Here is a 113829-nt window from a genome sequence, read left to right as displayed (position 1 = left end):
CCCACGACGGCCTACGGCACCTCGCCCCGGCTCCGGGCGTTCACGTGCGCCGTCGCGGCGCTCAGCCGCTCCCCCGAGGTCGCCTCGCGGACCCCTTCCGGCTCCGCGTCCCACTCCCGCCCGCCGCCGAGCGGTCTCAGCTGGAGGTACGGGCCTTCGTGTCCCATGACCGTGCCGACCCTTCCGGTGCGGATGTCGACGACGTACGAGCCGATGGGCGGTTTCACGACCGTCCCCCTTCCCGTGGAAGCACGGCGGCCAGTCGGCGCGCCGTCTCCACCGTGCAGCGTCCCAGTTCGATGAGCGGTCGAGGGGGATCGGCGGAGAGGGTGACGGCGTCGAGCCCCAGTGACGGCAGGATGATTCCCGCCCCGGCGAGCGCGTCGCGCAATTCCTCGGCCACCTCCTGTGCTTCTCGTACGGTCCTTGTTCCCGGCCGCTCGTGTTCTTCCTTCACCCACACATCCCTTTCCGAATCCATTTCTCGTATACCGCATCCAGGGTGACGTCCCCTCTCTAGAATCGGCAGATGCGCAGGTCCTACAACTGCGGCGTAGGACAAGGGGGTTAATCCATGGCCAGAGGTCGGCGTCAGGACACGTGGGAGTTCTTCGGCGAGCTGCTGAAGGAGCTGCGGGAGACGGCGGGGCTTTCCCAGGGACAACTGGGAACACAGGTGTTCGTGTCGGGTGGATACATCGGTCAGTTCGAGCAGGCGATTCGCAAGCCGCAGGTGGATGTGGCCCAGCGAATCGACGAGGTGCTACAAACCGGCGGTATTTTCGAACGGACATGTCGCAAACTCATCGACCGATCGCCGTACGCCTCGTATTTCCACGCCGTGGCGGAGCTGGAGGCGGTGGCGACGAAAATCTGCGAGTTCGCGCCGACGGTCGTGCCGGGCCTGCTGCAGACGGCGGCTTACGCCCGGGCGGTGACGATCGCGGCCAACCCGTTCGAGAGCGACGACTACGTCGAGGAGAAGGTCGCCGCCCGGCTGGAACGGTCGCTGATCCTGGAGGGCGTCGCGCGGCCGGAGTACTGGGTCGTCCTGCACGAGAACGCGATCCTCACACCGGTGGGCGGCCCGGCCGTCATGGCGGCGGCACTCGACCACATCGCGGCGCGGATACGAGCACGGACGGTACTGGTGACCGTCCTGCCACGAGCGGCCGGCGCACACGCCTCCATGAGCGGCATGCTGACCCTCATGGAGTTCGCGGACGCACCGCCAACGGCCTATACAGAGACGTCGTTTTCGGGGACGCTCCTCGACGATCCGGCGGTGGTGAAGCGGGCGCAGCGCGCCTACGATCTGCTCAGGGTCGCCGCGCTGTCGCCGGAGGCGTCCCTGGCCCTGATCGAGTCGGCGGCGGAGGACTACAGACGATGCGCGAGCACTCCCTGAGCAACGCCCGGTGGTTCAAGAGCTCTTACAGCAACGGGTCGGGCGGCGACTGCGTCGAGGTGACGTACGACTTCGCGGGCGCCGCCTGGCGCAAGTCGTCCTACAGCAACGGCGAGGGCGGCAGCTGCGTCGAGGTCCTCGACCACGTCCCCGGTGTCGTCCCCGTCCGGGACTCCAAGAACCCCGCCGGCCCCGCCCTCCTCGTCCCCGCCCCCGCCTGGGCCGCGTTCGTCGCCGGGCTGAAGGTCTGACCTGGGCGTCTCCCCCAGCACTCCCTTGGGGAAGTCATAAGGTCGGCTTATGGGGTCATAGACAGGGGGCGGGTACCGCTACGCTACGGTGATTAATTAGGGTGACCTAAGTGACGGCAGTCCTCGCCGTCGCGTCGCTTGCGAAGGGAACCCAGACATGCCCCGCCCTCTCCGGGTCGCGATCGTCGGCGCCGGCCCCGCCGGAATCTACGCCGCCGATGCGCTGCTGAAGTCCGAGGCCGCCGCCGAGCCGGGCGTGTCGATCGACATCTTCGAGCGGATGCCGGCTCCCTTCGGCCTGATCCGCTACGGCGTCGCCCCCGACCACCCCCGGATCAAGGGCATCATCAACGCCCTGCACCAGGTGCTCGACAAGCCGCAGGTCCGCCTCTTCGGCAACATCGACTACGGCACCGACGTGCACCTGGACGACCTGCGGGCGTTCTACGACGCGGTGGTCTTCTCGACCGGCGCCATGGCCGACCGCGAGCTGCGCATACCCGGCGTCGAGCTCGACGGCACCTACGGCGCCGCCGACTTCGCCTCCTGGTACGACGGCCACCCCGACGTGCCGCGCACCTGGCCGCTGCACGCCGAGAAGGTCGCCGTGCTCGGCGTCGGCAACGTGGCCCTCGACATCGCGCGCATCCTCGCCAAGACGGCGGACGAGCTGCTGCCGACCGAGATCCCGCCGAACGTCTACGACGGCCTCAAGGCCAACAAGGCCGTCGAGATCCACGTCTTCGGCCGCCGGGGCCCCGCGCAGGCGAAGTTCAGCCCGATGGAGCTGCGCGAGCTGGACCACTCGCCGAACATCGAGGTCATCGTCAACCCCGAGGACATCGACTACGACGAGGGCTCGATCGCCGAGCGCCGCAAGAACAAGCAGACCGACATGGTCGCCAAGACTCTGGAGAACTGGGCGATCCGCGACGTCGGCGACCGCCCCCACAAACTCTTCCTGCACTTCTTCGAGTCGCCGGCCGAGATCCTCGGCGAGGACGGCAAGGTCGTCGGACTGCGCACCGAGCGGACCGAGCTGGACGGCACCGGCAACGTCAAGGGCACCGGCACCACCACCGACTGGGACGTCCAGGCCGTCTACCGCGCCGTCGGCTACCTCTCGGACGAGCTGCCCAAGCTGCCCTGGGACACCCTCTCCGGCACCGTTCCGGACGAGGGCGGCCGGGTCATCGAAGAGAGCGGCGCGCCCATGCCGTCGACGTACGTCACGGGCTGGATCCGCCGCGGTCCCGTCGGCCTCATCGGCCACACCAAGGGCGACGCCAACGAGACGGTCGCGAACCTGCTCGACGACTTCGCGAACGGCCGGCTCCTCACCCCCGAGACCCCGGAGACGGACGCGGTCGTCGCCTTCCTGGAGGGCAAGGGCCTCACGTACACGACGTGGGACGGCTGGTACGCCCTGGACGCCGCCGAGAAGGCGCTCGGCGAGGCCGAGGGCCGCGAGCGCGTGAAGATCGTGGAGCGCGAGGACATGCTCCGCGCGAGCAACGCGGTCACCCCGCCCCAGTAGCGGCACCCCCCTGACGGCCGGTCCGGGCCCGACACGTACGCGCAGGCGACGGGTCGGGCCCGGACCCGTGTGAGGGGCGCGGGCCGGCGGGCGCTCCTACCCTGGGAGGACGGGAAGGGAAGTGAGCGGCGATGGCCGTCCCCGTCGACGAGGTGCCAATCCTGGAGCGGGCGCGGGGCGCGGGGGCCCGGGAGTCCTGGGCCGAGGCGTACGCCCTGCTGCGCGAGGCCGACCTCCACCCGTCCGCCGCCCTCGGCCCGAACGACCTGGACGTCCTCGCCGACGCCGCCTGGTGGACGGGGCGCGTCGACGAGTCCGTCGCGGCCCGGCTGCGGGCCCAGGCGGGGTACGCGGCGGCAGGTGACCGGCGGGGCGCGGGGCGGGCCGCCTGGTGGCTCGCGTACGCGTACCGCAGGATGGGACGGCCCGCGGCGGCGGCCGGCTGGCTGCACCGCGCCCGCCACCTCCTGGAGGAGGCCCCGGACGGCCCCGAGCAGTGCTATCCGGCGTGGAGCGACGCGGAAGAGGCGCAGGCGCACCACGACCCGGCCGCCGCGCTCGCCGCGGCGCGGCGGATGGAGCGGGCCGCCCGCCGTTCCGGCAGCCCGGACCTGATCGCCCAGAGCCTCCGGGTCCACGCCGCGGTCCTGCTGGTGAACGGCCGCAGAGCCCGCGGGCTGGCGCTCCTGGACGAGGCGATGGGCCCGGTGACGGCGGGCGCCCTGTCCGGCCTCACCACCGGCCGGCTCTACGCTCTCGCCCTCACCCACTGCCTCCAGGCGGCGGACCTCCCGCGCGCGATGCGCTGGACGGACGCGGCGATGGCCTGGTGCTCCTCCCCCGGGCCGCCCCCGGCCCCGGAAGGGGGCGGCGTGGGGGCGGGCCGGGTGGTCAATCCGTTCCGGGGAGTCTGCCGGGTGCGGCGGGTGGAGGTGCTCGACCTGCTCGGGGAGTGGGGGCTCGCCGAGGCGGAGGCCGGGCGGGCCTGCGCCGAGGTGCTGCCGGACGAGGCGGAGGCCGCCGCCGCGGCCCACTACGCCACCGGGGAGATCCGGCGTCGGCAGGGGCGGCTCGACGACGCCGTCATGGCGTACTCCCACGCCCACGACCTGGGCCGCGTCCCCCAGCCGGGGCTCGCGCTGCTCCGGCTGGCGCAGGGCAGGACGGACGCGGCGGTGGCCGGGCTGCGGCTGGCCGAGGCCTGCCGGGAGGTGCCGCTCCACGACCTCCTCGGCCGGGCCGGGCTGCTCGCCGCGCGGACGGAGGTGGCGCTCGCCGTCGGGGACCCGGCCGACGCGGCGCGGGCGGCCGCCGAGCTGACGGCCCTCGCCGACGGCGCGCCGCTCCTGGTCGCGATGGCCGGGACCGCCCGCGGCGCCCTGGCCCTGGCCCTGGGCGAACCCGCGCTGCCGACGCTGCGCCGGGCCCTCGCCCGGTGGCGGGAGCTGCCCGTGCCCTACGGGACCGCGCGGGCCCGGTTGCTGCTCGCCGCCGCCGAACGCGCGGCGGGTGACGAGGAGGCCGCCCGCCGTCAGCTCACGGCCGCCCGGACCACCTTCGAGGCCCTCGGCGCCATCCCGGACGCGGCCCGGGCGGCCGCCCGCCTCGGAGAGGCGGGCGCCTGAGGTCAGAGCAGGGTGCGCGCCGTCGTCAGCAGGCGGGCCGTGTCGTCCGCGCACAGGGCCAGGGCGTTGCCGACCGTGCAGAGCACGTCCCGCTCCGCCGGGCTGTACGCCCCGTCGGCGAGGGCGATCCGGGCGCCCTGGAGCAGGATCGTCTCGCGGCCGGAGGCGGCCAGGTGCGGGGTGAGGGGCTCCAGGGCCTCGTGCAGCTCGATGGCGAGCGCCGCGCCCCCGCTGCCCACGTCCGGCAGGAAGCGTCCGGTGTCGGCGGCCAGCGCCTCGACGAGGTCGGTGAGCTGGGTGGCGGTGCACTCGTCGAACCCGGCGGCGCGGACCGCCGAGACCGCGGTGTCCACCGCCGTACGGGAGGAGGTGCCGCCGGCGGCCAGGACGGCGAGGGCGACGGTGTGGACGGCGTCCCGCAGCATCGCGGAGAAGCGGCTCGTCGTCGGGTGGTCGAGCACCTCCGTACCGAAGTGGGTGTGGCAGGCGGCGCACTCCACGACCGGGCCGGTGTGCCCGCGGGGCAGCACCGGGACTCCCAGGACCGCGAACCGCCGACGGCCGGTACGGCGCCGGTAGTTGCGGTCGCCGCCGCACTCCTCGCAGAAGAACTCGCCGTCCCCGACGGTGTTCCAGGAAGTACGAATGCCGCAGACGCCCACTTTGCGACCACGTGACTCTCGGACAGACCGCACGTCGCACCTCCCTTAACGACACGGCAACACTGCCGACGTGGGCGTGATGTTAGCCACATCCGTGATGTGACGTCAGCACCTCGTCGGCAGATCGCCGACGACATGGCCGAGACGCGCCACGGGCCCCGCCCGCCCCGAAGGGGCGCACGAGGCCCGGAACAGGCGCTCCACCGACCGCTTCCCGGTCACCCGCCCGGCCGCCGGCCAGGCCCGGCGGGCCGGGAGGACCTGCGGCGCCGCACAGACCTGGCCGGATTCGATCGGTGCGCGGCGGCCCGTACGGAGGGTCAGCGCGCGGCGCGGTTGACGGCCGAGATGACCGCCTTCAGGGAGGCGCGGGTGGTGTTGGCGTCGATGCCGATGCCCCACAGGACCTGGCCGTCGATGGCGCACTCGATGTACGAGGCGGCCTGCGCGGAGGCGCCCTCGCTCATCGTGTGCTCCTGGTAGTCCAGCAGGCGGGCGTCCACGCCGATCGACTGCAGGGCGGCGAAGAAGGCGGAGATCGGACCGTTGCCGGAGCCGGTCAGCACGGTGTCGACGCCGTCCACGACCGCCTCGACGGTCAGGGTGTCGGTGCCGTCCGTGTCGGAGGTGGTCTGGCCGGAGCGCAGCTGGATGCGGCCCCAGGCGTTGTCCGGGTTCGGCAGGTACTCGTCCTGGAAGACCGACCAGATCGCGGCCGGGGTGACCTCGCCGCCCTCGGTATCCGTCTTCTGCTGGATGATCTTCGAGAACTCGATCTGCATCCGGCGGGGCAGGTCCAGCTTGTGGTCGTTCTTCAGGACGTACGCGATGCCGCCCTTGCCGGACTGGGAGTTGACCCGGATCACGGCTTCGTAGGAGCGGCCGACGTCCTTGGGGTCGATGGGCAGGTACGGCACCGCCCACTCGATCTCGTCGACGGTCTTGCCGGCGGCGGCCGCGTCGGCCTCCATGGCGTCGAAGCCCTTCTTGATGGCGTCCTGGTGGGAGCCGGAGAAGGCGGTGTAGACCAGGTCGCCCGCGTAGGGGTGGCGCGGGTGGACCTCCATCTGGTTGCAGTACTCGGAGGTGCGGCGGATCTCGTCGATCTGCGAGAAGTCGATCTGCGGGTCCACGCCCTGCGAGAACAGGTTCATCCCCAGGGTCACCAGGTCGACGTTGCCGGTCCGCTCGCCCTGGCCGAACAGGCAGCCCTCGATGCGGTCGGCCCCCGCCATGATCGCCAGCTCGGCGGCGGCCACCGCCGTACCGCGGTCGTTGTGGGGGTGCACGGACAGACAGATGTGCTCGCGGCGCGTCAGGTTCCGGGACATCCACTCGAACCGGTCCGCGTGCGTGGACGGCGTCGAACGCTCCACGGTGGCGGGCAGGTTCAGGATGATCTCGCGGCCCTCCTCGGGCTGCCAGACGTCACAGACCGCCTCGCAGACCTCCAGGGCGAAGTCCAGCTCGGTGTCGGTGAAGATCTCCGGGCTGTACTGGTAGCCGAAGACGGTCTCGTCGCCCAGCAGCTTGTCGGCGTACTCCATCACCAGGCGGGTGCCGTCGACGGCGATCTGCTTGATCTGCTCCTTCGAGCCGCGGAAGACGACCCGGCGGAAGGTGGGGGCGGTGGCGTTGTACAGGTGGACGGTGGCGCGCTTGGCGCCGACCAGGGACTCCACGGTCCGCTCGATCAGGTCCTCGCGGGCCTGGGTCAGGACGGAGATGGTGACGTCGTCCGGGATCGCGCCCTCTTCGATGATGGAGCGCACGAAGTTGAAGTCGGTGTCGCCGGAGGACGGGAAGCCGACCTCGATCTCCTTGTAGCCCATGCGCACCAGCAGGTCGAACATCTCGCGCTTGCGGGCGGGGCTCATCGGGTCGATCAGCGCCTGGTTGCCGTCGCGCAGATCGGTCGACAGCCAGCGGGGGGCCTCGGTGATGCGCTGCTCGGGCCAGGTGCGGTCGGGGATGTGGACGGCTTCGTAGCGGCCGTACTTGTGGATCGGCATCCCGGACGGCTTCTGCATCCGGGTGGCGTTGGTGACGGGCGTCGGGCGGCCGACGGGCTGAGACATGGCGCGGGGCTCCTCGGGGTCCAGCGGGGGACGGCCGACTGTCGAACGCAACACCAGGTCCCGCGGGGAGGGGGTCGGCCTACGACTACAGGCCCTCGCCGCGGCAGCTAAGGAGAAGCAGCCCGAAACGCATGATGTGCCGCAGCCTAGCTCAGGGACGGTGGAGGCGGACGTCCCGTTTCAGTATGCGGGACGGTCGGGGCGTCAAGCCCAAAGAGTGACCATCATCCCATTTCGCCAATCATCGTCTCACCTCGTGACAGTGAGGTCACGGAGTGCGACATTGCGGGGTATGACCAGCCCCGCGCAGACCCACGCGCAGCACCGCCCCGTCTTCTGCCCGATCGTGCCCCCGCACCTTCTGGAGAAGCTGGCCCGCAGCGAGAACCCCGCCGTCGCGAGCGCCGCCCGCCACACCCTCATGGCGGACGCCCGGCACCGCACCGGCCGCGGCCTGACCGCGAACCTCACCTCCCCCGCACCCCCCGCCCCCAGTGAGTCCGCACCGCCGGCCGTGCGGCCCCGGCCGCGGCGCACGGTGTACGACGCGCAGCGCCGCACCGCCCTTCCGGGCGTCGAGGTGCGCGGCGAGGGCGGCGAGGCGACCGCCGACGCCACCGTCAACCGCGCCTACGCCGGACTCGGCGCCACCTTCGGTCTCTTCCTCGACGCCTTCGGCCGCGACTCGATCGACGGCGCCGGCCTGCCGCTGCTCGCGACGGTCCACTACGACGAGAACTACGGCAACGCCTTCTGGAACGGCGAGCAGATGGTGTTCGGCGACGGGGACGACGAGATCTTCCTCGACTTCACGCTCCCCGTGGACGTCATCGGCCACGAGCTGACCCACGGCTTCACGCAGTACACCGCCAACCTGGAGTACTTCGGCCAGTCCGGCGCGCTCAACGAATCCGTCTCGGACGTGTTCGGTTCGCTGGTGAAGCAGTACACCCTCGGCCAGAGCGCCGCGGACGCCGACTGGCTGATCGGGGCGGGCCTGTTCCACCCGGACGTCCAGGGGACCGCGCTGCGCTCGATGAAGGCGCCGGGCACGGCGTACGACGACGACGTGCTGGGCAAGGACCCGCAGCCGGGCCACATGGACGACTACGTCCGCACCAGCCAGGACAACGGCGGGGTGCACATCAACTCCGGCATCCCGAACCACGCCTTCTATCTGACGGCGACCGAGCTGGGCGGCCATGCCTGGGAGCGGCCGGGCCAGATCTGGTACGACGTGATGACGGGCGGGGGGCTCACCCCCGAGACGCGGTTCGGCGAGTTCGCCCGCGCCACCGCGAAGGCGGCGAAGGCGCGGTACGGCGACGGGCTGGAGATCCAGGCCGTCCTGAAGGCGTGGACGGCCGTGGGCGTGCCGACGGAGTGACGGGCGGACCGGCGGACCGGCGGCGGGCGGACTGGTAGACAGAACGCATGCGGATTCGAGTGCGGCGTACCGGCGGCTTCGCGGGCATCGAGCGGGCGGGCGAGGTGGACACCTCGGCCCTGCCCGACGCGGTGGAATGGCACACCCTGGCCGTCGCGGTCCTCGGCGGGGACACGGACGACGGCCGGGGGGTGCCGGACGGTTTCTCGTACGAGATCACGATCGACGGCGAGACGGTCCGGTGCGGGGACCCGCACGTGACCGAGGCCCAGCGCGCCCTCATCAGGAGGGTCCTGAAGGAGGGCGCCTGACGCCTTCGCCGCGGGCCGTAGCAGGTGCCCTAGAAGCCGAGCTTGCGCAGCTGCTTCGGGTCCCGCTGCCAGTCCTTGGCGACCTTGACGTGGAGGTCGAGGAAGACCGGGGTCCCGAGGAGCGCCTCGATGTGCTTGCGGGACTTCATGCCGACCTCCTTCAGCCGACTGCCCTTCGGGCCGATGATGATGCCCTTCTGGCTGGGGCGCTCGATGTAGACGTTCGCGTGGATGTCGAGCAGCGGCCGGTCGGCGGGGCGGTTCTCCCGGGGGATCATCTCCTCGACCACCACGGCGATCGAGTGCGGCAGCTCGTCCCGTACGCCTTCGAGCGCGGCCTCGCGGATCAGCTCCGCGACCATCACCTGCTCCGGCTCGTCCGTGAGGTCGCCCTCGGGGTAGAGCGGCGGGGACTCGGGCAGCAGCGGGATCAGCAGGTCGGCGACGAGCTGGACCTGCTGACCGCCCAGGGCGGAGACCGGGACGATCTCCTGCCACTCGAAGCCCAGCTCCTTGCCGAGCTGGTCGATGGCGATGAGCTGCTCGGCGAGGGTCTTCGAGTCGACCAGGTCGGTCTTGGTGACGATCGCGACCTTCGGGGTCTTCTTGATCCCGGCCAGCTCCTTGGCGATGAAACGGTCGCCGGGGCCGAGCTTCTGGTCGGCGGGCAGACAGAAGCCGATCACGTCGACCTCCGCCCACGTCGCGCGCACGACGTCGTTGAGGCGTTCGCCGAGGAGCGTGCGCGGCTTGTGGAGACCCGGCGTGTCCACCAGGATCAGCTGGGCGTCCGGGCGGTGCACGATGCCCCGGACGGTGTGCCGGGTGGTCTGGGGCCGGTTGGAGGTGATCGCCACCTTCTGGCCGACCAGAGCGTTCGTGAGAGTGGACTTGCCCGCGTTGGGGCGGCCTACGAAGCAGGCGAAGCCGGCCCGGTGGACGGCTTCGGATTCTGGGTTACGAGCGCTCATGGAGGCCATTCTCCCCGATGCGGGAGCCCGTCACGTACGCGGAGCCCGCCGGCGTCGCAGCCACAGCGCCCACAGCGCCGCCGCTCCCCCCATGAGCACCGTCGCCGCGGCGAGCCACGGCAGCGCGAGGAAGGAGACCCGCGCCGACTCCCGGACGTCCTTCGCCGTCGCCGTCAGCGTCACCTCGCCCCAGTCGAGCTGCGGCGATCCCGTCCACCGCTCGGTCAGGCGGATCTTCTGCCGGGGCAGCAGCTCGGCGGGGATCCGCGCCAGGTCGCGGTCGAGCAGGGTGCGGCCGAAGAGCCCCTCGGCGCGCAGCGCGACCCGCGGGTGGAGGGTGACATTGCCGCGGTTGTGCAGGGTGTACGAGACGAGTGCGCTGCTCGGGCCGGCGCCGGGGATCAAGGGCCGGTCCTGGGCGAGGGTGACGTCCTCGACGGCGAGGGCGGGGACCGTGGGGCCGGTGACCCGGAGGTAGACGCGCGCCGCGACGGCCCGCCGCACCCCGACCGCGACCCCGCCGCCGGCGGCGGCGATCCGCTCGTCGAGGGCGACGACGGCGCCGGGATGGTCGCCGGGCTCGGCGTCGGCGGGGACGGTGAGGGTGTAGGGCACGGTCACGGAGGAGCGGGCCGGGACGGTGACCCGGGTGCGCCGGGGGGTGATCCAGGCGCCGGGGCCGGTCTGCTTCTCCTGCTGGGTGCGGACGGCGAAGCCGCCGTCGCGTTCGGTGTTGTAGGCGTCGGCGCCGTAGATCCGGAAGGTGAGCGGGGCGCCGGTCTTGTTGGAGACGGTGACCTGGTCGGTCACCGTGGTGCCGGGGTCGGCGGAGAGGTAGAAGTAGGGGCGGCTGCCCAGCTGGGAGGCGGCCGGGTAGACGGCCCACTCGCCGTTCTCGGCGGCCTGGGCGGGGACCTGGCCGCCGAGCGTGAGCAGCACGGCGGCCAGGAGGAGTACGTACAGCTTGCGCACGGTGCGGAACTCCTTGTCTCGCCCGGGGTCAGGACAGGGTCAGCGTCAGGACTCCGGAGTAGGCGCCGGGGGCGGTGAAGGCCGGGACGTCCAGCGAGAGCTTGGCGTCGACGGTGAACTCGCCGCCGGTGAGCGCGCCGTTCGGGGTGGAGGCGAGGGTCGCCCCGCCGCCGACGGTGCCCGCCGAGCCGGGGACACAAGTGCTGGGGCTGCCCGCCTTGGTGGTGCAGGCGGGGGTCCAGCTGAGGGCTCCGGCGCCGAGGGAGCCGCCGGGGCCGGTGAAGTCGGTGACCTTGCCGGTCAGGGACCAGCCCGCGGGGCCGCCGCGGAAGTCCTTCACCGTCACCGTCCGCAGGTCGCCGGTGGCCGCGCCGCCCCGTCCGAAGTCGACGGACGACAGCTGTACGGCGTCCCCGGCCTGGGTCATCGACAGTTCGCCGGCGGTGACCGCCGCCGTCAGCCGCTGGCTGTTCGGCGGTTGCGGGGTGTCGTCGACGACGGTGTACGCGGCCGGTCCTGCGCCCTTGTCCGGGTCCCAGGCCGTGCCCTCGTACGCCACGATCCCCGTGGTGGCCTTGTCGTTCACCTTCAGGCGGGCGGCGAAGCCGCCCTCGCTGTCGGTGGTGACGGTCATCCGGTCGGCGGTCTCCGCCGCTCCGGCCCGGCCGACGACCGTGACCTCGGCGAGCGGGGAGAACTTGGCGCCGGTGACGGTCACCCGGACTCCGGGCGCGCCGGAGGCGCTGTCGAGCTGGAGGTTCCGTTCGTTGGCCCCGGGCTGGGTGCTCGCCGTGATCGTCTCGGAGACGGGGGCGGGCGGGTCGGTGACCGTGCAGGGGGTGTCCAGCTCCATGAGGTAACTGGTGTGGATGTTGTAGTCGCCGGGCGAGAGGGTGATCGAGCCGGGCGCGGTGACCGTGAACGTGCCGGTCATCGAGAACGGCGGGAAGGCTCCCTTGCCGGGGACGGGGTCGTTCTTCTTGGGGCCGGTGACGGTGACGGCGCCCGTCTGGGCGCCGCCGAGGACGACCTTGCCTGACGGGGTCATGATGTCGGCGGGGAGGGCCAGGTCGACCGGGTTGGAGGCGGCCGGCTTGGTGACCTTGTAGGTGACGGTGACCGTGTCGCCGACCTTGGGCGTGGGCTTGTCCACGGTGATCTGGGCGGTCGTGGTGCCGTCGATGGGCGGGATGCCGGCGATCGGCGGCGGGACGCAGTGCGTGGGGAAGTCCACCGCCTGGGACGCGGTCGCCAGGGCGCCGGCCGGGGCGGCCAGCGCCCCGCCGGTGGCGAGCGCGAGGGCGATGACGCCGACGGCGGCGGTCCAGCGCCGTCTTCGGGTCCGGGTGTGACATGCCATGGGGCCCCTCCTGAGGGATGAGAGGGCGCCATTGACGGCCGCGCGCCGAGAGAAGTCAAGGGAAGCGCGACGCATCGCCTGATGACCCATCAGTTCCTGTCAAGATCGGTGCGTGTGGACCCGTTCGAGCAGGTCAACACAGGTACCGGCGCCGCCTGGGGCGACGCCGGTGGGGGGCGGGCGGTGGTGCTCCGGATGGCGCTCCGGGGTGGTGACCCGGGTGGTGGCCCGGTTGGTGGCGCTAGAAGACGAACGGGCCGGGCGATTGCGAGGTGACCGCGTCGCAGTTCACCGTCATGCCGAAGATCGTCATCGTGAGGGCGGTGCCGGCGAAGTACGAGTTGAGGCTGTCACCGGTGGCCACGGTCCCCGCGAGGGGGCCGATGGTGACGGCCTGGCCGGCCCCGAGTGCCGGGTTCTTCTTGCCGCTGAAGACGCGGGTGCCGCCGCCCGCCTTGGCCATCGTCAGCTTGGCGTTGATCTGGTCGACGCCGACCGCGACCGGCGTGGTGACGGCCGAGGTGAGCGTGATCGTCGCGGCCGTGCCGCTCTGCGTGGCCTGGAGGGTGGCGAGACCGCCGCCCCAGAACCCGCAGTCGTACGTGGCGGTCGCGGTGCCCGGCGTCACGGCGGCGGCCGCCGGGGCGAAGGCGAGTCCGGTCACCGCGAGAGCTCCCGCGAGGACCGCGCCGATTCCTAAGTTGCTGCCTCTCATGAGGGCGTACCCCTTCCCGATGGAGCACGCAGGGGTGCGGGCGCTGCGTGAGGACGAAGAACTGACGGTCCGTCGGTCGGACCGCTGTTCATTGATGCGCAACGGGCCGGGGAAGGCAAGAATATGTCCGGTGATTCTTCACAAGCGCGCAAAGAGGGCCCGGCATCACGCCGGGCCCTCTCCTCGCACCTCGGCCTCAGCCCGCGGTGACCGCCACGCGCAGGTGCCCGTCCGGGCCGGCGAGCAGGACCGGGGTCTCGGGCCCGCCGAGGTCCCGTACCGCCGCGCGGTCCGCTTCGGAGGCGGCGTCGGCGGTCGAGACGACGGCGGCGGCCTCCAGCGACCGGGCCCCGCTGGCCACCGCCATGGCGACCGCGGTCTGCAGCGCGCTCAGCCGGAGCGACTCCAGGGCCACGGTCCCGGCGACGTACGTCCGCCCGGTCTCGTCCCGTACCGCCGCGCCCTCCGGCACACCGTTGCGGGCGCGGGCGCTGCGCGCCAGCGTGATGATCTTGAGGTCCTCGGCGCCGAGGTCGCCGTGCTCGCGGTTGAGTGTCATGCCCCGAGCATAGGTCGGGGGACGGGGTCAGCTCTGCGCACCCTTGACGAACTTGTCGGCGGCGAGCTTGGCCAGGCCGTCGAAGTCCTTGTGGCCGGAGGCGTTCGCCGGCACGTGGACGATCTTGGCGACACCGGTCCCCTGCCGGACGACCATCATGTTCGACTCGACGGTCATGGCGACGGTCGCCAGCTTCATCTTCAGCCGGAAGGCGTGCGACTCCTCACCGGCCTTCGGGCCGGCGAGCTTCTCGAACGTGACGTCCATCTTCATGCCCTGGAGGTCGGCGGCGAACCCCTTGCAGGTGTCCAGCGAGGTGCCGATGGACGTGACGAAGTCGCGGGCGCCGTCGGACGGGTAGGTGAAGACGTCCGTGCTGAGCACGCTCTCGGCGTTGCCGCGCTCGAAGTCGGGGGACGGCCCCATCGCCGCTCCGGAGATCTTCTGGGCGACCACACCGGCCAGCGGCTGGCACTCGGGCTTGTCCGCCTTCGGCTCGGGGGTGTCCGGGCCGGCGGAGGTCCGCCAGCCGGACGGGAGGTCGGTCAGCGCCAGCGTCGCGGCCTTCATCTGCGCGGCGGTCAGGGGCACGGCGGCGGCAGGCGCGGTGGGCTCGGCGGACGTGGTCTGCCCGGCCGAGGGCTTGTCCGCCGCCTTCTTGGTGTCGTCCTTGGCCTCGCCGCCACCGCACGCGGCGGTGAGGGAGAGCGCGGAGACGGCGAGGACCGCGGCGAGGCCGTGGCGAAGGCGAGTGCGCATGAGGAAGTGCCCCTTGGGGTGACGAGGGTGAGCGGAGGATCCCGTATCACCGCGCCGCGATGATCGGACCGGTGGAGAATATACGGATCATGTGAAATTCCTGTGCGCGGGTCGCCGTTCAGCCCGCCAGCGGGAACATCGCCCCCCGACGGCCCTCCGGGGAGACCAGCCACTCCAGCTTCGCCTCCGTGTCCGCCTCCGCCAGCGGCGTGTGCATCACGATCACCAGGTCCGGCCGGGCCGGGACCCTGAGCTGGGTCGACTCGACCACCAGCGTGCCGACCAGCGGATGTTCCAGCTCCTTGCGGACCTGGCCGCCCGGCATGACGTCCCGCCGCTCCCACAGGGCGGCGAACTCGGGACTCGCCTCCTTCGCCTCCTCGACCACCGCGCGGAAGCCGTCGTCCTCCGGACGGTCCGAGCAGGCGGCCCGGTACTGGGCGACGACGCGGGGCGCGAGCCGCTCCCAGCCGCCCATCCGCGACCGGTACAGCGGGTCGGTGAAGAAGGCGATCAGGCAGTTCTGCGAGATCCCCGGCCGCATCCCGAGCACGATCGCCGCGGCGTCGTTGTACATGACCGTGTTCCAGTACGCGTCCATGATGTGCGCCGGGAACGGCATCCACGCGTCGATCAGCCGCCGCAGCCCCTGGCACATGTCCCGGGCCTCCGGATCGGCCTCCGGCGCGGGCGGGTTGAGCGCGGCCAGGGCGTACAGATGGCGGCGCTCCGCCGGGGAGAGCCGCAGCACCCGGGCGACGGCGTCGAGGACCTGCGGGGAGACGGTGATGTCCCGGCCCTGTTCCAGCCACTGGTACCAGGAGACGCCCACCCCCGCCAGGACGGCGACCTCCTCACGGCGCAGGCCGGGCGTGCGGCGCCGGGCACCGCCGTCCGGAAGGCCCGCCTCCGCGGGGCTGATCCGGGCCCGACGGCTCATCAGGAACCCGCGCAGTTCGGCGAGTCGCCGCGCCTTGGCGTCGGTGCCCTCCACCGCAGTGGCCACGTCTGCTTCCTCCCCCGGAACGCCTGGTGGTACGACCAACAGGATAAGTACCCGCTCCCCACCGTTGTTCCCGCGCGCCGAGGGTGGGGCCATGACCACCCTGACCCCGTCCCCGGCCGCCCCGCCACGACCCGCCGCGACGCCCCCGGCGCTGACCGGCCGCTCCCGGCTGATCCTCTTCGTCCTCTGCGCCGCCCAGTTCATGGTGGCGCTCGACTTCTCCGTTCTGAACGTCGCGCTGCCGGTGCTCGGCGCGGACCTCGGCCTCGGCCGCTCAGCCCTCACCTGGGCGGTCACCGCCTTCGCGCTGCCGGCGGGCGGCTTCCTGCTGCTCTTCGGCAGGATCGGCGACCTCTACGGCCGCCGCCGGCTGTTCCTCGGCGGGCTGGCGCTCTTCGGCGCGGCCTCGCTGCTCGCCACCCTTGCCTGGGGCCCAGGCGCCTTCCTCGCCGCCCGCGCCCTCCAGGGCCTGGGCGCGGCGGCGATCGTCCCGGCCGGCATGTCGCTGCTGACGACCACCTTCCCCGAGGGGCCGCTGCGGGACCGGGCGCTCGGCATCTCCGGCACCCTGCTCTCGCTGGGCTTCACCGTCGGCATGCTCCTCGGCGGTGTCATGACCGACACGCTCGGCTGGCGCTCCACGATGGGTCTGCTCGCCCTCTTCGCCGCGGTCGTGCTGCCGCTGGCGCCGGGCCTGCTGCCCGAGTCCCGCAACCCCGAGCGGCCCCGGCTGGACGTGCCGGGCGCGGTGACCGTCACGGGCGGACTGCTGGCCCTGATCTACGCCCTGTCGACGGCGGCGGAGCGCGGCTTCGGCGGGGCGGACGTCCTGGCCGCCCTGGTCGTGGGGGTGCTGCTGCTCGTGGCGTTCGGCGTGGTCGAGTCGCGGCACCCGGCCCCGCTGGTCTCGCTGCCGATGCTGCGGCGGCGGACGATCGCCTTCGGCAACCTCGGCGGTCTGGTCACCTTCTCGATGATGTCGGCGGTCGTCTTCGTCCTGACGCTGTACCTCCAGGAGACGCTGGGGCTCTCCGCCTTCGCCACCGGCCTCGTCTTCGGCGTGCAGGGCGCGCTGTCGGTCCTGGCCGGAACCCTCGCCCCGAAGGTGATCGGCCGGCTCGGCGCCCGCCGCACGCTCGTCGCCTCCCTCGCCGGTCAGGGCCTCCTGACGGCCGCCCTCCTGGGCATCGGTACCGGCTCGGGCGTGGTCCTGGCGACCGTCGCGGTCTCGCTGGCGTCCATGTGCCACCTCGGCGCGATCATCTCGTACGGCCTGACCGTCACCTCCGGCGTCCCGGACAACGAGCAAGGCCTGGCGACGGGCCTGGTGACCACGACCCAGCAGGTCGGCCTCACCATCGGCATCCCGCTCCTCGGCTCCCTCGCGACGGCCGGCGGGGAGCTGTACGGGGGTGTCCGTACCGTCCTCGCCGTCGACACGGCGGTCGTCCTGGCGACGGCCCTGCTGGTGGCGGCGGGCCTGCGCCGGCGGGCATAGCGGGTCGCCGCCTCCCGGAGGCGGCCTCGGGCCGGCCCGGGCGGGACCTTCCGGTGCTAGGGGGTGTGCCGATCAGACACCGGCAAGATCGACACAGACGCCCCCTAGGGCCGGTCCAGGCGGAGGCGGACCGCCTTGGGGAGGCCGGCGACCACCAGGTCGTAGGAGTCCTCGACGAGCTCCCGGACCATCCGGTCCGGCAGCCCGCCGACGGTCACCGTGTTCCAGTGGCGCTTGTTCATGTGATAGCCGGGGACGACGGCGGGGTGCTCCTCCCGGAGCCGTTCCGCCTCCTCCGGTTCGCACTTGAGATTGATCCGCAGCGGCTCCGCGTCCAGCGCCGAGAGCGCGAACACCTTCCCGGCGACCTTGAAGACGGAGGTCTCCGGGGTGAAGGGGAACTCCTCCGTCGCGTCGTTGAAGTCCAGGCAGAAGGCGCGCAGCTCGTCGGGGGTCATGCCGGACTCTCCTCCGGTTCCACCAGGACGGTGACGATCTTGTTCCGGCGGCCCGCAGGGGACTCGGCGGTCAGCCGCAGCGAGCGGCCGTCGGGGAGCTTCACGGCCGCCTTGGCGCCGGCGATCGGCACCCGGCCCAGGGCCTTGGCGAGGAGGCCGCCGACCGTCTCCACGTCCTCGTCGTCGTACTCGTCCGCGCCGAGGCCGTACAACTCGCCGAGGTCGCCGATGTCGAGGCGGGCGGTGACGCGGTAGCGGTCGTCGCCCAGCTCCTCGACCGGCGGCAGCTCGCGGTCGTACTCGTCGGTGATCTCGCCGACGATCTCCTCCAGGATGTCCTCGATGGTGACGATCCCGGCCGTGCCGCCGTACTCGTCGATGACGACGGCGACGTGGTTGCGCTCCTGCTGCATCTCCCGCAGCAGGTCGCCGGCGTTCTTGGTGTCCGGCACGAACGCGGCCGCCCGCATCGCCGTCGAGACCAGATCGGCCTCCGCGTCGCGGTTGATGTGCGTCTTGCGGACCAGGTCCTTCAGATACACGATGCCGACGATGTCGTCCTCGTTCTCGCCGGTGACCGGGATCCGCGAGAAGCCCGAGCGCAGCGCGAGGGTGAGGGCCTGGCGGACGGTCTTGAACCGCTCGATGCAGATCAGGTCGGTCCGCGGCACCATCACCTCGCGGACCAGGGTGTCGCCGAGCTCGAAGACGGAGTGCACCATGCGGCGCTCGTCGTCCTCGATGAGCGACTCCTGCTCGGCGAGGTCGACCATGGCCCGCAGCTCCGCCTCGGAGGCGAAGGGGCCCTTGCGGAAGCCCTTGCCGGGGGTGAGGGCGTTGCCGATGAGGATCAGGAGCTGCGGGATCGGGCCCATGATCCGGGCCAGCGGCAGCAGGACGTACGCGGCGGCGGTCGCCGTGTTCAGCGGGTGCTGGCGGCCGATGGTGCGGGGCGAGACGCCGACGGCGACGTACGAGACCAGCACCATCACGCCTATGGCGATGAGCAGCGCCTCCCAGGTCCGGGGGAACTCCTCCAGGCAGGCGTAGGTGACGAGGACGCCGGCCGCCATCTCGCAGGAGACGCGCACGAGGAGCGCGACGTTGAGGTAGCGGGTGGGGTCGGAGGCGACCTGGGTGAGCTTGTCGGCGCCGCGCCGGCCGGACCGTACGGCCTCGGCGGCGCGGAAGCTGGAGACGCGGGCGATGCCCGCCTCGGCGCAGGCGGCGAGCCAGGCGACGATGACGAGGGCGACGGCGCCGAAAATCAGCGAGGCGTTCATCGGATACCGCGCGGCCTCAGGAGACGGTCGGGGCGGGGGACGGGCCGGTGAGGCCCTTCTCCGCGCGCCAGCCGTCGACGATGGCCGCCTGGAGACCGAACATCTCGGCCTTCTCGTCCGGCTCCTCGTGGTCGTAGCCGAGGAGGTGCAGCACGCCGTGGACGGTCAGCAGCTGCAGCTCCTCGTCCATGGAGTGCTGGGTGGGGGCGTCCTCGCCCTGCTTCTTGGCGACCTCGGGGCAGAGCACGATGTCGCCGAGGAGCCCCTGCGGGGGCTCCTCGGTGTCCTTCGACGGCGGACGCAGCTCGTCCATCGGGAAGGACATGACGTCCGTGGGCCCGGGGAGGTCCATCCACTGGATGTGCAGCTGCTCCATGGCCCCTTCGTCCACGACGATCACCGAGAGCTCGGAGAGCGGGTGGATGCGCATCCGGGCGAGGGCGTAGCGGGCGATGTCGAGGATCGCCTGCTCGTCGACCTCGGTTCCGGACTCGTTGTTGACGTCGATCGACATGGTGCGGCTGGTCTACTTCCCGTTGCGGCTGTCGTACTGCTCGTACGCGTCGACGATACGGCCGACGAGCTTGTGCCGGACGACATCGTGGGACGTGAGCCGGGAGAAGTGGACGTCGTCGAGGCCTTCGAGGATGTCCTGCACCTGCCGCAGACCGCTCTTGGTGCCGCCGGGGAGGTCGACCTGGGTGATGTCGCCGGTGATGACGATCTTCGAGTCGAAGCCGAGCCTCGTCAGGAACATCTTCATCTGCTCGGGGCTGGTGTTCTGCGCCTCGTCCAGAATGATGAACGCGTCATTCAGGGTGCGACCACGCATATAGGCCAGGGGCGCCACCTCGATCGTGCCCGAGGCCATCAGCTTCGGGATCGAGTCGGGGTCCAGCATGTCGTGCAGGGCGTCGTAGAGCGGCCGCAGGTACGGGTCGATCTTCTCGTAGAGCGTGCCGGGGAGGAAGCCGAGGCGCTCGCCGGCCTCGACGGCCGGGCGGGTCAGGATGATCCGGGTGACCTGCTTGGACTGCAGGGCCTGGACCGCCTTGGCCATCGCCAGATACGTCTTGCCGGTACCGGCCGGGCCGATGCCGAAGACGACCGTGTGCTTGTCGATGGCGTCGACATAGCGCTTCTGGTTGAGCGTCTTGGGGCGGATGGTGCGGCCGCGGCTGGAGAGGATGTTCTGGGTGAGCACCTCGGCCGGGGTCTCCTGGCCTGCCTCCGTCGAGCCGTTCTCGCTCGCCCTGAGCATGGCGATCGAGCGTTCCACTGCGTCCTCCGTCATCGGTTGCCCGGTGCGGAGCACCAGCATCATCTCGTCGAACAGTCGCTGGATCAGCGCGACTTCCGCCGCCTCGCCGACCGCGCTGATCTGGTTGCCCCGGACGTGGATGTCGGTCCGGGGGAAGGCGTTCTCGATCACGCGCAGGAGCGCGTCACCGGAGCCGAGGACGGTCACCATCGGATGCTTGGCCGGGACGCTGAAGTGGGCGCGGGCCTCGCCCGGCGCGCCATTGCGGGATGTGGGTGTCTGAGTCATGGGCCGGCACTGTGGCCTGCACATACCTCCCGTTGCAGGGTTCTCGCCGCTCGACAACCTCTGGAGACCAAGCCTACGACTTGGGGGTGACAAGGCCGAAGCCTTTTCTCCGGGCGGTGCGCCGAGCCGGGAGGGCGCCGGGGGCCGCGCGGGCCGCCCGCGCAGGTCAGGCGCTGCGGCGGAAGCCGATCGTGGGGACCGCGCGGCGCAGGGGCCAGGGCCGGGCGGTGGCCGGGAGCAGCCGTTCGAGGAAGGCGTAGCGGCCGCGCAGCGCCTCCGGGTCCTGGCAGACGTGGCCCTGGACGTGCTGCCACCAGGCGGCGACCTCGCCCCAGCCGGGCGCGGAGAGCGAGCCGCCGAACTCCTGGACGGAGAGGGCGGCGGTCAGTCCGGCGAAGGCCAGGCGGTCGGCGAGCGGCCAGTCGGCGAGGGTTCCGGTGACGAAGCCGGCCACGAAGACGTCACCGGCGCCGGTGGGGTCGAGGGCGGAGACCTGGATGGCCGGGACCTCGGCGGTCTCGCCGGTGGCGCCGTCGACCGCGTAGGCGCCGTCGGCGCCGAGGGTGACGACGGCGTAGCGGACCTTGTCGGCGAGGGTGCGGGCGGCGGCGCGCGGGCAGTCGGTGCGGGTGTAGCGCATCGCCTCCTGGGCGTTGGGCAGGAACGCCTCGCAGTGCTCCAGGTCGGTCAGCCCCGCGAGGTCCCAGCGGCCGGTGTCGTCCCAGCCGACGTCGGCGAAGACCTTGGCGCCGCCGCGGGCGGCCTGGGCGACCCAGTCCTCGGCGCGTCCCGGAACGAGGGAGGCGACGGCGGCGCGGGCGTGGGGCGGGTAGGCGGGCAGGGCGCCGTCCAGGGGCGGGGCCTCGTGGCCGTGGGAGACCATCGTGCGTTCGCCCTCGTAGGCCATGGAGACGGTGACCGGGGAGTGCCAGCCGGGGACGGTGCGGGAGAGCGAGAGGTCGATGCCCTCGCCCTGCTCCAGGGCGTCCCAGCAGTACTCGCCGTAGTGGTCGTCGCCGAAGGCGGCGGCGAGGGAGGTGCGCAGGCCGAGGCGGGCGAGGGCGGTGGCCATGTTGGCGACGCCGCCGGGGCTGGAGCCCATGCCCCGGGCCCAGGACTCGGTGCCGCGGACGGGGGCGCTGTCGAGACCGGTGAAGATGATGTCGAGGAAGACCGTTCCGGTGAGGAAGACGTCGCAGTCGGGATCGTCGGGCTGGCGCAGGCCGACCAACGGGTCGACTCCGGCGTCGTGTTGCTGGTCTCCCCTTGCTGTGGTCACGGCAGGCTCCCCGGTCGTGGTGCGGATCAGCTCAGTGTGCCTGATGGGGGTCGGGTGGCGGGGGTGACGGCGCCAGGAACGGGCCGGAGGACGCCGTCCGCCATCGGGTCCGAGGGAGGGGGGCAACGCCGCCTGCGAGCATCCGGAAAACGGGCGCGTCTACCCCTCGAACAGACCACCAAACCCATTGTGACTCAGATCACACACCGGGAGAGTGGTCCCGGCTTCTCCCGGGCCTCGGTCCCTTGGTTACATAGGTCCGCGATCCCGTGCAACACCGGGCGCTCCACCCCCTCTTCTTCTTCCTTTCCTGGAACGCCCATGTTGTCGCGCCCGCGCGCCCTGGGGCCTCTCGTCGCCCTGTTCACGGCCGGTTACCTCGCTCCGTACCTGCTGCCGACCGTCGTCGGCCGGCTCTCCGCCGGTCTCGGTCTCACCCCCGCCCAGGCCGGTCTGGCGGGCTCGGTCCTGCTGCTCGCCTCCGCGTGCGCCGGGTTCACGCTCGCCGCGCGCGTGGAGCGGATCGGCCCGCGCCGTGCGGCGCGGATCGGCCTGCTGGCCATGGCCGTCGGCTACGGCACGGCCGCGCTCACCGCCACCGTCCCGCTGGTGGTCGGCGGTGCGATCGTCGGCGGCTTCGGCTCCGGTACGGCGACGGCGGTGGCCGCGACCGGCATCGCCGCCCGGCGGGACCCGCACCGCGCCTCGACGCTGGGGCTCCTGTCCGTCTCGGCGGCGGCGGGCGCGCTCTACCTCACGCTGCCCCACCTCGGCAGCGGCCACGCGCTGCCGTTCGCCGCGATCGCCCTCGCGGCCGTGCTGGTATGGCCCCTGACGGCGGGTCTGGCGAGCGGGCCCCGCCGGGGCGCCGCCCGCGCCACGGTGCCGGTGGCGGACCCGGCCGGCTCGCCGCTCCCCCACCGGCGCTCGGGCCTGGTGCTCGCCGTGGGCATCGTCCTCTGGTCGATGGCCCAGAACGCCCTGTGGGGCGTGAGCGGCCGGATCGGGCTCACCCAGGCGGGGCTGAGCGAGGTCACCGTCGGCGCCGTCTTCGCCGTGGCGCTCGGCGCCGGTCTCCTCGGGGTCACGGCGGCGGGCGCGCTGGGTGCGCGGCTGGGCCGCGCGGTGCCGATCGGGGCCGGTACGGCAATCATCGGCTGCTGCGTCCTGCTGAGTTCGGCGGCCGGCAGCCTGCCCGCCTTCGCGACCGGCGAGGTCCTCTGGAACCTCTTCTACCCGGTGGTCCTGTCGTATCTGCTGGGCCTGGCCGCCTCCCTGGACCCGCGCGGCCGCTGGGCGGTGCTGGTCGGCTCCGCGTCCTCGCTCGGGGTGGCCTGCGGGCCGGTCGTCGGCAGCGTCCTCTCGGAGGCGGCCGGGTATCCGGGCATGGGACGCGTGCTGTGCGTGGTGCTGCTGCTGGTCGCGGCCCCGATGACGGCGGTCGCCCTGCACACCTCGGGCCGGCCGCTGGTGCCGGGCTCCGTCCGCCGCCGTGGTGGCGCCCCGGCGGCGGTGGTCGCGGGCACCACGACCGCCTCCACGGGCCTGCTGCCCCAGATCGGCGCCCCGGAACAGGAGGTCGCGGAAGTCGCCGTACCGGCCGCCCGCCGGGCCGGCCAGCGCTCCTTCCGGCTGGCCCGCCCGTCCGACCGGGGCTAGCGCCGGTGGGGCGCTTGTGTGACGAGATGGGATAGGGGACATCCGGGTGGTGAACGGGGCCCGCCGCAACCGCCGTCGGCCGTCCCGTACTCCTCCTCACCAGTCGCACGACACCTGAGGAGGCATTCATGAACGGGCTCCAGACCTTCCCCATGGCCCCGACCGCGCTCTCGGACCTCGACCCCTACCGCTTCCCCGCCGTGCTCGCCCATGACGACTCCGACGACCCCCGCACGGTCCTCGGGACCATGGAGCCCCTGGAGTACCCGCTGCCCGCGCCGGCCCCCGCCAGTCGCCTGCGGATGGTGCTGGAGCCGGAGGACCGGCGCCGTCTCGACCTGCACGCGGCGCTCACCACGGCCGGCATCGCGCCCCTGCCGGGGGATCTCGCTGCGATCGAGGCGCTGTGCCGGCTCGACGACGCGACCCACCTCACGCTCCAGCGGTGGATCGCCGGTCTCCGGTGATCCACCGCCGTGGCGGGCGTACGCGGGACCTGCGGATCAGAAGTCGTCCGCGCCGTCGCGCAGCTGGGGCGTCCAGTAGCCGGTCGCCCACGCCGCCGGGTCGACGGCGATGCCCCCCGCGCCCGGCGCCCGCACCGCGATCACCTCGTCGCTTCCCCGGAGCGTGACGGAGAAGGCGGTCACCGGCTCGTTGTGCTCGTCCACACCGCCGTCGGAGAGCCGCACCCGGGCGTAGGCGGGGGCGCCGGCGGTCAGGACGACGGGGGCGGCGGGCTTGCTCGCGGCGACCGCCGGGACGTTCTCCCGGTGGCTCTCCAGGAACTGGATCTCCGGGTAGCCGTCCAGCCGGCAGCTCTGGCGGGAGGTGTTCCGCGCCGTCAGGACGAGGTGGGTGTAGGGCGGTCCGTCGTCCAGGGTGGCGCTGACCGTGACGTCCCGGGGCGTGCAGACGCGCGTCGTCGCGGCGTCGGCGGAGTTCCGCGCGCCGGAACCCTGCGCGGTGCGCTTCCCGGTGGCGGTGTGCTGCCCGGCGGTGGCGGCGCCGCCCGTCGACGTCCCGCCGCCCGTCGCCGTGCCACCCGTCTCCGTACCGCCGCCCGCCGTCGGCGCGGGGGCCGGGGCGGCGGCCGACGGGGAGGCGGGGAGGGAGGCCGGGCCGGCCGCCTTCGGCGCGGATCCGTCCCCTCCGCAGGCGGTGAGCGTCAGGGTGAGGACGGCGCTCGCGGCGGTGGCGAGGACGGCGGTGCGGCTGCGGAACGTACGCATGGGTGTTCCCCCGTGGCTGGTGGCGTCGGATCTGTCCGGCGCCGCCGGGTGCTCCCCGGTGGCGCCGGACAGAACGGTGCCGGGCGGACCACCGCCACCGCCAGCTTTCCCGGCCGACGTGGGACGCGGGGACGTTCCACCCCAGGTGACCTGCGCGAACGCCTCTTCCTGGAACGCCGGAACGGGACGGCGAGCCCCTCGCCACCCGCTCGGCCGCCGCGGCGGCGGCTACTCCGCGTCGAAGTCGTACGCCTCGACCTCGGCGAGGTACCGCCGCCTGCGCTCCTCGTCGTCGTCCAGGAACGACGCCTCGAAGGAGTTGCGGGCCAGCGTCCGCAGCTGGTCCCGGCTCAGCCCGAGGGCGCCGCGCACGGCGGCGAAGGTGTCCCCGACGTAGCCGCCGAAGTAGGCCGGGTCGTCGGAGTTGACCGTCACCATCAGACCGGCGTCCATCATCGAGGCCAGCGGATGGTCCTCCAGGACGTCGATCGCCCGCAGCCGTACGTTCGACAGCGGGCAGAGCGTCAGCGGGATCCGTTCCCGGGCGAGCCGTTCGACCAGCTCCGGGTCCTCCATCGCGCGCAGACCGTGGTCGACGCGCTCCACGCCGAGGACGTCCAGCGCCTCGCGGATGTAGGCCGGCGGGCCCTCCTCGCCCGCGTGGGCGACCTTGCGCAGCCCCAGCGCCTCGGCCGCCGCGTACACCTCGCGGAACTTCGACGGCGGGTGGCCGACCTCGGCCGAGTCCAGGCCGACGCCGGTGATCCGGTGCAGGTACGGCTTCGCCGCCTCCAGGGTCGCCATCGCCGACTCGGCCGACTCGTCGCGCAGGAAGCACATGATCAGCCGGGTGGAGACGCCGTACCGCTCCTCCGCGCCGTCCAGCGCCGCCGCCAGGCCCTCCACGACCGTGCCGATGTCCACGCCGCGCGCCGTGTGCGCCTGCGGGTCGAAGAAGACCTCGGCGTGCCGCACCCCCTGGGCCGCGGCCCGCGCCAGATAGGCGTCGGCGAGTTCGGTGAAGTCCTCGGCGGTGCGCAGCACCGCCATCAGCCCGTAGTAGAGGTCGAGGAAGGACTGCAGGTCGCTGAAGAGGTACGCCTCGCGCAGCCGCTCGGTGTCGGCGTACGGAAGGGTGACGCCGTTGCGGGCGGCGAGGGCGAAGGCCAGCTCCGGTTCGAGGGTGCCCTCGATGTGGAGGTGCAGCTCGGCCTTGGGGAGGGGATGGGGCATGGATCTATCTTTTCGGTAGGGGAACCCTCATGAGGTCCCGGGCGATGGTCAGCTCGCCCTCGAACCCGGCGGCCCGCGCCTGGCGTTCGAACTCCGCCGGGTCGTCGTAGCGCTGCGAGAAGTGGGTCAGCACGAGATGGCGCACCCCCGCCTCGCGCGCCACGTCGGCGGCCTGTCCGGCCGTCAGGTGGCCGTGGTCGGTGGCGAGCCGGACGTCCTCGTCCAGGAAGGTCGACTCGATGACGAGCATGTCGGCGCCGTCGGCGAGCACCCGCACACCGTCGCAGAGCCGGGTGTCCATGACGAACGCGAAACGCTGGCCGCGTCGTGTCTCGCTGACCTCGTCGAGGGTGACGCCGTCGAGGACGCCCTCGCGCTGGAGCCGGCCGACGTCCGGGCCCGCGATCCCGCGCTCGGCGAGCTTCGCGGGCAGGATGCGGCGCCCGTCCGGCTCGGTCAGCCGGTAGCCGTACGACTCGACGGGGTGCGAGAGCCGGTGGGCGTCGAGGGTGTACGCGTCGGTGACGGCGAACGGGCCGTCGGCGGCGAGGGGGACCTCAGTCAGGCGCACGGTCTCGCGGTAGGCCGTGGCGTACCGCAGCCGGTCGAAGAAGCGCTGTCCGCTCGCCGGGTAGTGCGCGGCGACCGGGTGCGGGACCTGGTCGAGGTTGATCCGCTGGATCACCCCGGCCAGGCCGAGCGAGTGGTCTCCGTGGAAGTGCGTGACACAGATCCGGTCGATGTCGTGCGCCGCGACCCCGGCCCGCAGCATCTGGCGCTGGGTGCCCTCACCGGGGTCGAAGAGGATGCCCTCGCCGTCCCAGCGCAGCAGATAGCCGTTGTGGTTGCGGTGCCGGGTGGGGACCTGGCTGGCCGTGCCGAGGACGACCAGTTCGCGTACGGACACGACCGGTTCTCCTTATCCGGGGGGCCAGTTGAGGCCGCGGCCGCCGAGCACGTGGGCGTGGGCGTGGAAGACGGTCTGGCCCGCGCCGGCACCGGTGTTGAAGATGATCCGGTAACCGCTGCCGTCGACCTTCTCCTGCGCGGCGATCTCCCCGGCCTCGCGCAGCACGTCGGCGGCCACGGTCGGCGCGGCGGCCGCGAGGGAGGCGGCGTCGGGGTAGTGGAGGCGCGGGATGACGAGGACGTGCGTGGGCGCCTGCGGGTTGATGTCCCGGAAGGCGAGGGTCGTCTCCGACTCCCGGACGATCGTCGCCGGGACGTCCCCTTCCACGATCTTGCAGAACAGGCAGTCGCTCTGCGGCTCTCCGGCCATGGCCCGGGCCTCCTCGCCTTCGATGATCAGTACACCGGCATCGTATCGGCCGCGCGGGCGGCGGGGGCGGGGGCGGGGGCGTACGTCGACGAGCGGGCGTTCCGTCAGATCGCCGGGCGCCGGCCGGACCACAGGACGGGCCAGAGCAGGGTGAGGACCGCCAGGCCGGTGACCGCCCCGGTGTGCTCCGGCCACGAGGTGGCGGCGGGGACGACGGCCACGAGCAGCGGCGGGCCGACGGCGGCCGTCGTCCACCAACGGCCCCGGCCCGAGGCCAGCGCGCCGACGGCCGCCACCAGCAGGATCACCACCAGCGCACCGCCCATCAGGAGCCGCGCCGGGGAGGGCAGCGCCTCCTCGGCCTCCCCCATCGCGCGGCCGAGGGCGGCGGCGAGGGCGGCGACGGCTCCGGTGAAGACGCAGTGCAGCGGCAGTACGCGCCGGACCGGCAGCGCCCCCGGTGCCAGCAGGGGCAGGCCGGAGGAGCCGGAGCGCAGCGTCAGGGACCAGAGCAGGACGAGGACGGTGAAGACGGCGACGCCGACCGTGCGCAGCGGCCGGTCCCACACCGCCTCGCCGGCCGCGTCCACCGACTGCACGAGCCCCTCGCCGAGCACGATCAGGGTGAAGAGGCCCAGCCGCTCGGCGAGATGGGGCACGTCCGCGCTCACGATCCGCGGCTTGGCGCGGGCCGCCGGCGTACGGTCCCCGGGGGCGGGGCCCGGCGGTGCGGGGGCTTGCGGGGCGGAGGGCCGTTCGGCGGGGCCCTGGGCGGCGGAGTCCGGAGCGGCGGAGTCCGGAGCGGCCGCGTCCGGGGCGGCGGGGCCGCGTCGGGCGTGCCGCCGCTCCTCGTGCGTCCAGTCCTCGTCGATCTCGCGCTGCAGCGTGGTGCGCGAGACCTTGACCATCACGAACATGTCGATCGTCAGGCCCACCCCCCACAGCCACAGCCGGTCGTCGCCGTCGGCCCACAACGACACGATCCAGGGGACGAGCCCACCGCCGAGCCTGACCACCGGCAGGTCCGCGAGGACCTGGCCGCGGGCTTGCCAGACGCGCGAGGCGGCCACCCGCACCAGGACGAAGGCGAGCGCGAAGGCGAAGGCCCGGTCGTCGGACCCGCTCACGCCGGGGACGGCCGCGGCCATCACGGACATGCCGAACATCCCGGCGACCATCGGCAGGAGCCGGGTCCCCTCCCCGGCGATGTTGCCGTACATGGTGAAGAGGGCCCAGGTGAGCCAGAACGCCAGGAAGAGCAGCACGTACTCGGCGAGGTCCGGGCCGGTCGGCCCGGTGTGCAGCAGATGGGCGATCTGCCCCACCCCGGCGACGGCGATCAGGTCGAAGAACAGCTCGAGCCAGGAGGCATGGCGTTCGCCGGCCGGCAGCGGCTCGGGGACGCGTACCGCCGCTTCCTCGGGAGATGCGGGCATACCGGAATTATTCGGGCCCGACCGGGTCAGGCGACCGCACCGACACCCGGGGGCGCGGTGCGATCAGCTCTTGGGGGCGCGGCGCTGGAGCGCGGCGCGGCTGACCCAGTAGGTGATCACGACGACCCAGAACAGCGGGAAGCCGAGCGCGCCGACGGCGGCCGCGTCCGTCGGCCAGAGCGCCACGGTCACCACCGAGTGCAGGCCGAGCAGCCCGACGGCGACGCCCATCGCGACCACCGGGCGGCAGTTGCGCGCGACCAGGCGGAGCGGGCGGCGCAGCCGTGGTGGGACGCGCCGGGCCATCCACAGCGCCCAGCCGCCCCACCCGCCGAGGATCACGGCCATGCCGACCAGGAGCGGGACGAGCGCCTCGCCCGCGCTCGCGCCGGGGTCCACGGCCGCCGAGCCGACGGCCGACGCGACGAAGCCGAGGAAGGCGACCCAGCGGGCGCCCGCGACGGTGCCCCAGGCCATGGCCTCCAGGTTGTAGCGGGCCTGCCGGTCGTTCAGGTCGAGGGCGGCGGACTCGACGAAGCCCTCGGCCGCCTTCGTCCAGGCTCCGGGCCGCAGCCAGCGGCGGCGCAGGTGGATCAGGGAGAGGTTGTTGTGCGCCTCGCTGCTCTCGGGGTCGAGGCGCAGCGCCGTCTCGTAGGCGCGCTGGGCCAGCCGGTGGTCGCCGACGCGGTGGGCGGTGAGTCCGACGAGGAAGTGCGCGTCGCTCTCCTCGGGCGCGAGGGAGACGGCGGTGCGGGCCGCCTGGTAGGCCTCCAGCTTGCGTTCCCTGCGCACGGAGCGGTCGAGGACGCTGCCCAGGGCGTAGTGGCTCCCCCAGTACTGGGGGGCGAGTTCGACGCAGTAGCGGGCGGACCGCTCCGCCTCCTCGTACTGCTTCATCGCGAGCAGGACGTGCGTGCGCATCAGCCAGCCGCCGAGCGAGTCGGGTTCGGCGAGCAGGGCCTGTTCGACGGCGTCGAGGGCCTCCTCCTCGCGGCCCAGGCGGTGCCGGCAGCGGGCGAGCAGGACGAGCGCGGCGGCGTCCTGCGGGGCGTCGGCGAGGTGCCGGGCGGCGAGGGCGGCGGCCTGCTCGTACCGGCCGGTGTCGAAGAGCACGTCGGCCCTGGCAAGGGCGGGGCTCGTCGGTCCGGTCACAGCTTCCGCTTCCGCTTCAGATAGGCGAGGAGGTCGTCGTAGGTGCCGCCGTCGTTGGCGAACATGGCGACGTTGCGGGCGGCGGCGAACCAGGACTCGCTGGACGGCTTGATCTGCTTGGCCGCGCCGAGGAGGTCCTTCATCCCGATCATGCGGACGGTGCCGGTACGGGCGGAGTCGAGGAGCGCGGACTCGGCGGCGGTCTCGCAGAGATGGGCGAGGTCGGCGCCGGAGAAGTCCTCGGTGACCTTGGCCAGTTTGCCGAGGTCGACGGCTTCGATGGGGCGTTCGCGCAGGTGGTAGCGGAGGATCGCCTCGCGGGCCGGGGCGTCGGGCGGCAGCACGAGCAGGGTGCGGTCGAGCCGGCCGGGGCGGCGCAGCGCGAGGTCGACGTCCCAGGGGACGTTGGTGGCGGCGAGCACGAAGACGCCGTCGTTGCCCGGGCCGCTGTCGACGCCGTCGAGTTCGGTGAGGAGCTGGTTGACGACGTTGCGCAGGCCGCTGTGGTGGGTGCGGGAACGCTTGGCGCCCAGGGCGTCCAGCTCGTCGAGGAAGACGACGCAGGGCGCCTGGCGGCGGGCGGTCTCGAAGATGTCGTGGACGTTCTTCTCGGACGTGCCGATGTACATGTCCAGGATGTCGGAGAGCGAGACGGACAGGAAGCTCGCGCCGAGTTCGCCGGCGACGGCGCGGGCGATGAAGGTCTTGCCGCAGCCGGGAGGGCCGTAGAGGAGCAGTCCGCCGCGCAGCGACTTGCCGTAGAGCCTGCGCAGTTCGGGGTTGCGCATGGGGGCGAGGAAGGCGGCCTCCAGGCGGTCCTTGACCTGCTGCATGCCGCCGACGTCGGCGAGGCGTACGGATCCGGGGGCGTCGACGTCCCAGGCGGACGCGTCGCCGGGGTCGCCGCTCCCGTCGGCGGTCAACGGCCGCTCCAGACCGCCGCCGCCGTCCCCGTCGGGGCCGCTCTCCACGAACCGCGGGCCGACGACGTCCCCGACCTCGCGCTCGGCCGCGTCCCAGTCGAAGGGGGCGGGTGCGGCGGGTGGGGCGGTGGGGGCGGGTGGGACCTCCGGGGCGTCCGGGGCCTCAGGGGCCGCTGGGGTCTCAGAAGCCGCCGGGGCTGCCGGGGCGTTGTCCGGGAGCTCGGGAGCCGCCGAAACCTCCGGGGTCGCCGGGCCGGTCGCGGGCAGGCCCATCGCGCGGGCCATCACGGCGCGGGCGGCCGCGTCCCCCGGGGCGTGCTGGAGCGCGACGGCCGCCTCCGCCACGGCCTCGTCGTTCCGCCCCTCGGCGAGGAGGAGTTCGGCGACGTGCAGCCGCAGGGGTACGTCTCCGGGGGCGGCGGCGACCGCGGCGCGCAGACTACGGATCAGAGGGGATTCGTCGGCCATGCCAGCAGCCTAAGGAGCCCGCCCCCGCCCCTGTCCACCGGGCCGGGCCACGACGGAGGCCGGACCGGCCGCCGCGGCGGGTGCCCGCTCAGGACCAGCGGCCGGTGCGGCCCAGCAGCAGGGCCGTGGCCGCCGTGCCGGCGGTGGAGGTGCGCAGGACGCTGTGGCCCAGACGGTACGGCTTCGCGCCCGCCTCCTCGAAGAGGGCCAACTCCTCCGGGGAGACGCCCCCTTCGGGCCCGACGACCAGCACGATCTCGCCGTCGGCCGGAAGCGGGGCGTCGGCGAGGGCCCCGCTCGGGTGGGCGCGGTCCTCGTGCAGGACGGCCGCGAAGTCCGCGCGCGCGAGCAGCGCCGCCACCTGCTTGCCGGTCATCGCGTCGGCGACCTCGGGAAAGCGGGTACGGCGGGACTGCTTGCCGGCCTCGCGGGCGGTGGCCCGCCACTTGGCGAGGGCCTTGAGCCCGCGGTCGCCCTTCCACTGCGTGATGCAGCGGGAGGCGGCCCACGGGACGATCGCGTCGACGCCGGTCTCCGTCATGATCTCGACGGCGAGTTCGCCCCGGTCGCCCTTGGGCAGGGCCTGGACGACGGTGATCCGCGGCGCCGGCTCCGGGTCCTGGTGGACGGCCTCGACCTCGACGGTCAGCCGGTCCTTGCCCTCGGCGGCGGTCACCGCGCACGCTGCCCAGGCGCCGCGCCCGTCGGTGAGGACGAGCTCCTCGCCCGCCCGCAGGCGCTTCACGGAGACGGCGTGCCGGCCCTCGGGGCCGTCGAGCACGAAGGCGCCGGGGCCGGGTACGGCGTCGACGACGAAGACGGGGGCGGTCATGTCACATTCCTCTGGGCGGGCGCGGAGAGCGCGCGGAGCGCGGTGTCGAGTTCGGCGGCCAGCACCTCCACGAGCTGGCCGGCCGGGAGTTCCCGGGCGAGGCGGTGGCCCTGGCCGGCCCACAGGGCCATGCCCTGCGCGTCTCCGGCGGTGGCGGCGGCCTTGCGCAGGGGGGCGGTGAGGTGGTGGACCTCGGGATAGCCGACGGGGGCGTACGGCCCGTGCTCGCGCACGAAGCGGTTGACGAGCCCGCGCGCCGGACGGCCGGAGAAGGCGCGCGTCAGCTCGGTCCTGGCGAACAGCGGATGGGTCATGGCCTGCTTGTGCAGCGGGTGCGCGCCCGATTCCGGGCAGACGAGGAAGGCGGTGCCGAGCTGGGCGGCGCCGGCTCCGGCGGCGAGCACGGCCGCGATCTGCGCCCCGCGCATCAGTCCGCCGGCCGCGACGATCGGCAGCTGGACGGCCTCCTTGACCTGGGTGACCAGGCTGAGGAGTCCGGTCCCGGCGTCGGCCTCCGGATCGTCGCGGTGGGTCCCCTGGTGCCCGCCGGCCTCGACGCCCTGGACGCACACCGCGTCGGCGCCCGCCCGCTGGGCGGCCTGGGCCTCCTCGGCGGAGGTGACGGTGACGATCGTGAACGTACCGGCGCGGGCGAAGGCTTCGAGGGTGTCGCCGCCGGGGCAGCCGAAGGTGAAGGAGACGACGGGGACCGGGTCCTCCAGGAGGATGGCCAGCTTCGCGTCGTACGCGTCGTCGCGGCCGCTGTCCGTGTCGCCGAGGGCCGTCTCGTACCAGGTCGCCTCGCCGGCGAGCTGATGGCGGTACACCTCGACGGCGGCGGGGTCGGCGGGCTGCCCGCTCTGCGGCATGAAGAGGTTGACGCCGAAGGGCTGCCCGGTCAGCCCGCGCACCTGTTTGATCTCCTGGTACAGGCCGCCCGCCGTCTTGTAGCCGGCGGCCAGGAAGCCGAGCCCGCCGGCCTCGCAGACCGCTCCGACCAGCTGCGGACAGGAGGCGCCACCCGCCATGGGGGCCTGCACGATCGGGTATCGGGACAGATCGCTCAGTGCGGTGGTGGACATGCAGGCATCGTGTCATGAGCGGGCCGGGTGACCGAAACGCCGCGGGGCGCCGCCCGCGGTGTGCGGACGGCGCCCTGCGTACGTACGGCTCCGGCGGTGTGCCGGCCGGGTCCGGCGGTGGTGCCGGCCGGGGCTACCGGCCGTTGAAGGCGTCCTTCAGGCGCGAGAAGAGGCCCTGCTGGCCGGGCTGGAACTGGCCCGTCGGGCGCTCCTCGCCGCGCAGCTTGGCCAGTTCGCGCAGCAGGCGCTCCTGCTCCGGGTCCAGCTTGGACGGCGTCGTGACCTCGACGTGCACGATCAGGTCGCCGCGTCCGCCGCCGCGCAGGTGCGTGATGCCGCGCCCGTGCAGCGGGATCGACTGGCCGGACTGGGTGCCCGGCCGGATGTCGATCTCCTCCACGCCGTCGAGCGTCTGCAGCGGCACCTTCGTGCCGAGCGCGCCGGCCGTCATCGGGATGGTGACCGTGCAGTGCAGGTCGTCGCCGCGCCGCTGGAAGGTCTCGTGCGGGACCTCGTGGATCTCGACGTAGAGGTCGCCGGCGGGGCCGCCGCCGGGGCCGACCTCGCCCTCGCCCGCGAGCTGGATCCGCGTGCCGTTGTCGACACCGGCCGGGATCTTGACCGTGAGCGTACGGCGCGAGCGGACCCGTCCGTCGCCCGCGCACTCCGGGCAGGGGGTCGGGACGACCGTGCCGAAGCCCTGGCACTGCGGGCAGGGGCGGGAGGTCATGACCTGGCCCAGGAAGGACCGCGTGACCTGCGAGACCTCACCGCGGCCGCGGCACATGTCACAGGTCTGGGCGGAGGTGCCGGGCGCGGCGCCCTCGCCCGAACACGTCGTACAGACGACGGCCGTGTCGACCTGGATGTCCTTGGTGGTGCCGAAGGCGGCCTCGTTGAGGTCGATCTCCAGCCGGATCATGGCGTCCTGGCCGCGGCGGGTGCGCGAGCGCGGCCCGCGCTGCGACGCCGTGCCGAAGAACGCGTCCATGATGTCGGAGAAGTTTCCGAAGCCGCCCTGGCCGAAGCCGCCGGCCCCGCCCGCGCCGCCCGAGGCGGACAGCGGATCGCCGCCGAGGTCGTAGACCTGCTTCTTCTGCGGGTCCGACAGCACCTCGTAGGCGGCGTTGATCTCCTTGAAGCGCTCCTGCGTCTTCGGATCGGGATTGACATCCGGGTGCAGCTCGCGGGCGAGCCGCCGGAATGCCTTCTTGATCTCGTCCTGGGAAGCGTCGCGGCGCACGCCGAGTACGGCGTAGTAGTCCGTGGCCACTTACGACTCCGCCAGGATCTGTCCGACGTAACGTGCCACTGCGCGTACCGCTCCCATCGTTCCGGGGTAGTCCATGCGGGTCGGTCCGACCACGCCGAGTTTGGCGACTGCCTCGTCGCCCGAACCGTAGCCGACCGCGACGACGGACGTGGAGGTGAGGCCCTCGTGGGCGTTCTCGTGCCCGATCCGTACGGTCATGCCCGAGTCCTTGGCCTCGCCGAGCAGCTTGAGGAGCACGACCTGCTCCTCCAGCGCTTCGAGCACCGGCCTGATCGTGAGGGGGAAGTCGTGCCCGAAGCGGGTGAGATTGGCGGTGCCGCCGATCATCAGCCGTTCCTCGTGCTCTTCCACCAGGGTTTCCAGCAGGGTCGCGAGCACCGTCGACACGGTGCCCCGGTCCTCCGTCTCCTCGAAGGACTCCGGAAGATCCTGCACCAGTTGCGGCACGTCCGCGAAACGGCGGCCGACGACCCGGCTGTTGAGCCGGGCCCGCAGGTCCGCCAGCGAGGCCTCGCCGAACGGCGCCGGGCAGTCGATCACCCGCTGTTCGACCCGGCCGGTGTCCGTGATCAGTACGAGCATCAGCCGGGCGGGGGCCAGCGCGAGCAGTTCCACGTGCCGGACCGTCGAACGGGTCAGCGAGGGGTACTGCACGACCGCGACCTGGCGGGTCAGCTGCGCGAGCAGCCGGACCGTGCGGCCCACGACGTCGTCGAGGTCGACGGCGCCGTCGAGGAAGTTGTGGATCGCGCGCCGCTCGGGCGTCGACAGCGGCTTGACGCCGGCCAGCCGGTCGACGAAGAGGCGGTAGCCCTTGTCGGTCGGGATGCGTCCGGCGCTGGTGTGGGGCTGGGCGATGTAGCCCTCGTCCTCCAGGACGGCCATGTCGTTGCGCACGGTGGCGGGCGACACGCCGAGCTTGTGGCGCTCCGTGAGCGCCTTGGAGCCGACCGGCTCCTCCGTCCCGACATAGTCCTGGACGATGGCGCGCAGCACCTCGAGTCTGCGTTCGCTGAGCATGGCGCACACCTCCAGCTGTCGATCGGTCGTTCGTTCCGGTTGCTCCGTGTTTGGCACTCGCCCTGTCCGAGTGCCAGGAAACCCCCGGCAAGTGTACGGCGGCGGGCGTCGATCCTGGCAAGGAGGCCGCGTCCGAGCCGCCGTGTGGCCACCCCGTGGCCGCGCTGTGGTCTCGCTGTGGTCTCGCCGTGTCCGGGTCGTGTCCGCGCCGTGTCCGCGCCGCTGCGGGGCCGTCGTCGGGCTTCGCCGGTCGTCGCCGCGCTCGGCGGCCGGGGGCCCGCACGGGCTCTCGCCGTAGCGGATAGCGTCGCCGTATGGACGTCGATTGGGAAGAGTTCGGCTGGGAGCGGCTCGCGGACGGGGTCGCGCGGCGGCGGCTGCCCGGATGGGACGCGACGGTGGGTCTGGTGCTCGGCGAGAGGTCGGTCCTCTTGTACGACACGGGTTCCACGCTCCGGGAGGGCGGGGAGCTGCGGGGCCAGGTCGAGGCCATGACCGGGCGCAAGGTGACGCACATCGCACTGAGCCACCCCCACTTCGATCATGTCTTCGGCACGGCGGCGTTCTCCGGGGCGGCGGTCTTCGGCGCGGTGGGCGTCGACGACACGATGCGGCGGGACCGGCACGGCCTGCGGCTGGACGCGGTACGCCAGGGGGTCGACGAGGACGCGGCGACGGAGGCCGCCGACACCCTGGTCCTGCCCCGCCACACCGTGTCCGGCGAGTGGACGCTGGACCTCGGCGGCCGTCAGGTGCTGCTGGCCAACGTGGGCCCCGGCCACTCGGGGCACGATCTGGTGCTCCTGGTCCCCGGCGACCCTGACCCGGAGATCGTCTTCTGCGGCGACCTGGTGGAGGAGTCGGGCGAGCCGCAGGCCGGGCCCGACGCGGTCGGCTCGCAGTGGCCGGCGGCGCTCGACCGGCTGCTGCGCCTGGGCGGCGAGGACGCGGTGTACGTGCCGGGGCACGGGGCGGTGGTGGACGCGGCGTTCGTACGGACGCAGCGCGATGAGCTGGCACGGCGCTTCGGAGTGTCATAACGTCGCGCGAATGCGGAGCTACAACCCGGATCTGACGCCCCCTTGGAAGAAGTCGGCCCCCGTACCGGAGGTGCCGGCGGACGTCGACCTCGTCGTGGAGGAGGTGGCGACGGGCTTCTGCGGGGCGGTGATCCGCTGTGAGGCGGGCACGGTGACCCTGGAGGACCGCTTCGGCAAGCACCGGGTCTTCCCGCTGGAGCCGCGCGGCTTCCTCCTGGAGGGGCGCGTGGTCACTCTGGTGCGCCCGTCCGCCGGGGGGCCGGCGCGGCCCACCCGTACGGCCTCGGGGTCGATCGCGGTCCCGGGCGCCCGGGCTCGGGTGGCGCGCGCGGGCCGGATCTACGTGGAGGGCCGCCACGACGCCGAGCTGGTGGAACGGGTCTGGGGCGACGACCTGCGCATCGAGGGCGTGGTCGTGGAGTACCTGGAGGGCGTCGACGACCTCCCCGCCATCGTCGCCGAGTTCGCCCCGGCCCCGGACGCGCGCCTCGGCGTCCTGGTGGACCACCTGGTGGAGGGCTCGAAGGAGTCCCGCATCGCCTCCCGTGTCTCCTCGCCGGACGTCCTGGTCGTCGGCCATCCGTACATCGACATCTGGGAGGCGGTGAAGCCGTCGTCGGTGGGCATCCCCGCCTGGCCGTCCGTCCCCCGGGGGCAGGACTGGAAGACGGGCGTCTGCCGTGCGCTCGGCTGGCCGGAGAACACCGGCGCGGCCTGGCAGCACATCCTCTCGAAGGTGCACTCCTACAAGGACCTGGAACCGTCCCTGCTGGGCCGGGTCGAGGAACTGATCGACTTCGTGACGGCGCCGTAGCCCCCGCGGGGCCGCCCTCCGGGCGCGATCAGTCCACCAGGTCCCTCACCACCGCGTCCGCGAGGAGGCGGCCCCGCAGGGTGAGGGCCGCGCGGCCGGCGGCGTACGGCTCGGCGGCGAGGAGGCCGTCCGCCAGGGCCTTGCGGGCCGCGGCGAGGCCGGCGGGGCGCAGGAGGGCCAGCTCGACGCCCTCCCGGAGCCGCAGCTCCAGCAGCACCCGCTCCACCCGCCGGTCCTCCGCCGCGAGGACCTCGCGCCCGGCTCCCGGGGAGCGCCCCTCCGCCAGCGCCGCCGCGTACGCGCCCGGGTGCTTCACGTTCCACCACCGCACCCCGCCCACGTGGCTGTGCGCGCCCGGCCCCGCGCCCCACCAGTCGGCGCCGCGCCAGTACAGCTCGTTGTGCAGGCAGCGCCCGGCGTCGGTGGTGGCCCAGTTCGAGACCTCGTACCAGTCGTAGCCGGCCTCGGCGAAGACGGCGTCGGCTATCAGATACCGGTCCGCGTGCACGTCGTCGTCGGTCATCGGCACCTCGCCGCGCCGGATCCGCCGCGCCAGCTGCGTGCCCTCCTCCACGATCAGGGCGTAGGCGCTGACGTGGTCGGGACCGGCGCCGATCGCCGCGTCGAGCGAGGCCCGCCAGTCGTCGTCGGTCTCCCCGGGCGTGCCGTAGATCAGGTCCAGATTGACGTGCTCGAAGCCGGCCGCCCGCGCCTCCGCGACGCACGCCTCGGGGCGCCCGGGCGTGTGCGTGCGGTCCAGCACCTTCAGGACGTGCTGCCGCGCGCTCTGCATCCCGAAGGAGACGCGGTTGAACCCTCCCTCGCGCAGCTCGGCGAGATACGCCGGGTCCACCGACTCCGGGTTCGCCTCGGTCGTCACCTCGGCGTCGTCGGCGAGCCCGAACTCCTCCCGGACCGCCCCCAGCATCCGCACGAGATCGCCGGCGGCGAGCAGGGTCGGCGTCCCGCCGCCGACGAAGACGGTCCGCACCGGCCGGGGGTCGTTGCCGAGGACCTTGCGGGCGAGCCTGATCTCCTCGACGACCTGCTCGGCGTAGTTGTCCCGGGACGCGAGGACGCCTCCGGTGCCGCGCAGCTCGCTCGCGGTGTAGGTGTTGAAGTCGCAGTAGCCGCAGCGCGTCGCGCAGTACGGCACGTGCAGATAGAACCCGAGGGGCCGCTCGGCCGCCCCTTCCAGGGCGTGCGCGGGCAGCGCCCCGGTCTCGGGCATGGGCTCACCATCGGGCAGTACGGAAGGCATGAGCCCATTGTCCCGTACCGCCCGAGGTGAGCCGCCGGCCTGTGGATAACCCCGGCCCGGAGCCCTCAGGCCTCGCGCGACCCCGCGTACATGTCCTCGATCAGGTGCTTGTACGTGCGCTCCACGACGGGCCGCTTCATCTTCAGGCTCGGCGTGAGTTCGCCGTGCTCGACGTCGAGGTCGCGCGGCAGGAGGCGGAACTTCTTGATCGTCTGCCAGCGCTGGAGGCCCTCGTTGAGGCGGTCGATGTACCCCTGGACGAATTTCTCGGTCTCGGGGGCGGCCACGACCTCCGCGTACGTCTTGCCGCCGAGGCCCTGCTCGGCGGCCCAGCCGAGGATGGCGGGCTCGTCGAGGGCGATGAGCGCGCTGCAGTAGTTGCGGTCGGCGCCGAGGACCACGATGTTGGAGACGAAGGGGCAGACGGCCTTGAACTGGCCCTCGACCTCGGTCGGCGCGATGTACTTACCGCCCGACGTCTTGAAGAGGTCCTTCTTGCGGTCGGTGATCCGCAGATAGCCGTCGGCGGACAGCTCGCCGATGTCCCCGGTGTGGAACCAGCCGTCCGCCTCCAGGACCTCGGCCGTCTTCTCCGGCAGCCCGTGGTAGCCCTCCATGATGCCGGGGCCGCGCAGCAGGATCTCGCCGTCGTCGGCGATCCGGACCTCGCAGCCGGGCAGCGGCTTGCCGACGGTGCCGGTGCGGTAGGCCTCGCCGGGGTTGACGAAGCTGGCCGCGCTGGACTCGGTGAGGCCGTACCCCTCCAGGATGTGGATGCCGGCGCCGGAGAAGAAGTAGCCGATCTCGGGCGCCAGCGCGACCGAGCCGGAGACGGCGGCGCGCAGCCGGCCGCCGAACGCCTCGCGCAGCTTCTTGTAGACCAGCGCGTCGGCGATCTTGTGCTGGGCGGTGAGGCCGAAGGGGGCGGAGGCGGTGCCGGTGCGGCGGAAGTTGTCCTGGGTGACCTTGGCGTACTCGCGGGCGACGCCGGCCGCCCACTGGAAGATCTTGTACTTCGCGCCGCCGGCCTCGCGGGCCTTGGCGGCGACGCCGTTGTAGACCTTCTCGAAGATCCGGGGCACGGCGGCCATGTACGTCGGCTGGACGATCGGCAGGTTCACGATGATCTTGTCGATGCGGCCGTCGACGGCGGTGACGTGGCCGACCTCGATCTGGCCGGAGGTCAGCACCTTGCCGAAGACGTGCGCGAGCGGCAGCCAGAGGTACTGCACGTCGTCCTGGGTGACCAGTCCGGTGGAGGCGATCGCCTTGGCCATGTACGACCAGTTGTCGTGCGGGAGGCGGACGCCCTTGGGGCGGCCCGTGGTGCCCGAGGTGTAGATCAGGGTGGCGAGCTGGTCGGCGGTGATCGCCGCGACCCGCTCCTTGACCGCCTCGGCGTGCTTCTCCAGGTACGCCTTGCCGCGCGCCTCCAGGTCGGCGAGGGTCAGGACCCACTCGTCGGTCTCGACGCCCGTGGGGTCGATGACGACGACGTGGTGCAGGCCGGGCAGCTCGGCGCGGCGCTCGCGGGCCTTCGCGACCTGGGCCGCGTCCTCGGCGATGAGGACCTTGGACTCGGAGTCGGAGAGGATGAACGCCGACTCCTCGGCGTTGGTCTGGGGGTAGACCGTGGTGGTCGCGGCGCCCGCGCACATCACGCCGAGGTCGGCGAGGATCCACTCGACCCGGGTGGCGGAGGCCAGGGCGACCCGCTCCTCCGAGCGGACGCCGAGGTCGATGAGGCCCGCGGCGATGGCGTAGACCCGCTCGGCGGCCTGCTCCCAGCTGAGCGACTTCCAGTCGTCGGGGCCCTGCCCGGAGGCGGCCGGGACCGGGTAGCGATAGGCCTCCGCGTCGGGAGTCCGCGCCACGCGCTCAAGGAAGAGGGTCGCCACGGAGGGCGGCCGGTTCTCGATCTGGGTCAGTGTGTCGCTCACGACGTCCTCCGGGCGGCGGCGGTGCCTGCTGGTGGTGCGATCTGGCGGTGCGTAGCTAACTGGCGAGTAACCTTCGAGCCGGGTTCAGACTAGATGGCCGAAGTCCGGTGCGTAAGAGCCTGCGGGCCGCCGCTTCATACCCGGTTGATAACAGAACGAACGCCGTACCGACGCCGAACGGGCCCCCGCACGTACCGTGCGAGGACCCGTTCGATGTATCTGTCAGCTAATCGCCGGTCCGATCATCCGATCGCGGCGCGCGCCGGTCGGGACCGGGCGGGGGCGGCCGGCCGCCCCCGGCGGTCACTTCTTGCTCTTGCCGCCCGCGGAGTCGTCGCTCGACAGCACGGCGATGAAGGCCTCCTGCGGGACCTCCACCGAGCCGACCATCTTCATCCGCTTCTTGCCTTCCTTCTGCTTCTCCAGCAGCTTCCGCTTACGGGAGATGTCACCGCCGTAGCACTTGGCGAGGACGTCCTTGCGGATGGCGCGGATGGTCTCGCGGGCGATGACCCGGGATCCGATGGCCGCCTGGATGGGCACCTCGAACGCCTGGCGCGGGATCAGCTCGCGCAGCTTGGCGACCAGCCGCACGCCGTAGGCGTACGCCGCGTCCTTGTGGGTGACCGCCGAGAAGGCGTCCACCTTGTCGCCGTGCAGCAGGATGTCGACCTTGACCAGGCTGGAGGCCTGCTCGCCGGTGGGCTCGTAGTCGAGGGAGGCGTAACCGCGCGTCTTGGACTTCAGCTGGTCGAAGAAGTCGAAGACGATCTCGGCGAGGGGGAGGGTGTAGCGGATCTCCACCCGGTCCTCGGAGAGGTAGTCCATGCCGAGCAGGGTGCCGCGCCGGGTCTGGCACAGCTCCATGATCGCGCCGATGAACTCGCTGGGGGCGAGGATCGTGGCGCGTACGACGGGCTCGTACACGTCGCTGATCTTGCCTTCGGGGAACTCGCTCGGGTTGGTGACGGTGTGCTCGCTGCCGTCCTCCATGACCACGCGGTAGACCACGTTGGGGGCGGTGGCGATCAGGTCGAGGCCGAACTCGCGCTCCAGGCGCTCGCGGATCACGTCGAGGTGGAGCAGGCCGAGGAAGCCGACGCGGAAGCCGAAGCCGAGCGCGGCGGAGGTCTCCGGTTCGTAGACCAGCGCGGCATCGTTGAGCTGGAGCTTGTCGAGGGCCTCGCGGAGGTCCGGGTACTCCGAGCCGTCCAGCGGGTAGAGGCCCGAGAAGACCATGGGCTTCGGGTCCTTGTAGCCGCCGAGCGCTTCGGTGGCGCCCTTCGACAGGGAGGTGATCGTGTCACCCACCTTGGACTGGCGGACGTCCTTCACACCGGTGATGAGGTAGCCGACCTCGCCGACCCCGAGGCCGTCGGACGGTGTCATCTCCGGCGACGAGACGCCGATCTCCAGCAGCTCGTGGGTGGCGCCGGTCGACATCATCCTGATGCGCTCGCGCTTGTTGAGCTGTCCGTCGACGACACGGACGTACGTGACGACACCGCGGTACGAGTCGTAGACCGAGTCGAAGATCATCGCGCGGGCGGGGGCGTCGGCGACGCCGACCGGGGCCGGGACGTTCTCCACGACCCGGTCCAGGAGCGCCTCGACGCCCAGGCCCGTCTTGGCGGAGACCTTCAGCACGTCCTCGGGCTGGCAGCCGATGAGGTTGGCCAGCTCCTCGGAGAACTTCTCCGGCTGCGCCGCCGGCAGGTCGATCTTGTTCAGTACGGGGACGATGGTGAGGTCGTTCTCCATCGCCAGGTACAGGTTCGCGAGGGTCTGCGCCTCGATGCCCTGGGCCGCGTCCACCAGCAGGACCGTGCCCTCGCAGGCGGCGAGGGAGCGGGAGACCTCGTACGTGAAGTCGACGTGCCCGGGGGTGTCGATCATGTTGAGGATGTGGGTCCTGCCCTGCCCCGCGCCCTCGGTGGGCGCCCAGGGAAGACGGACCGCCTGGGACTTGATCGTGATGCCGCGCTCGCGCTCGATGTCCATCCGGTCGAGGTACTGGGCGCGCATCTGCCGTTGGTCGACGACACCGGTCAGCTGGAGCATCCGGTCGGCGAGGGTCGACTTGCCGTGGTCGATGTGCGCGATGATGCAGAAGTTGCGGATCAGCGCCGGGTCGGTACGGCTCGGCTCGGGCACGTGTGGAGGAGTCGCGGGCACGCAGGGTCTCGTCTCGGGGCGGTGTCGGATCGATACGTAGGCTCCATGGTCCCACGAGTGCGGTGCGGCGCTCGGTTTGGGCGGCGCCGAGGGCGCCTGATACCGTGGACAGCTGTGTCTCGTACGCCCTCTCAGCGACGGGGTCACACACTCAGAAACATCATCGAACCTGAAAAGGCTCTTTTCGTGGCGAACATCAAGTCCCAGATCAAGCGGAACAAGACGAACGAGAAGGCGCGCCTGCGCAACAAGGCCGTCAAGTCCTCGCTCAAGACCGCGATCCGCAAGGCCCGCGAGGCCGTCACCGCGGGTGACGTCGAGAAGGCCGTCGTGGCTTCTCGCGCCGCCGCCCGCGCGCTCGACAAGGCTGTCTCGAAGGGCGTCATCCACAAGAACGCCGCCGCCAACAAGAAGTCGGCGCTGGCCACCAAGGTTGCCGCTCTGCAGGGCTGAGCCCCTCTGATGTAGCGCCGGACGGGACTCAGCGGGCCCTCTCTCCCGCTCCCGACCGGCACCCCGGACTCGTGCGCGATACGCGTTCGCCACGCGTGCACGAGCCCACCCGTCTCACGCCGAAGGCCCCGCACCTCTCCTTCCCCAGGAGAGAGCGGGGCCTTCGCCGTACCGTCGCACGGGGGTGCGGTTTCAGCGTCGGAGGCGGGCGGGACGTGCCGGGGGTGCGGGGCGCCGCACCGGGCGGGACGTGCCGGGGGGGCGCCGCGCCCGGGCGGGACGCGTCGGGGTGCGGGTCCTAGCGTCGGAGGCGGGCCGCGCGGGCCACCGCGACGACCGCCTTCTCCAGGGCGTACTCCGGGTCGTCCCCGCCACCCTTCACTCCCGCGTCCGCCTCCGCCACCGCGCGCAGCGCCAGCGACACCCCGTCCGGCGTCCAGCCCCGCATCTGCTGGCGGACCCGGTCGATCTTCCACGGCGGCATGCCCAGCTCCCTGGCCAGGTCGGCGGGCCGGCCGCCGCGCGCCGAGGACAGCTTGCCGATCGCGCGGACGCCCTGGGCGAGGGCGCTGGTGATGAGGACCGCAGGGACGCCGGTGGAGAGCGACCAGCGCAGCGCTTCGAGCGCTTCCGCGGCCCGGCCCTCCACCGCCCGGTCGGCGACGTTGAACGAGGAGGCCTCCGCCCGGCCGGTGTAGTACCGCCCGACGACCTCCTCGTCGATCGTGCCCTCCACGTCCGCGGTGAGCTGCGAGACGGCCGAGGCCAGCTCCCGCAGGTCGCTGCCGATGGAGTCGACCAGCGCCTGGCACGCCTCGGGCGTGGCCGACCGCCCCAGCGAGCGGAACTCCTGCCGTACGAACGTCAGCCGCTCCGCCGGCTTCGTCGTCTTGGGGCAGGCCACCTCCCGGGCGCCCGCCTTGCGCGCCGCGTCGAGCAGCCCCTTGCCCTTGGCCCCGCCCGCGTGGAGCAGCACGATCGAGATCTCCTCGATCGGGTCGTCGAGGTAGGCCTTGACGTCCTTGATCGAGTCGGCGGAGAGGTCGTGGGCGTTGCGCACGACGAGGACCTTGCGCTCGGCGAAGAGCGAGGGGCTGGTCAGCTCCGCGAGCGTGCCGGGCTGGAGCTGGTCGCTGGTGAGGTCGCGGACGTCCGTGTCGGCGTCGGCGGCCCGGGCGGCCGCCACCACCTCCTGGACGGCGCGGTCGAGGAGCAGGTCCTCCTGACCCACGGCGAGCGTCACGGGGGCGAGGAGGTCGTCGGTCGAATTCTTCCTGGGTGCCATCGCGTCCCAGCATCCCACGGGCCACCGACACCCCCGCCCGGGCGCCGGGCGCCGTACCGGAGAATGGTCCGGTGAGCGAACGACACGTACTCGTCCTGCCCGACCGCGACGCCGCCGAGGAGGTCGCCGAGGAGCTGCCGGCCCGTTTCTCCGTCGCGGAGGAGCCTCAGCTCGTCAGGGACGCCCTGGCGGGTGAGGACGACGCGGAGGACGCCCAGTGGCTGGTCGTGGTGGAGGACCCGGAGAGCCGTCTGGACGCCTCGGCGCTCGACGCGCTGGCGGCGGAGTACGAAGGCTGGCTGGAAGCGCCGTAGGCGGTCGGGGCGGCCGGGGCCGGCGGGCCTCGGCCTCGGCCTAGGAGACGGTGACGGTGCCGGTCTCGTCGGCCGGGGCGGGCAGGTCGCGGGTGCGGGGCAGCGGCGACGGCAGCAGCCACAGGACGGCGAACACCGCTCCGGCAGTCGCGATCCACAGCGTGGGGCGCAGCCCGATCGCCGTGCCCAGGAAACCGCCGGCGAGCGCGCCGAGCGGCCGGAAGCCGTGGTTGAGGGTGCGGAACGCGCCCAGGACCCGCGCCCGGACGGCCTCGGGTATCAGCGCCATCTGGAAGGATCCGGCGGCGATGTCGACGACCATCACCCCCACGCAGGAGAGGAACTCGGCCCCGAAGAGCAGGGCCACGACCACGGCGGTGGGGCCTTCGGCGAGCGGGATCAGCAGCAGGGGCAGGGTGAAGCCGAGGAAGCCTCCCATGATCGAGGGCCCGATCCCGAACCGTCGTACGACCGTCCCGGCGCACGCGGCTCCGATCAGCCCTCCGACGGCGCCCGCGCCGAGCACCGCGCCGAGGACGCCCGCACTCAGGCCGAGTTCGGCCGTCACGTACAGCACGAACAGCGTGTGGAACATGTAGTTGAAGAACTGCACCGTCCCGGAGGCCGCGAACAGTGCCCGCATGGAGGGGTTCCGCACGACCCAGCGCAGCCCGGCGGTGAAGTGCCCTTTCCCGACCGGCGCGGGCGGGGGCTCGACGGGGTCGATCCTGGTGAGGTAGGCGGCCGAGAGCAGGAAGGTGAGGGCGTCGGCGAGCAGCGCGAAGGGCGCGGTCAGGATCTGCACCAGCACGCCGCCGGCACTGGGGCCCGCCAACCAGGCCGCCGAACGGGCACCGTTGACGAGCGAGTTGGCCTGGACGTAGCGCTCGGTGGGGACGAGGGCCGCGAAGAGCGTGACGTTGCAGGCCTCGAACAGCACGCTCAGTGCCCCCACCCCGAACGCGACGGCGTAGAGCTGCCCGAGCGTGAGGGCGCCGAGCAGGTGGGCGACGGGCAGTGTCACCAGGAGCGCCGCCCGGCCGAGATCGGCCGCGATCATGGCGCGCCGCCGTCGGGGCTGCCGGTCGGCCCAGGCGCCGAGCGGCAGGTTGAGCAGCAGCGCCGGCAGGAGTTCGGCCGCCTTGAGCCAGCCCATCTCGGCCGCGTCCGCGCCCAGGACGAGCACGGCGGCGAGCGGGATCGCGATCAGCGAGATCTGGTCACCGACGAGCGAGACCGTCTGCCCGGTCCAGTAACGCCGGAAGGACCGTTCGCGCAGCAGCACCGGTATGTGAGCGGCGGCTCCCATCCCTCACTCCTCGCCCTGGTCGGCACGCCCGCCGGGAGCGTCCTGCTCGCCGCGGTCGTCGCCGTGGCCGGCGGGCACGTCGTGGTCGGTCGTGTCTGCCGGGGGGATCTCGCGGTCGAGGAACGCGATCCGCAGCAGGCTGACGGGCCTCGCCCCTTCGGGCCGCAGGGACGCGTCGGCTCCGCGCTCCTCGTAGGGCCGCAACAGCTCCTCCACCCGTTCGCCGAACGCGGTCAGCTCGGCGGGCGTGAGGTAGAGGAGCGAGTCGCCGAGCTGCTCGGCCTCCCGCCACTCCTTCGGCGTGTTGCGGCGGTCCCCCATGGCCCGCAGGAACCGCCGGAAGTACTGCTCGGCGGCCGCCGTACTCAGCGCGTCGACAGCCTCGGCGACCGACGCGTCCTCGCTGTCCGCCGGCCAGTCCGTGTACCGCGCCGTCGCCCGCCACGGCTTCTCCCGCCCCCGCCCGCCCGGCGCCTCCTCCACCAGCCCGTACTTCGCGAGTATCCGCAGGTGGTACGAGCAGCTGGCCACCGATTCCCCGGTCAGCTCGGCGGCCCGGGTGGCGGTGAACGGCCCGCTCTGCCGGAGCAGGCCGACAAGCGTCATACGGGTCGGGTGGGCGTATGCCCTGAGGGCTCGGGGGTCCGTGAGACGGATGCTGCGGGGCTGTTCCGGCCCCTCTTCCTGCTTCTCCATGATGTAAAGCTAGCTTTAGAAAGACTCCTTTACAAGCATTCCTTTACATCGCACCCCCTCTCGGCAGGGCGTGCAGGCCGGCGCCCGCCCCCGCGACCGCGATCGCTCCGTCCCGGTCCGTCCTGAGTACCCTCGCTCCCCCGGCCCGCAGCGCGTCCACGGTCCGGGGCGAGGGGTGCCCGTACGGGTTGCCGCTCCCCGTCGACACCAGCGCGAGCCTCGGCCGGACGGCCCGTATCAGCCCGGGATCCTGGTGCGCCGAACCGTGGTGGGCAACCTTGAGCACGTCGACGCGAGGCAGGTCCGGCCGGGCTCGGGCCAGGCCGCGCTGAGCGGGCGGTTCGAGATCCCCCAGGAGGAGCAGGGTCAGGCCGCCCGCCGTCCGCACCAGCAGCGTGACGCTGGCGTCGTTCGGCCCGGACTCCTCCGCGCCCACCGCCCCCGGCGCGCTCCGGGGCCACAGCACCTGCCACTCCAACGGCCCGAGGCGCCGTCGCTCACCGGGCGTCGCCCGGACGAGCGGGATGCCCGCCGCGGCGGCCGTGCGGCGCACGGCGGCGGCCTGGCCCGGCGGCTCGTCGAGGCCCGTCGTCTGGATCGCCCCCACGGACCGGCCGCGCAACACGCCTGCCAGCCCGGCGACATGGTCGGCGTGGAAGTGCGTGAGCACGATCAGGGGGACCCGGCGGACTCCGAGGTCGCGCAGGCACCGGTCCACCAGCGCCGGGTCGGGCCCGGCGTCCACCACGACGGCCGTGTCGCCACCGGCCGCGAGAACGGTCGCATCCCCCTGCCCGACCTGGCACATCGCGAACGCCCAGTCCGGCGGCGGCCATCCGGTGACCAGCCGGGTCAGCGGCGCCGGCCGGACGACCGCCAGGAGCAGCAGGACGGCGCACCCGGCCCCGATTCCCCGGCGGTACGGCAGCTTCCGCGCCCCGAGCACCACCAGCGCGCCGACGGCGGCCAGGAACAGCCCTCCCCACCAGCCGCCCGGCCACTCCATCTCCGCGCCGGGCAGCGCCGCTCCCGCGCGGGCCACGGTCGCGACCCACTCGGCGGGCCAGGCCGCCACCCGCGCGACCAGCTCCGCGACCGACGGGGAGAGGGGGGCCAGCGCGAGCACGGCGAAGCCGAGCACCGTCGCGGGCGCCACCGCCGGCTCCGCGAGGAGGTTGGCGGGGATGGCGACCAGGCTCACCCGGGCGGCGAAGACCGCCACCACGGGCGCGCAGACCGCCTGGGCCGCCAGGGCCGCGGCCAGTGCCTCCGCGAGGCGGCCCGGGACCCCGCGCCGCCGCAGCGCCTCGCTCCAGCGCGGGGCGAGGGTCAGCAACGCCCCGGTGGCGAGCACGGAGAGCAGGAAGCCGTAACTCCGCCCCAGCCACGGGTCGTACAGCACCAGCAGCAGGACCGCCGCGGCGAGCGCCGGAAGGAGTGATCTGCGCCGGCCGGTGCCGATGGCCAGCAGCGCGACCAGGCCACAGGCCGCCGCCCGGAGCACGCTCGGTTCGGGCCGGCAGACGATGACGAAGGCCAGGGTGAGGCCCCCGCCGAGCAGCGCCGTGGCACGCAGCGGGATGCCGATCCGGGGCGCGAGCCCCCCGCGCTCCGCGCGCAGCGCGCTGCCCGGGCGGCCGATCAGGAGCAGCAGGACGATGGTCAGGTTGGATCCGGAGACCGCCAGGAGGTGAGTGAGGTCCGTGGCCTGGAAGGCGTCGCTGAGCTCGGGCTCGATCCGCGAGGTGTCCCCGACGACCAGGCCCGGGAGCAGCGCCCGGGCGTCCGGCCCGAGGCCCTCGGTCGCCCGTCGCAGACCGGCACGCAGCTTCCCCGCCGTCCGCTGCGGGGCGCTCGGCCGGCCGGTGACCCGCGGTGGGCCCGCCGCGTCGATCCGCAGCACCGCCGTCATCGGCTCCCCCGGACGGGCGGGCGGGGCGAGACGTCCCTCGGCCCGCAGCCGGGTGGAGGGCAGCAGTCGCAGCCACCGCTCCCGGCCCTCCCCCGCCGGGACGATGACGAGCACCGGCGTCCTGGTCCGGTGCGCCGCCCGGTCGGCTGTCTCGATCCGGGTCACCTCCGCGGGCAGGACGACGGAGAGAGGAGCCGCGTGGTCGCCCCGGACCCGGGGCCGGGTGAGACGCGGATCGGCGGTGACCGTCAACTCGGCGCTCACCCGGGCGTACTCACTCGCGAGAGCCGGCACCGGTCCCCGGGTCAGATCCGCCGCGTGCAGCCCTCCGGACGCGGCTCCGGCCGCCGCGCAGAGCAGCGCCGCCGCCCCCGCCGTGGCCCTGAGCCGCCACGCCCCTTCGCGCCGCCCCCGCCGTCCCGTACCGGTCCACAGCAGCGCCACCGCCCCGGCGACACAGGTCAGCGCTCCGGCGAGCGCCCACCACCCGGGGGCACCGACGGCGAGCGCGGCCGCCCCCCAGGCCGCCAACGCCGGTGGTACCAGCCGCAGATCGGCCGGCCCTTCGTCATGGGGAAAGCGCCGGTCAGGGGTCCTGTCGGAGACCACCCCTCCGTGAGTGCCCTGAGTGCCCGGAGGGTCCGGGGCGCGCAGGCCGGCCGGGCCCGCTGCCTCCCCTTGCCGGTTCACGGCCGGACCAGAGGTTCGAGGTCGGCGAACCGGCGGTCGCCGATGCCGTTGACCTCGCGCAGCTCGGCGACCGAGCGGAACCCGCCGTGTTCCGCGCGGTGGTCGATGATGTGCTGCGCCAGCACCGGACCGACGCCGGGCAGGGTGTCGAGCTGTTCCACGGTCGCCGTGTTGAGGCTCAGGGGCATCGCCCGCGTCCCCGCCGCCCCGCCACCGCCCGCGCCCGTGCCCCCGTACGCGGCCGAACCCCCAGGGGCGGCGGGGCCCGGGGGCGCCGGGAGGCCGACGACGACCTGCTCGCCGTCCATGAGGACCCGGGCCCGGTTGAGGCCGGTGACGTCCGTCCCCGGCCGGACTCCGCCGGCCGCCCGCAGGGCGTCCGCCACCCTCGATCCGCCCGGCAGGGTCAGGACCCCGGGGCGCAGCACCTTGCCGCTGACGTCGACCACGACCTCCGTCGGGGGCGACCCCGACGTCGGCGGCGGCGCTGTGCCCAGGGAAGACTCCCGGGAAGACGCCCCGCTCTCGGGCGGCGGCACGGCCCGCACGATCTCCGGGGCGCGAACCGCCTCGGGCCGCCCCGCCCAGAAGTACCGTCCGGCGAACCCCGCGGCCACCACCAGCACCACCGCCAGGGCGGCCAGCGTCCTCGGTTCGAGGCCGCACCTCGCCTGCACCCACAACGGCAGCCGCTCCCGGCACGCGAGCCCCAGCCGCGCCCACCGCCCCGCCCCGGCCCGCTCCCGTACCGGCTCGACCGGCTCGACCGGCTCGACCGGCTCCACCGGCTCCACCGGCTCCACCGGCGCGACGGGCGCGACCGGCTGGACGGGAGGCGGGGCGTCGGCAGGCGGGAAGAGGGCGTCGCCCCGGTCCCGCACGGCCGAGCCGGCCGCCGCGAGCGCGTGCCTCCGGCGAGCCCGCCGGGTTCGCCCGGGAGCAGAGCCGCGCCCGCCGCCCCGGTCCCGGCCGTCCGACCCGGGCGCCCTCCCGGGACCGCTGGTCGCGCCGGGCCTCCTCACCCGTGTCCCGCCCGCGGGCACGGAAGGCGGCGCCCCCGGCGCCACCGCCGCTGTCGCTGCCGCCGGCCTGGCCCCAGGAGTCGAGGACCGAGCGGACGCGGAGACCGGCGTGGAGGCGGCGGACGCGGCCGACACATCGGTCGCCGAAGCCGTCGCCGCTGCGGAAGGTGAGTCGAGAGATGTGCGAAGAGCCATGCACGAGACGGTAGGGACGTCGCGGTCCCCGTGCCGCGATGCCCCGAATCCGGTGCACAGCACCCCAGTTGTGGATAACTCAGCCACTCACACGAGTGAACGGGGACGGGCCATCAAGGACGGGCGGGCGGCGCCGGGGATCAGCGGCGCCGCGTCAGCGGGGCGACACCACCACAGCGAGAAGCCCCGGCCCGGTGTGGGCGCCGATCACCGCACCCACCTCGCTGACCTGGAGATCCTCCACGCCCGACAGCCGCTCACGCAGCCGGTCGGCCAGGACGGCGGCCCGCTCGGGGGCGGCGAGATGGTGGACGGCGACATCCACCGGTCCGTTCGCGGCCCGATCCACGGCGATCTCCTCCAGCCGGGCGATGGCCTTGGACGCCGTGCGCACCTTCTCGCGCAGCTCGATGCGCCCGCCGTCGAGTTCGAGGAGCGGTTTCACGGCGAGCGCGGAGCCGAGCAGCGCCTGGGCGGCGCCGATGCGCCCTCCCCGGCGGAGGTACTCCAGGGTGTCGACGTAGAAGAAGGCGGAGGTGCCGGCGGCCCGTTTCTCGGCGGCCGCGACGGCCTCGTCGAGCGAGCCGCCCGCCTCCGCGACCTCGGCCGCCGCCAGCGCGCAGAAGCCGAGCGCCATCCCCACCATGCGGGTGTCCACGACCCGTACGGGCACGGGGGCGTCCCTGGCCGCCAGCACGGCGGCGTCGTACGTCCCGGAGAACTCGCCGGAGAGGTGGAGCGAGACGATGCTCCGCGCGCCGGAGTCGGCCAGCGAGCGGTAGGTGGCCGCGAAGACCTCGGGGCTGGGCCGCGAGGTGGTCACCGACCGTCGTTTCTGGAGGGCCTGAGCCAGGGAGCGCGCCGAGATCTCGGTGCCCTCCTCAAGGGCCCGGTCACCGATGACGACCGTCAGCGGGACCGCTGTGATGCCGTGCCGCTCCATCGTCTGGGGTGGCAGGTAGGCCGTGGAATCGGTGACGATCGCGACATGCCGGGACATGAGCGGGAGGTTACCCGCCATGAGCGCCCCTAGGCAGCCCGGCCCCGGTCGTCGTCCGTCCGCGTCGCCGCGCCACGGGCCCCGGCATCGCCCCGCCGCGACCGCCTGCGCCGCCCCGCCGCAGGCCTCCGCGCTCCTGCCGCCACGTCAGGCCCCGTCAACTCCAGGCGCCGCCAGGGTCGTTCCCCCGGGACGCCGCAGGTCAGGTGGTGGTCTCCGGGCGGGCGGACTTCTCCCACGGATGGCCCGCCTGCCGGGGATCGCGCGCCGTGATCGCGGGCGGCGGCTGCTGCCCCCGCTCCCGGCCGGCGGCGCCGGCCGTCCCGGACCCGCCGGGTGCCGCGCTGCCGTGCTCCGCTTCGGCTTCCGCGGGCCACACCTGTTCCCGCTCGGCCTCCGGCCCGGCCGTCCCCGCCTCGGGCCACGAGAAGTCGGCAGCGTCGCGGCCCTGGCCGTGCGTCCCGGCACCCGCGCCCGTCCCCGCGTCCGCGCCCGCATCCGGGCCCGCCCAGTGGCGCAGCGCCCCGGCCTCGAGGTCGATCTGCGCGCTGAGCGAGGACAGGTCGTCCTCGGCGAACTTCTGTGCCCGGTCCCGGGCCGCCCAGCGCAGCGAGTCCGCGGACCGCGTGATCTGTTCCGTGCGCTCGCGCAGCTCGGTGAGCTGTCCGGCCACCCTCACCCGGTCCGGCTCCCGCTCCAGGCGCTTGAGCTCGCCGTCCAGCTCCTGCCCGTGGGCGCTGAGCCGGTGGAAGAGGTCGAGCGTCTCCTTCAGCGAGGCGTCCTCGGCGACACCTGCCCGCAGCGCCTCCTGCGTGGCGCGCATCGAGGTGCGCAGCGACAGCCGCAGCTGGGCCAGCTCACCGGCGACGCCGACCTGGCCGAAGCTCTTGGCGCGCAGCGTCGTGTCCTCGACCGTGCGCCGGGCCTGCGTGATCGTCCGGTCGACGCCGCGCTTGGCGGCCTTCACGACCTTCACGGTGGCGTACACCCCCAGCGCCACGAAGGCGAAGAAGAGCAGCGCCATGATCACAATCGCGGCTTCCATGGGCGCCCCTCCGGCGGTGGTCGAGTCCTCGGCTGTCGAGTTCCCTCGACTGTCGTTCCTCCACGGTAAACGGAAGGGGCAGGCCGAGGGTTCCATCGGAACCCCCAACCTGCCCGTAGGGGATGCCCCCCATGCCTCGCGGCCGACCGCGGACAGCGGTGACCGGGTCAGCCGGCCACGATGTTGACCAGCTTCGGGGCCCGCACGATGACCTTGCGGATCTGCGCCCCGCCCAGCGCGGCGACGACGTGCGCGTCGCCCAGCGCCAGCGCCTCCAGCTCGGCGTCGGTGATCGACGGCGAGACCTCCAGACGCGCCTTGACCTTGCCCTTGATCTGGACGACGCAGGTCACCGTCTCGTCCACGACGTAGGCCGGGTCGGCGACCGGGAAGTCCTGGTGGACGACCGAGTCGGTGTGGCCCAGCCGGCGCCACAGCTCCTCGGCGATGTGCGGGGCCAGCGGGGCGACCAGCAGCACCAGCTGCTCGGCGACCGTGCGGGAGACCGCGCCGCCCGCCTTCGTCAGGTGGTTGTTCAGTTCGGTGACCTTGGCGATGGCGGTGTTGAAGCGCATGCCCGCCATGTCCTGCGAGACGCCGTCGATGGCCTTGTGCAGGGCGCGCAGCGTGTCCTCGTCGGGCGCGCTGTCCACGACGGTGACCTCGCCGGTCGACTCGTCGACGATGTTGCGCCACAGCCGCTGCAGCAGCCGGTACTGGCCGACCACCGCGCGCGTGTCCCAGGGGCGGGAGACGTCCAGCGGGCCCATCGCCATCTCGTACAGGCGCAGGGTGTCGGCGCCGTACTCGGCGCAGATCTCGTCCGGGGTGACGGCGTTCTTCAGGGACTTGCCCATCTTGCCCAGGACGCGGGAGACCTTCTCGCCGTGGTACCAGAAGCCGCCGTCACGCTCCTCGACCTCGGCCGCCGGGACGGCGATCCCGCGCGCGTCGCGGTAGACGAAGGCCTGGATCATGCCCTGGTTGTACAGCTTGTGGAACGGCTCCGCGGAGGAGATGTGCCCCAGGTCGAACAGCACCTTGGACCAGAACCGCGCGTACAGCAGGTGCAGTACGGCGTGCTCGGCGCCGCCGACGTACAGGTCGACGCCGCCGGTCGGCATGGACTCGCGCGGGCCCATCCAGTACTGCTCGATGGCCGGGTCGACCAGCTTCTCGGAGTTGTTCGGGTCCAGGTAGCGCAGCTCGTACCAGCAGGAACCGGCCCAGTTGGGCATGGTGTTGGTCTCGCGGCGGTACTTCTTCGGGCCGTCGCCCAGGTCCAGGGTGACGTAGACCCAGTCCTCGTTGCGCGACAGCGGCGTCTCGGGCTGGGTGTCGGCGTCGTCCGGGTCGAAGGTGCGCGGGGAGTAGTCCTCGACCTCCGGCAGCTCCAGCGGCAGCATCGACTCGGGCAGCGAGTGCGCGACGCCGTCCTCGTCGTAGACGATCGGGAAGGGCTCGCCCCAGTAGCGCTGGCGGCTGAACAGCCAGTCCCGCAGACGGAAGTTGACGGTGCCCTCGCCGATGCCGCGGTCGGCCAGCCAGGCGGTGATCCTCTCCTTGGCGTCGGCGACGCCCAGGCCGTCCAGGGAGACGTCCGCGCCGGCCGAGTTCACCAGCTTCGCCTCGTACGAGGAGAAGGCGTCGTCCCAGGTGGAGGGGTCGGTGCCGCGGTCGTCCGACGGCTCGACGACGCAGCGCATCGGCAGCTCGAAGGCGCGCGCGAAGGCGAAGTCCCGGGAGTCGTGCGCGGGGACGGCCATGATCGCGCCGGTGCCGTAGCCCATCAGGACGTAGTCGGCGATGAAGACGGGGACCTTCTCGCCGCTGACCGGGTTGACGGCGTACGCGCCGGTGAAGACGCCGGTCTTGTCCTTGGCCTCGGCCTGGCGTTCGACGTCGGACTTGGAGGCGGCCTGCTTGCGGTAGGCGTCGACGGCCTCGGCGGGGGTGGCGTGGCCGCCGGTCCACACGTCGTGGGTGCCCTCGGGCCAGGCGGCCGGGACGATCTTCTCGACCAGGTCGTGCTCGGGGGCCAGGACCATGTAGGTGGCGCCGAACAGGGTGTCCTGGCGGGTGGTGAAGACGGTGATGGCGCCGGCGTCACCGACCGGGAAGTCGACGCGGGCGCCCTCGGAGCGGCCGATCCAGTTCCGCTGCTGCAGCTTGATGGCCTCGGGCCAGTCCAGGGCGTCCAGGTCGTCCAGCAGGCGGTCCGCGTAGGCGGTGATGCGCATGTTCCACTGGCGCAGCTTGGCCTTGAAGACGGGGAAGTTGCCGCGCTCGGAGCGGCCGTCGGCGGTGACCTCCTCGTTGGCCAGGACGGTGCCCAGGCCGGGGCACCAGTTGACGGGCGCGTCGGAGGCGTACGCCAGGCGGTACTCGCCCAGGACGTCGGAGCGCTCGGCGGCGCTCAGCTCGCTCCACGCGCGCGTGGAGCCGGCGGTCTCGCGGGCGCCGGGGACCTCACGCGTGCCGTTCTCGAACTGCTCGATCAGCTCGGCGATCGGGCGGGCCTTCCCGGCCTCCCGGTCGTACCAGGAGTTGAAGATCTGCAGGAAGATCCACTGCGTCCACTTGTAGTACTCGGGGTCGATCGTGGCGAACGACCGGCGCTTGTCGTGGCCCAGGCCCAGCCGGCGCAGCTGGACCTTCATGTTCTCCATGTTGGCCTCGGTGGACACGCGCGGGTGCGTGCCGGTCTGCACGGCGTACTGCTCCGCCGGCAGGCCGAAGGCGTCGAAGCCCAGGGTGTGCAGCACGTTGTGGCCGGTCATGCGCTGGTGGCGGGCGAAGACATCGGTGGCGATGTAGCCCAGCGGGTGGCCGACGTGCAGGCCCGCACCCGAGGGGTACGGGAACATGTCCATGATGAACTTCTTGGGGCGGGCGGCGACCTCAGGGTCGCCCGCCAGGTCGCCGGTGGGGTTCGGCGCCTCGTAGGTGCCCTCGGCGTCCCAGAAGTCCTGCCAGCGTGCCTCGATGTCGGCGGCCATGACCGCCGTATAACGATGCGGGGCCGCCGTCTCGGCAGCCGAATTCATCTCGCTCATGATCCTTGAAGCTCCATCGATCGTCTCTGCCGACTGCCGCGCAATGGCGCGAAATGAAAAAGCCCCTCGCACAGGAGGGGACGCCGCGCCGATTCCGACCGGATCTTTCATCCGTCGGGACTGATCAGCGCGGCTCGCTAAGCAGAAGGCGTACGGCACGCATGGCGTCAGGGTACCGCAGGGCCCGAGCGGCCCGCACCGGCGTTCCACGCTCCGGTCGAACACCGTCCGCACCGGCGTTCCCACCCGGCCTGACCCCGGCCGGACACCTCCCGGACCGGCGCTCCACGCCCCGGCGGGCGCTCTCCGCGCCGGTCCGACCCCCTCCCCGGCGCGCGCCACGGGCGTGGACACGGGAGCCGGGCAGGCGCACCGCCCACGGAAGCGGCTCAAGTTACTCCGCGTAACGACCCTATCCGGGGCAACCCCAGAGTCAGTTGGCCTTCGAACGCCCCGTAAACCAGCAAACCACCTACTGCCTGGTATGGAGCGACTTAGCATGCGGCAACGGGACCGCTTATCCGCACCATTCCGGAGTCGCCCCCATGAACCCTCATCGCAAGATCCGTTCTACTCCCGTCACGCGAACCGGTATGAGCCGGCCGGTTCGGGGCGGACTTTCGGTCGCGGCACTGGTGATCATTCCGCTGCTCGCCATCGGCGGCAGCGACGCTTTCCGCGCCGCGCTCGATTTCACCACCGGCGTGCTCTCGCTGGTCTCCCTGACGGCCTCGATCGTCTGGGGTCTCATAGCCAGCGACCGCCTGCTGCTCTCCACCCGCCACCGGCTGATCGCCCAGGGCGTGCACCGCGCCACCGCCGTCGCCTCCCTCGGCTTCCTGCTGCTGCACGGCACGGTCAAGGTCTCGCTGGGCCACGTCGAACCGATCGGGGCGCTGATCCCGTTCGGCCTCGGCATGACCGGCGCGGCCGGTCTCATCGGCTTCGGCTCGCTCGCCGGGCTGCTCATGGTGATCGTCGCCGCGACCGGCGCCCTGCGGAGCACCCTGGCCGGCCGGAGCCGGTTCGCGGCCCGCTGGCGTCCGCTGCACATGCTGGCCTACCCCGCCTGGTGCTTCGCGCTGGTCCACGGCCTCTACGCGGGCCGGCAGGCCGCCACCTGGGTCGTCGTCATGTACTGCCTGGCCCTGGTCTCGGTCGCCGCCGCCTTCTCGCTGCGGCTGTTGCCCGCCCCCACGCAGCGCGAACTCGCCGAACGGCTCGCCGCGCTCCTCGCCGCCGTCGAAGGGCGCCGGCGCGCCCGGCCCGCCGGGCAGCACGCGGCGACCGGCCCGGCCGCGTCCTCCCCCTCCTCCCCTTCGTCCACCGCCGCCGCGTCCCCCGGCGAGCGGGAGCGAGGCTTCGGGGAGGAGAGCCGTGACGAGGCCCCCACCCTGTCCGCCGAGTGGCTGGACCGCCCCGTCGCACGCCCCCCGTTGAACACACCGCTCCCTCCGCCCGTACCGCAGTTGTACGAGGCCGCGCCCGAGCTGTTCGAGACGGCGCCGCCCCGCTACGAGGCGACGCCACCGCGTTACGAGGCGGCGGAGCCGTACGAGGCCGCGCCGCCGCCGCGCGGGGGCGCCGGATTCTCGGCCGCCTACCGCGCGGTCTCGCGCAGCCCCTTCCCCGCCCCGGGGGCGCCCGACCCGGGCGCATCCGACCCCGGCACGTCCGGCGCCCCGCTCGCCGAACGCGTCCCGATGACCGAGGAGCTTCCCGTCGTCCCCGATCTGCCACTCCGCGATCCCGCCCAGCGCCCCGGCTACTGGCCGACGCCGTCGCCGCCGATGCCGACGCCGACCTACGCGAGTCCGCCTCCGGCGGGTGAGCCGTGGACGGCGCCGGGAGGGGACCGCCTGTGAACATCCCGCTTCCCGACGTCCCGGAGGTCCGCGTGGTCGGGCTGCCGCAGCTCACCCAGGGCTTCGACCTGGTCGAGCGGCTCGACCTGTCCATGCACCTGAAGGTGCACGGGCCGCTGGAGCCCATGGGCGGCGAGCGGCTGGCCCAGCTCGCGGACGACATCTCCCTGCACGGGCGCGGTGGCGCCGGTTTCCCCTTCGGCCGCAAGCTCAGGGCGGTCGCCAAGGCGGCGATCCGCCGGGGGGTGCGGCCCGTCGTGGTCGTCAACGGCAGCGAGGGGGAGCCGGCCTGCCGCAAGGACACGGTGCTGCTCAACCGGGCCCCGCACCTGATCCTGGACGGGGCCCTGCTGGCCGCCGAGGCACTCGGCGCCCGGACCCTGATCGTCGCCGTGACCCGTAACTCCACGGAGATATCGATCCGTTCCGCGCTGGCCGAGCGGGGCCTGTCCGACCGTCGGGGCCAGCCGCTCCGCGCGCGGGTCGTGCGGACTCCGGAGCGGATGGTCTCCGGCGAGGCGTCCGCCGTCATCCGCGCGGCCGGCGGTGGCCCGGCGCTGCCGCAGGGCCGCCGTGAGCGGGCGGCGGAGTCGGGGGTGGGCGGGGCGCCGACGCTGCTGTCCAACGCGGAGACGTTCGCGCAGCTGGCGATCGCCGCCCGGATCGGGCCCCGCCGCTTCGGCCACTCCGGTCTGGACACCGAGCCCGGCACCGTCCTGCTGACGCTGTCCGGCGCGGTCGCGCGCCCCATGGTGGTCGAGGTCCCGACGGGTGTCCCGCTGCGGTACGTGCTGATGCTGGCCGGGGCCCCGCAGGTGCCGCAGGGCGTGCTCACGGGCGGGTACCACGGCAACTGGATCGACTCGACGGCCGTCCACAACGCCGTCGTCTCGCGCGCCTCGATGGCGGCCGTGGGCGGCGCCCTGGGCGCCGGGGCGATCCTGCCGATCGGCCCCGAGACCTGTCCGCTGGGCGAGTCGCTGCGCGTGGCGAACTGGCTGGCGGCGGAGACGGCCGGCCAGTGCGGTCCGTGCCGGCTCGGGCTGCCCGCGGCGGCCGGGGGGCTTTCGGACGTGCTGAACGGCGGGGGCCCGGCCGCGCTGGAGGCGCTGCGGGAGGTGACGCAGGCGGTGAAGGGACGCGGGGCGTGCAAACACCCCGACGGCTCGGCCCGCTTCTTCGCCTCGACCCTGTCGGCGTTCACGGACGATCTGGCCGCCCATGTCCTCGACGGGGGCTGCGGCCGCCCGACGGTCGGGGTGCTGCCGCTGCCCTCGCCCGGCTACCAGGACGCGGAGGAGTCGATTCCGAGCGGCGAGAAGCTGGCCGTGGACTGGACGCTGTGCCAGGGCCACGGGCTGTGCGCGGATCTCGTGCCGGAGCTGATCAGGCTGGGCCCCGACGGTTTCCCGGTGTTCGCCGACGCCTCGGTGCCGATGCACCTGCGGGAGCGCGCGCAGCGGGCCGTACGGCGCTGCCCGGCACTGGCGCTGCGGATCGAGGCGCCCTCTCGCGAGGCGCCCGCCCTGCCGCCCGCGACGGGCCGCAAGGCGCTGGGGTCCGGCCGGGGTTGACCGGTGGCGGCCGGGGGAGCCCCCCGGCCGCCGTCGCCGTACGCGCGGAGACCGCACGCGAAGAGCGGAGACCGCACACGAAGAAGCGGGCCATCCGATTCGGATGACCCGCTTCTCTGCTGTGGAGCTAAGGAGAATTGAACTCCTGACCTCCTGCATGCCATGCAGGCGCTCTACCAACTGAGCTATAGCCCCTCGCTGTCGGCCCGCGCTCCGGGTTCCCCCCGCGGCGACAGACAGAACATTAACCGGCCTCCCGTGGGATCACCAAATCGTTTCCCTGGGGGTCCGAGGGCGGCGGGTAGGGTCCCCCTCTGTGACCGCGTCCGTCCTCATCCGAGCCCGTGCCCGCCAGTGGCCCCTCGCCACCGCCGCCGCGGTGTGCCTGATCTCGTTCGTCGCCTTCTGGGTGGCGCAGCGCCTCGCCCACGTGAACATGCTCGACGTGATGGTCTATCGCGCCGAGGGCGAGACGGTCCGGGCCGGTGGCGACCTCTACGCGATGCGCGCCACCTCGGCGAACCTCGCCATGACCTATCCGCCGTTCGCCGGGCTGCTGTTCGTCCCGCTGACGCTGGTCGGCGTGCCGCTGATGCGGACGCTGACCACCGCGGGGAACCTCCTCCTCGTCGTCGCCCTGGTGCAGCTCTCGCTGCAGCTGGTCCGCCCGGCCCTGACGCGTGAGGAGCTGTGGCGCAGGACGTTCTGGGTGGCCGCGGTCGTGGTCTGGTGCGAGCCGGTGTGGACGACGCTGCGGTACGGCCAGATCAATCTCCTGATCGCGGTCGCGGTGCTGTGGGACGTCACCCGGCGCGCCGGTCACCGGTGGGCCGGGGTCGGGATCGGTCTCGCCACTGCGGTGAAGCTCACACCCGGGCTGTTCGTGGTGCTGCTGCTGGCCGCCGGGGTGCTGCTGTGGCGCCGCGAGCGCGGGTGGAACCCGTGGCTGCGCACGGCGGCGACGGCCACCGCGACGTTCCTCACAGCGACCCTGGTCGGCGCGCTGGTCCTGCCGTCCGACTCGTGGCGCTTCTGGACGGGGACGCTGTTCGAGAGCGGCCGGGTCGGCTTCGCCGAGGAAACCGCCAATCAGTCGTTGCGCGGGGTCCTGGCGCGGGTGATGCACACGGACGACCCGGGGATGTGGTGGGCGGTCGCCGCCGCCGTCCTGGGGGGTGCGGCGATGGTGCTCGCGGTACGGGCGGCGCTGCGCGGGGACAAGGCGCTGGCCGTGGTGGTCTGCGCGGTGACGGCGCTGATGATCAGCCCGATCTCCTGGTCCCACCACTGGGTGTGGTGCGTTCCGCTGCTGCTCCTGCTCGTGGAGCGGGTGCGGCCGGCGTGGCCGGTCCTGGCGCCCGTGGCCCTGGCCTTCGCCTCGTTCGCGCTGTGGTGGGTGCCGCACGACCCGGGGCGGCCCGAGCTGGACCAGAATCCGGTGCAGATGGTGCTGTCCGCCGTCTATCCGCTGACCGTGACGGCGCTGTTCGTGGGGTACGGCGTCAGGCGGTGGCGAAGGAGTAGAACCGCTTGAGGGTGCAGTGCTCGTCGAGGAGCCGGCCGTAGATCGGCTCGCCCTCCAGCTCGCGGTAGGTCTCGATCGGGTCGCCTTTTATGATCAGCGCCCGCGCGCACTCCTCGCACCAGTACTGGTACGAGGCGTTGACCGGGTCCATGTCCCGCACGATGGGCGTACCGCTGCCGCACCAGTCGCACTTCCGCCTGTGGGCACCCATCACTCAGCTCCAGCTGTGGCCGCAGGACGTGCACACATAGGACACTCCGCCGTTGTCACCGAGTACTTGGGCGATCCGCGCGGAGCCGCAGGCGGGACAGCCGAGGGGTGCTCCGGCGCCGTCGGCGCCGCTGTGGTCCTCGACGGGCTCCGCGACGCCGTCGACTTCGGCATCCTCGGCACCGCTCGCGACCATCGCACGCTCCCTCCCGTCCGGGCCGTCGTCCCCCTCCGGCCGTCCGATTCTGCCATGGCCGCGCAAGGGGGTCGGCGAGCTCGCGAGAGGGCGCGCGCGGGAGAGGGAGACGGGGGTACGGAACGACGAATCCCGCCCCCTGATGGGGACGGGATCCGGTGTCTGTGGAGCTAAGGAGAATTGAACTCCTGACCTCCTGCATGCCATGCAGGCGCTCTACCAACTGAGCTATAGCCCCTCGTGTTCTTCGCGCTCCGCGCTGCGAACAAGAAGAACTTTAGCCTGTGACCTGCCGGAAAGTGAAATCCGCTTCCGGGCCGGTCCGGCGGTGGGTCAGTCGTCGTCGCCGAGGACCGGTTCGGGCAGCGTGCCGGCATTGTGCTCCATCAGGCGCCAGCCGCGGGCGCCCTCGCCCAGGACGGACCAGCAGCAGTTGGAGAGTCCGCCGAGGCTTTCCCAGTGGTGCGCCTCCAGGCCGAGGAGGCGGCCGATGGTGGTGCGGATCGTGCCGCCGTGGCTGACCACGACGAGGGTGCCGTCGACGGGCAGCTTGTCGACGTGCTCCAGGACCACCGGCGCGGCCCGGTCGGCCACCTCGGTCTCCAGCTCGCCGCCGCCCCGGCGCACGGGCTCGCCGCGCTTCCAGGCGGCGTACTGCTCGCCGTAGCGCGCCACGATCTCGTCGTGGGTCAGGCCCTGCCACTCCCCCGCGTACGTCTCGCGCAGGGCGGAGTCGTACGCGATGGTGTGTCCGGTCAGGGAGGCCAGCTCCCCCGCGGTGGCGGCCGCCCGCTTCAGGTCGGAGGCGATGATCGCGTCCGGCTTGAGCGAGGCGAGCAGCCGGGCGGACCTGCGGGCCTGGGAGACGCCGGTCTCGGTCAGCTCGATGTCCGTGGAGCCCTGGAAGCGGCGCTCCAGGTTCCAGGAGGTCTGGCCGTGACGCCACAGAACGATCCGGCGGCCCCTGCCGCCCTTGGTGCCGTTCAGCTCAGCTCACCGTCCGCTTCGTCGGCGCCCGTGAGCCGGGCGTGCTCCTGGGCCTTGCCGCGCGTCTGCAGCGCGTCCTCGGGCAGGGACAGCTCGGGGCAGTCCTTCCACAGCCGCTCCAGGGCGTAGAAGACCCGCTCCTCGCTGTGCTGGACGTGGACGACGATGTCGACGTAGTCCAGGAGGATCCAGCGGGCGTCGCGGTCGCCCTCCCGGCGCACCGGCTTGGCGCCGAGCTCCTTGTTCAGGCGCTCCTCGATCTCGTCGACGATCGACTTGACCTGGCGGTCGTTGGGCGCGGAGGCGAGCAGGAAGGCGTCGGTGATCGACAGCACATCACTGACGTCGTACGCGATGATGTCGTGCGCGAGCCGGTCGGCCGCCGCCTGGGCGGCGGCGTTGACGAGCTCGATGGAGCGATCCGTGGCGGTCACAAGCAGGCTTTCGTCGGCGGTCAGAGACACCTCAAGGGTCTCACGTGCCGCCGACAGCCCCGCATCCCCGACGCCGGGCGTCCCGCGGGCGGCCCGCGAAGGCCGCCCGCGGGCTCAGTCGCCGGCGCCGGGGATCTTGTAGTCCTCTCCCAGCACCACGGTGACCTCGGCGTTTCCGGCGGTCTTGCCCTTCTTCACCGCGCCGGTCGGCAGGCCGAGGGTCTTGGCGACCTCGACCGCGGTCGCCTTTCGGGCGTCGTCCGCGTAGAGGACCTGCGACTTCGCCTCGGTTCCGGTGCCGGAGCCGCCCGCGTAGGTGAAGCCTCCGTTGATCAGGACGATCCGGGCGGCCTCGGTGGCGGCGTCCTCGCCGGTGCCGTTGCGCAGCGCGACGCGGGCCGCCGCGCCCTGCTCGGGGGCGCTGACCTTTCCTCCGAGGATGTCCTTGACGACGCTGTCGGCGGCGCTCTCGCCGAGCGAGCCGTCCTGCTCCACCGGGAGCAGGGCCGTCTTGTGGTCGCCGACCTTGGCGTGCTCGGCCAGCTTGGCGAGCGAGGCGCCGAGGTCCTTCTCGGGCAGCGAGGGGTCGAGGATCTGGGCGAGCGTCTCGACGGTGACGGTGGCGGCCTTCGGGTCGTCGGAGATCTTCCGCAGCACCCCGTACAGGACCTGCCCGAAGCGCTGGAGCTGCTTGGCCTCGGCCTCGCCGGGCGCGCGGTGGGTGGCGTAGGCGACGGCGGCGCGGCCGTTGAGTGTCTGGTTCTCGCCCTTGGCGACGAGCGGCGGGTCGCCCTTCTTCGCGCCGGGCACCTCCGCGTCGGTGGTGACCTCGATGTTGCTGACCAGCTCGACCAGGTTCTCCAGGTACGGCGTGTCGAGCCGCCAGGTGCCGGTGATCCGGGCGCCGAGGAGGTTGCCGATCGCCTCGCGGGTGCCGCTGGAGCCGTCGTCCTCGACGGACTTGCCGAGCGTGGTGGTGGCGCCTTCGTCGTCGGCGACCGAGAGGGCGTTGGGCAGCAGGACGGTGGTGCCCTGCTTGGTCGTGGTGTTGTCCACGAGCAGGGCGGTGGAGGTGCCGCCGCCCTTGGTGTCGTGGAGGTGGACGACGATCACGTCGCGCTTCTGCGGGCCGGTGGCGTCGTTCCGCGGCTGCTCGTCGCCGGAGGCGCCGGGGAGCCTGCCCGCGGACCAGAGGTAGCCGACGCCGCCGACGGCGGCGAGGACGAGGACCACGACGAGGGCGACGATCCGGTTGCGGCCGCGGCGGCGGGCCTCCTCGCGACGCTCCGAGCGGCTCTCGGTGAATTTCAGCCAGTCGATGACGTCTTCGGAGTCCTCGTCGGGCTCCTCGATGAACGAGAACTGCTCGGTGCGGTATTCGCGCTCGTCGCCGTCGCGGTCGGCGGGGACCCGGTCGTCGGCGGGCGCCGGGCGCTGCCCGGGGACTCCGGCGGGGGCGGCCACCGGGGCGGGGCCGGGCTGCTCGGCCCGTACGGCCCACTGCTGCCCGGTCTGCTGCCCGGCCTGCGGGTGCGGGACGTGCGGCTGCCCGCCGGTGTCGTACGCCTGCGGGCCGGCCGGCGGCTCGGCCTGCGGGTAGCCGTAGTCCGGCTGCTGCTCCTGGTACCGCTGCGGCTGCTCCTGGCGGGCGTACGGGTCGTACGGTTGGGCCACCGGCTGCCCGTAGGCGTCGTAGCCGTAGCCCTGCTGCTCCCCGCCGTACTGCTGCTGGTCCTGGCCGTACTGCTGCTGGCCGTGGTGCTGCTGGTCCTGGGCGTAGCCCTGCTGGGCGTAGGGGTCGTACGACTGCTCGGCCTGCGGCGGGACCTGCTGGTACACCGGCTGTCCGTACTCGTCGTAGCCGACGATCTGCGGCTGCGGCTGGTACGGGTCGTACGGATGCTGCTGATCGTTCACCGGTGCCCCTCTCCGAGGCTCACTCGCCGCGGTACAGCTGGCGCTTGTCGATATAGCGCACGACACCGTCCGGCACGAGGTACCAGACCGGGTCGCCCTGCGCGACTCTCGCCCGGCAGTCGGTGGAGGAGATCGCGAGCGCGGGGATCTCGACCAGCGAGACCCCGCCCTTGGGCAGGCCGTCGTCCGTGAGGTCGTGGCCCGGGCGGGTGACGCCGATGAAGTGCGAGAGCGAGAACAGTTCCTCGGCGTCACGCCAGGTGAGGATCTGCGACAGCGCGTCGGCCCCGGTGATGAAGAAGAGGTCCGCGTCGCTGTTGAGGGAGCGCAGGTCCCGCAGGGTGTCGATGGTGTACGTCGGCCCGCCGCGGTCGATGTCGATCCGGCTGACCGAGAACTGTGGGTTCGACGCGGTGGCGATGACCGTCATCAGATAGCGGTCCTCGGCCGCCGAGACGGCCTTGTGGCTCTTCTGCCACGGCTGCCCGGTCGGTACGAACACCACCTCGTCGAGGTGGAACAGAGCGGCCACCTCGCTGGCGGCCACCAGGTGTCCGTGGTGGATCGGGTCGAACGTCCCGCCCATCACGCCGAGTCGGCGCTTGCCGCGACTGCCAGTAGGCACTTCCTGCTCTCCCATGCGTGCAGAGCCTACTGGCACGGCGACGAAGGCCCGATCCGCGGTCCGGTTCCCCGGCCCCGCTCGTCGGTCGCGGCTCGGCGGTCCGGCTCAGCGGTCGCGGTTGAACCGGGTGGTGATCCACAGCAGCAGCATCAGCGCGCCGAACGCGCCGAAACCGGTGAGGTAGGGGCTGAGGCTTTCGTGGTTGCCGCCATGCTCGGCGCCCTCGGCGAGCGTGACCAGGTTGGCGGCGGTGCTGTGGAGGCTCATCTTCGGCAGGACCTATCGATCGGGGATGGGAGCGAGACTTCGCCCACATCGTATGCGGGCGGTCCGGGCACGCTCACGCCGACTCAGTCGTTGGCGCTGTTGTCGTCGGCCTCGGAATCCACAGGCCCGGGTGGCGCGCGTCACCCCCTAGGCTGGGCTCCGTCCGGGGGACGAGCAAGGTCTCGTACGAACAGGGGGCATCCATGACAGAGAACTCCGACAACCGTGCCGGAAGCGTGCCGAGCAGGCAGCGCAGGCGCTTCCCCGGCATCTCCTCACGCGCCTACGAGCATCCGGCGGACCGCTCGGCGCTGGTCGCCCTGCGCCGGCTGACCGGCTTCGACACGGTCTTCAAGGCGCTCAGCGGACTGCTGCCGGAGCGCAGCCTGCGACTGCTCTTCCTCTCCGACTCCGTGCGGGTGAGCGACGCCCAGTTCACGCACCTGAACGACATGCTCAGGGACGCCTGTTACATCCTGGACCTGGAGAAGGTCCCGCCGATGTACGTCACCCAGGACCCGCGGCCGAACGCGATGTGCGTCGGCCTGGACGAGCCGATCATCGTGGTCACCACCGGCCTCGTGGAGCTGCTCGACGAGGAGGAGATGCGGGCCGTCGTGGGCCACGAGGTGGGCCACGCCCTCTCCGGGCACTCGGTGTACCGCACGATCCTGCTCTTCCTCACCGGCCTGGCGCTGAAGGTGGCCTGGATCCCGCTGGGGAACATCGCGATCACGGCGATCGTGACCGCGCTGAAGGAGTGGTTCCGTAAGTCGGAGCTGTCGGCCGACCGGGCGGGGCTGCTCGTGGGCCAGGACCTCCAGGCCTCGATGCGCGGACTGATGAAGATCGCCGGCGGCAACCACCTGCACGAGATGAACGTGGACGCGTTCCTCGCCCAGGCGGACGAGTACGAAAAGGGCGGTGACCTGCGCGACTCCGTGCTGAAGATCCTGAACGTCCTGCCGCGTTCGCACCCCTTCACCACGGTCCGCGCGGCCGAGCTGAAGAAGTGGTCGGAGTCCCGCGACCACCAGCGGATCATGGACGGGCACTACGCCCGGCGCGATGAGGACAAGGACACCTCGGTGACCGACTCCTTCCGTGAGTCGGCCGGGCACTACGCCGACTCGGTGCGCACCAGCAAGGACCCGCTGATGAAGCTGGTCGGGGACATCGCGGGCGGCGCGGGCGACCTCGCGGGCGACCTGGGCGGAAAGTTCCGCAGCCGCTTCGGCGGCGGCGCCGCCCGGGGCGACGGCGCCGACGGCACGGGCGCCGGCGGTACGGGCGGGGAGGACGGCTCCGGAAAGGCGGCCCCGAGCGCGGGCTGAGCCGCCATCGGCCCCGGGCTCCGGCCCGGGGCTCAGGGCCCCGGGGCTCAGGCCCCTGGGTCCAGGGTCCACGGCTGGCCCCTGGTCGCAGGGCGCCACGGCTCAGGGCCCCGGGCTCGGCCCTCAGGGCTCGAGTGCGGGCTGGGCCTTCGGGTCCAGGGCGCCGCACAGCGACGAGACGGCGGGCCGGCCCGTGGCGTACGGATCGGTGACCGCGGGGCCGCCGGAGTCGGGGGCCCGCTCGCCCGCGAGCAGGGGCCGCAGGGACCCGTCCGCGTCGGTGCCTGCGCACGCCTGCGGGCCGGCCTGCACGACGCTGGTCAGCAGCTCGGCGCGGTGCATGCGCAGGTCCTCGCGGTCGAAGCGCAGCCGCAGCTCGCGGTGGACCGTGAAGAGCGAGGCGGGGGCCGTCGGCCCGGCCCCGGAGGCCGCGGGCCGCAGGGCGTAGGTGAAGGTGTGGTCCGCGGTCACCTCCAGGACGTCCGTGTTTGTCTCCGCGAAGCGGAGGGTGCCCTCGACCCGGGTGCTCGGGTCGGCCAGGGCCACCTCCGCCGGGTCGAAGCGCACCAGCCAGCCCGCGACCGCGTGCCGCCCGTCGTCCCGGGAGGCCTCCACGCTCTCGTCGAACTGCGCCAGCTGGTCCGGGTCCAGGAGCAGGCGCACGGGCCGCACGGTCACCCCGCCGAGCACGTCCGGGTCCATCGAGGAGGCCACGAGGTAGTCCTTGGCGATGCTCAGGGCGGCCACCACCTGGCTCTCCGAGAAGTGGCTGGTGCGCCCGGTCGCCGGGAAGGTGATGCCGCCCGCGCCGGTGCGGTGCGGGGCGGCCGGGCTGCGGGCGAGGAGCCGGCCCGGCGTGCCGCCGGGCACCGCGCCCTCGGGTGCCAGGGGCACGACGGTGATCCGCAGGGGTTCCGCCCGCTGGTCGGCTGGAGGCATGTAGGGGTTGCGGACGCCGAGGTAGATGGCGGTCCCGAAGGCCAGGAGGATCAGCAGCACCAGCAGGACGGCCTGGCGGGAGCCGCTCCTGGGCTGCCGGCCGGGGCGGCTGCGCACCGCCAGGGCGTGCTCGCCCATGCGCTCCTCGGCGGAGTACTCCTGGAGGCGGGCAGCCCGGATGAACGACTCGTCGAAGACGACGGATCGGTACTCGTCCTCACCACCGCCGGGGTCGGGTACCGGCCCCTCAGGCGGGTCGCCATGCCCTGCCATACCTTCAGAGTAGGTCCGACGGGGCTTCGGTAAACGCCGAGCCGATCCCCGGGTGGCCAAACCTCCCGGCGCCGGTTCTCGCGTGCCTCGGCCGGGCTCGGATCCGGCCCGCGCCTCAGCCCGCGGGGGTGGTGGCCGGTACGGGAGGCGGGGAGTACGCGGCGGACGCGGAGGGGGCCGTGACGGCGGGCGGCACCGCGCGCGGCTTGTCGATGCCGGTCGTGGCGGGAGCCGGGACCTGGTCCTGCCGGTTGGCCGAGGCGCCGCGGTAGACGGCGGTGAAGGCGAGGGCGACCATCCCGACGCCCATCACGAGGGCGAGCACCCAGGCGACCGGGCGGTGCCAGCGGGCGCTGCCGCGGTAGGGGCGCAGGGCGCCGCCGTGGGGGCCGTACGGGTCGAGTCCGTCGTGTGGGTCGAGGCCCCAGCCGTCGGCGTGACGCCCGCCGTAGGGGCCGTCGGGGTGGTGGTCGTCGCCGTGCGGGTCGTCCGGGGGCCCGCCGGCCCTGGCCCGGGCGGCCTCGGCCTCGGCGCGCGCCTGGGCGGCCGCGAGCAGCCGCTCCACGGCGGTCGGTTCGTGGACCCGGGCGGCCCGGACGAAGTCCTCGTCGAAGACCACGGTGGCGTAGTCCTCGTCCGCGCCCCCGCGGTCGTCGTCAGGCTCCCAGCCGTCCGGGAACGGCTTGCCCCCCACGTCGTCCGGCACGTTTGTCAGAGTAGACCCGGGAGGTCGCTTTGGGCAGGGAGAATGCGAAGTGTGCCCGCCCGTCCGGCTCACCCGGGGCCCCGGCCGTCCCCCGTCCGGCGCCGCGGGAGCGGCGCGGACGCTGGACCGGACGAGGGAAAACGGCGTTACCGCGTGTGACCGTCGCCGGTGACGATGTACTTCGTGGAGGTCAGCTCCGGCAGGCCCATCGGGCCCCGGGCGTGCAGCTTCTGCGTCGAGATCCCGATCTCCGCGCCGAATCCGAACTGACCACCGTCGGTGAAACGGGTGGAGGCGTTGACGGTGACGGTGGTGGAGTCGACCAGCTGGGTGAAGCGGCGGGCCGCGGCCTGCGAGGTGGTGACGATCGCCTCGGTGTGACCGGAGGACCACAGCCGGATGTGGGCGACGGCCGCGTCCAGCGAGTCGACGACGGCGGCGGCGATGTCGTACGAGAGGTACTCGGTCTCCCAGTCCTCGGTGGTCGCCGGGACGACGGTCGCCTTGGAGCCCTCGGCGTGGGCGAGGACCCGCTCGTCGGCGTGGACGGTGACCCCGGCCTCGGCGAGCGCGGAGAGCGCGCGCGGCAGGAAGGCCTCGGCGATGTCCCGGTGGACGAGGAGGGTCTCGGCGGCGTTGCAGACGCTGACCCGCTGCGCCTTGGAGTTGACCAGGATGGAGACGGCCATGTCGAGGTCGGCCTGCGCGTCGACGTAGACGTGGCAGTTGCCGGTGCCGGTCTCGATGACCGGGACGGTGGACTCCTCGACGACCGTGCGGATGAGGGAGGCGCCGCCGCGCGGGATCAGGACGTCGACCAGGCCGCGGGCCCGCATCAGCTCCCGTACCGACTCTCGGGACTCGCCGGGCACCAGCTGGATCGCGTCGGCGGGCAGTCCGGCTCCTCCGACGGCGTCGCGCAGGACCCGCACCAGGGCGGTGTTGGAGGAGTACGCCGAGGACGAGCCGCGCAGCAGGACGGCGTTGCCGGACTTCAGGCAGAGGGCGGCCGCGTCGACGGTGACGTTGGGGCGGGCTTCGTAGATGATGCCGACGACCCCGAGGGGGACGCGGACCTGGCGCAGGTCGATGCCGTTGGGCAGGGTCGAGCCGCGCACGACCTCGCCGACCGGGTCGGGCAGGGCGGCCACGTCACGGACGTCGGCGGCGATGGCCCGGACGCGGTCGGGGGTGAGGGTGAGCCGGTCGATGACGGACTCGCTGGTGCCGGCCTCGCGGGCGCGGGTGACGTCCTCGGCGTTGGCCTCGACGATCTCGGCCGTACGGACCTCGAGCGCGTCCGCGATCGCCAGCAGGGCGTCGTCCTTCGCCGCGCGCGGAAGTGGCGCGATTTCGGCGGCGGCGGAGCGGGCGCGGTAGGCGGCCTGGGCGACCGGGGACAGATTGTCGAGGGGCGTGAGCGAGGTCATGCCCGCAGGGTACTGGCACCTCTGCGGACATCCCTCACGATTCCCGACCTCGTCCCGTACTCCGAGACGCCTGTCTCGAAACCCGCGTCAGTAGGGGTGTACGCCCACCGGGGCGGCCGGCGGCGGGCCGTAGCCCTCGGCGATCCGCTGGTGGTAGGTCTCCCGGTCGATGACCTCCAGGCCGACGATCTCCCAGGGCGGCAGCTTGGCACTCTGCCGGTGTTCGCCCCACAGCCGCAGCGCGACGGCCGCCGCGTCGTGCAGGTCACGGGCCTCTTCCCAGTAGCGGATCTCCGCGTGGTCGTCGGCGTAGCGGCTGGTCAGCAGGAAGGGGTGGTCGTGGGCCAGCTGTTCCAGGCCCCGGCGGACCTCCTTCAGCGGCGCCCGCGCGCCCGAGACGCTGAGCGTGATGTGCCAGAGCTTGGACACCTCCCGCTCCTCGCCGCGTGTCTCGCGGGTCGTCTGCTCCGGTCCCCGGACCTCGGTCCCGTTCTCCTCCACGTCGAAGTCGGCTCCGGCCTCGACACTCGTCAGGGCGCGTTCGGCCGTCCCCCGGGGCACTGCCCCTGGGCGCGCTCGTCTCACCGGCGGCCTCCTGTTTGATGCGTGTGGTGCTGTACCCCGCCTTGTCTTGCCCCCGAGACAAAGTTGACCAGCCCGGGGCGGTACGTGGGGCGGTTTTGGTGAAGGTCTCCACGGGATGACCGGACTTTCGGCCGTTTCCTCGCGGGATCCCCACGACTGCGTCAGGGGCGGACCACGACGAGGTCGTCGCGGTGGACGACCTCCCGTTCGTACTCCGGTCCCAGCTCCTTGGCGAGTTCGCGGGTGGAGCGGCCCAGCATGCGGGGCATCTCCTTGGCGTCGAAGTTGACCAGGCCGCGGGCGACGGGCCGGCCGGCGGTGTCCCGCAGCTCGACCGGGTCGCCGGCCGTGAACTCCCCCTCGACGGCGGCGACTCCGGCGGCCAGCAGCGATTTCTTGCCCTCGACGACGGCCCGTACGGCGCCGTCGTCGAGGGTCAGGGACCCCTGCGGGGTGGAGGCGTGGGCGAGCCAGAGCAGCCGGTCGGCGGAGCGGCGGCCGGTGCGGTGGAAGTACGTACCGGTGTCACGGCCGCCGAGGGCGTCGGCGGCGCGGCTGGCGGAGGTGAGGACGACGGGGATGCCGGCGGCGGCCGCGATCCGGGCCGCCTCGACCTTGGTGACCATGCCGCCGGTGCCGACGCCCGCCTTGCCGGCCGAGCCGATCTCGACGTGGGCGATGTCCGCCGGGCCGGTGACCTCGGCGATCCGGGAGGTGCCGGGCTTGGCGGGGTCGCCGTCGTAGAGCCCGTCGACGTCGGAGAGCAGCACCAGCAGGTCGGCGCGGACGAGGTGGGCGACGAGGGCGGCGAGCCGGTCGTTGTCGCCGAAGCGGATCTCGTCCGTGGCGACGGTGTCGTTCTCGTTGACGACCGGCAGGGCGCCCATGGCGAGGAGCTGGTCCAGGGTGCTGTAGGCGTTGCGGTAGTGGGCGCGGCGGCTGGTGTCGTCGGTGGTGAGGAGCACCTGGCCGACGCGGACGCCGTAGCGGGCGAAGGAGGCGGTGTAGCGGGCGACGAGGAGGCCCTGGCCGACGCTGGCGGCGGCCTGCTGCCGGGCGAGGTCCTTGGGTCGGCGGGTGAGGCCGAGCGGGGCGAGGCCGGCGGCGATGGCGCCGGAGGAGACGAGGACGACCTCCTTCTCGCCGCCGCCGCGGACCTTGGCGAGGACGTCCACGAGGGCGTCGACCCGGTCGGCGTCGAGGCCGCCCGAGGCGGTGGTCAGCGAGGACGAACCGACCTTGACGACGACCCTGCGGGCTTCCGTCACGAACTGCCTTGCCACTGTCACCTGCGTCGTCCTCACTCGTCTTTCCGCACGGCGCCGCGCGGAGGCCGCCGCGCACCGCCTCGGCGCGTCACCGCGTCGCCGTACGCCGTTCGCGCCGCACGCGTGCTGCCGCGGCTGCCAGGCAATCTACGCGAGCGGTGTCGGCGCCCGCCCCGCTATTCCGCTGGGTGGACGCGGCTCTCCCAGGCGGAGGCGATCATGGAGCGGACGTCGTGGCGGGCCTTCCAGCCCAGCTCCGCGGCGATCCGCTCGGCCGAGGCGACGACCTTGGCAGGGTCGCCGGGGCGGCGGTCGACGATCTCGGGTGTCGCGTCGAGGCCGGTGACCTCGCCGATGAGGTCGATCATCTCGCGGACCGAGACGCCCTCGCCGCTGCCGATGTTGAGGGTGAGGTCGCCGCCGGAGCCGGCCCGGGCGCGCTCGTCGAGCCGGCGGGCCACGGCGAGGTGGGCGTCGGCGATGTCGGCGACGTGGATGTAGTCCCGGACGCAGGTGCCGTCGGGCGTCGCGTAGTCGTCGCCGAAGATCCGGGGCGGCAGTCCGGCGGCGAGCCGCTCGAAGACCATCGGTACGAGGTTGAAGACGCCGGTGTCGGCGAGGGCGGGCGCGGCGGCGCCGGCGACGTTGAAGTAGCGCAGGCAGGCGGTGGACATGCCGTGGGCGCGGCCGGTGGCGCGGACCAGCCACTCGCCGGCGAGCTTGGTCTCGCCGTACGGGCTCAGCGGGCGGCACGGCGTCTCCTCGGTGACGAGGTCGACCTCGGGGGTGCCGTAGACGGAGGCCGAGGAGGAGAAGACGAAGGAGCGGACGCCGGCGTCGGCGGCGGCCGCCAACAGGACCTGAAGGCCCGTCACGTTCTCGTGGTAGTAGAAGAGGGGACGCTCGACGGATTCGCCGACGGCCTTCTTCGCGGCGAGGTGGACGATGCCGTGGACGGCGTGCTCGCGCAGGACGCGGTCGAGGAAGGGGCGGTCGAGGACGGTGCCCCGCTCCAGCGGGACGTCCTCGGGGACCCGGGCGGGGTCCCCGCCGCTGAGGTCGTCCACGACGACGACCCGCTCGCCCGCCTCCCGCATGGAGGCGATGACATGGGAACCGATGTAACCGGCGCCGCCGGTGATGAGCCAGGTCATCCGGGCAGCCTAACCCGGACGCGAACGGCCCGGGGGCCCCTTGCGGGGGCCTCCGGGCCGTCGTCGTACACGCGTCCGATCAGTCGCACACCGGCGCGAGCACCGGTGCCGATGCCGGGTTCAGGCGCCCGTGGTGCCGAGGGAGCGGCGGAACGCCAGGCACTCCTCGTAGACCGGCAGGATGCCGGCCTCGCGCGCCTCGGCGAGCGTGGGACCCTGCGCGTCCTTGGCGGACAGCTCGGGCTCGCCGGTCACCGGCCACTCGATGCCGATCGCCGGGTCGAGGGGGTAGACGGTCCGCTCGCGCTCGGGGGCGTACCCCTCGGAGCAGAGGTAGGCGACGGTCGCGTCGTCGGTGAGGGCGCAGAAGCCGTGGCCCAGGCCCTCGGAGAGGTAGACGGCGTTGCGCTCCTGGTCGTCGAGGCGCACGCCCTCCCACTGGCCGAAGGTCGGCGAGCCGACCCGCACGTCGACGATCACGTCGAGCACGGCGCCGCGCACGCAGGTCACGTACTTGGCCTGGCCGGGCGGGACGTCGGCGAAGTGGATACCGCGCAGGACCCCGGCGGCCGAGACCGACATGTTGGCCTGCTTCAGTCCGAGCGGGTGACCCACGGCCTCGGCGAGCCGGTCCGCCTTGTACCACTCCAGGAAGAGACCGCGGGCGTCCCCGTGCTGCTGCGGGACGAATTCCCAGGCACCCTCGATGCCAAGGGGATTGACCTTCATTACGGAAGTCCTTATATCGGTGCGATATCCGTGCGGTGACGCCTCGAATACGGAGCGGTTATGCCCCGTACGTCAGCAGGTTCAGGAGATAGTCGCCGTAACCGCTCTTGGTCAGCGGCTCCGCGAGGGCGCGCAGCTGGTCGTCGTCGATGAACCCGGCCCGCCAGGCGGCCTCTTCGAGGCAGCCGATCTTCAGGCCCTGGCGCTCCTCGACGACGCGCACGAACTCGGAGGCCTGGACGAGGGACTGGAAGGTTCCGGTGTCGAGCCAGACGGTGCCCCGGTCGAGGACGGAGACCTGGAGCTCCCCGCGGTCGAGGTAGTACTTGTTGACGTCCGTGATCTCCAGCTCGCCGCGGGCGCTCGGCTCGAGGCCCTTGGCGACCTCGACGACACGGCTGTCGTAGAAGTAGAGGCCGGGGACGGCGTAGCGGGACTTGGGCTGGGCGGGCTTCTCCTCGATGGAGCGGGCGCGGCCCTGCTCGTCGAAGTCGACCACGCCGTACGCCGTCGGGTCGGAGACGGCGTGGGCGAAGACCACACCGCCCTCGGGACGCTGGAAGTCGGCCAGCTGCCGGCCGAGGCCGACGCCGTGGAAGATGTTGTCGCCGAGGATGAGCGCGACGGGCTCGTCGCCGACGAACTCCTCGCCGATGACGAACGCCTCGGCGATGCCGGCGGGACGGTCCTGCGTGGCGAACTCGATGTTCAGACCCCAGTCCGAGCCGTCGCCGAGCAGCCGCTCGAACTGCGGGCGCTCCTCCGGGCCGGTGATGACCAGGATGTCCCGCAGGCCGGCCATCACGAGGGTCGACAGCGGGTAGTAGATCATCGGCTTGTCGAAGACCGGCATCAGCTGCTTCGACACGGCTCGGGTGATCGGCCAGAGCCGGGAGCCGGTACCACCGGCAAGCAAAATTCCACGCATGGTCCCGCAGCCTACGACAGCCCCGGGGTCCCCGCCGCCACCGCACCGGTGACACCCGCCACTGAACGGCGGGCAACGGGGAGACCATAGAATGGCGCCCCTTATGAAGATTCTCGTCACCGGCGGCGCCGGCTTCATCGGTTCTCAATTCGTGCGGGCACTCCTTCTCGGAGAACTGCCCTCGGGCGAAAACGCCCATGTCACGGTCCTGGACAACCTGACCTATTCGGGCAACGAGGCGAACCTCGCGCCGGTGGCCGACAAGGCGGGTTACACCTTCGTCCACGGCGACATCCGCGACCCCGGAGTCGTCGACGACGTGATGCGCGGCCAGGACGCCGTCGTGCACTTCGCCGCCGAGTCCCACGTGGACCGCTCGATCATGGACTCCTCGCCGTTCGTCACCACGAACGTGCTGGGTACGCAGGTGCTCCTGGACGCCGCCAAGCGTCACGGCGTCGGGCGTTTCGTGCACGTCTCCACCGACGAGGTCTACGGCTCCATCGCCGAGGGCTCGTGGACGGAGGACTGGCCGCTCGCGCCGAACTCCCCGTACTCCGCCTCCAAGGCCGGCTCGGACCTGCTGGCGCTCTCGTACCACCGCACGCACGGCATGGACGTCGTCGTCACGCGCTGCTCCAACAACTACGGGCAGTACCACTTCCCCGAGAAGATGATCCCGCTGTTCACCACGAACCTGCTGGACGGGAAGAAGGTCCCGCTCTACGGCGAGGGCCTGAACATCCGCGACTGGCTGCACGTGTCCGACCACTGCCGGGGCATCGAGATGGTGCTGCGCGGCGGCCGGGCGGGTGAGGTGTACCACATCGGCGGCGGCACCGAGGTGACCAACAAGGAGCTGACCGGCATGCTCCTCGACGCCTGCGGCGCCGGCTGGGACATGGTCGAGCACGTCGAGGACCGCAAGGGCCACGACCTGCGCTACTCCCTCTCGATCGCCAAGATCCACGAGGAGCTGGGCTACTCCCCGCTCGTCACCTTCGAGCAGGGCCTGGCCGACACCGTCGCCTGGTACCGCGAGAACCGCTCCTGGTGGGAGCCGCTCAAGGCGAAGGCGGCGCTGTCCGCATGACGCGCTGGCTGATCACGGGCGCGGCCGGGATGCTCGGCCGCGACCTCACCGAGGTCCTGCGGGAGAGCGGGGCGGCCACCGTCACCGCGCTGACCCGCCGGGAGCTGGACATCACCGACCCGGAGGCGGTCCGCGCGGCGGTCGCCGGGCACGACGTCGTGGTCAACGCGGCCGCCTGGACCGATGTCGACGGCGCCGAGGCCGACGAGGCGGCGGCGACCCGGATCAACGGCGAGGGCGTCCGCGTGCTCGCCGGGGCCTGCGCCGAGCAGGGCGCGGCGCTGCTCCAGGTCTCCACGGACTACGTCTTCCCCGGGGACGCCGACCGGCCCTACCCGCACGACGCCCCGACCGCGCCGGTGAACGCCTACGGCCGGAGCAAGCTGGCGGGCGAGCGGGCGGTCACCGAGCTGCTCCCCGAGCGCGGCTACGTGGTGCGCACGGCGTGGCTGTACGGCGCGCACGGCCGCAACTTCGTCTCCACGATGCTGGGGCTCGCCGAGACCCGCGAGACCGTCGACGTCGTCGACGACCAGCGCGGCCAGCCCACCTGGACCCGCGCGCTCGCCCGTCAGCTGCGGGACCTGGGCGAGGCGGCGGTGGCGGGCAAGGCCCCGGCCGGCGTCTACCACGGCACGGCGACGGACACGGCGACCTGGTTCGACCTGGCGCGGGCGGCTTACGAGCTGTCCGGCCTGGACCCGGAGCGGGTGCACCCGACCACCTCGGAGAAGTTCGTACGGCCGGCGCGCCGCCCCTCGTACAGCGTGCTCGCGCACGAGCGGTGGGCCGAGGCCGGCGTCGCCGCGCAGCCGCACTGGCGCGACCAGCTCGCCGAGGCGCTGCGGGCCATGGCCTCCGGCGGACGGCCGAGCGTGTGAGCCTGCTGGATCGCATCACCACGGCGCTGCCCCAGGGCACGGCCTTCGTCGGAGCGGGCACCGCCGTCCTCGGGATCGCCAGCTACGTCCATCTCGCGGCGGCGGGCCACACGCTCGCCGTCGACGACATGGCGAGCTTCTCCGTGCTGTGGACGGTGGTCTTCTCCATCGGCCTGGGTCTGTTCTTCCCGATCGAGCAGGAGATCACCCGGGTCGTCGCCTCGCGGGTGGTGGCCGGCGACGGAGCGCTGCCGGTGCTGCGCCGGGGCGCGGTGCTGTCCTTCGGGCTGCTCGCGGTGGTGCTGCTGCCGCTGTCGCTCTTCGGGCGGCGGCTCGCTGACCTCTTCTTCCACGGTGACATCGGCCTGGTGTACGCCCTGGGCGGTGCCTTCGCCGCGCTGGCCTTCGCGCACGTCACCCGTGGTGTGCTGGCCGGACTCGGCCGGTTCCGGGCGTACGGCGTCCAGCTCGGCCTCGACGGCGGGCTGCGGATCGTGATGTCGCTGGCGCTGGCGCTGGCGGGCGTCCGCTCGTCCTTCGCCTTCGCGGCGGTGCTGACGGTCGCCCCGCTGCTGGCGGTGCTGGTCACGCTGCGGCCGGTGTTCCAGGGGGCCCGGCCGGGCTCGGCGGCGCACTGGCGCGAGTTGATAGAGCACCTGGGCCTGCTGGTCGGTTCGACGCTGCTGGCCCAGCTCCTGGTGAACATCGCGGTGATCAGTACGAAGCTGATCGCGACGGACGACAACGCGCTGGTCACGGCGCTGCTCTCGGCGCTGGTGCTGGCCCGGGTGCCGCTCTTCGTCTTCGGCGCCTTCCAGGTGTCGCTGTTGGCGGGGCTCTCCTCGGCGGCCGCCGAGGGGGACACGCAGGGTTACCGGCGGCTGCTCCTGCGGGCGGCGTCGATCACGGCGGGTCTGGGCGTGGCCGGGGGGGTGTGCGCGGTGGCCCTCGGGCCCCTCATGCTGCCCGTCCTCTTCGGGGCGCCGGACGTCCTCGGACCGCTGGACTTCGCGTGGCTCTCGCTCGGGACGACGCTGTACATGCTGGCCATGGTGCTGGGGCAGGCACTGCTCACGAGCGGTGGCGCACGGCAGCAGCTGGTGGCGTGGATCGTGGGGACGGTCTTCCTGGTGGCGGTCACTCTCAGTCCGCTCGAGCTGCGCACGAGGGTCGAGATCGCCTACGCCGTGGGGTCGCTCGCGGTCGTCACCAGCATGATTCTCGCCCTTCGCTCTCGTGTAGGCTACCGTTCGGTGCACTCATAGGAATGATCACCATTCCCTCACTCTCCGTAACCATCGCGGCGGACAGTGGACTGCAATTCAAGCGGCGCATTTTCTCCCAGCCGCTCAGCCCGGAAGAGTAGACAGGCCCTTTCCATGAGTCGTCCGATACACCGGAGTCCGGCATGAAGTTGTGGATGCTGACTTCGGTCACCGGAGTCATTCTGGTCGCGTGCATCGTCGAGCTGCTGCGTCGGCGCAAGCTCAAGGAGAAGTACGCGTTCCTCTGGGTGATCACCGGACTGGTGATCATTCCGCTCGGATTCTTCCCGAGGGTGCTCGACTCCGTCGCCCGTGCCGTGGGCGTCGCGTCGGGTGTCAGCCTCATCCTGTTCCTGAGCGTGGCGTTCCTGTTCATCGTCTGCCTCCAGCTCAGCTGGGAGGTCGGCCACCTCGAGGAGGAGGGCCGGACGCTCTCGGAGGAGGTCGCGCTGTTGCGACTGGACGTGCAGGAGCTGCGGTCGCAGGCAGCGGCCGCCCAGGAGACGCCGGCCGCGCAGACGCGCGCCGGGGAGACGGCCGACTCGGCGGAGCAGGGAGGCGGCAAGTGATCGACGGCAAGCGCGTACTGATCATCATGCCCGCGTGGAACGAGGCCGACGGCGTCGCCGACGTCGTCAAGGAGGTCCACACCACGCTGCCGGGCGTCGACGTCCTGGTCGTCGACGACGGCTCCGCCGACAACACCTCCGCGGTGGCCCGTGCCGCCGGCGCGACCGTGATGACCCTGCCGTACAACCTCGGCGTCGGCGGTGCCATGCGCGCCGGCTACCGCTACGCGCACGACCGCGGCTACGACGTCGCCATCCAGGTCGACGCCGACGGCCAGCACGACCCGCGCAACGTCCCCGAGCTGCTGGCCCGTCTCGGCCGCTCCGACCTGGTCATCGGCGCGCGCTTCGCCGGCACCGGGGAGTACGAGACCCGCGGCCCCCGCAAGTGGGCCATGCTCGTCCTCGCCTTCTGGCTCTCCCGCATGGCCAAGTCGAAGCTCACGGACGTGACCTCCGGCTTCCGCGCCTGCAACCGCGACCTCATCGACGTCTTCGCACACTGGTACCCCGTCGAGTACCTCGGCGACACCGTCGAGAGCACCATCGCCGTGGTCCGGGCCGGCTACCGCATCGAGCAGGTCCCGGTGGCCATGCGTCCGCGCGCCACCGGCACGCCCAGCCAGTCGCCCTGGAAGGCCACGATGTACCTCGGCCGGATCGGGATGATCCTGCTGCTCGCGCTCAGCCGGCGGTCCGCCCTCGGCCCCGCGCGGAAGGGCAAGTGACCGCTGTGGACACGCTCGACATCATGCTGCCGCACTACGGCGACACCGGTCTCCTCCAGGCCGCCGTGCGCAGCGTGCTCGACCAGACCGACAAGGACTGGCGGCTGACCGTCGTCGACGACGGCCGCGAGGAGGGCGTGCCCGAGTGGTTCGCCTCCCTCGGCGACAGCCGGGTGCGCTACGAGCGCAACGAGCGGAACCTCGGCATCACCAAGAACTTCCGCAAGTGCGTGGAGCTGGTGGAGGCCACCCACTTCACCATGCTCGGCAGCGACGACCTGCTGCTGCCGGACTACGTGGCCACGATCCGCGCGGCCGTGGCCGCCGAGCCCGGCGCGGCGATCTACCAGCCGGGCGTCGAGGTCATCGACGAGCACGGCAACCCCTCCACCACCCTGGGCGACGAGGTCAAGCGGCGGCTGTACGCGCCGAAGAACGACGGCCGCCGGCTGGTCCTGTCGGGCGAGCCGCTCGCCGCGAACCTGCTGGGCGGGAACTGGCTGTACTTCCCCTCGATCGCCTGGCGCGCCGACGTCGTCAAGGAGATCAGCTTCCGCGAGGACCTCTCGGTCATCCAGGACCTGGCGCTGATCATCGAGCTGATCCGGCGCGGCGAGAAGCTGGTGGTGGACCCGGCGACGGCGTTCCGCTACCGTCGCCACTCCGGCAGCCTCTCCTCAGCCGAGGCCATGACGGGCGCCCGCTTCGGCGAGGCCGTGCGCTTCTTCAACGAGGTCGCCGACGAACTCGACCGGCACGGCTGGCCGAAGGCCGCGAAGGCGGCCCGCCGGCACCTGTCCATGCGTCTGCACGCGCTGACGCTGCTCCCCGGGGCCCTGCGGCACCGCCAGTCGGCCGCCGTACGCCGCCTGCTCGGCTACGCCCTGACCTCCACTCCGTGAACGTCCTCCCGGGGCGGCCGGACGCGGTCCGGCCGCCCCGCTGAACCTCCCCTGGTAGCCACATGACTCCTACGCAAGCAGCAGATCGGCCCGCCGTACCCCGGTTCAGCATCATCGTGCCGGCGTACGGCGTCGAGGCGTTTCTGCGCGACTGCCTCGACTCCGTGCTGAGCCAGTCCTTCGGGGACTTCGAGGTCATCGCCGTCAACGACGCCTCGCCCGACGCCTGCGGCGAGATCATGGACGAGTACGCGGCCCTGGACGAGCGGGTCGTAGCGGTCCAACTCACCGCCAACGTCGGTCTGGGCCGCGCCCGGAACGTCGGCATGACCCGCGCCCGGGGCACGTACCTGCTCTTCCTGGACAGCGATGACACCATGCTGCCCGGGTCCCTCCAGGCGATCGCCCGGCGCCTGGAGGAGACCGAGGACCCCGACCTGCTGGTCTTCGACTACTCCCGCACCCACTGGGACGGCCGGATCACCCCCAACGCCAAGGCCGCGGTGCTGGCCGAGAGCCCCCGCGGCGCCTTCGCGCTGGACGAGAAGCCCGAGCTCCTCGGCCTGCTCCAGGTGGCCTGGAACAAGGCGTACCGCCGTGCGTTCGTGGAGCGCTGGGGCTTCGAGTACCCCACGGGCTACTACGAGGACACCCCCTGGACCTATCCGGTCATGGTCGCCGCCGAGCGGATCGCCGTCCTCCCCCGGGTCTGCGTCCACTACCGCCAGCGGCGCCAGGGCAGCATCCTGCACAGCCGCAGCCGCAAGCACTTCGACGTCTTCGACCAGTACGAGCTGGTCTTCGCGTTCCTGGCCGCGCACCCGGAGTTCGAGCGCTGGCACGGCGCGCTCTACGAGCGGATGACCACGCACTTCCGGGTGATCGAGCGCTCCCCCGGCCGGCTCCCCGACGACGCCCGCGAGGAGTTCCGCACCCGCTTCCTTGCCGCCGAGCGCGCCCACCGCCCCGCCGGCCACGTCGCGCCGCAGAGCTCGACGTCCACGGCCCGCAAGGTCGCCACCCGCCTCCCCGTGCCGCTGCGGAAGGTCGCCCGCGGCGCCTACCGATCGGCCCGCAGGCTCCGCGCCGCCCCGCGCACCCTGCGCAAGCCGCTGCGCACGGCGGTCCTGGCCGGCTACTACCGCGCCCAGCGCATGCTCCCGGTCCAGAACGACGTCGCCGTCTTCGCCGCGTACTGGAACACCGACTACGCCTGCAACCCGGCGGCGATCCACCAGAAGCTCCTCGAACTGGCCCCCAAGGTCAAGACGACCTGGATCCTCAAGCCCGGTTCGCGCAACACCCCGCCGCCCGGCACGAACGTCGTCCACCCCGGCTCCTTCGGCTTCTGGCGCGCCATGGCCCGGGGCAAGTACTTCGTGAACAACGTGAATTTCCCCACCCGGGTCGTCAAGCGGCCCGGGCAGATCCACGTGCAGACCCACCACGGCACCCCGCTGAAGCGGATGGGCGTCGACCTGGCCGAGTTCCCGGTCGCGCAGGGCGACCTCGACCTGCCGACGCTGATGCAGCGGGTGGACCGCTGGGACTACAGCATCTCGGCGAACAGCTTCACCACCGCGATCTGGGACCGCGCCTACCCCGCCGAGTACACCCCGCTGGACTACGGCTACCCGCGCAACGACGTCCTCGTCCACGCCACCGAGGAGGACCGGGCGAAGGCCCGCGCCAAGCTCGGCGTGGCCCCCGGCTCGACGGTCGTCCTCTACGCCCCGACCCACCGCGACTACCACGGCACCCCCCGCCCCCTGCTGGACCTGGAGCGCTTCGCCCACCGGCTCGGCGAGGACTACACCGTGCTGTCCCGCGCGCACTACTTCCACCTGGACGCCCCGGACGCCGGCGGCCCCGCGGCCCACGGCGTCCTCGACGTCAGCGGCCACCCGTCGGTCGAGGAGCTGTACCTCGCGGCCGACTGCCTGCTGACGGACTACTCCTCACTGATGTTCGACTACGCCCACCTGGACCGGCCGATCGTGGTCTTCGCCAACGACTGGGAGGTCTACCGCGCCACCCGCGGGACCTACTTCGACATCCACGTCGAATCTCCGGGCCCCGTGGTGGAAACCGAAGAGGACCTGCTCGACGTCTTCCTCTCCGGACGATGGTCGGACGAGGCGTCCGCCACGGCGCGGGCGGCGTTCCGCAGACGTTTCTGTGAGTTCGACGACGGCTTCGCGGCGGAGCGTGTGGTGCGGAAGGTCTTCCTGAACCAGGAGAATGTACCGCCGGTGGCGCTCCCACCGGAGCGCCCGAGCCCTCCCGCACGAGGCTAGAGCTACCGTGTCCGGCGAGCCCGGCCGCCGCCGTCACGCACGAACACTTTGAGGAAAGGCGCAGTACCCCCATGCCTCCCCGCCTGTCAGTAGTCGTTCCCGTTTACAACGTGGAGCTCTTTCTCGACGAGTGTCTGCAGTCACTCGTCGACCAGACCTTCACCGACTGGGAAGCCATCGTCGTCGATGACGGTTCCTCCGATGGCAGCCTCGCGATCGCGCGGCGCTGGGCGGCGGAGGACGCACGTTTCCGTGTGGTCGAGCAGGAGAACAAGGGACTGGGCCCGGCGCGCAACACCGGGGTGGCCCATCTCACCCCTGGTACGGAGTTCCTCGCGTTCGTCGACAGCGACGACATCGTGCTCCCGGACGCCTACGAGCGCTGCGTCGCCAGCCTGGAGGAGACCGGCTCCGACTTCGTCAGCGGCAACGTCAACCTCCTCAAGGCCGGCGAGGTCCTTCCCTCGCCGCTGCACGAGAAGCGCCTGGGCAAGAGCCGCACCCGGACGCACATCACCCGGGACAAGGCCCTCGTCTACGACCGCACCGCCTGGAACAAGGTCTTCCGCCGGTCGTTCTGGGACCGTCACGCCTTCGAGTTCCCCGGCATCCTCTACGAGGACGCGCCGGTCACCCTCCCGGCGCACTTCCGGGCCTCCTCGGTGGACGTGCTCGGCGACCCGATCTACCTCTGGCGCCAGCGGACCGGCGGCGCCCCCTCGATCACCCAGCGCCGCACCGAGCCGGTCAACGTCCGCGACCGCATCCGCTCCTGTGACTCCGTGAGCCGCTTCCTGGCCTCCCAGCCCGGCGAGGCGTACGCGGAGCACAAGCGCTGGTACGACGAGATCTTCATCAGCGACGAGCTGCCCCTCTTCATGGGCGTCCTCGACGAGGCCGGCGACGAGTTCCGCACGCTCTTCATGTCCGGGGCCGCCGACTTCCTCAGCCGGGTCGACCCGCGGATCATGCCCCGGCTGACGGTCTCCCTGCGGCTGAAGTGCCACCTGATCTCCGAAGGGCGGCTGGAGGAGCTCCTCGACCTCCTCGCCTTCGAGCGCGAGACCGGCCGCGCGGTGCCCGTGACCCGCCAGGGGCTGCGCCACTTCGCCGACTACCCCGTCATCGACCGGGCCAAGGGCGAGGTCCCGCGCCAGGTCCTGCGGGTGGACTCCGACTTCTCGGCGCGCGCCCGCGTCGAGGAGGTGAGCTGGCGCGGCGGCCGGCTGCACATCGACGGCCACGCCTACATCCGCAACCTGGCGGCCGAGAAGCCCAAGCCCGCGCTGCGCGTCCTGATGCTGCGCGAGACCGGCAGCCGGCGCACGGTCCTGGTCCGGCCCAGCCGGACGCAGGCGCCCCGGGCCACTCAGACGTCGGGCCAGTCGCTGCACAACTACGACTGGTCGGGCTTCGCCCTCGACCTCGACCCGGGCAAGCTCAAGGCCCGCGGCGGCTGGCGCGACGGCGTCTGGCGGCTGACCGTCGCCACCGTGCAGCAGGGCGTGGTGCGCCGCACCCGCCTCAAGGCCGGCGAGAGCGGCAGCGCCGAGAGCCCCGCCCAGTTCTGGGTGGAGGACGACGTCCGCGTCGTGCCGTACGTCCTGGACAGCCACCTCTACGTCCGCGTCGACCGGGTGCGCGCCCGGCTGACCGGGCACCGTGCCGTGGACGGCGCGATCGAGCTGACCGGTGTCCTCGGCCACGAGGCCGTGGCGCCCGGCGCGGGCGGCACGCTCCGCCTGACGCACGGGACCTCCGGCGCCACGCTGGAGTACCCGGTCACCCGGACAGCCGCCGCCTCCGGCGCCCAGGAGTTCTCCGTACGGGTCCCGCTCGCGGACCTGGACGTCGAGGGCCGCGACTCGGAGAACCCCGAGGTCACCGACAAGTGGTCGGCCGAGCTGGTCCTCGCCGGCAAGCGGAAGTTCCCGGTCGCCGTCGACGACAGGCACGGCGATCTGGGCCGCCAGCACCCCGTCACCGCCGACGCCACCGCCCCCTGGGGCACCCGGGCGATCGCCGTGACCAACGACGGCATCGGCCGGCTCGTGCTGCGCACCCAGCCGGTCCAGCCCATGGTCGGCGGCATCACCGTCACCCCCGAGGGACGGATCGTCCTGGAGGGCTCCGTGCCCGCCACGGTCGACGAGCCGGTCGAGCTGGTGCTGCGTCACAGCCGCCACGCGGAGGAACACGCCCACCCGGTCACCGTCGAGGACGGCGTCTTCCGCGCCGACTTCCTGCCCGTTCCCACCGGGATCACCGAGGTCCCGCTGCGCCAGGGCCGCTGGTACCTCTTCGCCCGCACCGCCGAGAGCCGCTTCGAGGTGCCGCTGCGGGTCGTGCCCGCCTCCCTCGGCGAACTGCCGGTCGGCTTCACCGTCCGCGGCCGCGACTACACCCTCACCCACCGGTTCTACGACCGGCTGCTGGTCGAGGCGGCCCCCGACCTCGGCACCGAGGAGTTCGGCTGGTACCGCCAGCGGGAACTGCGCACCACGCTGTACACCGAGGCGCGCACCGCGCCGCTGCGGGACACCGTGCTGTACGCCTCCTTCTCCGGCCGCCAGTTCTCCGACTCGCCGCGCGCGGTCTACGAGGAGTTGCTGCGGCAGGGCTCGGAGCTGGAGCACGTGTGGGTCGTGGAGGACCGCCGGGCGCACATCCCGGAGGGCGTCAAGGTCATCCGCCGCTGGAGCCGGGAGTGGTACGAGGCCCTGGGCCGCAGCCGTTTCATCGTCACCAACACCCATCTGCCGCACTGGATCAGGCGCCGTGAGGGCCAGGTGATCGTGCAGACCTGGCACGGCACCCCGCTCAAGCGGATCGGCCACGACATCGACAGCGTGCAGTTCGCGGACCGCAAGTACCTCTCCAAGGTGGCCGAGGAGACTCCGAGCTGGAGCTTCCTCATCTCCCCCAACCGTTTCTCGACGCCGATCATGAAGCGGGCGTTCCAGTACGAGGGGGAGGTCCTGGAGTCCGGTTACCCGCGCAACGACGTCCTGCTGTCGGACAAGACGGAGGACCTGGCGCGCGCGGTGCGCGAGCGCATCGGTCTGCCGGAGGGCAAGAAGGTCGTGCTGTACGCGCCGACCTGGCGGGACGACCAGTTCTACCAGGCGGGCAACTACAAGTTCGATCTGCGCCTGGACGTCGAGAAGGCCGCCGCGCGGCTGGGCGAGGACCACGTCCTGCTGGTCCGCAAGCACTCGAACATCGTCGACGCCGTCCCCGGCGCGGGCGACGGCTTCGTCTACGACGTCTCCAGCTACCCCGACATCGCCGAACTGTTCCTGATCACCGACGTGCTGATCACGGACTACTCCTCCCTGATGTTCGACTTCGCGAACACGGGCCGGCCGATGCTGTTCTTCACGTACGACCTCGAGTACTACCGGGACCAGCTCCGCGGCTTCTACTTCGACTTCGAGAAGCGGGCTCCCGGCCCCCTGCTCCAGACCTCCGACGAACTCATCGAGGCGCTGAGCGACATCGAGCGCATCAGCGGCCGCTACACCGAGGCGTACGGTGAGTTCCGGGACGTCTTCTGCGACCTCGACGACGGCCACGCCTCCGAGCGCGTGATCACGCGGATGCTGGAGCTGGCGTACCCCGACCGAACGTCCCCCGACCCCGCGGAGAAGCGTTGAGACTGCCGACCATTCCCTACGTCAGCGAACGGCTGGAACGGATCCCGGCTCAGCGGCGGCTGCCCCTCGCGGTGTACGCGGTCACTCAGCTGATCTTCCTGGTCTGGTGGGCCGCCTTCTACCCGGGCGGGATGAGTTACGACTCCATCTCGTACGTCTGGCACGTCACCACCGGTCACTGGATGTCGAACCACTCGGTGGCCTACGACGGCCTGGTGTGGCTCTCGCTCCAGATCACGGGTGACCTCGCCGCGCTCACGCTCCTGCAATCCATGGCGATGGCCGCGTCCCTCGCCTATGTGACGGTGACGCTCCGCCGGTTCGGGGTGCGGGGCAAGTGGAGCGCCACGGCGGCGATCGCGTGCGCGGTGCTGCCCTCGATCGGCACCTTCACCGTGTACGTGTGGAAGGACGTGCCCTTCGCCATCGGCGGGATCCTCGCCTTCGGCGCGGCCGGCCGGCTCGCGGCCCGGCGCATGCGGGGCGAGGAGTCCGTCCGCGACAAGGCGTTCCGCAACGAGATCGCGGTCCTCTTCCTCGGCTTCATGTGCATGGGGATCTTCCGGAACAACGGCCTGCTCGTCGCGGTCATCGCGGTGCCGGTGCTGCTGCTCGTGCTGCCGAGGATGCGGCGCTGGCTGCTGTTCGCGACGGTCGTCCCGGTGGTCATCGCGGCGGGGCTCAACACGGTGGTCTACCCGGCCCTGGGCGTGCAGACGCCGACCAAGGACCAGGTGTACGCGATGAACTACGCGGACATCGCCGTGGTCTACGGCAAGGTTCCGCAGACCTTCACCAAGGCCGACAAGGAGCTGATGGCGAAGGTCGCCCCGCTGGACCACTGGAGCGGCCGGGCGGCGAACTGCTACAACGCCGACTGGGCGATGAAGAAGCCCATGGACCGCAAGGCGGCGGCGCGGCTCAACAGCGAGCTGATCGACCTGTGGGTGCGGACCATGAAGCGCACCCCGGACCAGATGATCGCGGCGCGGCTGTGCCGCTCGCACATCGCCTGGTCGCCGTTCCCCGGGCCGAGGGAGCTGATGGGCCACACGCTGATCAGCCCGCCGTCGGTGCCGAAGAACCTCTTCGGCTGGGCGGACTGGAACGACGAGATGCGGGACAGCCCGTACCGTCCGCTGCTGAAGATCCGTCCGCTGGCGGAGCCGCTGAACGACGCCGCGTACTTCACCTGGATGGCCAGCAAGACGCCGCAGCTGCAGTGGCTGCTGTTCCGGGGCGCGATCTGGTGCTACGCCGCCTACGCGGTCGTCCTGTGGTTCTCGCGCCGCAACCGGACCTGGACGCCGCTCGCGCTGGTGGCGATCCCGCTGGCGCTGCAGCTGACGGTGGTGGCGGCGAACCCGGCCCCGCTGGCGCGCTACATGTTCGCCCCGATGTTCATCGGCATCCTGACGATCCCGCTGATCGGCGCGAAGCCGCGCTTCGGGAAGCAGGGCACGCGGAAGGCGGCGGCCGCGGAGCCGACGCAGGAGCGCGACCCGGAGCCCGAACCGGAACGGGTGCACTGACGGCTCCCTGATCCGACGAGGGGCCCGGCCGGCGACGGCCGGGCCCCTCGTCGTTCGCCCGGCGCTCCCGGTACGCGAGACGAAACGGCGCCGCGCCGGACTCCGTGGGGAATCCGGCGCGGCGCCGACGCTCTGCCCGGGGCGGGCGGGAGCGGCTAGAACGGGTCGAAGTCGTCGAACTCGCGCTGCGCCTCGTCCCGTTCGGCGTCCCGGTCGCGGCGGCGCTGCGCCGCCGGGCGCGGGGCCTCCAGGCGGTGGTCCTCACCACGGCGGCCGAGCATCTCGGCGCCGGCCATCATCGTGGGCTCCCAGTCGAAGACGACCGCGTTCTCCTCGGAGCCGATGGCGACGCCGTCGCCGGCGCGGGCGCCCGCCTTCATCAGGGCGTCCTCGACGCCGAGGCGGTTGAGGCGGTCGGCGAGGTAGCCGACGGCCTCGTCGTTGTTGAAGTCGGTCTGGCGGACCCAGCGCTCCGGCTTCTCGCCGCGCACCCGGTAGACGTCCTCGTCGCCGTCGTACGTGACCGTGAAGCCGGTGTCGTCGACCGCCTTCGGGCGGATGACGATCCGGGTCGCCTCCTCCTTCGGCTTGGCCGCGCGCGAGGTCGCCACGATCTCGGCCAGGGCGAAGGAGAGCTCCTTCAGGCCGGTACGCGCCACGGCGGACGCTTCGTAGACGGTGTAGCCGCGGGCCTCCAGGTCCGGGCGGATCATGTCCGCGAGGTCCTGGCCGTCCGGGATGTCGATCTTGTTGAGGACGACGATCCGGGGCCGGTCGTCGAGGCCGCCGTACTGCCTCAGCTCCTCCTCGATGACGTCGAGGTCGGAGACCGGGTCGCGGTCGGACTCCAGCGTCGCCGTGTCCAGGACGTGCACCAGCACCGAGCAGCGCTCGACGTGGCGCAGGAACTCCAGGCCGAGGCCGCGGCCCTGGCTGGCGCCCGGGATCAGGCCGGGAACGTCGGCGATGGTGTAGACCGTCGAGCCGGCGGTGACGACGCCCAGGTTCGGGACGAGCGTGGTGAAGGGGTAGTCCGCGATCTTCGGCTTGGCGGCCGAGAGGACGGAGATGAGGGAGGACTTGCCGGCGCTGGGGTAGCCCACGAGCGCCACGTCGGCGACGGTCTTCAGCTCCAGGACGATGTCGCCCAGGTCGCCGGGCTCGCCGAGCAGCGCGAAGCCGGGCGCCTTGCGCCGCGCGGAGGCGAGCGCCGCGTTGCCGAGTCCGCCGCGGCCGCCCTGGGCGGCGACGTACGTCGTGCCCTCGCCGACCAGGTCCGCGAGGACGTTGCCCTGCTTGTCGAGGACGACGGTGCCGTCGGGCACGGTCAGGACGAGGTCCTGGCCGTCCTTGCCGGAGCGGTTGCCGCCCTCGCCGGGCTTGCCGTTGGTCGCCTTGCGGTGCGGCGAGTGGTGATATTCGAGGAGCGTGGTGACGGACTGGTCGACGACCAGGATCACATCGCCGCCACGGCCGCCTGTGCCACCGTCCGGGCCGCCGAGCGGCTTGAACTTCTCCCGGTGAACGGAGGCGCAGCCGTGGCCTCCGTTACCCGCGGCGACGTGCAGCTCGACGCGGTCCACGAAGGTGGTCATGGGTGTGCCTCCATTTACTTACGTACGGAATGTCTATCTAGTAACACGCGAAAGGCGGACCCGCTTCCCGTTACGGGAAGTGAGGTCCGCCTCCGCAAAAGAACCGATCAGGCGACCGGAACGATGTTCACGACCTTGCGGCCACGGTGGGTGCCGAACTGCACCGCACCGGCGTTGAGGGCGAACAGCGTGTCGTCGCCGCCGCGGCCGACGCCCGCGCCCGGGTGGAAGTGGGTGCCACGCTGGCGGACCAGGATCTCACCGGCGTTGACGACCTGACCGCCGAAGCGCTTCACGCCGAGCCGCTGAGCGTTGGAGTCGCGACCGTTCCGAGTGGACGATGCGCCCTTCTTGTGTGCCATCTCTCCTCAGTCCCTTACTTCGCAGCCGTGGGGATGCCGGTGACCTTGATCGCCGTGTACTGCTGGCGGTGGCCCTGGCGACGGCGGTAGCCGGTCTTGTTCTTGTAGCGAAGGATGTCGATCTTCGCGCCCTTGTGGTGGTCCACGACCTCGGCCGTGACCTTGATACCGGCCAGGACCCACGGGTCGCTGGTCACGGCGTCGCCGTCGACAACGAGCAGGGTCGAGAGCTCGACCGTGTCGCCAACCTTGGCAGTGGAAATCTTGTCAACCTCAACGATGTCGCCGACAGCAACCTTGTGCTGGCGACCACCGCTGCGCACGATGGCGTACACGCGGATCTCTCTCTCACTCGGGAACGGACCCCTGATGCCAGCCGCTCACACGGGCCGAGGCCCGCGGTGATCCGGAAGTGGACGAGCGGCCTCTCCCGACGGACGGGAGGAGGGTGCTCAGGGGAGTGGCACGTCATACGACACGCCGACGGTCAAGGTTACGGGCCGGTGCCGCAAGGGGTCAAATTCGGCGGACCGTACCGCTTCGGCCCCGCGGGGCGCCCGGGGGCGCCGCGCACGGGCCGGGCGTCACGCCTCGGCGGTCTCGGCGGTCTCGGCGACGAAGCCGCGCAGCCAGGCGCGGAACTCGGGGCCGAGGTCCTCGCGCTCGCACGCGAGGCGGACGATCGCCCGGAGGTAGTCGCCGCGGTCGCCCGTGTCGTAGCGGCGCCCCTTGAACACCACGCCGTGGACGGGTCCGCCCACGGACTCGTCACGCGCCAGGGTCTCCAGGGCGTCGGTCAGCTGGATCTCCCCGCCACGGCCGGGCTCGGTCCGGCCCAGCACGCCGAAGACGGCCGGGTCCAGGACGTAGCGGCCGATGACGGCGTAGCTGCTCGGCGCGTCGGCCGGGTCCGGCTTCTCCACCAGGCCGGTGACCCGCACGACGTCGGCGTCCTCGGTCATCTCGACGGCGGCGCAGCCGTAGAGGTGGATCTGGGCCGGGTCCACCTCCATCAGGGCGACGACGCTGCCGCCGCGCCGGGTCAGGACCTCCAGCATCCGGGCGAGCAGCGGGTCACGGGGGTCGATCAGGTCGTCGCCGAGGAGGACCGCGAACGGCTCGTCGCCGACGTGCGGGGCCGCGCAGAGCACGGCGTGGCCGAGGCCGCGGGGGTCGCCCTGGCGGACGTAGTGCATGGTGGCGAGCTCGCTCGACTCCTGCACCTTCGCCAGGCGCTCCTCGTCACCCTTGCGGGTGAGGGCGGACTCCAGCTCGTGGTTGCGGTCGAAGTGGTCCTCGAGGGGGCGCTTGTTGCGCCCCGTCACCATCAGGACGTCCTCCAGACCGGCCGACACCGCCTCCTCCACCACGTACTGGATGGCCGGCTTGTCGACGACCGGCAGCATCTCCTTGGGAGTCGCCTTGGTCGCCGGCAAGAACCGCGTGCCCAGACCGGCGGCAGGGATGACGGCCTTGCGGACGCGCGTGGTGGGGATGTTGTTCATCGGGCTGGTTCCTGTTTTCCGAATCGTGTCAAAGCCGTGTGGGCCGTCCTCGGGCGAGGACGGCCCACACGGGCCGGCTGCGTCGGTGCCCCGTCAGTCCTGCGTGGGGGCGGCGGTCTTCTTGGCAGCCGTCTTCTTGGCGGTCGTCGTCTTCTTGGCAGCCGTCTTCTTGGCCGTCGTCGTCTTCTTGGCGGCGGTCTTCTTGGCGGTCGTCGTCGTCTTCTTGGCGGCCTTGCGGGCCGTCTTCTTGGCCGGGGCGGGAGCCTCGGCCTCGACGTCGGCCTCGGCCGCCTCGGTCACGGGAGCGGCCGGCGACTCGACCACCACGACGGCGGCCTCCTCGGCGCCCGTCGGGGACCCGGCGGGCGCGGTGACCTTGCGGACCACCCGGCGACGGGCCTTCGGCGGGGCGGCCACGGGGGCCTCCTCGACGACCGGCTCGGGCGCGGCCTCCACGACCGGCTCGGGCGCGGGCTCCGCGGCGGGTGCCACGGGCTCGGCCTCGACGACCGGCGCCGGGGCCGGGGAACCGGCAGGTGCCGTCGCCTTGCGGGTCGCACGGCGGCGGGCCTTCGGCGGGGCGGCCACGGGGGCCTCCTCGACGACCGGCTCCGGCTCGACGACGGGCGCGGCCTCCACGACCGGCTCCGGCTCGACGACCGGTGCGGGCTCGACGACCGGCGGACCGGCCGGCGCGGAGACCTTGCGGGTCGCGCGGCGGCGGCCACGGCCGCGGGTGGCGGCGGCCTCGGCCTCGGCGGCGCTGCTGTACAGCTCCTCGTCGGGGCGGAAGGGCTCGGCCACGGCGACCGGAGCGGCGACCTCGGCGGCCAGCTCGGCCTCCGTCTCGACCGTCTCGGTCTCCTCCGGCTCGGCCGTCGCGGCGCTCTCGACGTGCTCGTGCTCGTGCTCGTGGTGCTCCGCGCCACCGCGGCCGCGCTTCTTGGCGCGCTTGCCGCCACCGCCGCCGCCGGGGGCGGTCGGCTGCTCCATGTGGACGATCACACCGCGGCCGTTGCAGTGGACGCAGGTCTCGGAGAAGGACTCCAGGAGGCCCTGGCCGACCCGCTTGCGGGTCATCTGGACCAGGCCGAGCGAGGTGACCTCGGCCACCTGGTGCTTGGTCCGGTCCCGGCCCAGGCACTCCAGGAGACGGCGCAGCACCAGGTCGCGGTTGGACTCCAGGACCATGTCGATGAAGTCGATGACGACGATGCCGCCCAGGTCGCGCAGCCGGAGCTGGCGCACGATCTCCTCGGCCGCTTCGAGGTTGTTCCTCGTCACGGTCTCCTCGAGGTTGCCGCCCTGGCCGGTGAACTTGCCGGTGTTGACGTCGACGACGATCATCGCCTCGGTCTTGTCGATCACCAGCGAGCCGCCGCTCGGCAGCCAGACCTTGCGGTCCAGCGCCTTCATCAGCTGCTCGTCGATCCGGTACGTCGCGAAGACGTCGACCTCGCTCGTCCACTTGGACAGGCGGTCGGTCAGGTCCGGGGCGACGTGGTTCACGTACCCGTGGATGGTCTCCCAGGCGTCGTCACCGCTGACGATGACCTTGGAGAAGTCCTCGTTGAAGATGTCGCGGACGACGCGGACGGTCATGTCCGGCTCGCCGTAGAGGAGGGTCGGCGCGTTGGTCGCGCCGCCGCTCTTGGCCCTCTTCTGGATCTCTTCCCACTGCCCCTGCAGACGCTCGACGTCACGGCGCAGCTCGTCCTCGCTCGCGCCCTCGGCGGCGGTGCGCACGATGACGCCCGCGTCCTCGGGGACGATCTTCTTGAGGATGGTCTTCAGCCGGGCCCGCTCGGTGTCCGGGAGCTTGCGGCTGATGCCGGTCATGGAGCCCTCGGGGACGTACACGAGGTAGCGCCCGGGCAGGGACACCTGGCTCGTCAGACGCGCGCCCTTGTGGCCGATCGGGTCCTTCGTCACCTGGACGAGGACGGACTGGCCGGACTTGAGGGCGGTCTCGATGCGGCGCGGCCCGTGAGCCATGCCGAGCGCCTCGAAGTTGACCTCACCGGCGTACAGGACGGCGTTGCGGCCCTTGCCGATGTCGACGAAGGCGGCCTCCATCGACGGCAGCACGTTCTGGACCTTGCCCAGGTAGACGTTGCCGACGTACGAGGTGGCCTGCTCCTTGTTGACGTAGTGCTCGACGAGCACGTCGTCTTCCAGGACGCCGATCTGGGTGCGCTCGCCGTTCTGGCGGACGACCATGACGCGCTCGACGGCCTCGCGGCGGGCCAGGAACTCGGCCTCGGTGATGATCGGGACGCGGCGGCGGCCCTGCTCGCGGCCCTCGCGGCGGCGCTGCTTCTTCGCCTCCAGACGCGTGGAGCCCTTGATGGACTGCACCTCGTCGGACGGCTCGGCCTTCTCGCGCGCCGGGCGGGGCTCGCGGACCTTGACGACCGTACGGACGCCGTCGTCCTCGCCCGCCTCGGTCTCGCCGGAGGCGTCACCGCTGCGGCGGCGACGGCGGCGACGGCGACGGGAGCTGCTGCTGCCGGACGCGGAACCGCTTTCGTCGTCGTCGCTGTCGGCGTCGGACTCGTCCTCGGACTCCTCGTCCTCGGCGTGGGGCTCCTCCGCCTCCTCGGCCTCGTCGGACTCCTCCGTCTCGGCGAGCTCGCCACGGCGACGGCGACGGCCGCCCCGGCGGCGACGGCGGGACGGGCGGTCCTCGTACTCGTCGGTGTCGTCGGCCTCGGCCTCGGGCTCCTCCGCCTCGACCTCGGGCTCGTCGGCCACCGTGGCCGGCACGGGCTCGACGGCGACGGGCTCGGCCTCCGCGGCGGGCTCGCCACGGCGGCGACGGCGGCGACGGCCGGCGGGCTCGGGGCGCTCGACGGTCTCGGCGACCGGCTCGGGGGTCTCGACGGTCTCTTCCTCGTCCGGCTCCTCCACGGCCTCGGCGGCGGCCGCGGCGGCCGCGGTCTCCGGGGTCTGGAACATCGGCTCGGTGAAGACCGGGGCCTGGAAGACGGCGACGGCGGGGCGCGCGGCCCGGCGACCGCGCGAGGTCTCCTCGGCCTTGGGGGCGACGACCGGCTCGGCGGTGAACTGCGGCGAGACGGCGCGGCGGCGGGTACGGCCGCGGGTGGCGGCCTTCTCGGCGGCGGCGACCTCGGGCTCGTCGGCGGTGATCTGCTCGACGGTCTCCTGTGGCAGGGTCTCGCCGGCCGGAGCGGCGGGGGCCTCGGGCGAGGTGGCCTTACGGGTGGCACGACGGCGGGTCCGCGGCGCGGGCGCGGCGGACTCCTCGGCCGGCGCCTCCTGCACGGGGGCGGCCTCGACGGGCGCCTCGGCGACGGCGGTCTCCGCGGCCGGCTCGACGGGCTGCTCGGCGGGGGCCTCGGGCGAGGTGGCCTTACGGGTGGCACGGCGACGGGTCCGCGGCGCGGGCGCGGCGGACTCCTCGGCCGACGCCTCCTGCACGGGTGCGGCCTCGACCGGCGCCTCGGCGGGCGTCACGGCGACGGCCTCGGCGGGCGCCTCGGCGGAGGTGGCCTTACGGGTGGCACGACGACGGGTCCGCGGCGCGGGCGCGGCGGACTCCTCGGCCGACGCCTCCTGCACGGGGGCGGCCTCGACCGGCGCCTCGGCGGAGGTGGCCTTGCGGGTGGCACGACGGCGGGCGCGCGGCGCGGGCGCGGCGGACTCCTCGGCCGGGGTCTCCTGCGGTGCGGCCGCTACGGGCGCCTCGGCGGGCGTCTCCACGGCGGCTTCGGTGGTGGTGTCCGCGGCGACCGGGGGTCCGGCCGGCCGGGAGGCTGCGCGGCGCCTGCGGCGCGGCGGCAGCTTGTCACCAGGTGCGTTGTTGTTCTCTTCGTTCGGCTCGAGCATGCGGGGTTTCTCCCGTCACGCTCCCGGGCGCCGCGTCTTGGTCCGGTCCGGCGGCACGATCGCGCGAGATGCGCGGTGCCGCCGTCCGGGGCGCGGGCGCCGCACGGGAGCTGATGTCTGGCTCGCCGGTTCCCTACGCGTGGTGCGTACGGCCTGGCGAAAGTCTCCTGGTCTGTGCGCTGCCCGACCCAGGTGGCTCCCGAGTGCCAGGGCTGCGCTACAACGACCGCTCCCTACGCGGTACCGGCACCCGGCGCCGTCGCTGAGGCGGTCGCGGCGGCCTTGGGTGGAGCGGCCGTGACTGCCTCGCGGTCGGGCGCGAGCGGGTCGGTCACCGTGCCGGACTCCTCGTCGAAGAGCCCCTGCGCCAGCCTGGTCACCGCAGCGGGGACCGGCGGCGCCAGGTCGGCCACAGCTCGGAGACCGGACAGGACGTCGTCGGGTCGCACGGCAGGTGTCACGTGCCGAACAACCAGCCGCAGTATCGCACAGGCATTGTCCAGCGGCCTATCAGCCAGGGAACGTGCCTGTGGATGATCCGCGACGAGGTCGGCGACGGCGGAACGGGCGTCGAAGGTGCGGATGCCGTTCTTGGTCTTGCGTCGGACTTCCACGGTCTCGGCGGCGAGGAAGGCCTCGACGGCCTTCGTCACCTCCTCGACGGTGACGCCGTCGAGCCGCAGCTCCCACACGGAGGCGGTGAGCCGGTCGGCGAGTCCGGAGGTCCGGGCCTCGACGGCGTCGGTGATGTCGAGGCCGGCCGGGAGCGACTCGTCGAGCAGGGCCCGCAGCGTCTCCGGATCCCGCGCCTCGGTGAGGGCGATCTCCAGGTACTCGGCCTCGGAGCCCGTACCCGTGGGGGCGGCGTTGGCGTACGACACCTTGGGGTGCGGGGTGAAGCCGGCCGAGTACGCCATGGGCACCTCGGCGCGGCGCAGCGCCCGCTCGAACGCGCGCTGGAAGTCACGGTGGCTGGTGAACCGGAGGCGGCCGCGCTTGGTGTAGCGCAGTCGGATGCGCTGCACCGCCGGTGCGGGCGGCGGGCCTTCGGGCTGTCGCTTGCCCAGTGGTTCTTCTCCTCGGTGCGGGGCGGGCGCGGGTGGCGCACCGCCCACGAAATGCGGGTGGCCTGCCTCTGGGGGTCCCGACCGGCTCACCCCCGCTGTCGCGGGGAGATCTCGGGTGCGGGCGCCGCGCCGGAGGCGGTTGCTGTACTACCCAGAGTACGCGCCTGGGCCACCGCCGGTTCCCCAGGCTCGGTCGTCCGGGCTCCGCCGACCAGTGCGTACCAGGCGTCCCGCCGGGCCTGTCGCACGCTCGCGCGCGCCGATCCGAACGCCGCGCGGGCGGCGCGCCGCGCCTCGGAGGCGGCCCTGCGGGCCGGGGTCCAGACGCCGTCCCGCAGCAGGCGGCCGACGGGCGCGCACACGGTCCGGTAGATCAGGACGGCGGGACGGCCGAGCAGGTGCCAGGCGGCCCGGGCCAGGGCTCGGCCGACGGCGCGGGAGACGAACCCGGCGATCCGCCAGCCGACCCGGAGGGCGCCGACGACCTCCCGCCCGACCGGGACGAGGACGTACCGCCACAGCAGACCGAGCGGGAGGACGAGGCCGTAGCGGACGGCCGGCACCAGCACGTACCGCCACAGGCCCACCCACGGCCACACGAACACGGCCTTGGCCAGGACGCCCAGGCCCCGTCCGATTCCGGTGAGGAGCCAGGCGATGCCGTGTCCGAGCGGGGTGAGGACGGTGGCGTACAGCCATCCGGCCGGGATCGCGAAGCCGTAGCGGGCCAGCGGCAGGACGCCGTACGTCCACAGGCCGACGGCGAGGAAGGCGAGCGCCCGGCCGACGGGCGCGAGGATCCAGCGGTAGGCCCAGCGCGCGGGAAGGACGAGGCCGTAGCGGACGGCCGGCACCAGCACGTACCGCCACAGGCCCACCCAGGGCCATACGCACACGGCCTTGGCCAGCCAGAGGGCGGCGACGCCCAGGCCGCGGAGGAACGGGGCCAGCACCTGGCGGCCCAGCCAGAGGAGCGGGACGGCCAGCCGTCCGCCGAGCCATCCGAGCCCACGGGCCAGCGGCCGCCACACCGCCCGTTCGAGGAACCGCCCGCCGGCGGCCAAGAGGTCCCAGACCATCCGTACCGGCACGACGACCAGCAGGACCACGAGGCGTACCGGAATCCTGACGAACGCCGTCACACAGCCTTCGGGGGCGGGACGCGGCTGCGGCTTCTCCATGCTCATGCTGGGAATGACGCGACGGCCCGGCGGAGGGTTTCCCCTCGCACCGGGCCGTCGTCGGAGTGTGACCGGAACGGGCTACTGGACAACCGTCAGCGGCAGCAGCTTCTTGCCGGTCGGGCCGACCTGGATCTCGGTCTGCATGGCCGGGCACACGCCGCAGTCGAAGCACGGGGTCCAGCGGCAGTCCTCGACCTCGGTCTCGTCCAGCGCGTCCTGCCAGTCCTCCCAGAGCCAGTCCTTGTCGAGACCGGAGTCCAGGTGGTCCCAGGGCAGGACCTCTTCGTAGGTGCGCTCGCGGGTGGTGTACCAGTCGACGTCGACGCCCTGCTCGGGCAGCGTCTTCTCGGCGCAGGCCATCCAGCGGTCGTACGAGAAGTGCTCGCGCCAGCCGTCGAAGCGGCCGCCGTCGTCGTAGACCGCGCGGATGACCGCGCCGATCCGGCGGTCGCCGCGCGAGAGCAGGCCCTCGACGATGCCGGGCTTGCCGTCGTGGTAGCGGAAGCCGATCGAGCGGCCGTACTTCTTGTCGCCGCGGATCTTGTCGCGGAGCTTCTCCAGGCGGGCGTCGGTCTCCTCGGCGGAGAGCTGCGGCGCCCACTGGAAGGGGGTGTGCGGCTTGGGCACGAAGCCGCCGATCGACACCGTGCAGCGGATGTCGTTCTGGCCCGACACCTTGCGGCCCTCGGCGATCACCTTGACCGCCATGTCACCGATCTGCAGGACGTCCTCGTCCGTCTCGGTCGGCAGGCCGCACATGAAGTACAGCTTCACCTGACGCCAGCCGTTGCCGTACGCGGTGGAGACGGTCCGGATCAGGTCCTCCTCCGAGACCATCTTGTTGATGACCTTGCGCATGCGCTCGGAGCCGCCCTCGGGGGCGAACGTGAGGCCGGACCGGCGGCCGTTGCGGGTCAGCTCGTTGGCCAGGTCGACGTTGAACGCGTCTACCCGGGTCGAGGGGAGGGACAGACCGATCTTGTCCTCCTCGTACCGGTCGGCCAGGCCCTTCGCGATGTCGCCGATCTCGGTGTGGTCCGCCGAGGACAGCGAGAGCAGGCCGACCTCCTCGAAGCCGGTCGCCTTCAGACCCTTCTCGACCATCTCGCCGATGCCGGTGATGCTTCGCTCCCGCACGGGGCGCGTGATCATGCCGGCCTGGCAGAAACGGCAGCCGCGGGTGCAGCCGCGGAAGATCTCGACGGACATCCGCTCGTGGACGGTCTCGGCGAGCGGGACCAGCGGCTGCTTGGGGTACGGCCACTCGTCGAGGTCCATGACGGTGTGCTTGGACACCCGCCACGGCACGCCGGAGCGGTTGGGGACGACCCGGGCGATACGGCCGTCGGGGAGGTACTCGACGTCGTAGAAGCCGGGGATGTAGACCGAGCCCGTCCTGGCGAGCCGGAGGAGGACCTCCTCGCGGCCGCCGGGGCGGCCCTCGGCCTTCCAGCCGCGGATGATCTCGGTCATGTCGAGGACGGCCTGCTCTCCGTCGCCGATGATCGCCGCGTCGATGAAGTCCGCGATCGGCTCGGGGTTGAAGGCCGCGTGGCCGCCCGCGAGCACGATCGGGTGGTCGACGGTCCGGTCCTTCGACTCCAGCGGGATGCCCGCGAGGTCGAGGGCGGTGAGCATGTTGGTGTAGCCCAGCTCGGTGGAGAAGCTCAGGCCGAAGACGTCGAACGCGCCCACGGGCCGGTGGCTGTCCACGGTGAACTGCGGGACGCCGTGCTCCCGCATCAGCTCTTCGAGGTCCGGCCAGACGCTGTAGGTGCGCTCGGCGAGGACGCCCTCCCGCTCGTTCAGCACCTCGTACAGGATCATGACGCCCTGGTTGGGCAGGCCGACCTCGTACGCGTCCGGGTACATGAGCGCCCAGCGCACGTCGGCGGACTCCCACGGCTTGACCGTGGAGTTCAGCTCTCCACCGACGTACTGGATCGGCTTCTGCACGTGCGGGAGCAGAGCTTCGAGCTGCGGGAAGACAGACTCGGCAGCAGACATCTCGAACCTTCGTGAGCTGGCAGGGGGCGACTCTCAAGCGTACCCGCTCCTCAGAAGCCGACCGCCGCCCTCGTTTTCGTCGCCGAGGTCCGCTTCCAGACCTCGGGGAACCGGTCCTCCAGGGCCGCGCCGAGCGCCTCCTCCCGGCCGTACAGCAGCCCCCAGACGAAGGCCGGCTCCCCCGCCGCGTGGGCCTGGATCGCCAGGGTGCGCAGGGTCTCGCGGGCGACGACGCTGTCCTGGTGGTCGCCGAGGAGCGACTGGACGGACTTGATCCGCCGGGCGAAGCGCTTGACGGGCTTGCCGAGGGCCGGGGTGGCGGCCTCGGCGGCGTAGCGGGTGCGCTTGGCGGCCTTGCGGGCCCCGTGCAGGGCGAGGTCGCGCTCGTGCCCGGGGGGAAGGGACAGGGCGCGGTCGACCCGCCCGGCGAGCCGGTCGTAGTCCTTGCCGACCGCCTTGGTGAGGACCTTCGGGGCGTCCCGGTGGGCGGCCTTGCGCAGCGGCGGGTCGGCGACCAGCGCGTGCAAGGTCCGCAGGAGCGCCAGGTGGCGGTCGGAGTCGAGGGCGGCGAGGGCCGTGCGGCGCGCGTCGGCGCCGACGGCGGCGTCCCAGACGCGGAGCCGGGCGCGGACGGGCCCGAGGAGCAGGGTGTCGGGGACCGCGTCGACCCGGTCGGCCAGGTGGGCGGCGAGGACCTCCTGGTCGCGGGCCACGCCGAGCTCCCCGGCCAGCCACTTGAGCTCCTCGCCGATGGGGTCGGTGACGGTCCGGTCGAGGACCTTGCCGTACGTCTTGAAGGCGCTGCGGAGCCTGCGGGTGGCGACGCGCATCTTGTGGACGGCGTCGGGCAGCTCGCGCCGGACGGCGGGGTCGTAGCGGACGATCGCCTCGACCTGTTCCCGTACGTACGCGAGGACGCGGCCGCCCGCGGTGTCCTCGGCGAGGGCCGGCGGCCGGGTCGCCGGGTCGGCCGCGGGCGGTGCCGGGGTCGTCTCCGCCAGCGCCCTGGCCAGCTTCGACGGGGCGGTGGAGGGCCGTACGCCCGCCTTCCTGAGCCGCTTCTCGACCGCGTCGAGGAGGCCGGGGTCGGCGCCGTCCGCCAGCTCGACCTCGATCTCCTTCCAGGAGGCGGTCGCTCCCCCGTCCTCGCCGAGTCGCTCGGCGAGGACGGTGTCCACCGACACCTCGGCCAGCAGGGTCCCCGCGTCGTCCAGCAGATGGCGGACGGCCCGGGAGGAGAGGAGCCGGACCACGGGGGCGACCTCGCCGCCCAGGGTTCGGGAGCGCAGCAGCCCGGCCAGCGACTCCGGGAGGGTGTCGTCCAGCGGGGCCCTGATCTCGTCGCGCACCCCGGGGGCGACGGGCAGCTTGAGGTGCCAGCCGGCGTCCCCGCCGCCGGTGCGGCGGCGCAGGGTCAGGGAGCCGGCGGCCAGGCGGAGGTCGGCGGTGTCGTAGTAGACGGCGTCGAGTTCGTCGACGCCTCTGTCCTGGACGGCCGAGACCCCCGGGGCCCGGGTGAGGTCCGGCAGCCTCGTCTCGTCGGTGGCTTCGTACTTCCGCTCGATCTCGCGCTTCGTCTCGGCCATGTATCGAATCTAGTCGCCAACGGGCTTTCGCGCAGAGCGGCTTGGGTCTCAGGCGGTCATCGGCCGCTGGACCCGGATCGACTGGAGCAGCCCGATCGCCACCCACACGGCGAACATCGACGAGCCGCCGTAGGAGACGAACGGCAGCGGCAGTCCCGCCACCGGCATGATGCCGAGCGTCATGCCGATGTTCTCGAAGGACTGGAACGCGAACCAGGCGATGATGCCGGCGGCGACGATCGTGCCGTACAGCTCGGTGGTCTCGCGGGCGATGCGGCAGGCCCGCCAGAGGATGACGCCGAGCAGGCCGAGGATCAGCGCGCCGCCGAGGAAGCCCAGCTCCTCGCCGGCGACGGTGAAGATGAAGTCGGTCTGCTGTTCGGGCACGAACTGGCCGGTGGTCTGGTGGCCGTTGAAGAGCCCGGCGCCGTACAGCCCGCCGGAGCCGATCGCGATCCGGGCCTGGTTGGTGTTGTAGCCGACGCCCGCCGGGTCGAGCTCGGGGTTGGCGAAGGCGGCGAAGCGGTTGAGCTGGTACTCGTCGAGCACACCGAGCGCGGCGACGAGGAGGGCTCCGGTGACCCCGGCGGCGATGAGGCCGAGGACCCAGCGGTTGGAGGCGCCGGAGGCGAGGAGCACACCCAGCACGATCACCACCATGACCATCACCGAGCCGAGGTCGGGCATCAGCATGACGATGCCCATCGGGAGGGCGGCCAGGACGAGCGCCTTGGCGACGGTGAGGTGGTCGGGGTGGATCTGGTCGCCCGCGTCGACCTTGGAGGCCAGCAGCACCGCCATGATCAGGATGATCGTGATCTTGACGAACTCGCTGGGCTGGAGGGAGAAGCCGCCGCCGAGGACGATCCAGGCGTGCGCGCCGTTGATGGTGGCCCCGAGCGGGGTGAGGACGGCGAGGATCAGCAGGACGGAGATGCCGTAGAGGACCGGTACCGCGCCGCGCAGGGTGCGGTGGCCGAGCCAGACGGTGCCGATCATCAGGGTGAGCCCGATGCCGGTGTTGAGGACGTGGCGGAAGAGGAAGTAGTACGGGTCGCCCTGGTTCAGCTCCGTACGGCCCCGGGTGGCGGACCAGACGAGCAGGGCGCCGAGCAGGGACAGGGCGATGCTGGAGAGCAGGATCGGCCAGTCGAGCCGGCGCAGCACCGAGTCCCGGGCGGTCAGCTTCGCGATCGGGCCGCGTTCGGGGGCGTACCGGGAGACGGAGAAGCCGTGGGGTGCGGTCATCGGGTCAGTCCCTCCAGACGGCGGGGGGCGGGCCCGCGAGTGGCTCCTGCCCGCCTTCCCTCTTCTTGTTCGGGTCGACCAGCTGTGCCGCGGGGTCGTACGGCTTGATCGTGGGCGTCTCGATGGTCCCGTCGGCGAGGATCCTCGGCAGCGTCTTCTGCGGCTGGGGCAGCAGGGCCCGCCCGAGGTCCTGGTTGCCCTCGTCGTCGAGGCCGTAGATCGCGTCGTAGATGTTGCGCACGGCGGGGCCGGAGGCGCCGGAGCCCGTACCACCCTGGGAGATCGTCATGACGATCGTGTAGTCGCGGGTGTAGGTCGCGAACCAGGAGGTGGTCTGCTTGCCGTAGACCTGGGCGGTGCCCGTCTTGGCGTGCATCGGGATCTTGTCCTGTGGCCAGCCGCCGAACCGCCAGGCGGCGGTGCCGCCGGGCTCGACGACGGAGCGCAGCCCCTTGTCGAGGTCCTTGATGGTCTGGGCGTCGACCGGCAGCCTGCCGTGGGGCTTGGGCTTGATCTCGGTGACCTTCTTGCCGTCCGGGCTGATCACGGCCTTGCCGATGGTGGGGTTGTAGAGGGTGCCGCCGTTGCTGATGGCGGCGTAGGCGGTGGCCAGCTGGATGGGGGTGATGAGGACGTCACCCTGTCCGATGGCGAAGTTGATGCTGTCGAAGGCCTTCAGCTGGTTGCCTTCGAGGCAGCTCTCGTAGGCGATCTGCTCGACGTACGAGCCGCCCTTCTTGCCCTGCTTGCACCAGGCGTCCTTGTTGGCTTCCCAGAAGCTCTTCTTCCACTGCCGGTCGGGGATGCGGCCGCTGACCTCGTTGGGCAGGTCGACGCCGGTCTCGGAGCCGAAACCGAAGTCGTGGGCGGTGCGGTAGAACCAGTCGTGGGCGTCCTTCTTGGGCTTGAGCCCGCCGTCGCGCTGCCACTCCTGGTGGCCCAGACGGTAGAAGACGGTGTTGCAGGAGAACTTGAGGGCGTCCCCGAGGGTGATGGGGCCGTGCCCCTGCGACTCGAAGTTCGCGAAGCTGCGGTTGCCCATGCTGTAGGAGCTGCTGCAGTTGTAGAGGTCGTTGAAGGGGTGGCCGCCGCGGACGGCCGCACTCGCCGACACGACCTTGAAGACCGAGCCGGCGGGCGCCTGGCCCTGGATGGCCCGGTTCAGCAAGGGGTAGTTCGAGTTCTTGTCGGTGAGACGGGCGTACTCCTTGCCGGAGATGCCGCCGATCCAGGCGTTGGGGTCGTAGTCGGGCTGGGAGGCCATGGCGACGACCCGGCCGGTCCGGGACTCCAGGACGACGACGGCGCCCGCGTCGGCCTCGTAGGGACGGCCGGTGATCTTGTCGGTCTCCTTGCGGACGGTCTCCATGGCCGCGTGGAGCTCGAACTCGGCGACGGCCTGGACCCGGGCGTCGATGCTGGTGACGACGTTGGAGCCGGCCACGCCGGGGTCGGACTCGCTCTGGCCCATCACCCGGCCGAGCTTGTCGACCTCGTACGACGTGACGGCGGCCTTGCCGCGCAGCTGCTTGTCGTAGGTGCGCTCCAGGCCCGAGCGGCCGACCTGGTCGGAGCGCAGGTGCGGCGAGTCGGTGTCCTTGGCCTTCTCGATCTCCTCGTCGGTGACCGGCGAGAGGTAGCCGAGGACCTGCGAGGAGCGGGCCTTGCCGGGCGCGGGGTAGCGCCGGACGGCGGTGGGTTCGGCGGTGATGCCGGGGAAGTCCTCGGCGCTCTCCCGGATCGTCAGGGCCTGCTGGGTGGTGGCCTCGAGGGTGACCGGGATGGGCTGGTAGGGCGAGCCGTTCCAGCAGGGCTGCGGCGTCTGGGAGTCGCAGAGCCGGACCTTGTCCATGACGTCCTTGGGCTTCATGCCCAGGACGCCGGCGAGCCGGGTGAGGACGCCCTTGCCGTCGTCCTTCATCTTCATCAGCGCGGTGCGGGACGCGGAGACGACGAGCCGGGTCTCGTTGTCCGCGAGGGGGACGCCGCGGGCGTCGAGGATCGAGCCGCGCACGGCGGGCTGGACGACCCGCTGGACGTGGTTGCTCTTCGCCTCGTCGGTGTACTCCTTGCCGTTGCGGATCTGGAGGTACCAGAGGCGTCCGCCGAGGGTGAGGAGGAGGGAGAAGACGAGGACCTGGATGATGACGAGACGGATCTGGACCCTGGGTGTCCGCCCGGTCTCCGGGATGTTGCTCATACTGCCGGTGCCCCCTCGGTCACAGTCGCTTGACGCCCTTGATACGGCCCGCTCGCGCGGCTCTGCCCCGGGCCGCCTTGACGAGCAGGCCTCCGCGCTGGTTGCCGATCCGCAGGCCGGTGCCGGAGGAGAGCCAGCCGGAGGCGACGTCGGTGGCGGCGCCGCCACCGGCGTCGGCGAGCGGGTCGTTGTCCACCTTCCGGGCCAGCGCCATGATCAGCGGCACGGTGAAGGGCGCGAGGAGGAGGTCGTAGACGGCCGCGGTGAAGAGCAGGAAGCCGAGGCCGACGTGGCGGGCGGCGGTGTCCCCGACGAGGGCACCGACCCCCGCGTACAGCAGGGTGGTGCCGACCGCGGCGACGACGACCACGGCCATGGGCCCGCTGGCGGACTTGAGCCGGCCGTTGTCGGGGCGGGCGAGGCCGGCGAGGTAGCCGATGACGCAGAGGACGAGGGCGTAGCGGCCGACGGCGTGGTCCGCGGGCGGGGCGAGGTCGGCGAGGAGGCCGGCCCCGAAGCCGATGAGGCAGCCGCCGACGGGGCCGTACACCAGGGCGAGGCCGAGGACGGTCAGCAGGACGAGGTCGGGGACGGCGCCGGGGAGCTGGAGCCGGGCGAGGACGGAGACCTGGATGACGAGGGCGACCACGACGAGGGCCGTGGAGAGCAGGATGCGGTTGAACTTCATTCCTCAGTCCCCCTGCTCTTGGTTCTGTCCGTCGGCCGGCGCCTGCCCCGGCGGCCGGCCGTCCGGCGCGGCGGGCTGCTGCCCGTCCTGTGCCTGGCCCTGTGGTTGGCCCTGTGGTTGGCCGTCCTGCACCTGTCCCTCGACCTGCCCCTGCGGCTGACCCGCCTGCTGGCCGGGCGGCGGAGTCGGCGTGATGGTGACCGTGACGGTCGGCGCCGGCTTGGGCTTGGGCGGCAGGACCATGTCGCGGGGGTCGGTGCGCGGGGCCTGGACGACGACGCCGACGATGTCGAGCTTGGTGAAGCCGACGTACGGACGGACGTAGACGTTACGGGTGAGGCCGCCGCCCGGCGGGTCGACGCGGACGACCTCGCCGACGGGCACGCCGGGCACGAAGGGCCGGTCGGCGTGGGAGCCGAAGGTGACCATCCGGTCCCCGGGCTTGACCTTGGCCTTGCCGTTGAGGAGCTGGACGAGGAGCGGGCGGTCGCCCTGGCCGGTCGCGAAGCCGAGTTCGTCGGTCTTCTCCATGCGGGTGCCGACGGTGAAGTCGGGGTCGCTGGCGAGGAGCACGGTCGCCGTCGAGGGGCCGACCGTGGTCACCCGGCCGACGAGGCCCGCGCCGTTGAGGACGGTCATGTCGCGGGTGATGCCGTCGTTGGCACCGGCGTCGATGGTGACGGTCCAGGAGAAGCCCTGGGCCGCTCCTATGGCGACGACCTCGGCGGCCTTGATGCCGTACTGCCCGGCGCCCGCCGTCTTCAGCATGGTGTCGAGCTCGCGGACGCGGCTGCGGTTGCGGTCGTCGCTGCCGAGCTTGGTCTTGAGGGCGGCGTTCTCGCGCTCCAGCGCGGCGATCCGGGTGTGGCGCTCGCCGGAATCGCGCACGGCTCCTATGGCGTTGCCGATCGGATCGACGGCCGCCGCGACGCCGTTCTCCACCGGGCCGAAGACCGCGGCGGCGGCCTGCCGGGCGCCGTCGACCGGTGACTCCTGGCCTCCGCGGATGTCCACCGTGATCAGTGCGAACGCGATGGCGATCAGCAGCACCAGGAGCAGCCGGCTCTCTCGTGTGTCCCTCACGTGCGGCGGCCGTGCCTTTCCTCTTGGTTCGGTTGTTCCGTGCGGTCTGTGCCGGTGTACCGACGATCCGCTGTACGGGTGTTCTTACCATCCGTGCCGGCGGCCCCCCGGACCGAGGTGCCCGGGGGCCGGCGCGGACGGTCCCGGAACCGTCAGCGGCGGGGCTGGGCGTCCAGCACCTGCTGGAGCGCCTCGAACTCCTCCACGCACTTGCCCGAGCCGAGCGCCACCGAGTCCAGCGGGTCCTCGGCGATGTGGATCGGCATTCCGGTCTCGCGGCGCAGCCTCTCGTCGAGGCCGCGCAGAAGTGCGCCACCACCCGTGAGAACGATGCCGCGGTCCATCACGTCACCGGAGAGCTCGGGCGGACACTTGTCGAGCGTGGTCTTCACGGCGTCGACGATGGCGTTGACCGGCTCCTCGATGGCCTTGCGGACCTCCGCGGCGGAGATGACCACGGTCTTGGGCAGACCGGAGACGAGGTCGCGGCCGCGGATCTCGGTGTGCTCGTCCTTGTCGAGGTCGTACGCCGAGCCGATGGTGATCTTGATCTGTTCGGCGGTGCGCTCACCGAGGAGGAGCGAGTACTCCTTCTTGATGTGCTGGATGATCGCGTTGTCCAGCTCGTCGCCGGCGACCCGGATGGACTGTGCCGTGACGATTCCTCCCAGCGAGATCACGGCGACCTCGGTGGTGCCGCCGCCGATGTCCACGACCATGTTGCCGGTCGCCTCGTGCACGGGGAGTCCGGAGCCGATGGCGGCGGCCATGGGCTCCTCGATGATGTGCACCTGTCGGGCGCCGGCCTGCGTCGACGCCTCGATGACGGCGCGGCGCTCGACTCCGGTGATGCCGGAGGGAACGCAGACGACGACCCGGGGGCGGGCGAGGTAGCGGCGCTTGTGGATCTTGAGGATGAAGTAGCGGAGCATGCGCTCGGTGATCTCGAAGTCGGCGATCACGCCGTCCTTCAGAGGCCGGACGGCGACGATGTTGCCGGGGGTCCGGCCGATCATCTTCTTCGCCTCGGCACCGACCGCGAGGATCCCGCCGGTGTTGGTGTTGATCGCGACGACGGACGGCTCGTTCAGAACGATGCCTTTACCCCTGACGTACACCAGCGTGTTGGCGGTCCCGAGGTCGACAGCCATGTCACGGCCGATGAACGACATTGAGTTCCCCTTGTTTCCCATGAGGATGCGTCGGGCCTTCCCAATTGGAGCGTTGACGGCTTCTCAGGTCGGCGAGGTGGTGGGTGCGGGTAGTGCGGCGTGGAGTTTTCCATCGTAGTGCCGCCCGCACGGATACCGCGCGGTGGCCCACCTCTGTATAGGTGACGGTAGGACGCAGCGATGCGTTCCCGGTTACGTCGTTCATATGCCTGGGGGCGACCGAAATTCCATCGGTCGCCCCAGGTCGTTGCTGTGGATGGCTGACACGGGGTCAGCTCCGGGTCATGCCAGGCCGGGGAAGAAGATCTTCAGTTCCCGAATGGCGGATTCCTCGGAGTCCGAGGCGTGGATCAGGTTCTCCCGGACGATGGTCCCGAAGTCCCCCCGGATGGACCCGGGGGCCGCGGCGATCGGGTCGGTCGGGCCGGCCAGGGTGCGCACGCCCTCGATGACGCGCTCGCCGTCGACGACCAGGGCGACGACCGGGCCGGACTGCATGAAGCCCATCAGCGGCTCGTAGAAGGGCTTGCCCTTGTGCTCGCCGTAGTGCAGCTCCAGCGTGTCCTGGTCCAGGTGGCGCAGCTCGAGGGCGGAGATGGTCCAGCCGGCCTTCCGCTCGATCCGGCCGATGATCTCGCCGACCAGCCCGCGGCGGACGGCGTCGGGCTTGAGCAGGACGAGCGTGCGCTGGCTCACGGTGGAGACTCCTTACGAAATGCGGTGTGCGGACCTCAGAGGCTACAGGTCCCGCACGGCCGACGATTACGCAGCGTCAAGCCGTACGGATGCCCACACGCGGACCGGGTCGCGCGCGGGCGTGGGGCCGGACGGCGCGGGCGTACGGGAGCGGGCTCCCGGCCAGACGGGACTTTCGAAACACGCCCTAGGCCGGGTTGGGCTCCGACGTGGGTGTCGCCGTCGCGGGGTCGGCCGTCTCCGCCGCCTCCGCCTGGGCGGCCCAGCGCGCCTTCGCCTCGTCGATCGTGCGGCCGTAGCGGATCGAGGCCCACCACAGCACCGCGAAGGTCGCGCCGAGGAAGAACATCACCGGCACCACGAACCCGCTCGCGATGAGGGCGATCTGCAGCGCCCAGCCCAGCTGGAGCCCGCCCGGGCGGGTGATCATCCCGCAGAGCAGCACCGACAGCAGCATCGCGACGCCGCACACCGTCCAGACCGCGGTCATGGACAGGCTGTCGTCCTTCATGGCGACGAGCCCGGCGAACCCGATCACGAAGAACTCGCCGATCAGCGTCAAGGCACAGAGCGTACGCATGGGATTCAGCGCCTTCCGAGCAGCAGCCGGGCGTCCCCGACGGTGAAGATCGATCCGGTGACCAGCACACCCGCGCCGGCGTACTCGTCCTCTTCCTCCGCGAGGGTGATCGCCGCCTCGATGGCGTCGTCCACGCGCGGCTCGACGACCACCCGCTCGTCGCCGAAGACCTCGACGGCGAGCGCGGCGAGCGCGTCCACGTCGGTGGCGCGCGGGCTGGAGTTCGCCGTGACGACGACCTCGGCGAGGATCGGCTCGAAGGCCTCCAGCAGGCCCCTGGCGTCCTTGTCGGAGCTGGTGGAGATCACGCCGATGAGCCGCGAGAAGCCGAAGGCCTCGCTGATGCCCTCCGCCGTCGCCCGGGCGCCGGCCGGGTTGTGGGCGGCGTCCAGGATGACGGTCGGGGAGCTGCGGACGACCTCCATCCGGCCGGGTGTGGAGACCGAGGCGAAGGCGCGGCGGACCGTGTCGACGTCGAGCGTCCGGGCGTGCTCGGCGCCGATGCCGAAGAACGCCTCCACCGCCGCGAGGGCGACGGCGGCGTTGTGCGCCTGGTGGGCGCCGTAGAGCGGGAGGAAGATGCCGTCGTACTCACCGCCGAGGCCGCGCAGGGTCAGCAGCTGGCCGCCGACCGCGATCTCGCGGCTGACGATGCCGAACTCCATGCCCTCGCGGGCCACCGTGGCGTCCACCTCGACGGCCTTCTTCAGCATGACCTGCGCCGCGTCCACCGGCTGCTGGGCCAGGACGACCGTCGCGCCCTGCTTGACGATCCCGGACTTCTCGCCCGCGATCGCGCCGGGCGTGTCGCCGAGCCGGTCGGTGTGGTCGAGGTCGATCGGGGTGACGACGGCGACCGAGGCGTCGATGACGTTGGTCGCGTCCCAGGTGCCGCCCATGCCGACCTCGACGACGGCGACATCCACCGGCGCGTCGGCGAAGGCCGCGTACGCCATTCCGGTCATGACCTCGAAGAAGGAGAGCCGGAACTCCTCACGGGCGTCGACGAGGTCCACGTACGGCTTGATGTCCTCGTACGTCTCGATGAACTTCTCGGCCGAGATCGGGGCGCCGTCGAGGCTGATCCGCTCGGTGATCGTCTGCACGTGCGGCGAGGTGTACCGGCCGGTGCGCAGCTCGAAGGCGCTCAGCAGCGCCTCGATCATGCGGGCGGTCGACGTCTTGCCGTTCGTCCCCGTGATGTGGATCGAGGGGTACGCGCGCTGCGGCTCGCCGAGCACGTCCATCAGGGCGGCGATCCGGCGGACCGACGGCTCGAGCTTGGTCTCGCCCCAGCGGGACGCGAGCTCGGTCTCGACCTCGCGCAACGCCTTGTCCACCTCCGGATCGGCGGGCCGGGAGGGCACGGGGTCACCCTGGGGCGGACCGGCCTGCGCGCGCAGGGTGCGGCTGCCGGCCTCGATCACCGCCAGGTCGGGGTCACGGTCGGTCTCGGCGTCGACGATGTCGTCGAACGGGTCGCGGGGCTCACTCACGGGGTCAGTCTACGGAGGCCCACCGACAGGACCGCGGACCCACCCCATTCGGGACTTTCGCCCCAGGGGCCCGGGGCCACCCGCGGGTCGGGGCGAGCGGGTGCCCGCGGGTCGGGGCGCGCGCCGGTCGGGGCGCACGGGGCCCGCGGGTCGGGGCGCACCGCTAGGCCGGGCCGAAGCCCGTCGGAAGCAGCGCCGTCACCCGGTACACGTCCCCGTCCGGTCCGGCCTTCAGCGTGCCCCCCATGCTGGTGACCCGCTCCTCCATCGAGAACAGGCCCGTCCCCGTCGAGACCGGCACCCGGTCCGGCGGGGTCTCCGGCAGCGGGTTGACGACGTCGATGCGCAGGTCGCGGCCGGCCACCGTGATCGCGACGGTCACGGGCCGGCCCGGCGCGTGCTTGGCCGCGTTCGTCAGGCACTCCTGGACCACCCGGTGCACGGCCGTCTGGCGCAGCGGCGACAGCGCCTTGGCCTCCTCGGCGACCGTCAGCGCGACCGGCCCGCCCATCCGCTCGCTCTCCCGGGCGAGGGCGCTCAGCCCTTCCAGGCCGGGGGTCGCCGCGCCTCCGTCGGCCCGGCGCACGATCGTCTCGTTCAGCATGTGGTGGGCGCGGCGGGCGGTGTCGGCGAGTTCGTCGAAGTCCTTGCGGTACGCCCCTCCCCCGGCCCGGACGGCCAGCACCTCGGCCCGTACCGCGAGGACGGTCAGCTCGCGCCCCACCAGGTCGTGGACGTCCCGGCCCACCGAGATCCGCTCTTCCTGGACGGCCTGGCGGGCGGCGGCCTCGGCGCGCTGCGACTCCAGCGCGCGGACGAGGTCCTGCCGGTAGGCGGCGATGCCGACGCCCGAGGCGAGGACGCCGATCGGCACCACGAGGCTCAGGAAGTCGCTCAGCGTGTCACCGTGCCGGCCGGGCCAGCCCGGGGTGTGGAACAGCGCGTAGGCCACGGCCACATAGAGGACGGTCGCGAGGACGGCCATCCGGCGGCCCCGGAAGCGGCCCAGCGAGTACAGCGCGAACTGGATCATGGTCAGCTCGTGCAGCCAGCCCATCAGGGCGAGCGCGACGAGGTACGGGACCCAGGGCAGCCGCCGTCGCAGCACCAGCGTCGAGGCGCCGGCGGCGAGCACGAGCGTGGCGGTGACCCCGGTCAGGGAGTTGTCGGCGCGGGCGAGGCCCGGCACGTCCAGGAGCATCAGGGCGAAGGCGCTCAGCGCCGTGACGACGTCGAGGGCCCGCGGCGATCCGGCCCACCGGTCCACGCGGCGCCGCAGCGCGGGGACGGCGGGGAGGCGGAGCATGCCTTCCATCATGCAAGGTCCTTGGACCCGAAGGGGCGGACTTTGGTCACAAGTCGCGTGATGTCAGGCACTCCGGACAAACGCGAAGGGCCCGGGACCGGCCGGTCCCGGGCCCTTCGCGTCGGATCACGCCTGCGGCAGCCGCTCCAGCTGCGCCTGGATGCGGGCGATGTCCTCGTCGGCCTTGGCGAGCCGCGTCCGGATCTTGTCGACCACGTTGTCCGGCGCCTTGGCCAGGAACGCTTCGTTGCCGAGCTTTCCGTTGGCCTGCGCCTTCTCCTTCTCGGCGGCCGCGAGGTCCTTGGCGAGCCGCTTGCGCTCCGCCGCCACGTCGATGGTGCCGGAGAGGTCGAGCGCGACCGTGGCCCCGGCGACCGGCAGGGAGGCGGTGGCCGAGAAGCCCTCGCCCTCCGGCTGGAGACGCAGCAGCTGCCGGATGGCCGCCTCGTGCGGGGCGAGCGCGGTCCCGGCGAGGTCCAGGCGGGCCGGGACCTTCTGCCCCGGCTGGAGCCCCTGGTCGGAACGGAACCGGCGGACCTCGGTGACGACCTGCTGGACGAGCTCGATCTCGCGCTCGGCGGCCTCGTCGCGGAAGCCGGAATCGGCGGGCCAGTCGGCGATGACGACGGACTCCTGACCGGTGAGCGTGGTCCAGAGCGTCTCGGTGACGAACGGGACGACCGGGTGCAGCAGCCGCAGCGTCACGTCCAGGACCTCACCGAGGACGCGGCCGGAGACCTTGGCCTGCTCGCCGCCGGCGAAGAACGTCGTCTTCGACAGCTCGACGAACCAGTCGAAGACCTCGTCCCACGCGAAGTGGTAGAGGGAGTCGGACAGCTTCGAGAACTGGTAGTCGTCGTAGAAGGCGTCGACCTCGGCGACCGTCTTGTTGAGACGGGAGAGGATCCACCGGTCAGTGGCGGACATCTGCGACGGGTCCGGCAGCGGGCCCTCGACCGTGGCGCCGTTCATCAGCGCGAAGCGGGTCGCGTTCCAGATCTTGTTGGCGAAGTTGCGGGAGGCCTGGACCCAGTCCTCGCCGATCGGGACGTCGACGCCCGGGTTCGCGCCGCGCGCCAGGGTGAAGCGGACGGCGTCGGAGCCGTACGTGTCCATCCAGTCCAGCGGGTTGACCGCGTTGCCGAAGGACTTCGACATCTTCTTGCCGAACTGGTCGCGGACCATGCCGTGCAGGGCGATGGTGTGGAACGGCGGGGTGCCGTCCATCGCGTACAGGCCGAACATCATCATCCGGGCGACCCAGAAGAAGAGGATGTCGTAGCCCGTGACCAGGACGGAGTTCGGGTAGAACTTCGCGAGGCTGTCGGTCTGCTCCGGCCAGCCGAGCGTGGAGAACGGCCACAGGCCGGAGGAGAACCAGGTGTCGAGGACGTCCGTGTCCTGGTGCCAGCCCTCGCCCGTCGGCGCCTCGTCGTCCGGTCCGACGCAGACGATCTCCCCGTTGGGGCCGTACCAGACGGGAATGCGGTGACCCCACCACAGCTGGCGCGAGATGCACCAGTCGTGAAGGTTGTCGACCCAGTCGAAGTACCGCTTCTCCATCTCCTGCGGATGGATCTTGACCCTGCCGTCGCGGACCGCGTCACCGGCGGCCTTGGCGAGCGGGCCGACCTTGACCCACCACTGCATGGACAGCCGCGGCTCGATGGTGGTCTTGCAGCGCGAGCAGTGGCCGACCGAGTGGACGTACGGACGCTTCTCGGCGACGACGCGGCCCTCGGCGCGCAGCGCGGCGACGATGGCGGAGCGGGCCTCCAGACGGTCCAGGCCCTGGAAGGGGCCGTGGGCGGTGATGACCGCGCGCTCGTCCATGACCGCGAGGCTCGGCAGGTTGTGGCGCTGGCCGATCTCAAAGTCGTTCGGGTCGTGAGCGGGCGTCACCTTGACGGCGCCGGTGCCGAACTCGGGGTCGACGTGCTCGTCGGCGACGACCGGGATACGGCGGCCCGTCAGGGGCAGCTCGATCTCGGTGCCGACCAGGTGCTTGTACCGCTCGTCGTCCGGGTGGACGGCGACGGCCGTGTCACCGAGCATCGTCTCGGCGCGGGTCGTCGCGACGACGATCTCCGAGTCCCCGGAGCCGTAACGGATGGAGACCAGCTCGCCGTCGTCGTCCTGGTACTCGACCTCGATGTCCGAGATAGCCGTCAGACAGCGGGGGCACCAGTTGATAATGCGCTCGGCGCGGTAGATCAGCTCGTCGTCGTAGAGCCGCTTGAAGATGGTCTGGACGGCCTGGGAGAGGCCCTCGTCCATGGTGAAGCGCTCGCGGGACCAGGCGACGCCGTCGCCCAGGCGCTTCATCTGGCCGGAGATCTGGCCCCCGGACTCGGCCTTCCACTTCCAGACGCGCTCGACGAACGCCTCGCGCCCCAGGTCGTGGCGGGACTTGCCCTCCTTGGCGAGCTCCCGCTCGACGACGTTCTGGGTCGCGATGCCGGCGTGGTCCATGCCCGGCTGCCACAGCGTCTCGTAACCCTGCATCCGCTTGCGGCGGGTGAGGGCGTCGATCAGCGTGTGTTCGAAGGCGTGGCCCAGGTGGAGCGACCCCGTCACGTTCGGCGGCGGGATGACGATCGTGTACGGCGGCTTCTCGCTGTTCGCGTCCGCCTCGAAGTAACCGCGCTCTACCCAGCGCTCGTACAGCTTCCCCTCTACTTCGGCCGGCGCGTACTGGGTCGGCAGTTCGGGGTTGGCTGCTGGCTGCTGCTGAGTGTTCTCGGTCACGGGGCCAGTTTAGGGGTGTGGCGGCGTGGTCCCGAAACTCGATTGTTCGGTAACGGTGTGGGCCCCGCCGCCCCGGGCCGACCGGCGTTCCGCGAGGATGTTCGTCACGCATAAACATCCTGTG

Annotated in this window: 98 protein-coding genes and 2 tRNA genes; 26 read left to right on the top strand and 74 right to left on the bottom strand. The window is 72.4% G+C overall.

Annotated elements, in window-relative coordinates; all coding sequences use genetic code 11:
• Positions 1-11 precede the first annotated feature (11 nt).
• Positions 12-227 carry a hypothetical protein gene (locus ACZ6RC_RS02200; protein ID WP_391142446.1) on the bottom strand — a complete coding sequence of 72 codons (216 nt, stop codon included), beginning with the start codon at positions 225-227 and terminating at the stop codon, positions 12-14.
• Positions 224-403: a hypothetical protein gene (locus tag ACZ6RC_RS02195; protein WP_391143321.1), complete on the bottom strand. Its 180-nt coding sequence runs from the start codon at positions 401-403 to the stop codon at positions 224-226. The genes ACZ6RC_RS02200 and ACZ6RC_RS02195 overlap by 4 nt, the downstream gene beginning before the upstream one ends.
• Positions 404-574: 171 nt before the next feature.
• On the opposite strand from ACZ6RC_RS02195, the gene ACZ6RC_RS02190 reads away from it, so the two are divergent.
• From ACZ6RC_RS02190 to ACZ6RC_RS02175, 4 genes are all read left to right on the top strand, one after another.
• Positions 575-1408: a helix-turn-helix domain-containing protein gene (locus ACZ6RC_RS02190; RefSeq protein WP_469578736.1), complete on the top strand. Its 834-nt coding sequence runs from the start codon at positions 575-577 to the stop codon at positions 1406-1408.
• Entirely contained in the window at positions 1390-1659 is a 270-nt protein-coding gene (locus ACZ6RC_RS02185) for a DUF397 domain-containing protein (RefSeq protein ID WP_469578733.1), read from the top strand. Before ACZ6RC_RS02190 ends, ACZ6RC_RS02185 begins: the two co-directional genes overlap by 19 nt.
• A gap of 157 nt (positions 1660-1816) precedes the next feature.
• On the top strand, positions 1817-3196 hold the full coding sequence (locus ACZ6RC_RS02180; RefSeq protein WP_469578731.1) for an FAD-dependent oxidoreductase: 1380 nt from the start codon (positions 1817-1819) through the stop codon (positions 3194-3196).
• 131 nt (positions 3197-3327) lie between these two features.
• Positions 3328-4821: a LuxR family transcriptional regulator gene (locus ACZ6RC_RS02175; protein ID WP_469578729.1), complete on the top strand. Its 1494-nt coding sequence runs from the start codon at positions 3328-3330 to the stop codon at positions 4819-4821.
• 2 nt (positions 4822-4823) lie between these two features.
• On the opposite strand, the gene ACZ6RC_RS02170 is transcribed toward ACZ6RC_RS02175, so the two are convergent.
• Positions 4824-5516: a TerB family tellurite resistance protein gene (locus ACZ6RC_RS02170; RefSeq protein ID WP_391142459.1), complete on the bottom strand. Its 693-nt coding sequence runs from the start codon at positions 5514-5516 to the stop codon at positions 4824-4826.
• A gap of 287 nt (positions 5517-5803) precedes the next feature.
• A complete protein-coding gene (leuA, locus tag ACZ6RC_RS02165) occupies positions 5804-7561 on the bottom strand; it encodes a 2-isopropylmalate synthase (RefSeq protein ID WP_453614663.1) in 1758 nt (585 codons plus the stop codon).
• 292 nt (positions 7562-7853) lie between these two features.
• On the opposite strand from leuA, the gene ACZ6RC_RS02160 reads away from it, so the two are divergent.
• Both ACZ6RC_RS02160 and ACZ6RC_RS02155 read left to right on the top strand, forming a co-directional pair.
• The gene (locus ACZ6RC_RS02160; RefSeq protein ID WP_469578727.1) at positions 7854-8948 is read left to right on the top strand and encodes a M4 family metallopeptidase; all 1095 of its coding nucleotides are present in this window, start codon (positions 7854-7856) and stop codon (positions 8946-8948) included.
• Positions 8949-8995: 47 nt separating this feature from the next.
• Positions 8996-9259, top strand: coding sequence for a protealysin inhibitor emfourin (locus ACZ6RC_RS02155; protein ID WP_469578726.1), 264 nt, complete (start codon positions 8996-8998; stop codon positions 9257-9259).
• Positions 9260-9288: 29 nt separating this feature from the next.
• On the opposite strand, the gene era is transcribed toward ACZ6RC_RS02155, so the two are convergent.
• The 7 genes from era to ACZ6RC_RS02120 form a co-directional block, all read right to left on the bottom strand.
• Positions 9289-10239: a GTPase Era gene (era, locus tag ACZ6RC_RS02150; protein ID WP_391142470.1), complete on the bottom strand. Its 951-nt coding sequence runs from the start codon at positions 10237-10239 to the stop codon at positions 9289-9291.
• A 21-nt stretch (positions 10240-10260) separates the two neighbouring features.
• A complete protein-coding gene (locus tag ACZ6RC_RS02145) occupies positions 10261-11202 on the bottom strand; it encodes a DUF916 domain-containing protein (protein ID WP_469578724.1) in 942 nt (313 codons plus the stop codon).
• 28 nt (positions 11203-11230) lie between these two features.
• Entirely contained in the window at positions 11231-12562 is a 1332-nt protein-coding gene (locus ACZ6RC_RS02140; RefSeq protein WP_469578723.1) for a WxL domain-containing protein, read from the bottom strand.
• Positions 12563-12803: 241 nt separating this feature from the next.
• Positions 12804-13277, bottom strand: a complete 474-nt coding sequence (locus tag ACZ6RC_RS02135) for a hypothetical protein (protein ID WP_391142476.1) — start codon at positions 13275-13277, stop codon at positions 12804-12806.
• Positions 13278-13473: 196 nt separating this feature from the next.
• Positions 13474-13836 carry a cytidine deaminase gene (locus tag ACZ6RC_RS02130; RefSeq protein ID WP_469578721.1) on the bottom strand — a complete coding sequence of 121 codons (363 nt, stop codon included), beginning with the start codon at positions 13834-13836 and terminating at the stop codon, positions 13474-13476.
• Between the two features lie 27 nt (positions 13837-13863).
• A complete protein-coding gene (locus ACZ6RC_RS02125; RefSeq protein ID WP_469578718.1) occupies positions 13864-14595 on the bottom strand; it encodes a hypothetical protein in 732 nt (243 codons plus the stop codon).
• Between the two features lie 118 nt (positions 14596-14713).
• Positions 14714-15535, bottom strand: a complete 822-nt coding sequence (locus ACZ6RC_RS02120) for a helix-turn-helix transcriptional regulator (RefSeq protein ID WP_469579407.1) — start codon at positions 15533-15535, stop codon at positions 14714-14716.
• A 157-nt stretch (positions 15536-15692) separates the two neighbouring features.
• Between ACZ6RC_RS02120 and ACZ6RC_RS02115 the strand changes: the two genes are divergently transcribed.
• Entirely contained in the window at positions 15693-17099 is a 1407-nt protein-coding gene (locus ACZ6RC_RS02115; RefSeq protein WP_469578717.1) for an MFS transporter, read from the top strand.
• Between the two features lie 104 nt (positions 17100-17203).
• On the opposite strand, the gene ACZ6RC_RS02110 is transcribed toward ACZ6RC_RS02115, so the two are convergent.
• The 5 genes from ACZ6RC_RS02110 to ACZ6RC_RS02090 form a co-directional block, all read right to left on the bottom strand.
• On the bottom strand, positions 17204-17557 hold the full coding sequence (locus ACZ6RC_RS02110) for an MmcQ/YjbR family DNA-binding protein (RefSeq protein WP_453614646.1): 354 nt from the start codon (positions 17555-17557) through the stop codon (positions 17204-17206).
• A complete protein-coding gene (locus ACZ6RC_RS02105) occupies positions 17554-18840 on the bottom strand; it encodes a hemolysin family protein (RefSeq protein WP_391142489.1) in 1287 nt (428 codons plus the stop codon). Before ACZ6RC_RS02105 ends, ACZ6RC_RS02110 begins: the two co-directional genes overlap by 4 nt.
• 16 nt (positions 18841-18856) lie before the next feature.
• Complete coding sequence (ybeY, locus tag ACZ6RC_RS02100; protein WP_391142500.1) at positions 18857-19354, bottom strand: rRNA maturation RNase YbeY; 498 nt, start codon at positions 19352-19354, stop codon at positions 18857-18859.
• 12 nt (positions 19355-19366) lie between these two features.
• Entirely contained in the window at positions 19367-20389 is a 1023-nt protein-coding gene (locus ACZ6RC_RS02095) for a PhoH family protein (RefSeq protein WP_391142502.1), read from the bottom strand.
• 166 nt (positions 20390-20555) lie between these two features.
• Positions 20556-21668 carry a carbohydrate kinase family protein gene (locus ACZ6RC_RS02090; protein ID WP_453614641.1) on the bottom strand — a complete coding sequence of 371 codons (1113 nt, stop codon included), beginning with the start codon at positions 21666-21668 and terminating at the stop codon, positions 20556-20558.
• A gap of 321 nt (positions 21669-21989) precedes the next feature.
• Between ACZ6RC_RS02090 and ACZ6RC_RS02085 the strand changes: the two genes are divergently transcribed.
• Together ACZ6RC_RS02085 and ACZ6RC_RS02080 are read left to right on the top strand one after the other, a co-directional pair.
• A complete protein-coding gene (locus ACZ6RC_RS02085) occupies positions 21990-23327 on the top strand; it encodes an MFS transporter (protein WP_453614638.1) in 1338 nt (445 codons plus the stop codon).
• 128 nt (positions 23328-23455) lie between these two features.
• Positions 23456-23794, top strand: a complete 339-nt coding sequence (locus ACZ6RC_RS02080; RefSeq protein ID WP_391142510.1) for a hypothetical protein — start codon at positions 23456-23458, stop codon at positions 23792-23794.
• Positions 23795-23830: 36 nt separating this feature from the next.
• Here the strand turns inward: ACZ6RC_RS02080 and ACZ6RC_RS02075 are convergent, their stop codons facing one another.
• The 11 genes from ACZ6RC_RS02075 to hrcA all read right to left on the bottom strand — a co-directional run bounded on the left by ACZ6RC_RS02075 (position 23831) and on the right by hrcA (position 35257).
• Complete coding sequence (locus ACZ6RC_RS02075) at positions 23831-24559, bottom strand: DUF4232 domain-containing protein (RefSeq protein ID WP_391142511.1); 729 nt, start codon at positions 24557-24559, stop codon at positions 23831-23833.
• Between the two features lie 228 nt (positions 24560-24787).
• Complete coding sequence (locus tag ACZ6RC_RS02070; RefSeq protein ID WP_469578714.1) at positions 24788-25792, bottom strand: adenosine deaminase; 1005 nt, start codon at positions 25790-25792, stop codon at positions 24788-24790.
• A 4-nt stretch (positions 25793-25796) separates the two neighbouring features.
• Positions 25797-26699 (bottom strand): ribonuclease Z, encoded by a 903-nt coding sequence (locus ACZ6RC_RS02065; RefSeq protein ID WP_469578712.1) that lies wholly within the window; start codon positions 26697-26699, stop codon positions 25797-25799.
• Positions 26700-26711: 12 nt separating this feature from the next.
• Positions 26712-27071, bottom strand: coding sequence for a histidine triad nucleotide-binding protein (locus tag ACZ6RC_RS02060; RefSeq protein ID WP_391142517.1), 360 nt, complete (start codon positions 27069-27071; stop codon positions 26712-26714).
• Positions 27072-27175: 104 nt separating this feature from the next.
• Positions 27176-28507: a low temperature requirement protein A gene (locus ACZ6RC_RS02055; RefSeq protein ID WP_469578710.1), complete on the bottom strand. Its 1332-nt coding sequence runs from the start codon at positions 28505-28507 to the stop codon at positions 27176-27178.
• 63 nt (positions 28508-28570) lie between these two features.
• Entirely contained in the window at positions 28571-29659 is a 1089-nt protein-coding gene (locus tag ACZ6RC_RS02050) for a tetratricopeptide repeat protein (protein WP_469578707.1), read from the bottom strand.
• On the bottom strand, positions 29656-31050 hold the full coding sequence (locus ACZ6RC_RS02045; protein WP_469578702.1) for a tetratricopeptide repeat protein: 1395 nt from the start codon (positions 31048-31050) through the stop codon (positions 29656-29658). The genes ACZ6RC_RS02050 and ACZ6RC_RS02045 overlap by 4 nt, the downstream gene beginning before the upstream one ends.
• A gap of 88 nt (positions 31051-31138) precedes the next feature.
• Positions 31139-31882, bottom strand: a complete 744-nt coding sequence (locus tag ACZ6RC_RS02040; RefSeq protein ID WP_469578698.1) for a 16S rRNA (uracil(1498)-N(3))-methyltransferase — start codon at positions 31880-31882, stop codon at positions 31139-31141.
• Positions 31879-32964 carry a nitronate monooxygenase gene (locus ACZ6RC_RS02035; protein WP_453614620.1) on the bottom strand — a complete coding sequence of 362 codons (1086 nt, stop codon included), beginning with the start codon at positions 32962-32964 and terminating at the stop codon, positions 31879-31881. The genes ACZ6RC_RS02040 and ACZ6RC_RS02035 overlap by 4 nt, the downstream gene beginning before the upstream one ends.
• A 133-nt stretch (positions 32965-33097) precedes the next feature.
• Positions 33098-34237 carry a molecular chaperone DnaJ gene (dnaJ, locus tag ACZ6RC_RS02030; RefSeq protein ID WP_391142535.1) on the bottom strand — a complete coding sequence of 380 codons (1140 nt, stop codon included), beginning with the start codon at positions 34235-34237 and terminating at the stop codon, positions 33098-33100.
• Positions 34238-35257 carry a heat-inducible transcriptional repressor HrcA gene (gene hrcA / locus ACZ6RC_RS02025; RefSeq protein ID WP_391142538.1) on the bottom strand — a complete coding sequence of 340 codons (1020 nt, stop codon included), beginning with the start codon at positions 35255-35257 and terminating at the stop codon, positions 34238-34240.
• A 314-nt stretch (positions 35258-35571) separates the two neighbouring features.
• Here hrcA and ACZ6RC_RS02020 point away from each other — a divergent pair, with 314 nt between their 5' ends.
• Both ACZ6RC_RS02020 and ACZ6RC_RS02015 read left to right on the top strand, forming a co-directional pair.
• Positions 35572-36297: an MBL fold metallo-hydrolase gene (locus ACZ6RC_RS02020; RefSeq protein WP_469578695.1), complete on the top strand. Its 726-nt coding sequence runs from the start codon at positions 35572-35574 to the stop codon at positions 36295-36297.
• Positions 36298-36307: 10 nt separating this feature from the next.
• The gene (locus ACZ6RC_RS02015) at positions 36308-37111 is read left to right on the top strand and encodes a DUF3097 domain-containing protein (protein WP_453614613.1); all 804 of its coding nucleotides are present in this window, start codon (positions 36308-36310) and stop codon (positions 37109-37111) included.
• A gap of 28 nt (positions 37112-37139) precedes the next feature.
• On the opposite strand, the gene hemW is transcribed toward ACZ6RC_RS02015, so the two are convergent.
• The 3 genes from hemW to lepA all read right to left on the bottom strand — a co-directional run bounded on the left by hemW (position 37140) and on the right by lepA (position 42487).
• The gene (hemW, locus tag ACZ6RC_RS02010; RefSeq protein WP_453614610.1) at positions 37140-38372 is read right to left on the bottom strand and encodes a radical SAM family heme chaperone HemW; all 1233 of its coding nucleotides are present in this window, start codon (positions 38370-38372) and stop codon (positions 37140-37142) included.
• Positions 38373-38437: 65 nt separating this feature from the next.
• The gene (locus ACZ6RC_RS02005) at positions 38438-40312 is read right to left on the bottom strand and encodes an AMP-dependent synthetase/ligase (RefSeq protein WP_469578692.1); all 1875 of its coding nucleotides are present in this window, start codon (positions 40310-40312) and stop codon (positions 38438-38440) included.
• Between the two features lie 303 nt (positions 40313-40615).
• On the bottom strand, positions 40616-42487 hold the full coding sequence (gene lepA, locus ACZ6RC_RS02000) for a translation elongation factor 4 (protein WP_391142550.1): 1872 nt from the start codon (positions 42485-42487) through the stop codon (positions 40616-40618).
• A 186-nt stretch (positions 42488-42673) separates the two neighbouring features.
• Here lepA and rpsT point away from each other — a divergent pair, with 186 nt between their 5' ends.
• Positions 42674-42940, top strand: a complete 267-nt coding sequence (gene rpsT, locus ACZ6RC_RS01995; RefSeq protein ID WP_391142553.1) for a 30S ribosomal protein S20 — start codon at positions 42674-42676, stop codon at positions 42938-42940.
• A gap of 298 nt (positions 42941-43238) precedes the next feature.
• Here the strand turns inward: rpsT and holA are convergent, their stop codons facing one another.
• Positions 43239-44225: a DNA polymerase III subunit delta gene (gene holA, locus ACZ6RC_RS01990; RefSeq protein ID WP_469578690.1), complete on the bottom strand. Its 987-nt coding sequence runs from the start codon at positions 44223-44225 to the stop codon at positions 43239-43241.
• A 71-nt stretch (positions 44226-44296) separates the two neighbouring features.
• Here holA and ACZ6RC_RS01985 point away from each other — a divergent pair, with 71 nt between their 5' ends.
• The gene (locus tag ACZ6RC_RS01985; RefSeq protein WP_391142557.1) at positions 44297-44539 is read left to right on the top strand and encodes a hypothetical protein; all 243 of its coding nucleotides are present in this window, start codon (positions 44297-44299) and stop codon (positions 44537-44539) included.
• Positions 44540-44579: 40 nt separating this feature from the next.
• Here the strand turns inward: ACZ6RC_RS01985 and ACZ6RC_RS01980 are convergent, their stop codons facing one another.
• The 7 genes from ACZ6RC_RS01980 to leuS form a co-directional block, all read right to left on the bottom strand.
• Positions 44580-45848 carry an MFS transporter gene (locus ACZ6RC_RS01980; protein ID WP_391142559.1) on the bottom strand — a complete coding sequence of 423 codons (1269 nt, stop codon included), beginning with the start codon at positions 45846-45848 and terminating at the stop codon, positions 44580-44582.
• A 3-nt stretch (positions 45849-45851) separates the two neighbouring features.
• The gene (locus ACZ6RC_RS01975; protein ID WP_391142561.1) at positions 45852-46544 is read right to left on the bottom strand and encodes a helix-turn-helix domain-containing protein; all 693 of its coding nucleotides are present in this window, start codon (positions 46542-46544) and stop codon (positions 45852-45854) included.
• Positions 46545-46587: 43 nt separating this feature from the next.
• On the bottom strand, positions 46588-49110 hold the full coding sequence (locus ACZ6RC_RS01970) for a ComEC/Rec2 family competence protein (protein ID WP_469579405.1): 2523 nt from the start codon (positions 49108-49110) through the stop codon (positions 46588-46590).
• A 32-nt stretch (positions 49111-49142) separates the two neighbouring features.
• Entirely contained in the window at positions 49143-50027 is an 885-nt protein-coding gene (locus ACZ6RC_RS01965; RefSeq protein ID WP_469578688.1) for a ComEA family DNA-binding protein, read from the bottom strand.
• Between the two features lie 490 nt (positions 50028-50517).
• Positions 50518-51363, bottom strand: coding sequence for a DegV family protein (locus ACZ6RC_RS01960; protein ID WP_469578686.1), 846 nt, complete (start codon positions 51361-51363; stop codon positions 50518-50520).
• 202 nt (positions 51364-51565) lie between these two features.
• Positions 51566-52408, bottom strand: coding sequence for a hypothetical protein (locus ACZ6RC_RS01955; protein ID WP_469578684.1), 843 nt, complete (start codon positions 52406-52408; stop codon positions 51566-51568).
• 167 nt (positions 52409-52575) lie between these two features.
• Positions 52576-55464, bottom strand: a complete 2889-nt coding sequence (gene leuS / locus ACZ6RC_RS01950; RefSeq protein WP_469578682.1) for a leucine--tRNA ligase — start codon at positions 55462-55464, stop codon at positions 52576-52578.
• Between the two features lie 593 nt (positions 55465-56057).
• Here leuS and ACZ6RC_RS01945 point away from each other — a divergent pair.
• Together ACZ6RC_RS01945 and ACZ6RC_RS01940 are read left to right on the top strand one after the other, a co-directional pair.
• Positions 56058-57329 (top strand): hypothetical protein, encoded by a 1272-nt coding sequence (locus ACZ6RC_RS01945; protein WP_469578680.1) that lies wholly within the window; start codon positions 56058-56060, stop codon positions 57327-57329.
• A complete protein-coding gene (locus tag ACZ6RC_RS01940; RefSeq protein ID WP_469578677.1) occupies positions 57326-58903 on the top strand; it encodes a ferredoxin in 1578 nt (525 codons plus the stop codon). The genes ACZ6RC_RS01945 and ACZ6RC_RS01940 overlap by 4 nt, the downstream gene beginning before the upstream one ends.
• Before the next feature lie 122 nt (positions 58904-59025).
• Here ACZ6RC_RS01940 and ACZ6RC_RS01935 read toward each other — a convergent pair.
• Positions 59026-59098, bottom strand: a tRNA-Ala gene (locus ACZ6RC_RS01935).
• A 121-nt stretch (positions 59099-59219) separates the two neighbouring features.
• Here ACZ6RC_RS01935 and ACZ6RC_RS01930 point away from each other — a divergent pair.
• Positions 59220-60437 carry a glycosyltransferase 87 family protein gene (locus ACZ6RC_RS01930; protein WP_391142579.1) on the top strand — a complete coding sequence of 406 codons (1218 nt, stop codon included), beginning with the start codon at positions 59220-59222 and terminating at the stop codon, positions 60435-60437.
• On the opposite strand, the gene ACZ6RC_RS01925 is transcribed toward ACZ6RC_RS01930, so the two are convergent.
• The 8 genes from ACZ6RC_RS01925 to ACZ6RC_RS01890 all read right to left on the bottom strand — a co-directional run bounded on the left by ACZ6RC_RS01925 (position 60406) and on the right by ACZ6RC_RS01890 (position 65064).
• Positions 60406-60639, bottom strand: coding sequence for a hypothetical protein (locus tag ACZ6RC_RS01925; protein WP_391142581.1), 234 nt, complete (start codon positions 60637-60639; stop codon positions 60406-60408). The two genes, ACZ6RC_RS01930 and ACZ6RC_RS01925, sit on opposite strands and share 32 nt — an antisense overlap.
• 3 nt (positions 60640-60642) lie before the next feature.
• On the bottom strand, positions 60643-60834 hold the full coding sequence (locus ACZ6RC_RS01920; RefSeq protein ID WP_391142583.1) for a hypothetical protein: 192 nt from the start codon (positions 60832-60834) through the stop codon (positions 60643-60645).
• Positions 60835-60999: 165 nt separating this feature from the next.
• A tRNA-Ala gene (locus tag ACZ6RC_RS01915) sits at positions 61000-61072 on the bottom strand.
• Positions 61073-61167: 95 nt separating this feature from the next.
• Positions 61168-61821 (bottom strand): histidine phosphatase family protein, encoded by a 654-nt coding sequence (locus ACZ6RC_RS01910; RefSeq protein WP_391143327.1) that lies wholly within the window; start codon positions 61819-61821, stop codon positions 61168-61170.
• Positions 61818-62255, bottom strand: coding sequence for a ribosome silencing factor (gene rsfS, locus ACZ6RC_RS01905; RefSeq protein WP_391142586.1), 438 nt, complete (start codon positions 62253-62255; stop codon positions 61818-61820). Before rsfS ends, ACZ6RC_RS01910 begins: the two co-directional genes overlap by 4 nt.
• A 114-nt stretch (positions 62256-62369) precedes the next feature.
• Positions 62370-64172 carry an LCP family protein gene (locus tag ACZ6RC_RS01900; protein ID WP_469578674.1) on the bottom strand — a complete coding sequence of 601 codons (1803 nt, stop codon included), beginning with the start codon at positions 64170-64172 and terminating at the stop codon, positions 62370-62372.
• A 19-nt stretch (positions 64173-64191) separates the two neighbouring features.
• Positions 64192-64812, bottom strand: a complete 621-nt coding sequence (gene nadD / locus ACZ6RC_RS01895; protein WP_391142592.1) for a nicotinate-nucleotide adenylyltransferase — start codon at positions 64810-64812, stop codon at positions 64192-64194.
• 90 nt (positions 64813-64902) lie between these two features.
• A complete protein-coding gene (locus ACZ6RC_RS01890) occupies positions 64903-65064 on the bottom strand; it encodes a hypothetical protein (RefSeq protein ID WP_391142595.1) in 162 nt (53 codons plus the stop codon).
• A gap of 203 nt (positions 65065-65267) precedes the next feature.
• Between ACZ6RC_RS01890 and ACZ6RC_RS01885 the strand changes: the two genes are divergently transcribed.
• Positions 65268-66398 (top strand): M48 family metallopeptidase, encoded by a 1131-nt coding sequence (locus ACZ6RC_RS01885; protein WP_469578672.1) that lies wholly within the window; start codon positions 65268-65270, stop codon positions 66396-66398.
• 123 nt (positions 66399-66521) lie between these two features.
• Here ACZ6RC_RS01885 and ACZ6RC_RS01880 read toward each other — a convergent pair whose 3' ends face one another.
• The 8 genes from ACZ6RC_RS01880 to rfbA all read right to left on the bottom strand — a co-directional run bounded on the left by ACZ6RC_RS01880 (position 66522) and on the right by rfbA (position 74410).
• Positions 66522-67610 carry an SCO2583 family membrane protein gene (locus tag ACZ6RC_RS01880; protein ID WP_391142600.1) on the bottom strand — a complete coding sequence of 363 codons (1089 nt, stop codon included), beginning with the start codon at positions 67608-67610 and terminating at the stop codon, positions 66522-66524.
• Between the two features lie 115 nt (positions 67611-67725).
• Complete coding sequence (locus tag ACZ6RC_RS01875) at positions 67726-68316, bottom strand: SCO2584 family spore wall biosynthesis protein (RefSeq protein ID WP_469578670.1); 591 nt, start codon at positions 68314-68316, stop codon at positions 67726-67728.
• 146 nt (positions 68317-68462) lie between these two features.
• Positions 68463-69746: a glutamate-5-semialdehyde dehydrogenase gene (locus ACZ6RC_RS01870; RefSeq protein WP_469578667.1), complete on the bottom strand. Its 1284-nt coding sequence runs from the start codon at positions 69744-69746 to the stop codon at positions 68463-68465.
• A gap of 87 nt (positions 69747-69833) precedes the next feature.
• A complete protein-coding gene (locus ACZ6RC_RS01865) occupies positions 69834-70331 on the bottom strand; it encodes a hypothetical protein (protein ID WP_391142609.1) in 498 nt (165 codons plus the stop codon).
• Between the two features lie 161 nt (positions 70332-70492).
• Positions 70493-71599 carry a glutamate 5-kinase gene (gene proB / locus ACZ6RC_RS01860; RefSeq protein WP_391143330.1) on the bottom strand — a complete coding sequence of 369 codons (1107 nt, stop codon included), beginning with the start codon at positions 71597-71599 and terminating at the stop codon, positions 70493-70495.
• A gap of 176 nt (positions 71600-71775) precedes the next feature.
• A complete protein-coding gene (gene galE / locus ACZ6RC_RS01855; RefSeq protein ID WP_469578665.1) occupies positions 71776-72753 on the bottom strand; it encodes a UDP-glucose 4-epimerase GalE in 978 nt (325 codons plus the stop codon).
• A gap of 120 nt (positions 72754-72873) precedes the next feature.
• Positions 72874-73482, bottom strand: coding sequence for a dTDP-4-dehydrorhamnose 3,5-epimerase (rfbC, locus tag ACZ6RC_RS01850; protein WP_391142614.1), 609 nt, complete (start codon positions 73480-73482; stop codon positions 72874-72876).
• A 58-nt stretch (positions 73483-73540) separates the two neighbouring features.
• Positions 73541-74410: a glucose-1-phosphate thymidylyltransferase RfbA gene (gene rfbA / locus ACZ6RC_RS01845; RefSeq protein ID WP_469578664.1), complete on the bottom strand. Its 870-nt coding sequence runs from the start codon at positions 74408-74410 to the stop codon at positions 73541-73543.
• Positions 74411-74513: 103 nt separating this feature from the next.
• Here rfbA and rfbB point away from each other — a divergent pair, with 103 nt between their 5' ends.
• The 9 genes from rfbB (at position 74514) to ACZ6RC_RS01800 (ending at position 87333) form a co-directional block, all read left to right on the top strand.
• Positions 74514-75503 carry a dTDP-glucose 4,6-dehydratase gene (gene rfbB, locus ACZ6RC_RS01840; RefSeq protein ID WP_391142620.1) on the top strand — a complete coding sequence of 330 codons (990 nt, stop codon included), beginning with the start codon at positions 74514-74516 and terminating at the stop codon, positions 75501-75503.
• Positions 75500-76384 (top strand): dTDP-4-dehydrorhamnose reductase, encoded by an 885-nt coding sequence (rfbD, locus tag ACZ6RC_RS01835; protein WP_391142622.1) that lies wholly within the window; start codon positions 75500-75502, stop codon positions 76382-76384. Before rfbB ends, rfbD begins: the two co-directional genes overlap by 4 nt.
• Entirely contained in the window at positions 76381-77649 is a 1269-nt protein-coding gene (locus ACZ6RC_RS01830; RefSeq protein ID WP_391142624.1) for a lipopolysaccharide biosynthesis protein, read from the top strand. Before rfbD ends, ACZ6RC_RS01830 begins: the two co-directional genes overlap by 4 nt.
• 155 nt (positions 77650-77804) lie before the next feature.
• Positions 77805-78218 carry a DUF2304 domain-containing protein gene (locus ACZ6RC_RS01825; protein WP_453614563.1) on the top strand — a complete coding sequence of 138 codons (414 nt, stop codon included), beginning with the start codon at positions 77805-77807 and terminating at the stop codon, positions 78216-78218.
• Positions 78215-78946, top strand: coding sequence for a glycosyltransferase family 2 protein (locus ACZ6RC_RS01820; protein ID WP_391142628.1), 732 nt, complete (start codon positions 78215-78217; stop codon positions 78944-78946). Before ACZ6RC_RS01825 ends, ACZ6RC_RS01820 begins: the two co-directional genes overlap by 4 nt.
• On the top strand, positions 78943-79848 hold the full coding sequence (locus ACZ6RC_RS01815; protein WP_469578661.1) for a glycosyltransferase family 2 protein: 906 nt from the start codon (positions 78943-78945) through the stop codon (positions 79846-79848). The genes ACZ6RC_RS01820 and ACZ6RC_RS01815 overlap by 4 nt, the downstream gene beginning before the upstream one ends.
• A gap of 62 nt (positions 79849-79910) precedes the next feature.
• Positions 79911-82145 carry a bifunctional glycosyltransferase/CDP-glycerol:glycerophosphate glycerophosphotransferase gene (locus tag ACZ6RC_RS01810; protein ID WP_453614560.1) on the top strand — a complete coding sequence of 745 codons (2235 nt, stop codon included), beginning with the start codon at positions 79911-79913 and terminating at the stop codon, positions 82143-82145.
• A 71-nt stretch (positions 82146-82216) separates the two neighbouring features.
• Positions 82217-85801 (top strand): bifunctional glycosyltransferase/CDP-glycerol:glycerophosphate glycerophosphotransferase, encoded by a 3585-nt coding sequence (locus tag ACZ6RC_RS01805; protein ID WP_391142632.1) that lies wholly within the window; start codon positions 82217-82219, stop codon positions 85799-85801.
• On the top strand, positions 85798-87333 hold the full coding sequence (locus tag ACZ6RC_RS01800) for a DUF6020 family protein (RefSeq protein WP_469578658.1): 1536 nt from the start codon (positions 85798-85800) through the stop codon (positions 87331-87333). The genes ACZ6RC_RS01805 and ACZ6RC_RS01800 overlap by 4 nt, the downstream gene beginning before the upstream one ends.
• A gap of 155 nt (positions 87334-87488) precedes the next feature.
• On the opposite strand, the gene obgE is transcribed toward ACZ6RC_RS01800, so the two are convergent.
• The 19 genes from obgE to ACZ6RC_RS01705 all read right to left on the bottom strand — a co-directional run bounded on the left by obgE (position 87489) and on the right by ACZ6RC_RS01705 (position 113705).
• Entirely contained in the window at positions 87489-88928 is a 1440-nt protein-coding gene (gene obgE / locus ACZ6RC_RS01795) for a GTPase ObgE (RefSeq protein ID WP_469578656.1), read from the bottom strand.
• Between the two features lie 107 nt (positions 88929-89035).
• Complete coding sequence (rpmA, locus tag ACZ6RC_RS01790; RefSeq protein WP_030961848.1) at positions 89036-89290, bottom strand: 50S ribosomal protein L27; 255 nt, start codon at positions 89288-89290, stop codon at positions 89036-89038.
• A gap of 14 nt (positions 89291-89304) precedes the next feature.
• On the bottom strand, positions 89305-89625 hold the full coding sequence (gene rplU, locus ACZ6RC_RS01785; protein WP_114036861.1) for a 50S ribosomal protein L21: 321 nt from the start codon (positions 89623-89625) through the stop codon (positions 89305-89307).
• 249 nt (positions 89626-89874) lie between these two features.
• Complete coding sequence (gene galU, locus ACZ6RC_RS01780) at positions 89875-90795, bottom strand: UTP--glucose-1-phosphate uridylyltransferase GalU (RefSeq protein ID WP_453614555.1); 921 nt, start codon at positions 90793-90795, stop codon at positions 89875-89877.
• A gap of 93 nt (positions 90796-90888) precedes the next feature.
• A complete protein-coding gene (locus tag ACZ6RC_RS01775) occupies positions 90889-94644 on the bottom strand; it encodes an Rne/Rng family ribonuclease (RefSeq protein ID WP_469578654.1) in 3756 nt (1251 codons plus the stop codon).
• Positions 94645-94877: 233 nt separating this feature from the next.
• Entirely contained in the window at positions 94878-95669 is a 792-nt protein-coding gene (locus ACZ6RC_RS01770; RefSeq protein ID WP_391142644.1) for a TIGR03936 family radical SAM-associated protein, read from the bottom strand.
• A 128-nt stretch (positions 95670-95797) separates the two neighbouring features.
• On the bottom strand, positions 95798-96898 hold the full coding sequence (locus tag ACZ6RC_RS01765; RefSeq protein WP_469578653.1) for a hypothetical protein: 1101 nt from the start codon (positions 96896-96898) through the stop codon (positions 95798-95800).
• 75 nt (positions 96899-96973) lie between these two features.
• Positions 96974-98902: a TIGR03960 family B12-binding radical SAM protein gene (locus tag ACZ6RC_RS01760; RefSeq protein WP_391142649.1), complete on the bottom strand. Its 1929-nt coding sequence runs from the start codon at positions 98900-98902 to the stop codon at positions 96974-96976.
• Positions 98903-98952: 50 nt separating this feature from the next.
• Complete coding sequence (locus ACZ6RC_RS01755) at positions 98953-100488, bottom strand: CYTH and CHAD domain-containing protein (protein ID WP_469578651.1); 1536 nt, start codon at positions 100486-100488, stop codon at positions 98953-98955.
• Positions 100489-100536: 48 nt separating this feature from the next.
• Entirely contained in the window at positions 100537-101736 is a 1200-nt protein-coding gene (gene rodA / locus ACZ6RC_RS01750) for a rod shape-determining protein RodA (RefSeq protein ID WP_391142654.1), read from the bottom strand.
• A 4-nt stretch (positions 101737-101740) separates the two neighbouring features.
• Positions 101741-103936 carry a penicillin-binding protein 2 gene (gene mrdA / locus ACZ6RC_RS01745; protein ID WP_391142656.1) on the bottom strand — a complete coding sequence of 732 codons (2196 nt, stop codon included), beginning with the start codon at positions 103934-103936 and terminating at the stop codon, positions 101741-101743.
• Between the two features lie 19 nt (positions 103937-103955).
• Positions 103956-104624, bottom strand: coding sequence for a rod shape-determining protein MreD (mreD, locus tag ACZ6RC_RS01740; RefSeq protein WP_453614544.1), 669 nt, complete (start codon positions 104622-104624; stop codon positions 103956-103958).
• Positions 104625-104627: 3 nt separating this feature from the next.
• Positions 104628-105707, bottom strand: coding sequence for a rod shape-determining protein MreC (mreC, locus tag ACZ6RC_RS01735; RefSeq protein ID WP_469578650.1), 1080 nt, complete (start codon positions 105705-105707; stop codon positions 104628-104630).
• 152 nt (positions 105708-105859) lie between these two features.
• Entirely contained in the window at positions 105860-106879 is a 1020-nt protein-coding gene (locus tag ACZ6RC_RS01730) for a rod shape-determining protein (RefSeq protein WP_189824232.1), read from the bottom strand.
• 282 nt (positions 106880-107161) lie between these two features.
• Positions 107162-107575, bottom strand: a complete 414-nt coding sequence (gene ndk / locus ACZ6RC_RS01725) for a nucleoside-diphosphate kinase (RefSeq protein WP_391142663.1) — start codon at positions 107573-107575, stop codon at positions 107162-107164.
• A gap of 187 nt (positions 107576-107762) precedes the next feature.
• A complete protein-coding gene (locus ACZ6RC_RS01720) occupies positions 107763-108155 on the bottom strand; it encodes a DUF4233 domain-containing protein (RefSeq protein ID WP_469578647.1) in 393 nt (130 codons plus the stop codon).
• 5 nt (positions 108156-108160) lie between these two features.
• Positions 108161-109651, bottom strand: coding sequence for a bifunctional tetrahydrofolate synthase/dihydrofolate synthase (gene folC, locus ACZ6RC_RS01715; protein ID WP_453614537.1), 1491 nt, complete (start codon positions 109649-109651; stop codon positions 108161-108163).
• 163 nt (positions 109652-109814) lie between these two features.
• Positions 109815-110957: a sensor histidine kinase gene (locus ACZ6RC_RS01710; protein WP_469578645.1), complete on the bottom strand. Its 1143-nt coding sequence runs from the start codon at positions 110955-110957 to the stop codon at positions 109815-109817.
• Between the two features lie 126 nt (positions 110958-111083).
• Positions 111084-113705 carry a valine--tRNA ligase gene (locus tag ACZ6RC_RS01705; RefSeq protein ID WP_469578644.1) on the bottom strand — a complete coding sequence of 874 codons (2622 nt, stop codon included), beginning with the start codon at positions 113703-113705 and terminating at the stop codon, positions 111084-111086.
• Positions 113706-113829 lie beyond the last annotated feature (124 nt).

The organism is Streptomyces sp. NPDC048353, from assembly GCF_055587165.1.
This window is presented reverse-complemented; position numbering and strand designations above follow the sequence as displayed.

Excerpts from the sequence above, each read along its gene's own strand:
- ACZ6RC_RS02190 (WP_469578736.1), top strand. The coding sequence starts at position 575 with ATGGCCAGAGGTCGGCGTCAGGACACGTGGGAGTTCTTCGGCGAGCTG.
- ACZ6RC_RS02185 (WP_469578733.1), top strand. The coding sequence starts at position 1,390 with ATGCGCGAGCACTCCCTGAGCAACGCCCGGTGGTTCAAGAGCTCTTAC.
- ACZ6RC_RS02180 (WP_469578731.1), top strand. The coding sequence starts at position 1,817 with ATGCCCCGCCCTCTCCGGGTCGCGATCGTCGGCGCCGGCCCCGCCGGA.
- ACZ6RC_RS02175 (WP_469578729.1), top strand. The coding sequence starts at position 3,328 with ATGGCCGTCCCCGTCGACGAGGTGCCAATCCTGGAGCGGGCGCGGGGC.
- leuA (WP_453614663.1), bottom strand. The coding sequence starts at position 7,561 with ATGTCTCAGCCCGTCGGCCGCCCGACGCCCGTCACCAACGCCACCCGG.
- ACZ6RC_RS02160 (WP_469578727.1), top strand. The coding sequence starts at position 7,854 with ATGACCAGCCCCGCGCAGACCCACGCGCAGCACCGCCCCGTCTTCTGC.
- ACZ6RC_RS02155 (WP_469578726.1), top strand. The coding sequence starts at position 8,996 with ATGCGGATTCGAGTGCGGCGTACCGGCGGCTTCGCGGGCATCGAGCGG.
- era (WP_391142470.1), bottom strand. The coding sequence starts at position 10,239 with ATGGCCTCCATGAGCGCTCGTAACCCAGAATCCGAAGCCGTCCACCGG.
- ACZ6RC_RS02140 (WP_469578723.1), bottom strand. The coding sequence starts at position 12,562 with ATGGCATGTCACACCCGGACCCGAAGACGGCGCTGGACCGCCGCCGTC.
- ACZ6RC_RS02135 (WP_391142476.1), bottom strand. The coding sequence starts at position 13,277 with ATGAGAGGCAGCAACTTAGGAATCGGCGCGGTCCTCGCGGGAGCTCTC.
- ACZ6RC_RS02130 (WP_469578721.1), bottom strand. The coding sequence starts at position 13,836 with ATGACACTCAACCGCGAGCACGGCGACCTCGGCGCCGAGGACCTCAAG.
- ACZ6RC_RS02125 (WP_469578718.1), bottom strand. The coding sequence starts at position 14,595 with ATGCGCACTCGCCTTCGCCACGGCCTCGCCGCGGTCCTCGCCGTCTCC.
- ACZ6RC_RS02120 (WP_469579407.1), bottom strand. The coding sequence starts at position 15,535 with ATGAGCCGTCGGGCCCGGATCAGCCCCGCGGAGGCGGGCCTTCCGGAC.
- ACZ6RC_RS02115 (WP_469578717.1), top strand. The coding sequence starts at position 15,693 with ATGACCACCCTGACCCCGTCCCCGGCCGCCCCGCCACGACCCGCCGCG.
- ACZ6RC_RS02110 (WP_453614646.1), bottom strand. The coding sequence starts at position 17,557 with ATGACCCCCGACGAGCTGCGCGCCTTCTGCCTGGACTTCAACGACGCG.
- ACZ6RC_RS02105 (WP_391142489.1), bottom strand. The coding sequence starts at position 18,840 with ATGAACGCCTCGCTGATTTTCGGCGCCGTCGCCCTCGTCATCGTCGCC.
- ybeY (WP_391142500.1), bottom strand. The coding sequence starts at position 19,354 with ATGTCGATCGACGTCAACAACGAGTCCGGAACCGAGGTCGACGAGCAG.
- ACZ6RC_RS02095 (WP_391142502.1), bottom strand. The coding sequence starts at position 20,389 with ATGACTCAGACACCCACATCCCGCAATGGCGCGCCGGGCGAGGCCCGC.
- ACZ6RC_RS02085 (WP_453614638.1), top strand. The coding sequence starts at position 21,990 with ATGTTGTCGCGCCCGCGCGCCCTGGGGCCTCTCGTCGCCCTGTTCACG.
- ACZ6RC_RS02080 (WP_391142510.1), top strand. The coding sequence starts at position 23,456 with ATGAACGGGCTCCAGACCTTCCCCATGGCCCCGACCGCGCTCTCGGAC.
- ACZ6RC_RS02075 (WP_391142511.1), bottom strand. The coding sequence starts at position 24,559 with ATGCGTACGTTCCGCAGCCGCACCGCCGTCCTCGCCACCGCCGCGAGC.
- ACZ6RC_RS02070 (WP_469578714.1), bottom strand. The coding sequence starts at position 25,792 with ATGCCCCATCCCCTCCCCAAGGCCGAGCTGCACCTCCACATCGAGGGC.
- ACZ6RC_RS02060 (WP_391142517.1), bottom strand. The coding sequence starts at position 27,071 with ATGGCCGGAGAGCCGCAGAGCGACTGCCTGTTCTGCAAGATCGTGGAA.
- ACZ6RC_RS02055 (WP_469578710.1), bottom strand. The coding sequence starts at position 28,507 with ATGCCCGCATCTCCCGAGGAAGCGGCGGTACGCGTCCCCGAGCCGCTG.
- ACZ6RC_RS02045 (WP_469578702.1), bottom strand. The coding sequence starts at position 31,050 with ATGGCCGACGAATCCCCTCTGATCCGTAGTCTGCGCGCCGCGGTCGCC.
- ACZ6RC_RS02040 (WP_469578698.1), bottom strand. The coding sequence starts at position 31,882 with ATGACCGCCCCCGTCTTCGTCGTCGACGCCGTACCCGGCCCCGGCGCC.
- ACZ6RC_RS02035 (WP_453614620.1), bottom strand. The coding sequence starts at position 32,964 with ATGTCCACCACCGCACTGAGCGATCTGTCCCGATACCCGATCGTGCAG.
- hrcA (WP_391142538.1), bottom strand. The coding sequence starts at position 35,257 with ATGCTCAGCGAACGCAGACTCGAGGTGCTGCGCGCCATCGTCCAGGAC.
- ACZ6RC_RS02020 (WP_469578695.1), top strand. The coding sequence starts at position 35,572 with ATGGACGTCGATTGGGAAGAGTTCGGCTGGGAGCGGCTCGCGGACGGG.
- ACZ6RC_RS02015 (WP_453614613.1), top strand. The coding sequence starts at position 36,308 with ATGCGGAGCTACAACCCGGATCTGACGCCCCCTTGGAAGAAGTCGGCC.
- hemW (WP_453614610.1), bottom strand. The coding sequence starts at position 38,372 with ATGCCTTCCGTACTGCCCGATGGTGAGCCCATGCCCGAGACCGGGGCG.
- holA (WP_469578690.1), bottom strand. The coding sequence starts at position 44,225 with ATGGCACCCAGGAAGAATTCGACCGACGACCTCCTCGCCCCCGTGACG.
- ACZ6RC_RS01980 (WP_391142559.1), bottom strand. The coding sequence starts at position 45,848 with ATGGGAGCCGCCGCTCACATACCGGTGCTGCTGCGCGAACGGTCCTTC.
- ACZ6RC_RS01975 (WP_391142561.1), bottom strand. The coding sequence starts at position 46,544 with ATGGAGAAGCAGGAAGAGGGGCCGGAACAGCCCCGCAGCATCCGTCTC.
- ACZ6RC_RS01960 (WP_469578686.1), bottom strand. The coding sequence starts at position 51,363 with ATGTCCCGGCATGTCGCGATCGTCACCGATTCCACGGCCTACCTGCCA.
- ACZ6RC_RS01955 (WP_469578684.1), bottom strand. The coding sequence starts at position 52,408 with ATGGAAGCCGCGATTGTGATCATGGCGCTGCTCTTCTTCGCCTTCGTG.
- leuS (WP_469578682.1), bottom strand. The coding sequence starts at position 55,464 with ATGAGCGAGATGAATTCGGCTGCCGAGACGGCGGCCCCGCATCGTTAT.
- ACZ6RC_RS01945 (WP_469578680.1), top strand. The coding sequence starts at position 56,058 with ATGAGCCGGCCGGTTCGGGGCGGACTTTCGGTCGCGGCACTGGTGATC.
- ACZ6RC_RS01925 (WP_391142581.1), bottom strand. The coding sequence starts at position 60,639 with ATGGGTGCCCACAGGCGGAAGTGCGACTGGTGCGGCAGCGGTACGCCC.
- ACZ6RC_RS01920 (WP_391142583.1), bottom strand. The coding sequence starts at position 60,834 with ATGGTCGCGAGCGGTGCCGAGGATGCCGAAGTCGACGGCGTCGCGGAG.
- nadD (WP_391142592.1), bottom strand. The coding sequence starts at position 64,812 with ATGGGAGAGCAGGAAGTGCCTACTGGCAGTCGCGGCAAGCGCCGACTC.
- ACZ6RC_RS01890 (WP_391142595.1), bottom strand. The coding sequence starts at position 65,064 with ATGAGCCTCCACAGCACCGCCGCCAACCTGGTCACGCTCGCCGAGGGC.
- ACZ6RC_RS01885 (WP_469578672.1), top strand. The coding sequence starts at position 65,268 with ATGACAGAGAACTCCGACAACCGTGCCGGAAGCGTGCCGAGCAGGCAG.
- ACZ6RC_RS01880 (WP_391142600.1), bottom strand. The coding sequence starts at position 67,610 with ATGGCAGGGCATGGCGACCCGCCTGAGGGGCCGGTACCCGACCCCGGC.
- ACZ6RC_RS01870 (WP_469578667.1), bottom strand. The coding sequence starts at position 69,746 with ATGACCTCGCTCACGCCCCTCGACAATCTGTCCCCGGTCGCCCAGGCC.
- galE (WP_469578665.1), bottom strand. The coding sequence starts at position 72,753 with ATGACCTGGCTCATCACCGGCGGCGCCGGTTACATCGGTTCCCATGTC.
- rfbC (WP_391142614.1), bottom strand. The coding sequence starts at position 73,482 with ATGAAGGTCAATCCCCTTGGCATCGAGGGTGCCTGGGAATTCGTCCCG.
- rfbA (WP_469578664.1), bottom strand. The coding sequence starts at position 74,410 with ATGCGTGGAATTTTGCTTGCCGGTGGTACCGGCTCCCGGCTCTGGCCG.
- rfbB (WP_391142620.1), top strand. The coding sequence starts at position 74,514 with ATGAAGATTCTCGTCACCGGCGGCGCCGGCTTCATCGGTTCTCAATTC.
- rfbD (WP_391142622.1), top strand. The coding sequence starts at position 75,500 with ATGACGCGCTGGCTGATCACGGGCGCGGCCGGGATGCTCGGCCGCGAC.
- ACZ6RC_RS01825 (WP_453614563.1), top strand. The coding sequence starts at position 77,805 with ATGCTGACTTCGGTCACCGGAGTCATTCTGGTCGCGTGCATCGTCGAG.
- ACZ6RC_RS01810 (WP_453614560.1), top strand. The coding sequence starts at position 79,911 with ATGACTCCTACGCAAGCAGCAGATCGGCCCGCCGTACCCCGGTTCAGC.
- ACZ6RC_RS01805 (WP_391142632.1), top strand. The coding sequence starts at position 82,217 with ATGCCTCCCCGCCTGTCAGTAGTCGTTCCCGTTTACAACGTGGAGCTC.
- obgE (WP_469578656.1), bottom strand. The coding sequence starts at position 88,928 with ATGACCACCTTCGTGGACCGCGTCGAGCTGCACGTCGCCGCGGGTAAC.
- rpmA (WP_030961848.1), bottom strand. The coding sequence starts at position 89,290 with ATGGCACACAAGAAGGGCGCATCGTCCACTCGGAACGGTCGCGACTCC.
- galU (WP_453614555.1), bottom strand. The coding sequence starts at position 90,795 with ATGAACAACATCCCCACCACGCGCGTCCGCAAGGCCGTCATCCCTGCC.
- ACZ6RC_RS01775 (WP_469578654.1), bottom strand. The coding sequence starts at position 94,644 with ATGCTCGAGCCGAACGAAGAGAACAACAACGCACCTGGTGACAAGCTG.
- ACZ6RC_RS01765 (WP_469578653.1), bottom strand. The coding sequence starts at position 96,898 with ATGAGCATGGAGAAGCCGCAGCCGCGTCCCGCCCCCGAAGGCTGTGTG.
- ACZ6RC_RS01760 (WP_391142649.1), bottom strand. The coding sequence starts at position 98,902 with ATGTCTGCTGCCGAGTCTGTCTTCCCGCAGCTCGAAGCTCTGCTCCCG.
- ACZ6RC_RS01755 (WP_469578651.1), bottom strand. The coding sequence starts at position 100,488 with ATGGCCGAGACGAAGCGCGAGATCGAGCGGAAGTACGAAGCCACCGAC.
- rodA (WP_391142654.1), bottom strand. The coding sequence starts at position 101,736 with ATGACCGCACCCCACGGCTTCTCCGTCTCCCGGTACGCCCCCGAACGC.
- mrdA (WP_391142656.1), bottom strand. The coding sequence starts at position 103,936 with ATGAGCAACATCCCGGAGACCGGGCGGACACCCAGGGTCCAGATCCGT.
- mreD (WP_453614544.1), bottom strand. The coding sequence starts at position 104,624 with ATGAAGTTCAACCGCATCCTGCTCTCCACGGCCCTCGTCGTGGTCGCC.
- ACZ6RC_RS01730 (WP_189824232.1), bottom strand. The coding sequence starts at position 106,879 with ATGTCGTTCATCGGCCGTGACATGGCTGTCGACCTCGGGACCGCCAAC.
- ACZ6RC_RS01720 (WP_469578647.1), bottom strand. The coding sequence starts at position 108,155 with ATGCGTACGCTCTGTGCCTTGACGCTGATCGGCGAGTTCTTCGTGATC.
- ACZ6RC_RS01710 (WP_469578645.1), bottom strand. The coding sequence starts at position 110,957 with ATGCTCCGCCTCCCCGCCGTCCCCGCGCTGCGGCGCCGCGTGGACCGG.